The organism is Pseudenterobacter timonensis (genome assembly GCF_900021175.1).
GTDB lineage: Bacteria > Pseudomonadota > Gammaproteobacteria > Enterobacterales > Enterobacteriaceae > Enterobacter > Enterobacter timonensis.
Genome location: NZ_FCOP01000013.1, coordinates 741387 through 856729, shown reverse-complemented (window position 1 = coordinate 856729; position 115343 = coordinate 741387). Strand labels below are relative to the sequence as shown.

Genomic DNA, 115343 nt, shown 5'->3' with positions numbered 1-115343 from the left:
GCGGCGATCCGATCGCCGGGATCGGTACTCAAACCCTTTGTCTACGGCATGGCACTGGACGAAGGTCTCATTCATCCGGCATCGCTCCTGCAGGATGTTCCCCGTCGTACCGGGGACTACCGGCCCGGTAACTTTGACAGCGGATTTCATGGCCCCGTCAGCATGAGCGATGCGCTGATTCGCTCGTTAAACCTTCCGGCGGTTCAGGTGCTGGAAGCCTATGGTCCGAAACGCTTTGCCGGGAAGTTAAGCAACGCGGGGCTGCCGCTGCTGCTGCCTCACGGCGCGCAGCCTAATCTGTCGCTGATCCTTGGCGGCGCAGGCGCGCGGCTGGAAGAGATCACCGCCGCCTACAGCGCTTTTGCCCGGCAGGGGAGGGCGGCAAGGCTGCGCCTGCAGCCCGGCGATCCGCTGGTGGAGCGTCCGCTGCTCTCGCCCGGCGCTGCGTGGATTATCCGTCGCATCCTGGCGAATGAGGCCCAGCCGCTGCCGGATAGCGCCCTGCCGCAGGTTGCGCCGCTGGCATGGAAAACCGGCACCAGCTACGGCTACCGCGATGCCTGGGCTATTGGCCTTAATGCGCGCTACCTTATCGGCATCTGGACGGGACGCCCGGACGGTACGCCGGTTGCCGGGCAATTTGGTTTCGCCAGCGCCGTGCCGCTGCTGAACCAGGTCAATAATCTGCTTCAGGCCCGCTCGACGCTGGAAGCGTCCCGCTTGCCGCGCGATCCGCGTCCGGCCTCGGTTAGCCGCGGCACCATCTGCTGGCCGGGGGGGCAGGAGTTGCCAGAGGGGAGCGACAATTGCCGGCGTCGGCTGGCGACATGGCTGCTCGATGACAGTCAGCCTCCCACGCTGCTGCTGCCTGAGCAGGAGGGGATGCGTGGGATTCGCTTTCCTGTCTGGCTGGATAAAGAGGGCAAGCGCGTCGCGGCAGATTGCCCGGGGGCGGTGGAAAAAGTTGTGGACGTCTGGCCGCTGCCGCTGGAGCCGTGGCTGCCGCCCCAGGAAAAAAGAGGCGCCCGGCTGCCTGCCGCCTCGCCCCTTTGCCCACCGCTTGAAAATAATGCGGCGCCGTTGATATTAACGGGGATCAGAGACGGGGCGGTGATGAGAAGGGCGCCCGGGCAGAGCTCGCTGGCCATTCCGGTGACGGCCACGGGCGGGGAAGGGCAGCGCTGGTGGTTTTTAAATGGTCAACCTGTTGATGGAAATAAGAGCCTTTTATTACAAATTAATAAACCGGGTGAATATCAGCTGGTCGTAATAGATCAAACCGGGCAAACCGCGGCGGTGAAATTTGAATTGCTTATTTAAATTATTTATACAACTAAGGAACAATTTATATATATTTAGATGTTAATAATTCCCATTACAAAATCAAAGGGGTACCTCGAACGGATTAGCTTGATGCTTATCAAATGCGCACTCCTTCAAATACGTGAAAATAGCTTTTTATTTGAAGGATCGAACAATGGAAAAAATAAAATGCCAGGGAGAGGGCGTTATTCCCTCTGTCTCCCGACGCACATTTATACAAGCAGGGTCAGCGCTGGTGGCGCTCCCGTTTGTTTCTACTTCCGGAAAAGCGCTGGCAAGCACCCCCGTGGTGGCAGATAAAAGCCCGGAGGAGAAGGTCGTACAGACGTGCAGCACCTTTGACTGCGGCGGAAAATGCGATATTCGTGCCCATGTAAGCGACGGTGTGGTAACGCGTATCTCAACGCGGCCAGATAATGAACTGGATCCACAGATGCCGATTATGCGCGCCTGCGTCCGTGGCCGTTCTTATCGTAAATTTGTTTATCATCCAGACCGGCTTAAATATCCCATGAAACGCGTGGGTAAACGGGGCGAGGGAAAGTTTGAACGTATTTCCTGGGATGAGGCGACAACCCTTATCGCAAATAATTTAAAAACTATTACTGAAAAATATGGCGCCGCGTCGCGCTATGTTCATGTTGGCACTGCGGTTTCTGGCGGCACCTTTTCCGGCGATAAAATGGTGCGCCGTCTGCTTAATCTGACCGGCGGTTACCTGGAAAGCTACCACTCGGTCAGCATGGGCAATACGGCGGCGGCAACCCCTTACACCTATGGCACCGCCGCCAGCGGCAGTTCCCTGGATACGCTTCTGGATACCAGACTGGTGATCCTCTGGGGCCATAACCCTACGGAGACCATTTTCGGTCACACCAATTACTTCTTTCAGAAGATGAAGCAAAACGGCACTCGCTTTATCGTCGTTGATCCGCGGTATTCCGATACGGTCTCTTCTCTCGCCGACCAGTGGGTTCCCCTGCTGCCCACCACTGATAACGCGCTAATGGATGCGATGATGTATGTCATCGTGAGCGAGAATCTCCATGACGCCGCCTTTATTCAGCGCTACACGCTGGGTTTTGACGAAGCCTCCATGCCGGAAGGGGTGCCGGCGAATGAGTCGCTGGTCGCTTATCTGACCGGTGCGAAAGATGGCGTGGCGAAAACCCCGGAATGGGCAGAGAAAATCACCCATGTCCCGGCGCAGACGATTCGTCAACTGGCGCGCGACTACGCGACCACCAAACCGGCGGCGCTGATCCAGGGGTGGGGGCCGCAGCGTCATAACTGCGGGGAACGTACCGCGCGCGGTTCCACGCTGCTGGCGACGATTACCGGCAACGTCGGGGTCAAGGGCGGCTGGGCGGCGGGCTATGGCGGCTGTCCTAACCGTAAGTTCGCCGCTGGCCCGGAGATGCCGGACAACCCGGTGAAGGCCAAAATTTCGGTGATGAACTGGGTGCAGGCGGCTGATGATGCCTCGCAGGTAACGGCCGACGTCGGTTTAAAAGATGCCGACAAGCTGGAGAGTAATATCCGCATCCTTTTCTCTCTGGCGGGCAACTATCTGGCTAACCAGAACCCCGATCTGCATCAGGCTACCCGCGTTCTGGAGGATGAATCGAAGATCCAGTTTATTGTCGCAAGCGATCTCTTTATGACGCCGAGCGCGAAATATGCCGATCTGCTGCTGCCGGAAACCAGCTTTATGGAGCGCTGGAATATCGGCGAAACCTGGGGTACCGCTAACTATCTCATTCTCTCTGAGAAGCTGATTGAACCAGAGTTTGAACGTCGCTCTGACTATGAGTGGCTGCGCGATGTGGCGAAAAAGCTGGGGATTGAAAACGAGTTCAGCCAGGGGCGCGATGAAAAGGCCTGGATAGAGCATATCTGGGAGCAAACCCGTCTGGCGATGCCGGAGGAAAATTTGCCGGACTTCGCCACGCTGCAAAAAAGTCGTCAGCATCTCTTTAAAAGCGCGCCTTTTGTTGCATTCGAAGAGAATATCCGCGATCCGGAAAATCATCCTTTCCCTACGCCTTCCGGGAAGATTGAGATCTTCTCAAAACGTCTCTACGACATGCAGCACCCGGAAATCCCGGCGCTGTCACACTATGTGCCCGCTCATGAAGGGCCGGAAGATCCGCTGTCGCAGCGCTATCCGCTCCAGCTTATTACCTGGAAAGGCAAAAATCGCGCTAACTCAACCCAGTACGCTAACCCGTGGCTTATTGAAGTGCAGCAGCAGAAGCTGTGGATCAACCCCCAGGATGCGCAAACGCGCGGTATTACGCAGGGCGACCTGGTACGCATCCATAACGGGCGCGGTGTCTGCGAAATCCCGGCTGAGGTGACGCCGCGCGTCATTCCAGGCGTGGTGGCGATGCAGGCAGGTGCCTGGTGGCAGCCGGATGAGCGAGGCGTGGATAAGGGCGGCTGCGCGAACGTGCTGAGTTCGGCCCGGATTACCGCGCTTGCGAAAGGGAATTCACATCAAACCATGCTGGTGGAGGTAGCAAAAGCATGAGTCAGTTTAAACACTACGGGCCGGTGAGCGACAAGCAGCTGGGCTTTTTTATCGACTCTTCCCGCTGCTCGGGCTGTAAGGCCTGCCAGGTGGCCTGCAAGGATAAGAATAATCTTGAGGTGGGACGGCGCTTCCGGCGCGTTTATGAGGTTAACGGCGGCGGTTTTATTCCGACCGGACAGGGAGGCGTGAGCAATAACGTCTTTGCCTATACCCTCTCTATCTCCTGTAACCACTGCGCGGACCCGATCTGCACTAAAAACTGCCCGACAACCGCCATGCACAAGCGGCCGGGAGATGGCATCGTGCGCGTGGACACCGACAAATGCGTCGGGTGCGGCTACTGCGCCTGGTCATGTCCTTACGGCGCGCCGCAGCTTAACGAGCAGACCGGGCAGATGTCGAAATGCGATTTCTGCGTGGATTTACAGGCGAAGGGCGAGCAGCCTGTCTGCGTGGCGACCTGTCCGCTGGAGGCGATTAAATTCGGCCCTGTCGATGAGCTGCGGGCTAAGTATGGCTCCGTCTGCGACGTCAAAGGGTTGCCAGATTCGTCTATCACCCGCCCCAGTCTGGTGATCAAAGCGCATCAGGGCGCCGAAAAGGAGGGAAATCCCCATGCATGAGTTACCGCTGCTTATTTTTACTCTCTTTGTGCAGGGCTCGGTGGGCATCACCCTCTGGACAGGGTTGGGACGTATCAACGCGATGGGGACACCCGATCCGCGTCGTCATCTCCTGCCTGCCGCAGCCGGCGCGTTCATACTGGCCTCGCTCGGGCTGCTCGCCTCTGCGTTGCATATGGGTTATCCCCTCAATGCTTTTAACGCTTTGCGCCACGTCGCCAGCTCCTGGCTAAGCCGTGAAATCGTCTTTGCCAGCCTCTATCTGGCAGCGCTGGGCCTGGCTATTCTGCTGCTGTTTGCTAAAAAGCCGGGCTGGAAAGCGCTGCTGGTGCTGGCAGGCGCGATCGGCCTGGTGGATGTCTTTTGTATGGCGCAGATTTACATGCACGCTTCGGTTGTCACCTGGCAGCATGCCAATACGCTGGTGCTCTTCTTCGGATCAGTTGGCATCATCGGGTCCGCCTGCGTCATGGCGGGCTCGCAGAGCAGAAACGGCGTGCGCCTCGCCGTGGCGCTGGTTTCCCTGCTGGTGTTGCTGCGCCTGGTGATGCAGCCCGTCTGGATGGCGGACATCGCCGCGGCGGATACCAGCGTGGTGACCTTCCCCCATCAGCCGCTTCAGATGCTGGCGCAACTGCGTGATATCTATCTGCTGAGCTGGTGCGTATCGGTGGCGGGAATGGTCTGTTTTGCCGCAGGCGGCCTGAAAAGAGCCAGAGGGCTATTGCTCTCGGGCAGCGTGCTGCTGATTATCGGTGAGCTGATGCTGCGCTTTGTCTTTTTTAGCATCGGCTGATGACGATCGCTATTGCGCAGGGCGTAGAGATAACGCAGGCGTGCGTCCGCCGCCGTTTTCGTTATGCCTCCTGTACTGCCTGCGCCGGGATCTGTCCGGCGCAGGCATTTTCGCTGGTCAACGGGGAGATTTCCGTCGACGCGTCGCGCTGCATCGAGTGCGGCGATTGCCTCTTTGTCTGCCCTTCTGACGCCATCACTGGCGTGGCGCCGATGCGGCGTTTTGTTCGCGAAGCGACGCTGGTGGAGCCATTCTCCCTGCGTCCGCCCTCCGTGCAGGAGCTGCTGCTCTGGCACCATCAGCGGGGCGTACGTTTTATCAGTATCGAAGCAGAACAGTCCGCCGCGTGGATGATGGCGCTGGCGGGACTGAATCTGGCGCTCCGGCGTCTGGGCGAGCCTGTCTGGAGGTTTAAGCGATTCCCGGAAAACGAAATCAACAGCGCCCGGCGGGCCTGGCTTCACGTCCCACGCGAGGCGATCGCGGCACAGGCGGTGGTGCCGGGCAAACGTCAGCTACGGCAGGCTTTTCCGCGCTTCAGCGACTATAAACTTATCCTTGATACGCAGCGCTGTCTGCTGTGCGGCGCCTGCTGGCGCAGCTGTACGGAGAAAGCGATTCGCTTTGATGTCGCTGCGCTGGTGACAGAGCCAGCCCGCTGTACCGGGTGTGGCGCCTGTACGGCGGTTTGTCAGACGCAGGCGCTACAGCTTTCAGAGACGATGGAAGAGGCGCAAGTGTCGCACCATGCCGCGTATCACGCCACCTGCCAGAGCTGCGCGCGTCCTTTCTGGACCTTTACGCCACAAGAAAAGCTATGTTCTCTTTGCGTTAATCATCGGCACGGTATGCGACGCTAAGGGCTGTTGCTAATATTCATCTCATTTTAAAAAAATGTTATGTGAATCCATAGGCAAGGGCGCTAATGGTCATTATAATCCGCGCCACATCCTATTCCGGTATGCAAAACAACAGAACAATTCACAGAGGTAATCATGGCTATTGAACGTACTTTTTCCATCATCAAACCAAACGCGGTGGCAAAAAACGTTATTGGCAGCATTTTTTCGCGCTTTGAATCAGCAGGGTTCAAGATCGTGGGTACTAAAATGCTGCATCTGACCGTTGAACAGGCTCGCGGTTTCTATGCTGAGCATGAAGGTCGTCCATTCTTCGACGGTCTGGTTGAGTTCATGACCTCTGGCCCGATCGTAGTTTCCGTACTGGAAGGCGAAAACGCGGTACAGCGTCACCGCGATCTGCTGGGCGCCACCAATCCGGCGAACGCGCTGGCAGGCACCCTGCGCGCAGACTACGCCGACAGCTTCACCGAGAACGGCACCCACGGTTCCGACTCCGTAGAATCTGCCCAGCGTGAAATCGCCTTTTTCTTCGGCGAAGGCGAAGTGTGCCCGCGTACCCGCTAATACCGGCGTGCATCTGCCGCAGGTAAAAGCCGTTTTCTGCGATTTTATTTCGTAAATGCCGTGTGCAAACTGGCATCCCTGCGTCAGACTTTGTACAATGCAACGCCCCGGAGAAGCCGCACGCTTGCCGGGGCGTTTCTTTTCAACCCACCACGGGCCATAACGTGTAACAACGAGGCCGGAAAATATTATGTCTGAATTAGTTAACACGTCTGAAGTCGCCATTGCCGCGGTTCCCAATAAAAACGGAAAAATTAACCTGCTGGATCTGAACCGTCAGCAGATGCGCGAATTTTTTAAAGAGATGGGCGAGAAGCCATTTCGTGCCGATCAGGTCATGAAATGGATGTATCACTACTGCTGCGATAACTTTGATGAGATGACCGACATCAACAAGGTGCTGCGCGGTAAGCTGAAAGAGGTTGCCGAAATTCGGGCGCCGGAAGTGGTGGAGGAACAACGCTCCTCTGACGGCACGATAAAATGGGCGATTGCGGTTGGCGATCAGCGCGTTGAAACGGTCTATATCCCGGAAGATGACCGCGCCACGCTGTGCGTCTCTTCTCAGGTAGGTTGTGCGCTGGAATGTAAATTCTGCTCGACCGCACAGCAGGGCTTCAACCGTAACCTGCGCGTCTCTGAAATCATCGGCCAGGTCTGGCGCGCGGCGAAAATCGTCGGGGCGGCCAAAGTGACCGGCACCCGTCCGATTACCAACGTGGTGATGATGGGGATGGGCGAGCCGCTGCTGAACCTGACCAACGTGGTACCGGCCATGGAGATCATGCTGGACGACTTCGGTTTTGGGCTCTCCAAACGCCGTGTCACGCTCTCCACCTCCGGCGTTGTGCCCGCTCTGGACAAGCTGGGCGATATGATCGACGTGGCGCTGGCTATCTCCCTGCACGCGCCAAACGATGAGATTCGTGACGAAATTGTGCCGATCAACAAAAAGTACAATATCGAAACGTTCCTCGCCGCCGTGCGTCGCTACCTTGAGAAGTCCAACGCCAACCAGGGCCGCGTGACGATCGAGTATGTGATGCTGGATCACGTGAACGACGGAACGGAACATGCGCATCAGCTGGCGGAGCTTCTGAAAGATACGCCGTGCAAGATCAACCTGATTCCGTGGAACCCGTTCCCGGGCGCGCCGTATGGCCGTAGCTCCAACAGCCGTATCGATCGTTTCTCCAAGGTGCTGATGGAGTATGGTTTTACCACCATCGTGCGTAAAACCCGCGGGGATGATATCGATGCCGCCTGCGGTCAGCTGGCGGGTGACGTGATTGACCGTACCAAACGTACGCTGCGTAAGCGCATGCAGGGCGAAAGCATTGCCGTAAAAGCGGTATAACGGCGCCCGATAGCGGCGCACGATCTGCGCCGCTATCAGCTATATGAATGAATATTCAGCCATAGCTTTGCGCCGGCGTAATAATTACGGTGCGTTTTTTTGCGCTTTAAGGCAGTATGTAACGATGCAACAAACGTTTAGCCTGGCCTGTAGTATTCACGATCTGACAGGTGAACCCTGTCTGGCTAAGGTTAACTGACCAGAAGTTTCGCGGTGCGGGTGGCATTGTGACTCACCGGCGCCTGAATTCTCATTTACACGTACCAGTAGTTGTAGCGAATGAATACTGAAGCCACTCACGACCAAAATGCAGCACTCTCCACTGGCGTTCGTCTTCGCAACGCCCGTGAACAACTCGGACTCAGCCAGCAAGCGGTGGCGGAACGCCTGTGCTTGAAGGTATCCACGGTTCGCGATATTGAAGAAGATAAGGCGCCTGCCGATCTGGCTTCAACGTTTCTGCGTGGTTATATCCGCTCTTATGCAAAACTGGTGCATATCCCTGAAAACGAGCTGCTGCCGATGATGGAAAAGCAGGCTCCAGTCAGAGCCGCCAGGGTCGAGCCGATGCAATCTTACGCGCTCGGCAAACGCCGTAAAAAACGCGACGGCTGGCTTATGACCTTTACCTGGCTGGTCCTGTTTGTGGTGGTAGGCCTGACCGGGGCATGGTGGTGGCAAAACCATAAAGCTCAGCAGGAGGAGATCACCACCATGGCCGATCAATCTTCCGCCGAGCTGAGCCAGGCCGGGAACAGTGACGCGCAGAGCGTGCCGCTCAATACCGACAGCGCGGCAACCGCCAGCGAGCCGCAGCCAGCCGCAACGGCTGCGCAGACCGACGCGCCGGCACAGACGGCTACGGCGCCAGCGCCGACTACCACCGCTCCTGACCAGAACGCCGTTGTCTCTCCCTCCCAGGCGAACGTTGATACGGCCGCAAATGTTCCTGCAACCACCACGCCGACTGCTGATAACACCAGCACCGCAGCGCCGCTGCCGACCGATCAGGCGGGCGTAGTAACGCCGGCGGTTGATGCGAACGCGCTGGTGATGACCTTTACCGCCGACTGCTGGCTGGAAGTGACCGATGCGACGGGCAAAAAGCTCTTCAGCGGCCTGCAGCGTAAAGATGGTAATTTAAACCTTACCGGCCAGACGCCTTATAAGCTTAAAATTGGCGCTCCGGCAGCAGTTCAGATCCAGTTTCAAGGGAAGCCGGTGGATCTGAGCCGTTTTATCAGAACTAACCAGGTTGCGCGCCTGACCCTCAATGCCGAACAATCAGCAGCACAGTAAAGGGCGGGCAACGCGGGAGATTTTACATGCATAACCAGGCTCCGATTCAACGTAGAAAGTCAAAACGGATTTACGTTGGGAATGTGCCGATTGGCGATGGCGCCCCCATCGCCGTTCAGTCGATGACCAATACGCGCACCACCGATGTGGAGGCGACGGTCAATCAGATCAAAGCGCTGGAACGTGTTGGAGCCGACATCGTTCGCGTCTCCGTACCGACCATGGATGCTGCCGAAGCCTTTAAGTTGATTAAACAGCAGGTCAGCGTCCCGCTGGTAGCAGATATCCACTTTGATTACCGCATCGCCCTGAAGGTGGCGGAATATGGCGTGGATTGCCTGCGTATCAACCCGGGCAACATCGGCAACGAAGAGCGCATCCGCATGGTAGTGGACTGCGCGCGTGACAAAAATATCCCTATCCGTATCGGCGTTAACGCCGGATCGCTGGAAAAAGATCTGCAGGAAAAGTATGGCGAGCCGACGCCGCAGGCGCTGCTGGAATCCGCTATGCGTCATGTGGATCACCTCGATCGTCTCAACTTCGATCAATTTAAGGTCAGCGTAAAAGCCTCTGACGTTTTCCTGGCTGTAGAATCCTATCGCCTGCTGGCGAAGCAGATCGATCAGCCGTTGCACCTGGGGATCACCGAAGCGGGCGGCGCGCGCAGCGGCGCGGTGAAGTCCGCGATCGGGCTGGGGCTGCTGCTCTCAGAAGGGATTGGCGATACGCTGCGCGTCTCGCTGGCGGCCGACCCGGTAGAAGAGATCAAGGTTGGCTTTGATATTCTTAAGTCCCTGCGCATTCGTGCACGCGGCATTAACTTTATCGCCTGTCCAACCTGCTCGCGTCAGGAATTTGATGTGATCGGCACGGTCAACGCGCTGGAGCAGCGTCTGGAAGATATTATCACTCCGATGGATGTCTCTATCATCGGCTGCGTGGTAAACGGACCAGGCGAAGCGCTGGTGTCAACCCTGGGCGTGACCGGCGGCAACAAGAAAAGCGGTCTCTATGAAGATGGCGTTCGTAAAGATCGTCTGGATAATAGCGACATGATCGACCAGCTCGAAGCCCGCATCCGCGCGAAAGCCGCCATGCTGGATGAGGCGCAGCGAATCAGCGTTCAGCAGGTTGAAAAATAACGTGATGGGAAGCCTGCCCGCCTGCAACCAGCAGTATGACGGGTAGCGCTTCCCGTGTATGATTGAACCCATTCTTTGGGTTCTTTTTTGTATATAGAAAGAGAATAAACGTGGCAAAAAACATTCAAGCCATCCGCGGCATGAACGATTACCTGCCTGGCGAAACCGCCATCTGGCAGCGCATTGAAGGCACACTGAAACAGGTGCTCGGTAGCTACGGTTACAGCGAAATCCGTTTGCCGATTGTAGAGCAGACCCCGTTATTCAAACGCGCGATCGGCGAAGTGACCGACGTGGTTGAAAAAGAGATGTATACCTTTGAGGATCGCAACGGCGACAGCCTGACCCTGCGTCCTGAAGGGACGGCGGGCTGCGTTCGCGCCGGCATCGAACATGGTCTCCTGTACAATCAGGAGCAGCGCCTGTGGTATATCGGCCCGATGTTCCGTCATGAACGTCCTCAGAAAGGCCGCTATCGTCAGTTTAACCAGCTGGGCGTAGAGGTCTTTGGTCTGCAGGGGCCAGATATCGACGCCGAGCTTATCATGCTGACGGCCCGCTGGTGGCGCGCGCTCGGTATTTCTGAGCACGTTTCCCTGGAGCTGAACTCTATCGGTTCGCTGGAGGCGCGCGCAAACTATCGCGATGCGCTGGTGGCGTTCCTGGAGCAGCACAAAGAGCAGCTCGACGACGATTGCAAACGCCGTATGTACAGCAACCCGCTGCGCGTGCTGGATTCCAAAAATCCGGAGGTTCAGGCACTCCTGAACGACGCGCCTGCGCTCGGCGACTATCTCGATGAGGAGTCGCGCGAACACTTTGCCGGGCTTTGCAAACTGCTGGAGGCGGCGGGGATCAATTACACCGTTAATCAGCGCCTGGTGCGCGGTCTGGACTACTACAACCGCACCGTTTTCGAATGGGTCACCTCAAGCCTGGGTTCACAGGGCACCGTTTGCGCTGGCGGGCGTTACGATGGTCTGGTGGAGCAGCTTGGCGGCCGCGCGGCACCTGCCGTGGGTTTCGCCATGGGGCTGGAGCGACTTGTTTTATTGGTTCAGGCAGTTAATCCTGAATTTAAAGCAGATTCTGTTGTCGATATATACCTGGTGGCCTCAGGCGCGGATACGCAGTCTGCGGCAATGCAGCTTGCCGAACGGGTGCGCGATGCGCTGCCAGCGGTTAAGCTGATGACCAACCACGGCGGCGGCAACTTTAAAAAACAGTTTGCGCGTGCCGATAAATGGGGTGCAAGTATCGCACTGGTGCTGGGCGAGTCTGAAGTTGCCGCAGGTGAAGTGGTCGTGAAAGATCTGCGCTCAGGTGAGCAAACCACGGTAACGCAGGATGGCGTTGCGGCGCACTTGCGCACTTTATTGGGCTAAGGAGAAGGACTGCGTGGAAATTTACGAGAACGAACACGATCAGGTCGATGCGATTAAACGCTTCTTTACTGAGAACGGCAAAGCGCTGGCTGTTGGGGTCATTCTGGGCGTTGGCGCGCTGATTGGCTGGCGTTACTGGAACAGCCATCAGGTTGAATCGGCGCGCGGGGTCTCCCAGTCGTATGAGAATACGGTAAGGGCTATCGCGCCTGACCAGCCGCAAACGATCTCCACTGCGGAGAAATTTGCGGCAGACAACAAAAACATCTACGGTGCAATGACTGCGCTTGAAGTCGCTCAGCAGTACGTGGATAAAAATGAGCTGGATAAAGCCGCGTCGCAGCTGACCCAGGCTATTGCGGCGGCAGACGATGATAATCTGAAGGCGCTGATTAATCTGCGTCTCGCCCGTATCCAGGTGCAGCAGAAAAAAGCTGACGAGGCGCTGAAAACGCTCGACACCGTAAAAGGTGAAGGCTTTGCGGCCATCGTCGCCGACCTGCGCGGCGAAGCGCTGCTGAGTAAGGGCGACAAAAAGGGCGCGCGTAGCGCGTGGCAAGCTGGCGTAGAGAGCAAAGCTTCTCCTGCGCTGAGTGAAATGATGCAGATGAAAATAAATAATTTGTCCGTCTGAGAGGGACCCGATGCAATTGCGTAAATTACTTCTGCCAGGACTGCTTTCCGTTACGTTATTGAGCGGCTGTTCACTGTTCAGCGGCGAAGAAGATGTAGTCAAAATGTCACCGCTGCCGACGGTTGAAAACCAGTTCACCCCGTCCACCGCCTGGAGCTCCTCCGTGGGCGACGGGATTGGCGATTTCTACTCCAACCTGCATCCGGCCTATGCCGACAGCGTGGTCTACGCGGCGGATCGTAAGGGTACGGTGCGCGCCTTTAATGCAGACGATGGCAAAGAAGTATGGTCTGTTGATCTTGCGGAAAAAGATGGCTGGTTCTCCCGCAATCCTGCGCTGCTCTCTGGCGGCGTGACCGTTGCCGGTGGCCATGTCTACATCGGTAGTGAAAAAGCGCAGGTCTACGCGCTTAATACCAGCGATGGCTCCGTGGCGTGGCAGTCGCGCGTGGCGGGCGAAGCGCTCTCTCGCCCGGTAGTGAGCGACGGCATGGTGCTGATCCATACCAGCAACGGACAGCTGCAGGCGCTGAACGAAGCTGACGGCGCGGTGAAATGGACCGTAAACCTGGATATGCCAGCGCTCTCCCTGCGCGGTGAATCCGCTCCGGCCAGCGCCTTTGGCGCCGCTATCGTCGGGGGTGATAACGGCCGCGTCAGCGCCGTGCTGATGCAGCAGGGTCAGATGATCTGGCAGCAGCGTATCTCCCAGGCGACCGGCCCGACGGAGATCGATCGCCTGAGCGATGTGGATACCACTCCGGTAATCGTCGATGGTGTGGTCTATGCGCCGGCCTATAACGGCAACATGACGGCGCTGGATCTGCGCAGCGGTCAGATTATGTGGAAACGCGAGCTTGGTTCGGTGAACGATTTCATCGTGGACGGTAACCGTATCTACCTGGTGGATCAGAGCGATCGACTGCTGGCGCTGAGCACCGAGGGCGGCGTCACTCTGTGGACGCAAAGCGACCTGCTGCACCGTCTGCTGACCGCGCCGGTACTCTATAACGGCAGCCTGGTGGTCGGGGACAGCGAAGGTTACATGCACTGGATCGATCCTGAGAATGGCCGCTTTGTCGCCCAGCAGGAGGTTGACAGCTCCGGCTTCCTGACCGAGCCGGTCGTGGCTGACGGTAAGCTGCTGATTCAGGCGAAAGACGGTACGCTGTACGCAATTACGCGTTAATCAGTGCGGCTGTAGTATAATAAACGGCTCCTGTTCATTCAGGGGCCGTTTTGACTTTTTTGAAAACGACGCATCTGCGGCGTTACAGTAAATTTTATGAGGCTTCAAACATGGTACCTGTGGTCGCGCTTGTCGGGCGCCCTAACGTTGGAAAATCCACTCTTTTTAACCGTTTAACACGCACCCGAGATGCGCTGGTAGCGGATTTCCCGGGGCTGACTCGTGACCGTAAGTACGGTCGTGCCGAAGTGGAAGGCCGTGAGTTTATCTGTATTGATACGGGCGGTATCGACGGTACGGAAGAGGGTGTAGAAACCCGCATGGCGGAGCAGTCCCTGCTGGCTATCGAAGAGGCGGACGTGGTGCTGTTCATGGTTGACGCCCGCGCGGGGCTGATGCCTGCTGATTCGGCGATTGCCAAACATCTGCGTTCCCGTGAAAAACCGACCTTCCTGGTCGCGAACAAAACCGACGGTATCGATGTCGATCAGGCGATGGCTGATTTCTGGTCGCTGGGCCTGGGCGATATCTACCCGATCGCCGCTTCTCACGGTCGCGGCGTGACCAGCCTGCTCGAAACGGTGCTGCTCCCCTTCGTTGATGAAGTGAACCCGCCGGAAGAGGTGGATGAAGATGCAGAGTACTGGGCGCAGTTCGAAGCGAACGAGCAGGGTGAAGAGGAGCCGGAAGATGACTTTAACCCGCAGGATCTGCCGATCAAGCTGGCTATCGTTGGTCGTCCGAACGTCGGCAAATCGACCCTGACCAACCGTATTCTGGGCGAAGATCGCGTGGTGGTCTACGACATGCCGGGCACCACGCGCGACAGTATCTATATCCCCATGGAGCGTGACGAGCGGGAATATGTTCTCATCGACACCGCCGGGGTGCGCAAGCGCGGCAAAATCACCGACGTGGTGGAGAAGTTCTCGGTTATCAAAACGCTGCAGGCGATTGAAGATGCCAACGTCGTAATGCTGGTCATTGATGCACGCGAAGGGATCTCCGATCAGGACCTGTCGCTGCTGGGCTTTATCCTCAACAGCGGCCGCTCGCTGGTGATTGTGGTTAACAAATGGGATGGTCTGAGCCAGGAAGTGAAAGAGCAGGTGAAAGAGACGCTCGACTACCGCCTGGGCTTTATCGACTTTGCCCGCGTGCATTTTATCTCTGCCCTGCACGGCAGCGGCGTCGGCAACCTGTTTGAGTCGGTACGGGAAGCCTACGACAGCTCCACCCGTCGCGTGAGTACTGCGATGCTGACCCGCATCATGAATATGGCGGCAGAAGACCATCAGCCGCCGCTGGTGCGCGGTCGTCGCGTGAAGCTGAAATATGCCCACGCCGGTGGTTATAACCCGCCGATTGTGGTGATCCACGGGAACCAGGTTAAGGATCTGCCTGACTCCTATAAGCGCTACCTAATGAACTACTTCCGTAAGTCGCTGGACGTCATGGGTACGCCGATTCGCATCCAGTTCAAGGAGGGGGAGAACCCGTACGCCAACAAGCGTAACACCCTGACGCCAAACCAGATGCGTAAACGTAAGCGCCTTATCAAGCACATCAAGAAAAGTAAGTAAGCAATCCCTTCTCTGTAAGGCCCGCACATGCGGGCCTTTTTTTGTTTAACCGCACCTTAGCGCTTCCCCCGGTGTCAATCATTATTCGCTTTTGTCGAACATTAAATCTAATAAAATAGACATTTGTCGAGTTTTCATCTTAAAGTGTTGCCGCTTATGCCAGAGAATACTGGCGTCAGGTTATCATAGGGTTAAATAAATTTTACCGACAGGGTAAGAACGACCAGCAAGAGCCGCTGCACCTGTCGGATTGATTAAACGCGACAACACACCTTTTGGGAGAAGTTATGCAATCTTCTGTTAATAACAATGAAAGCCGGACATTTTTCGGCCATCCTTATCCGCTGGGCTCACTCTTCTTCACCGAGATGTGGGAGCGTTTTTCGTTTTACGGCATTCGCCCGCTGCTGATCCTGTTTATGGCCGCCACCGTTTATGAGGGCGGGATGGGGCTGGCGCGCGAAAATGCCTCAGCGATTGTCGGTATTTTTGCCGGAACCATGTATCTGGCGGCGCTGCCGGGGGGCTGGCTGGCTGATAACTGGCTCGGCCAGCAGCGGGCCGTCTGGTACGGCTCGATTCTGATTGCGCTCGGCCATTTGTCGATCGCGCTCTCCGCCTGGATGGGTGACAGTCTCTTCTTCATCGGGCTGATGTTTATCGTGCTCGGCTCTGGTCTGTTCAAAACCTGTATTTCGGTGATGGTCGGTACGCTCTATAAAAAAGGCGACGCGCGTCGTGACGGCGGTTTTTCGCTTTTTTATATGGGTATCAACATGGGCTCGTTTATCGCGCCGCTGATCTCCGGCTGGCTGATTAAATCCCACGGCTGGCACTGGGGCTTTGGTATCGGTGGCCTCGGGATGCTGGTGGCGCTGATTATCTTCCGTCTCTTTGCCGTCCCGGCGATGAAGCGCTACGACAGCGAAGTGGGGCTGGACTCCACCTGGAACAGCCCGGTGGTGAAGAGAAACGGCGTGGGCGCATGGCTGCTGGCGCTGGCGGTGGGTATCGCGGCGATCGTTACGCTTATCGCGCAGGGGGTGATTGTGATTAACCCGGTAGCGGTAGCCAGCGTGCTGGTGTATGTCATTGCCGCCTCTGTTGCCCTGTATTTTATCTGGCTTTTCGCATTTGCCGGGCTGAGCCGCAAAGAGCGCGCCAGGCTGCTGGTCTGCCTGATCCTGCTTATCTCCGCCGCCTTTTTCTGGTCAGCCTTCGAGCAGAAGCCGACCTCGTTTAACCTCTTTGCTAATGACTACACCAACCGCATGATCGGCGATTTTGAGATCCCCGCCGTCTGGTTCCAGTCGATTAACGCGCTGTTTATTATTCTGCTGGCACCGGTCTTTAGCTGGGCGTGGCCGAAGCTTGCGAGCAAGAATATCCGCCCGGGCAGCATCACCAAGTTTGTGATTGGCATTCTCTTTGCCGCGGCAGGCTTCGGGTTGATGATGCTGGCGGCGCAGAACGTGCTGAGCAACGGTGGCGCGGGTGTTTCCCCGTTCTGGCTGGTGGGCAGTATTCTGATGTTAACGCTGGGCGAGCTGTGCCTGAGCCCGATTGGTCTGGCGACGATGACGCTGCTGGCGCCGGAGAGAATGCGCGGCCAGATGATGGGGCTGTGGTTCTGCGCCAGCGCCCTGGGTAACCTTGCCGCTGGTCTGATTGGCGGCCACGTGAAGGCCGATCAGCTCGATATGCTGCCGGATCTCTTCGCACGTTGTTCCATCGCGCTGCTGATTTGCGCTGCGGTGCTGATCGTACTCATTGTTCCGGTACGTCGCATGCTGGAGAATGTGCAGACTAAACCGGCGACCAGCGCCTTATAACCCTCCGTCATTGCCGGGGCGGTTATGCTCCGGCAATTCAATGACGAGGTGATGAGATGAGATTAGGGTTTGTTGGTCTGGGGGCCGTGGTTGAAACGGCCTATCTCCCCGCATTAAAAACGCTTTTTGGGGCGGCCTTACGTTGTAGAGGCTTTGATCTCAATCCCGCCAGAACGCTTCAGGGAATAACACGCTGCGACTCGCTGGCCGCGCTGCTTGCAGAGCCTCCCGATACCCTGTTTATCACCACGGCGTCTCTGCAACATCTTGCGGTGCTTGAGCAGGCGCTGGCATCTTCGGTGCCCCGTATCGTGGTGGAAAAGCCGATTGTCGCCACGCTCCCCCAGATCGAAAAGCTAAAAACGCTGTTGACGCAGCCCGGTGCCGCGGACCGCGTGCTGGCGCTCGACCACTGGATGACCCGTCTCGCACCGGAACAGCTTGCAGAGATCGGTGACTTTTCTGACATTGTCCGCATCGAAGGCTTTCTTCAGGAGCCGAGCGGTTTTAACGCCGCAGGAGAGCCGGTTGCGCTCAACTTTGCCACCGGCGAGCCGGATACGCGAACCTTGCGTCATCCTGACGGCGTGATCCTGGATATCGGCACGCATGTGCTGGCGATGCTGCGTGAAACGGTGCGTTATCTGGGGGGCAACGACGAGATGGCACTCGCGGTTGCAGACGCCCGGGATCGTCTGGGACGCGATATTGCCAGAGGCGATCTGATCACCGCCGAAGGCGAGGCACATCTTAAGGGGCAGGTGAGCGGTATCCCGGTGGATATCTGGCTGAATAAATACGCAGGCCCAGCCGGCGGGCAAAAAGGTTTACGGCTCTATCTGGGCGACGGGAGAATAGTCAGCTACGACCGATGCGGCGCAGAGGATGTGGTGGAGTGTATTGATGGCGATGAAGTTCAGCGCTTCACTATCACAGGCACCCTTTACGCGCGCTGCCTGGCGGAACAGATACTGGGCGCGAAAAGCCTCTTTGAGCGCGATCCGCAGGCGGTGAGCCGCACGACGCAGCGCAGGATTGCGGAGGTCGAGCTGCTGCTGACCCTGCAGCAACAGCTACGTGGCCCCCACTGAGCGCCTCGTGTTAAAATTACTGCAGAACTTAAGCCTCAGGAGGCCCTATGTCCATTACCTGTCCCGATTGTCATGCTGAGCTGGAACAACAAAACGGCGTGGCGCACTGCGATAACTGCCATAAAGATGTTGCGTTAGAAGCCCGCTGCCCGGAGTGCCATCAGCCGCTCCAGGTATTAAAAGCGTGTGGCGCGGTGGACTATTTCTGCCAGAACGGCCACGGTTTAATCTCCAAAAAACGCGTCGAGTTTGTCAGCGTTTCGGCTTAATCGCAGACGCAGCCTTCTCCTTTTTGCCACAGCTCGATCAGCGACTCCGGCGCTTCCTGCTCGGGTACCAGCACAATCATATCGGTATACTGCGCCTGATTGTGACGGGTCCAGATTATCTGGATGCGAAAATAGCGCTGATCGCCGCGCCCCGGTGAAGTGGTCTCTCCCGGCGGCTGGCCGCGGGGAAACGCCTGCTCCAGTATGCTCACTACCCGCTGGCGCTGCGCTTCGTTGAGCGAGGAGAGCGCAATGGTGCGCTGCCCGCTCAGCTTCGGAATAAAGGCGACACCGCCCTCGCGGGCCAGCTCCACTACGGCGTCATCCGTCAGTTCCGGGATTTGCATTTACAATACTCCTGTCTCTTCCCACGCCCGCTCAATGGCCGCCGCGACGTCGCTTCCGGAGCGTTTTTCGCCATGGGCGATGGTCAGCCTGGCGAATGCCGCAAAATCCGCATTCTGCGCCAGAGCGCGATCGCACACCGTATCGTACCAGGCGTAACCCGCCTTTTCCCAGGCATAGCCGCCAATCGCGGTCGCGGCCAGATAAAAGGCGCGGTTGGGAATGCCGGAGTTAAGGTGTACGCCGCCGTTATCCTCGCGCGTCCTGATAAAATCGTTCATGTGCGCAGGCTGCGGATCTTTGCCGAGCAGGGGATCGTCATAGGCGGTGCCGGGGGCGGACATGGATCGCAGCCCTTTGCCGTTGATCCCTTCCGCCAGCAGCCCTTCGCCAATCAGCCAGTCGGCACTCTCTGCCGTCTGCTTAAGATGGTATTGCTTTACCAGCGAGCCAAACACGTCGGAGAGGGACTCGTTCAGCGCCCCCGACTGTTCAAAATAGATGAGCCCCGCCTCGGTTTCGGTTATCCCGTGGCTCAGCTCGTGCGCGACCACGTCAATGGCAACGGTAAAGCGATTGAAGATTTCCCCATCGCCATCCCCGAAGACCATCTGCTGACCATTCCAGAAGGCGTTCTGATATTCCCGGCCATAGTGAACGGTGCCGGTGAGAATCAGCCCCTTATTATCGAGGGAATCACGCTGGTATTGTTTCCAGAAGAAATCATGGGTGATGCCTAAATAGTCGTAGGCTTCATCCACCGCCACATCTCCGTTCGAAAGCTGGCCTTCATAGCGCACCTGGGTGCCTGGCAGATCCTGGGTATTTCGGGCATCGTAAATGTCACGCTCCAGCTGGCCGGGTTTGTTCACATGCGGCGCGGCGGGTTTACCCGGCATGTGCGCCATCAGCGTCTGGACGTGGGTTAAGGTCTGGCGGGCGCAGCGCTGCTGCGGTTCGGAGCCGCTTTCAATAATGCGGCGGAGTATGTAGGGCGGGATAACGCTACGGGTATGGGACATGCTGCTCTCCTTCGTTCTGGCAAGGCCGAATAAAAAGCAATAGCAGCAGTATAGTGGGTAAACGGCGAAGAATTATTCCTTTTTGCGCGAACGCGTTTTTTTCGCGGGCGTTACCCCTTTTACTTCGCTCTCCACCCAGCCGTCCGCCAGGCGGGTGGTGAGCAGATCGCCCGCTTTCACCTGCTTAGTCTGTTTCAGCACCTTGCCGTCGGTCGCCGTGGTCACGCTGTAGCCACGCGCCAGAGTTGAGAGGGGGCTAACCGCTTCCAGATGCGTTACCGCGTTGCCAAAGCGCTCGCGCGTGGTGCTGAGGCGGGCACGCAGGTTCTGCGCCAGCCGGTATTCGAGTTGCTGTATACGCGTTTGCGCACGCAGGATGCGTGGCTGCGGATTTTGCTGACTGAGACGCCGCATGGCCCGCTGCTGGCGCTGCGCCGCCTGTTTCACCTGGTTATCCAGAGCGAAATTCATCCGCTGGCGTAACCGTTCCAGCAAGGTCTGCTGACGCGCCAGGCGTAGCTGCGGATGCTGCTGTTGCAGGCGGTGAAAGGCCTGGGTAAAGCGGCGGTTGCGGTTTGCGAGGAAGTAATCCATCGCCATTTCCAGCCGCTGCTGGGCCGACTGGATTTGCCGCAGCAGCTCCAGCTGGTTACGGCTGACCAGTTCCGCTGCCGCCGACGGCGTAGGAGCGCGCAGATCGGCGACAAAGTCAGCGATGGTAACATCCGTCTCGTGTCCGACGGCGCTCACCACCGGGATGCGGCTGGCGAAAATTGCCCGCGCCACGCGTTCATCGTTAAAGCTCCAGAGATCCTCCAGCGAGCCGCCTCCGCGCCCGACGATAAGCACGTCGCACTCCTGACGGGCGTTGGCAAGCGCAATGGCGCGCACAATCTGCGCCGGAGCGTCGTCGCCCTGTACAGCGGTGGGGTAGATCATGACCGGCAGGGAGGGATCGCGGCGCTTCAGCACATGCAAAATATCGTGCAGCGCGGCGCCGGTTTTCGAGGTGATAACGCCCACGCAGTGGGCGGGGGAGGGGAGTGGCTTTTTCCACTGCTGATCGAACAGTCCTTCCGCCGAGAGCTTCGCTTTCAGCTGTTCATATTTCTGCTGCAACAGCCCTTCGCCTGCTGGCTGCATGCTTTCGACGATAATCTGATAGTCGCCACGCGGCTCGTACAGGGTGATGTTAGCGCATACCAGAACCTGCTGGCCGTGCTGCGGGCGGAAGGTCACCCGACGGTTGCTGTTGCGGAACATCGCGCAACGCACCTGGGCGCCATCATCCTTCAGCGTAAAGTACCAGTGGCCAGAGGCGGGCTGGGTAAAATTGGAGATCTCGCCGCTGATCCAGACCTGACCCATTTCCTGCTCAAGCAGCAAACGAACCGTTTGATTGAGGCGGCTTACGGTAAAAATTGAGGGGGAATGAGCGGATAACATGTGAGCGGGATCAAATTCTAAATCAGCAGGTTATTCAGTCGATAGTAACCCGCTTCGGGGGGATCGCAAGCATTTTTTGCAAAAAAGTGTAGATGCAATCGGTTACGCTCTGTATAATGCCACGGCAATATTTAACCACCCAGGTCAGAGATATTGCCCATGCTACGTATCGCTAAAGAAGCCCTGACGTTTGACGACGTCCTCCTCGTTCCCGCTCATTCCACCGTTCTGCCGAATACTGCCGACCTCAGCACGCAGTTAACCAAGACCATTCGTCTGAACATTCCTATGCTCTCCGCGGCAATGGACACCGTGACGGAAGCGCGCCTGGCAATCGCCCTGGCACAGGAAGGCGGCATTGGCTTTATTCATAAAAACATGTCTATTGAGCGTCAGGCCGAAGAAGTTCGCCGCGTGAAAAAACATGAATCCGGTATCGTGACCGATCCGCAAACCGTTCTGCCGACCACCACCCTGCACGAAGTGAAAGCCCTGACCGAGCGTAACGGCTTTGCGGGCTACCCTGTTGTCACCGAAGAGAACGAGCTGGTAGGGATCGTCACCGGCCGTGACGTCCGTTTCGTTACCGATCTCAATCAGCCGGTCAGCGTCTATATGACCCCGAAAGAGCGTCTGGTTACCGTGCGTGAAGGTGAAACGCGCGACGTGGTGCTGGCAAAAATGCATGAAAAACGCGTTGAGAAAGCGCTGGTGGTGGACGCGCAGTTCCACCTGCGCGGCATGATCACCGTTAAAGATTTCCAGAAAGCAGAACGTAAACCAAACGCCTGTAAAGACGAGCATGGCCGTCTGCGCGTGGGCGCGGCGGTTGGCGCGGGCGCGGGTAACGAAGAGCGCGTTGACGCGCTGGTTGCCGCAGGCGTTGACGTCCTGCTGATCGACTCCTCTCACGGCCACTCCGAAGGGGTTCTGCAGCGCATTCGTGAAACGCGCGCTAAATATCCTGACCTGCAGATCATCGGTGGCAACGTGGCGACCGGTGCCGGCGCACGTGCGCTGGCGGAAGCGGGCGTAAGCGCAGTGAAAGTGGGTATCGGCCCGGGCTCTATCTGTACTACCCGTATCGTCACCGGCGTGGGCGTACCGCAGATCACCGCAGTCTCCGACGCGGTGGAAGCGCTGGAAGGGACCGGTATTCCGGTTATCGCTGACGGCGGTATCCGCTTCTCCGGCGACATCGCCAAAGCGATCGCCGCGGGCGCTGCTGCCGTCATGGTTGGCTCCATGCTGGCGGGTACTGAAGAGTCCCCGGGTGAAATCGAACTCTACCAGGGCCGCTCTTACAAATCCTACCGCGGCATGGGCTCCCTGGGGGCGATGTCCAAAGGCTCCTCCGACCGTTACTTCCAGAGCGATAACGCCGCTGACAAGCTGGTGCCGGAAGGAATCGAAGGCCGTGTGGCTTATAAAGGTCGCCTGAAAGAGATTATCCACCAGCAGATGGGCGGCCTGCGCTCCTGTATGGGTCTGACCGGCTGTGGTACGATCGACGAGCTGCGCACGAAAGCCGAGTTTGTCCGTATCAGCGGTGCCGGTATTCAGGAAAGCCACGTTCATGACGTGACAATCACTAAAGAGTCCCCGAACTACCGTCTGGGCTCCTGATTTTCTCGCCCGACCTTGTGTCGGGCGATTTATTTAATCTGTTTCACTTGCCTCGGAATTAGCGTCAATGACGGAAAACATTCATAAACACCGCATTCTCATCCTGGATTTTGGTTCCCAGTACACTCAGCTGGTTGCACGCCGCGTGCGTGAACTCGGCGTTTATTGTGAGCTCTGGGCGTGGGATGTCACGGAAGCACAGATTCGCGAATTTAATCCCAGCGGGATTATCCTCTCCGGTGGCCCGGAAAGCACCACCGAAGAGAACAGCCCGCGCGCGCCGCAGTATGTGTTTGAAGCTGGCGTGCCGGTATTCGGCGTTTGCTACGGCATGCAGACGATGGCAATGCAGCTGGGCGGTCACGTTGAAGGCTCAAACGAGCGTGAGTTTGGCTATGCGCAGGTAGAAGTGGTCAATGACAGCGCCCTGGTGCGCGGTATTGAAGATTCCCTGACCGCCGACGGTAAACCGCTACTCGACGTCTGGATGAGCCACGGCGACAAAGTCACTGCGATTCCGGCCGACTTCGTTACCGTCGCCAGCACCGAGTCCTGCCCGTTCGCCATTATGGCAAACGAGGAAAAACGCTTCTATGGCGTGCAGTTCCACCCGGAAGTGACCCATACTCGCCAGGGGATGCGTATGCTGGAGCGCTTCGTGCGCGATATCTGCCAGTGTGAAGCCCTGTGGACCCCGGCAAAAATCATCGACGATGCCGTAGAGCGTATTCGCCAGCAAGTGGGCGACGATAAAGTGATTCTGGGCCTCTCCGGCGGCGTTGACTCTTCCGTTACCGCGATGCTGCTGCACCGCGCGATCGGCAAAAACCTGACCTGCGTATTTGTGGATAACGGCCTGCTGCGTCTGAATGAAGCCCAGCAGGTAATGGATATGTTCGGCGACCACTTCGGTCTGAACATCGTTCACGTGGAAGGCGAGCAGCGTTTCCTCGATGCGCTGGCGGGCGAAAACGACCCGGAAGCGAAGCGTAAAATCATCGGCCGCGTCTTCGTGGAAGTGTTCGACGAAGAGGCGCTGAAGCTGGAAGATGTGAAATGGCTGGCGCAGGGCACCATCTACCCTGACGTGATCGAGTCTGCGGCTTCCGCCACCGGTAAAGCGCACGTCATCAAATCTCACCACAACGTGGGCGGCCTGCCGAAAGAGATGAAGATGGGGCTGGTTGAGCCGCTGCGCGAGCTGTTCAAAGACGAAGTGCGTAAGATCGGTCTGGAGCTGGGTCTGCCGTACGATATGCTCTACCGCCACCCGTTCCCGGGGCCGGGTCTCGGCGTACGCGTGCTGGGCGAAGTGAAGAAAGAGTACTGCGACCTGCTGCGCCGCGCCGACGCTATCTTTATCGAAGAGCTGCGCAAGGCGGACCTCTATAACAAGGTAAGCCAGGCATTTACCGTCTTCCTGCCGGTACGTTCCGTCGGCGTCATGGGCGATGGCCGCAAGTACGACTGGGTTGTCTCCCTGCGTGCGGTAGAAACCATCGACTTTATGACCGCGCACTGGGCGCATCTGCCGTATGACTTCCTGGGCCGCGTCTCTAACCGCATCATCAACGAAGTGAACGGTATTTCCCGCGTGGTGTATGACATCAGCGGCAAGCCACCAGCGACGATTGAGTGGGAATAAGCCGGTAACCCTTCCTGCCCGTTGCTGAAAAGCAAAACTGAAATCAGCCCTCTGTTTTTACAGAGGGTTTTTTATATCTAACCTATCCGGGTTCACACTTTTTAACTCTGGTTCTCACGGTATCGTTAGCGCGATATACGCTTCTTTCGGTCCGGTAGTGTAAAAGTTCTTCTGTACCGGTAACTTTTATCGCAACGGCATCGTTCTTCACCCGTCAGAACGCAGGATAGCCTTCCCGCCTGCGAGATTTTCACCTGTCGCTGATTCCATAAGGAATGTCTGTATGACTGATGTATCGCAGGACGGTATGACGCGTTCCGCCAGAAATAGCTGGTTAATCATTACCGCGCGGTTTATCTCTGATTTTGGCGCGTTTCTTAATATGGTGGCGCTCTCCACCTATGTCTATTTGCTGAGTCAGAGCGTTATGCATGTCAGTATTTTTCTGGCCTGCCGTGTTGGTGGCGGCATTCTGGCCAGCGTAGCCGGCGTTCCTTTCTTTCGGCGTTTTCATGGACGTCTGCCTCTGGTGATATTTGATATTATCCGCGCCGCTCTGCTGTCGTTGCTGCTGATTTTTCCTCCGGCGGCGCAGCTTTATATCCTGCCTTTTATCGCCCTGGGAATTGGCATCGGAAATTCGATGTTCGCGATAGGACTTAACAGCCAGTTACCCCGGTGGGTAGACGAATCCCGGCGGGTTTCTACCAACGCCTGGCTGACCTCGGCCTCCGCGACCGGGGCGGTCACAGGAAGTCTGGTATCGGGTATTTTGCTGGCCGCCAGCGGCTATCAGCTGGTATTTGCCATGAATATCGTGACATACCTGCTGGCTGGCTTAGCGATTATGCCATTACGCTTTCTCTTTTATCCGGCTGTGGGGGAGGCTGAACCACATCGTAAAGAGTGGCGTAACCTCATTTCAGGACTACGCGCGACGCCGGTGCTGGCTGGAATGTTGCTGGTAACGATGGCGGATACGCTGGGAAGCGCTGCCCATAACGTGGGCTTTCCCATCCTGTCTGAATGGCTGACGCCAGCGACGGCCGGGAAAACGATGGGGCTGCTGCTCGCCGTCTGGGCTGGCGGGAAGTTTCTCGGCGCGCGGATAGCGAATTACCTGTTGCTTCAGGGCGTAACAGGCACGGAACGCCTCTTTTTTGGCGGCGTAGCGTTAATGTCCCTGGGCTTTATTTTCACCTTTCAGCAGCATGGCGTCCCGCTGGCGCTGATCTTTATCGCCTTTGCCGGGGTAGGGGATGGCCTGGCGGATGTGAGCCTGATTTCCCGTATCCAGAGTGAGCCAGAACGGTTGCGCCTGCCGGTGTTTAGCCTGATGACGCTTCTGCAAATGACAGGATTTGGGGTCGGAATGTTAATTGTTGCCCCTTTTTACGTCTGGTTTGCCCCCGCGCTGGTGATAGTTATTTTTCACGGCATTCCGTTGCTGACATTAGCCGGAGCAGGGCTCTACAGCCAACGCCAGCGGTGCCAGCGGAGATAATTTTATTTGATAACGCCTGACGTCTGGAGCGCTTTACCAGGGTATGATTTTCAGCAGGGGCGTTATTCAGCCCGAAGGTGCGGGATAGCCTGATGAGAATCAGTTAAGCGCTTTACCGGCGGACGTTTCGACAGAGAGAGAGGATTGCTGCGACTGGATTTTATCCTGATGGTGGTGCCATGCACCAATCGACGAATAGACAAAGCGGCCAAAGAAGAAGAGGAAGCTGATAAGCAGGACGATACGGGTCATACGGGTGTTAAAGCGGGATCGTCTGTGCATTCGCGTGGCCTGACTCACGTTGGTTTTCCTGGATAGACCCTTTCGGGCGATAGGGGTATTAAGGCACAGGGATAACGCAGGGTCAATTCGGGCTTATGTAAAATTATGTCAACGTGAAAATCAAATATTGTTATGAATTGGATTTGAAGTATTTACAGTATTGATATAAATAGGAAAAAGAGCTGCACGAAACGTAAGAAAATATTATTGGCGCAATGTAACTTGATTTAAATCAATCGTAACTTACCGAGCCTAATTAAAATTCTTTCTCCGAAGCGTCCGTTCAGACTCGTTTGTTCGGCATGGTGTCAGGTTGGATGCCTGTCTAAACTTACCCGTTGGATCAAGGGTCGTACTGGGCATCTATGACTATCCTCGCCTTATTCAATCGTTACAAAGATCGCTGGTGGGCACTGCCGCTTCTTCTGCCCATTTTTTTGTTACCTGTATTTAGCCTCGCCTCTACTTACACCGAGCTGAACGGTGGCATGGTTGTGCTCTACTATATGCCCCTGTCGTTCTGCCTGGCTTTAATGCTCTTTTATGGCCTGATGGCCGTTCCGGGGATCGTGGTGGCGCTCTTTCTTCGCTACTACTTCTCCGTCACGCTCTATGAGACGATAGCCGTTAACGTGCATTTTCTGGTGCCTCTGGTGTTGAGCTGGGGTGGCTATCGGGTGTTTGCGCCCCGGCGTAATATGGTGGCTTACGGCGATGTGCATTTGATGGGGCAGCGCATATTCTGGCAGGTGATCTGTCCTGCCACGCTCTTTCTGTTTCTGTTTCAGTGCGCAGTCTATGTAGGGATTTATGAAAGCCGCCATAGCCTCACCGGCTTCAGCCCCGCCTCGATTCGCATGCTGATTAGCTATCAGGGGCTGCTGGTCAGCGGGCTGACCGGGGTGCCGATTAGCTATCTGGCGATACGCCTGATACGTAACCCTTTTTATATCAGAGGGCTGGTTTCGCAGATTCGTTCGCAAATCGACAAAAAGGCGACCCTGCTGGAGTTTGCGATCTGGATTGCAGTGCTGGGATGTCTGCTGGGGCTGTTGCTTGTTCCCTTTAGCGAAAACAACTCAATCTTCAGTACTAGCTACACGCTGCTGCTGGTGATGCCGGTGATGCTGTGGGGCGCGATGCGGTATGGCTATAAACTGATGTCCCTCATCTGGACGCCTGTGCTGATAGTGATTATTCACTACTTCTACCGCTATATCCCCTTTATCCAAAGTTACGATATCCAGCTGGCGATCACCTCTTCAAGCTATGTCGTCTTTTCCTTCGTGGTTATCTACCTGGCCATGCTGGCAACCCGCCAGCGAGTGATCAATGCCCGGGCACGTCGCCTCGCTTTCCTTGATCCGGTGGTCAATATTCCCAACCTGCGGGCGCTTTCGCGCGCGCTGGCAAAAACGCCCTGGTCGACGCTCTGCATGATGCGCATCCCGGAGCTGGAGCTGTTGGGACGCAATTACGGCGTATTGCTGCGTATTCAGTACAAGCAGAGGCTGGCTGAGTGGCTCAACGGCTGGCTACAGCCGAACGAGAATGTGTATCACCTCTCCGGATACGATCTCGCCATTCGGCTTAATACCGAGTCGCATGAAGCGCGGATTATGGCGCTTCACGAGCATATCAAGCGTTTTCGCTTTTTCTGGGATGGCATGCCGTTGCAGCCGCAGGTGGGATTCAGCTACTGCGCCGTGCGTGCGCCGGTTAACCATCTTTACCTGGTACTGGGGGAGCTGAGCGTGATTGCCGATCACTCCCTGGCCACCAGCCAGCCAGAAAATCTTCAGCAGCGCGGAGCGATGTCGCTGCAGCGAGGCCTGAAGGATAAAGTGCAGATGATGAACCGCATGCAGCATGCGCTGGAGCAGAATGCGTTTGTTCTGATGGCGCAGCGGGTGCAGGGGGTGCGCGGCGATAACTATCACGAAGTGTTGCTGCGTATGCCAGATGAAAATGGCGAGATGATCTTACCGGATTGCTTTTTGCCGGTAGCGCAGGAGTTTGGCCTCTCTTCCCGTATCGATCTCTGGGTGCTGGAATATACCTTGCAGTTCCTCGCCAGCCACCACAAGCAACTTCCCGGACAGCGGTTCGCCATTAACCTTACCCCTTCCACTGTCTGTCGCGTGCAGTTTCCTCTTGAGGTGTCGCGCCTGCTAAAAATCTACGGGATCGAAGCGTGGCAGCTGATATTTGAGGTGACAGAGAGTAGCTGTTTTGGCAACATCGACCTGGCGGCGCAGGTGATCAGGCAGCTGCAGCAGATGGGATGCCGTATCGGCATTGACGATTTTGGTACGGGTTACGCCAGCTATGCTCGCTTAAAAAGCGTCGATGCCGATATTCTGAAGATTGACGGTAGCTTTATCCGCAATATTGTCGATAACAGCCTGGATCATCAGATTGTGGCCTCCATATGCCACCTGGCGAGAATGAAAAAAATGCTGGTGGTAGCGGAGTATGTTGAATCGGAAGAGATCCGCGAAACGGTGATGGCGCTTGGCATCGATTATCTGCAGGGCTATCTGATTGGCGAGCCTGAGCCGCTGGCCTTGCTGTCAGAGAAAAAGGCGCCTTAACAGCGCCTTTGTCATCGGGCGGTTATGCGGCTACGTCCGGGGAGTGCTCCTCCTCGATTTTTAATTTCCAGCCCGTCACCGCGTCCCAGTACTGCTGCTCTTTTTCCAGATCCAGCAGCACCAGCGCATTCTGGCTAAACCAGTCGTGCGGGAAGCTTAAGGTCCAGTGGTTATCATCAGTGGTCAGCCGCAGCGTCGGCGGGGTGGTGGTAGCCTGACGCTGGTTATTCAGCAGGACGCCCAGCCGCAGTAGCTGGATCAGCGGCAGGAACTGTTTTTTCTTAAACAGGGTAAAGCGCGGCAGGTCGTCGAGCTTAATCGCTTTGCGGTGATTGCGCACCAGCGTCGCCATCATGCTTTGCTGCTCCTGGCTAAAGCCGGGCAGATCGCTATGCTGCAGAATATAGGCGGAATGGCGGTGCATGCCGCTGTGGTTGATATTCAGCCCCACCTCATGCAGCATCGCCGCCCACTTCAGCAGAGCGGCAAGCTGCGGATGGGCAAGCTTCGGATTTTGCGTCTCCCACTGTTCATAAATATGCGTGGTGGTTTCAAGTACCCGGCGTGCCTGGTCGCGATCGATATTGTACTGGTTGGCCAGACTTTGCGCGGTACGGCTGCGAATATCCTGATGACGGAAGCGCCCCTCCATCTCATAAAGCACCCCTTCGCGCAGCGCGCCGTCAGAGAGGCGCAGCTCACGAATCGCCAGCGCGTCAAACACGCCGCAGAGTATCGCCAGCCCCGGAACAAATACCGCCTTGCGCTCATCCGAAAGGCCCGGCAGGCTGAGGGCGTCAAAGCTCTTGTGTTTGAGCACCTCCTCTCTGAGAAGGGTCAGGCGTTCGGGCGTGATGATTCCATCTTTTTCTCCCATCGCCAGCAGCACTTCGTGCGCCGCTTTGATGGAGCCGGAGGCGCCCAGCGCCACGTTCCAGCCCTGAATACGGTACTGCCACGCCAGCGACTCCAGCTTTTGCACCGCGGCCATGCGCGCGCGCTGAAAGTTTTCGCGGGTGATCGCGCCGCCGGGGAAGTAAAGCTGCGCAAAGCTGACGCAGCCCATACGGCGGCTCTCCACCAGCTTCGGCTCAAAATCTTCCCCTATGACCAGCTCCGTCGAGCCGCCGCCGATATCAATTACCAGCTTGCGGCCTTTTTCCGGCTGAGTATGTTCCACACCCATAAAAATGAGGCGCGCCTCCTCATTGCCCGAAATAATCTCTATAGGGTAGGGGATAACCTTTTCCGCCCTTTTGAGAAAATCGGTGGCGTTGAGCGCCTGGCGCAGCGTATGGGTGCCGACGATGCAGACGCTGGAGGGAGAAAAGCCCTGCAGACGTTCCGCAAAAAGCGACAGGCAGGCCAGGCCACGCTCCATCGCCTCTTCGCTGAGCAGGTTGTTCTCATCCAGCCCGTCGGCCAGATGAACGCGCTGTTTCAGGCGGCCAATGATCTGCATGGCACCATCCACCTCGCGGGCAATGACCATATGGAAACTGTTAGATCCCAAATCAACCGCAGCAAACTCCTGCGGTCGGGGTGAATTATCGTTTATCGGCATAGGTTAATCGGATTGTTCGAGTGATTTGATATAGTCGTAAATCGCCAGCTGTGAGCGCACCTTACGACGGTTGCCGCGCGGCACATAGCGGTTACTCAGTTCTTTGTCGATGTAGCGCGCCTTCACGGTATCGCTAAACAGAATCTCAATAATGTCGAGGATCCGCTGCTTCAGACGCGGATCGAGCAGCGGAGCCGCCACTTCGATACGGTAATCAATATTTCGCGTCATCCAGTCAGCGGAGGAGAGATAAACGCGTTTATCGCCGCCATTCTCGAAAATATAGACACGGTCATGCTCCAGATAGCGGTCCACGATGCTAATGACGCGGATATTATCGCTGATCCCTTCCAGTTCCGGAATCAGCGAGCACATGCCGCGCACCAGCAGATTCACCGGCACGCCGGAGCCAGAGGCGGCATAGAGGCGATCCACCAGCCCTTTATCCACCAGGTTATTGAGCTTGAGGGTAATGCCGGAAGGCTCCCCTTTTTGCGCGGCGGCAATCTCTTTATCGATCATATCGTAGAGCAGGCGGCGCGAGTTCTGCGGCGATACCAGCAGATAGTCGAAGCTCACCGGACGATAGGGGTTTTCAATAAAGTTAAAGACCCGGCGCACCTCGTTGGTGATACGCGCGTCGGCGGTCAGCAGAGAGTAGTCGGTGTAAATACGGGCGGTTTTTTCGTTAAAGTTGCCGGTACCGATGTGGGCGTAACGCACCACGTCATCCCCCTCTTTACGGGAGATCAAAAACAGCTTGGCGTGAATTTTCAGGCCTGGGGCGGAGAAGATAACGTGTACCCCCGCTTCCGTCAGCCGTCGCGCCCAGTGAATATTGGCCTCTTCATCGAAGCGCGCCTGGAGTTCGACCACCACGGTCACTTTCTTGCCGTTATGCGCGGCGTGGATCATCGCGTCGATAATGCGTGAATCTTTTGCCACGCGATAGATGTTGATCTTGATGGCCAGCACGTTCGGGTCGAACGACGCCTGACGCAGCAGTTCCAGCACGTGCTCAAAGGTGTGATAAGGATAGTAGAGCAGCACGTCGCGCTCGCGAATGGCGTCAAAGCCATTGCGGAACTTATCAAACCAGACGTGGCGCAGGCGCGGGAGCGGCTTGTTAACCAGGTTCGCTTTGCCGACGTTCGGGAAGCCGATAAAATCCTTAAAGTTATGATAGCGCCCGCCCGGCACGATGGAGTCGTAGCGGGAGATGGTCAGTTTTTCCCGCAGCATCTCTACCATCGCATCCGGCATGTCGCGCTGATAGACAAAGCGTACCGGCTCGGCGGTCAGGCGCTGCTTGAGGCTGGAGGACATCAGCTCCATGAGGCTGGCTTCCATCTCATGCACCAGATCGTACTCGGCGTCACGGGTCATCTTCATGGAATAGGCGTTCAGCGCATCGTAATCGAAGAAGCCTTTAAAGATATCATCCAGGCAGTAGCGCAGGATGTTATCCAGCAAAATCATTGGCTTGCGCCGTCTTGGGGTTTCCGGTGGCAGATTGACGAAGCGCGGCACCTTATCCGACGGAATTTCCAGCAGGGCGTAGTTAATGCTATCGCCGCGGATGATCTCCACCGCCAGATAGGTGTAATCATCTTTCAGAAACTGCACCAGGTCCGTTTCACGGTTAATCAGGATCGGGGTAATGTGCTGGCGCAGATAGTGTTTAAAGTAGTGGCGCAGCCAGCTTTGCTGGTTGACGGAGAGCTGCCGTTCGTTAATCAGGAAGATCTGGTTGCGCGCCATCTCCAGCAGCAGTTCGTTATAGAGGCTGTCAAACTCCTGATCGGCTTTCAGCACCCGCGACTGGATTTTGCCCAGCAGGTGACGGGAATGAGCGTTCGACCCTTGCTCTTCACTGATAATGATCCGGCGTTTTAGCTCGGCAAAGCGAACCTTATAAAACTCATCAAGGTTATTGGAGTAGATCCCTAAAAAGCGCATGCGCTCAATCAGCGGGTTGGTTTTGTCCGCCGCTTCCTGGAGCACGCGCTCGTTGAAGGCTAACCAGCTCAGCTCTTTTTCGATATATAACTTTTCCTGACCCATTACAGCTCACACTCCAGTTCAATCACAGGACGTGGTAAATCCGTCTCGCCCTTATTATGGCGAGCATTTCCACGATATGTCCAACAGTGCCAGAAAAGTATGACAGTTATTTTTTCCGGGAGATTTTAGGGGGTTGGGGAAGGGAAGGTCGGGCGACGCTGCGCTTACCCGACCTGCGATACCATAAGCCCGCGCAAGCGAAGCGCTGCCGGGCAAATCAAAACTACTCGTCTGCCGCATAGCCCTGCGCGGGAAGCGGCGCGTTGTCCAGCCAGGCTGCGCCCTCGCGCATCTCCAGGCGGCCGTCGACAAACCAGCTGACCACCAGCGGGTAGATGGCATGTTCCTGCGCCTGTACCCGGGCGGTGATCTCCTCTTCGCTGTCGCCTTCAAATACCGGCACCTTCGCCTGCAGGATGACCGGGCCGCCGTCCAGCTCGTCGGTGACAAAGTGCACGGAGGTGCCGTGCTCTTTATCGCCGTTTTCCAGCGCCTGGCGGTGGGTATAGAGGCCGGGGTATTTAGGCAACAGGGAAGGGTGGATATTAAGCAGACGGCCCGCATAGTGCGCCACAAAGGCCGGACTTAAGATGCGCATATAGCCGGCAAGCACCACGAGATCCGGCGCGTAAGCGTCAATTTCCTGCATCAGCTCTCGGTCAAAAGCCTCACGGCTCGCAAACTGGCTCGCTTCCAGCGCATGGGCGGGAATGTCCGCTTCCCGCGCCCGATCAAGGCCGAACGCGTCGGCCTTATTGCTGAAAACTGCCCGTAAGGTGCCGTTAATCTTCTTCTGTTTACAGGCGTCGATAATCGCCTGCAAATTGCTTCCGTTGCCGGAAATGAGCACCACGATATTTTTCATTCAATGACCACGCGCTCTTCGGAATCAGAGGCTTTGATGATACCGATTTTCCACGCGTTTTCACCTTGCGCGTTCAGCAGGCTGATGGCCTTATCCGCTTCGCTAGCGGGCAGGGCGATGACCATGCCCACGCCGCAGTTAAAGGTGCGGTACATTTCATGGCGGCTGACGTTACCTGCTGTCTGCAGCCAGTTAAAGATTGCTGGCCATTGCCAGGAAGATTCGTCGATAACTGCCTGGGTGTTATCCGGCAGAACGCGCGGAATGTTTTCCCAGAAGCCGCCGCCGGTAAGGTGGGCGATAGCATGTACATCCACGCTCTCAATCAGCGCCAGCACGTTTTTCACATAGATGCGGGTCGGGGCCAGCAGGTGATCCGCCAGCGGTTTGCCTTCCAGTTCGGTAGTCAGCGGGTCACAGCCGCTTACCTCGACGATTTTACGCACCAGGGAGTAGCCGTTGGAGTGCGGGCCGCTGGAGGCCAGCGCAATCAGCACGTCACCATCCGCCACCTTGCTGCCGTCGATGATTTCTGATTTTTCCACCACGCCTACGCAAAAGCCCGCGACGTCATAATCTTCACCGTGATACATGCCCGGCATCTCCGCCGTTTCGCCACCCACCAGCGCGCAGCCGGACTGCAGACAGCCTTCGGCGATGCCGCTGATGACGCTGGCTGCGGTATCGACATCGAGTTTGCCGGTCGCGTAGTAGTCAAGGAAGAACAGCGGCTCAGCCCCCTGTACGACGAGGTCGTTTACGCACATCGCCACCAGATCGATACCGATAGTGTCGTGACGCTTCAGATCCATCGCCAGACGCAGTTTGGTCCCTACGCCGTCGGTGCCGGAAACCAGTACAGGTTCGCGATATTTTTGCGGCAGGGCGCAGAGTGCGCCGAATCCACCCAGCCCTCCCATCACTTCAGGGCGGCGGGTCTTTTTCACCACACCTTTGATGCGGTCAACCAGCGCATTACCTGCGTCAATATCCACACCGGCATCTTTATAGCTGAGAGAAGTTTTGTTGGTCACGGCTCAAGTCCCCACGCGATTGCATAGCAAGTAAGAAAAATCGGCGCAATTCTAGCAGTCCAGGCAAACGTTTGCGAGCCTAATCTTTATCAGCCGCTTCTCTGCGTATCACCTGCCGAAGCAGGACGCAAACTTGACTCCGTTCACGAAAATGAAACCGGTTTCGGTGTTCTGCTTGCATGACCTGCATGCTTTGCACATCATCAGACTGAAACCGGTTTCTGTAACTGTTTTTGCAGAAAATAACGCAGAATGAGGGAGTAAGCATGGCTGGATTTAAAGAAGGTTTTCTGTGGGGCGGCGCCGTCGCGGCACATCAGCTGGAAGGCGGATGGCAGGAAGGCGGCAAAGGAGTCAGCGTTGCTGATGTTATGACCGCCGGCGCGCACGGCGTACCGCGTGAAATTACCGACGGCGTATTGCCCGGAAAAAATTATCCGAACCACGAAGCCATCGATTTTTATCACCGCTACAGGGACGATATTAAGCTCTTCGCCGAAATGGGCTTTAAGTGTTTCCGCACCTCCATCGCCTGGACGCGCATTTTTCCAAAAGGGGATGAGCTGGAGCCGAACGAAGCCGGCCTGCAATTTTATGATGACCTTTTTGATGAGTGCCTGAAGCACGGCATTGAACCGGTTATCACGCTTTCCCACTTCGAGATGCCTTTCCACCTGGTCACGGAATATGGCGGCTGGCGCAACCGCAAACTGATCGACTTTTTTGTCCGTTTCGCGAAGGTCGTTTTCGCGCGTTATCAGCACAAAGTGAAGTACTGGATGACCTTTAACGAGATCAACAACCAGGCCAACTTTCACGAAGATTTCGCGCCGTTTACCAACTCCGGGCTGAAATACGCGCCGGGTGAAGATCGCGAGCCGGTGATGTTCCAGGCGGCGCACTATGAGCTGGTGGCCAGTGCCCTGGCGGTGAAAGCGGGACGCGAGATTAACCCGTCGCTGAAAATTGGCTGCATGATCGCCATGTGTCCTATCTATCCGCTGACCTGCGCGCCGGACGACATGATGATGGCGATGAACGCCATGCACCGCCGCTACTGGTTTACCGACGTTCACGTGCGCGGCAAATATCCCCAGCATCTGCTGAACTACTTTGAACGTCGCGGCTTCGCGCTGGATATCACCGAAGAAGATAAAGTGGCGCTGACGCAGGGCTGCGTGGATTACATCGGGTTCAGCTACTACATGTCTTTCGCCACCAAAGCGACGGAAGATAACCCGCAGCTGGATTATGACGAAAGCAAGAGCCTGGTCTCTAACCCGTACGTACAGAAATCGGACTGGGGCTGGCAGATTGACCCGGTCGGGCTGCGCTACTCCCTGAACTGGTTCTGGGATCACTACCAGCTGCCGCTCTTTATTGTCGAGAACGGCTTCGGCGCCATCGATGTGCAGGATAGCGACGGCACGGTGAACGACCAGTACCGCATCGATTATCTCTCTGCCCATATCCGTGAAATGAAAAAAGCGGTGGTAGAGGATGGCGTGGACCTGATGGGGTATACCCCGTGGGGCTGTATCGATCTCGTCTCTGCCGGCACCGGCGAAATGAAAAAACGCTACGGCTTTATCTTTGTCGATAAAGACAACGAAGGGAACGGGACGCTGAACCGCAGCAAGAAAAAGTCGTTTGACTGGTATAAGCAGGTAATTGCCAGCAACGGAGAGCAGCTATAATTCCCCGGTGGCGCTGCGCTTACCGACCCGGGGGGTAGGCCGGGTAAGCGTTAGCGCCACCCGGCAAAATCATGTACCAAAGCCGGAGCTTGCCTCCGGTTTTTTGTCTTTGCTTGATCGTAGTCAAGCAAGACAGGTATGGCGCAATCGCAAAAAAGCGGTATAATCCGGCGATTTTTTTGTGGTTGCCACCCCGAGGAGAAAGAAAATGAAGATTGTGGAAGTGAAACACCCACTCGTTAAACACAAGCTGGGCCTGATGCGTGAGCATGACATCAGCACGAAGCGTTTTCGCGAACTTGCCTCTGAAGTTGGCAGCTTACTGACCTACGAAGCAACCTCCGACCTTGAAACCGAAAAAGTGACCATCGAAGGCTGGAACGGCCCGGTACAGGTTGAACAGATCAAAGGTAAAAAAATTACCGTTGTGCCGATTCTGCGCGCGGGCCTGGGCATGATGGAAGGGGTGCTGGAGCACGTGCCGAGCGCGCGCATCAGCGTGGTAGGTATCTACCGTAACGAAGAGACCCTCGAGCCGGTCCCGTACTTCCAGAAACTGGTCTCTAACATCGACGAGCGTATGGCGCTGGTGGTTGACCCGATGCTGGCAACCGGTGGTTCGATGATCGCCACTATCGACCTGCTGAAAAAAGCGGGCTGCTCCAGCATTAAGGTGCTGGTTCTGGTGGCGGCGCCGGAAGGGATCGCCGCACTGGAAAAAGCGCACCCGGATGTGGAGCTCTATACCGCTTCCATCGATCAGGGATTAAACGAGCACGGATACATTATTCCGGGCCTCGGCGATGCCGGCGATAAGATCTTCGGTACGAAATAATCAGATAACGAATAAAAAGCCGACTTTAAGAGTCGGCTTTTTTTTGAATAAAAGACCAACAAACAATAATACTCAGAGGAAAACACTATGACGCGCCGTGCTATCGGGGTGAGTGAAAGACCGCCACTTTTACAGACAATCCCGCTTAGTTTGCAGCACCTCTTCGCCATGTTTGGCGCAACCGTGCTGGTGCCAATCCTGTTTCACATTAACCCGGCAACCGTCCTGCTGTTTAACGGCATCGGGACGCTGCTTTACCTCTTCATCTGTAAAGGCAAAATCCCGGCTTACCTGGGATCAAGCTTCGCCTTTATCTCGCCGGTGTTACTGCTGCTGCCGCTGGGTTATGAAGTGGCGCTGGGCGGGTTTATTATGTGCGGCGTGCTGTTCTGTCTGGTCTCGTTTATTGTTAAAAAAGCGGGTACCGGTTGGCTGGATGTGATGTTCCCGCCTGCGGCGATGGGCGCAATCGTGGCGGTCATTGGCCTGGAGCTGGCGGGCGTGGCGGCGAATATGGCTGGCCTGCTGCCCGCTGACGGCCAGGCGCCCGATACCAAAACCATCACTATTTCACTGGTCACGCTGGCGGTGACGGTCTTTGGCTCGGTTCTGTTCCGCGGCTTCCTGGCGATTATCCCGATTCTGATCGGCGTGCTGGCGGGCTACGCGCTCTCCTTCGCCATGGGCGTGGTTGATACAGCGCCGATCGCGAATGCGCACTGGTTTGCACTGCCGACCTTCTACACTCCCCGTTTCGAGTGGTTTGCGATCTTTACCATCCTGCCGGCGGCGCTGGTAGTGATTGCCGAGCACGTCGGCCACCTGGTGGTGACGGCAAATATCGTCAAGCGCGACCTGATTCGCGACCCGGGTCTCCACCGCTCCATGTTTGCCAATGGCCTCTCCACCATTATCTCCGGCTTCTTCGGCTCTACGCCGAACACCACCTACGGTGAAAATATCGGCGTGATGGCGATTACCCGCGTCTACAGCACCTGGGTGATTGGCGGGGCGGCGATCATCGCCATTCTGCTCTCCTGCGTCGGTAAGCTGGCGGCGGCGATCCAGATTATCCCGGTGCCGGTGATGGGGGGCGTTTCGCTGCTGCTCTATGGAGTGATCGGCGCATCCGGTATTCGCGTGCTGATTGAATCCAAAGTGGATTACAGCAAAGCGCAGAACCTGATCCTGACCTCCGTTATCCTGATCATCGGCGTCAGCGGCGCGAAGGTACATATCGGCGCGGCGGAACTGAAGGGGATGGCGCTCGCCACCATCGTCGGTATCGGCCTGAGTCTGATCTTCAAGCTGATCTCGGTGATCCGCCCGGAAGAGGTGGTACTTGACGCGGACGATAGCGAAAAAGCGCCACATTGATCTTATATACACAAAATCATTCAAGATGCATCAAGGCGGCAGGTCTGAGAATCCCCAGGAGCTTACTCAGGTAAGTGACTGGGGTGAGCAGACGCAGCCAACGCAGAGGCAGCTTGAAGGATGACGTGTATAACCGGGCGAGGGATCGCCCGGTTCTCTCCTTGCAGGTTCCGTGATAAACTCCTTCCCGATTTTAAGTAAGACCTTGGTCGAGGTATTTCTGAACGGACCGGCACAGCTCTCTCTGCCTCTTTATCTTCCTGATGATGAAACGTTTGCCAGTTTCTGGCCGGGGGATAACCCCTCTTTGCTGGCTGCCCTGCAAAACGTGCTGCGTCAGGAGCACAGCGGATACATCTATATCTGGTCACGCGAAGGGGCGGGGCGCAGTCACCTGCTGCATGCCGCCTGCGCGGAACTCTCGGCGCGCGGCGACGCGGTAGGCTATGTGCCGCTGGATAAACGCACCTGGTTCGTACCGGAAGTGCTGGATGGCATGGAGCAGCTCTCCCTGGTCTGCATCGATAATATCGAATGTATCTCAGGCGATGAGCCGTGGGAGATGGCCATCTTCAACCTCTATAACCGCATTCTGGAATCGGGTAAAACGCGTCTGCTGATCACCGGCGATCGCCCGCCGCGCCAGCTCAATCTCGGCCTGCCGGATCTCGCCTCCCGCCTCGACTGGGGGCAGATTTATAAGCTCCAGCCGCTCTCCGACGAAGATAAGCTCCAGGCACTCCAGCTGCGCGCGCGGCTGCGGGGCTTTGAACTGCCGGAGGATGTGGGCCGTTTCCTGCTCAAGCGGCTCGATCGTGAAATGCGCACCCTTTTCGATACGCTCGATCAGCTCGATCGCGCCTCCATTACCGCCCAGCGCAAGCTGACCATCCCGTTCGTCAAAGATACCCTTAAGCTGTAATTGCCCGGTGGCGGCTGTGCCTTACCCGGCCTGCAGGGGCGTTAATTGTGCCGGGTGGCGGCTGCGCCTTACCCGGCCTACAGGACCTGTGGGTTTTCGTAGGCCCGGTGGCGGTTGCGCCTTACCCGGCCTGCAGGACCTGTGGGTTTTCGTAGGCCCGGTAAGGCGCAGCCGCCACCGGGCGAAAAAGTCAGGCACAATCCCTCAGCAAGTGCTCCACCAGCAGCGGAATCGGCCTTCCTGACGCCACGCTCCTGCCGTTCTCCCGCCACAGCGCCGTGCCGCTGATATCCAGATGTGCCCACGGGATCGTCGGAGGACAGAAATGGTGCAACAGCCAGGCCGCCGACGCGCTGATTGCCGCATTGTTGGCTGGCGTGTTGCAAAGGTCGGCGATGGCGCTGTCGGTCTGTTTTTTCAGCCGCGCGTCCAGCGGCAGCGACCACACCTCGTCGCCGCTCCGTTTTCCTGCCTGCGTCAGCGCCTCCCGCAGCGGCTCATCCTGGGTCATTAACCCGCTCAGTTCATACCCCAGCGCCTTCACGACCGCGCCCGTTAACGTTGCCATATCAATGATATAGCGGGCATTCGGGTGCTGCTGGCTGGCCCAGGCGATGGCGTCCGCCAGCACCAGCCGGCCCTCCGCATCGGTATTGTTTATTTCAACGGTGGTGCCGTTGCAGGCTGTCGCCACCGTGCCGGGCTGCATGGCGTCCGGGCCGATGGCGTTTTCTGCCAGAGCCAGCACGCCCATGATGCGAACGGGCAACGCCAGCTCTGCCACGGTGAGCATCAACCCCAGCACATTAGCCGCCCCGCACATGTCATATTTCATGGTGTACATGCCCGCGCCCTCTTTCAGCCACAGGCCGCCGGTGTCAAAGGTAATGCCTTTACCTACGTAGCAGCGCACCGGGCCGTCAGACACGCCGTCATAGTGAATAGCCAGCAGACGTGGCGGACAGCTCGCCCCTTTGCCCACGGCGTGCAGCAGCCCCAGCCCCTGCTCAACGATCTGCTTTTCATTTAACACTTCACACCGCAGGGCAGGGAGCGCGGCACACAGTTTTTGCGCCTCTTCCACCATAAACTGCGGTGTGCAGCGGTCAGATGGGATATCCGCCAGACGACGCGCCGCGATCATGCCGAGGGCAATGGCCTGCTGCTGGCGGAAGAGAGATTCCAGCTTCGCCTGCTGCTCCGGCAGGCAGAAGGCGGTGATACGGGTAAGACGCACCGTTGATTCCTCCATTTTCTTCAGCTTCAGGTCACTCAGTCTGTGTGCCTGGTTAAAGAGAAAACGCAGCACCTGCGCCAGCACCACCTCATCAATATCCGTTACGTCCAGCACGATATCGGCGCTGACGGGGGCGGCAAGCAGCGGTCGCAGGGCGGTAAGCAACCCTTCGGTCAGGGCGTCATGCCAGAGCGCATCCGGCAGCAGGGTGATGCGGGCGAACGGTGCGCAGCCAAAGCGCGCGTCCGCGACGCTGTTCTGCTGGCGCATTTCAGCGATAAGTGCGCTTTGCGGTAAATGGGCGCTGGAAGCGGGCGCAATCAAATGGCTTTGCGGCTTTGCCTCTGAAAGCGCGCTGATAAACTGATACGTGATCATCATGACTCCTCAATGGGCGCGGATCCGCGCGGCATAAGCCTGCATCCACTCCTCATCCACCGCGTGATAGTGCGTTTTCTCCCGCAGGCGTTCGGTACGGAAAACGGTGAGGGACTGGCGAGCCGTCGCCACCACAAACGAGAAGGTTTTGATGTTGGTCGCCGCGCCAAATTCACCCTGGTTGTTCATGCACACGACCGAGAGATCGCCCGCGCGACCAAAGCGTGACATCAGCTTATCTTCCAGCTCGAACACCACCGAATCCGCCGCCTGTTGCGGCGTCATCCCTTGTGCCATCCGACGCACAATTTCGTAGCTGGTACAGCCTTTCATCAGATCTTCGCCGACGCCCGTGGCGGTGGCTGCGCCGGTTTCGCTGTCGCAATAAAAGCCGGAGCCGATAATCGGCGAGTCACCGAGGCGACCGCGTTTTTTCATAAAGAGGCCGCTGGTGGAGGTGGCGACGCTCATCGAGCCCTGTTTATCGAGACCGATAATGCCGACCGTGTCATGTCCGTCGTAGGGGCTTAACCCCTTATCCAGCGTCTCCCGGCAACGCTTGCGATAGTGCTGCATGGCGCGATCCGTGAGCATGGTTTTGTTGGCAAATCCCTGGCTCAGCGCCCATTCGCGCGCGCCCTGGCCGACCAGCAGGCTGTTGTAGCGCTGACGGCTGAGCGCGTGCGCCACGCGCACCGGGTTGGCGATATCCACCAGATTGCCGACGGCGCCGAACGCCAGCGTGTCGCCGTCCATATACGCCGCGTCCAGCTCCACCTCACCGTTCTCGGTAGGCAGCCCGCCGTAGCCGACGGATTTATACAGCGGGAAGTCCTCCACGGCGGCAACGGCGTCCACTACCGCCGCAGCGACTGGTTTTCCCGCCGCCAGGGCAGACGCAGACTCTGTTACCCCTTCAAGCGCCATTCGCCAGGTTGCGATAATTCCCCACATGCTTTACTCCTGTTTTGCAAGGGTGGTGTCGGTTTGCGTCATCGTGGTCAGCTCCGCGGCGCGGTACTGTTTATCCAGGATACGCATAAAAGGCAGGTACAGCATGGCGCCAATCAGCAGGTTAATAAGCTGCATTACGCTACCGCTCAGATGCCCGGTGACGATAAAGCCGCTAATAACCGGCGGTAAGGTCCAGGGGATAAAGACCCCGGTGGTGACGGCGACCGCGCCAATTTTCATCGCCGCATACTGCACGGTAACCAGCACCAGCGGCACCAGGTTGAATGGAATAAGCATGATGGGGTTCATGATCACCGGCAGGCCAAACAGGATCGGTTCATTGATGTTAAACACCGATGCTCCGGCGCCGAGACGCGCCACTTCGCGCATGTTTTTACTGCGGGCGAAAATCAACATCGCAATCACCAGCGACAGCGTGGCCCCCGCGCCCCCCATCCAGATCATGTCAAAAAACTGTTCCGTGATAATGTGTGGGGGCGTCGTTCCCGCCTGAATCGCGGCGATATTGTCGGTCTGATTCTCCATCCACAGCGGACGAATGATGCCGTTAATCATCGAGCCGGAGTTAATACCTACCGACCACAGAATGGTGATGCTGAATACCGTCATCAGCGCGCCGAAGTATGAGGTGCCGTAGTGACGCACCGGCGTGGCAACGACTTCATAAATAAACTGATGGATAGTGTTGTAGTGGGTGTTTTCAAAGACGATACGAATTATAAGCACCAGAATCATCACCAGCAGGGCCGGGATCAGCGCCGCGAACGACTCCTGCACCGCCGGAGGGACGCCGTCCGGCATTTTGATGACCAGCTTTTTGCGCTTCAGCCAGCAGAACAGTTCCGTCCACAGCAGGGAACCGATCATCGCCACAAACAACCCTTTGCTGCCAATCCACTCCACCGGTATGACGGTAATGCCGCCGTTTTCCGCCACTTTGATAAAGGGCGTCAGGATCAGGAAGGCGACCAGCGCCAGGATGCCGCAGGAGATACGATCCTCGCCATAATGCTCCGCCAGGCGAAACGCCACCAGGAAGCTGATAAACAGCGACATGGTCGAGAACACCGCGTTGAAAGGGATCTCGATAATCGCGCTCCAGCTCTCACCAAAGGCCTGAGACATAAACTGCTGATAGGCCTGATTCGGAAAGGAGGAGATAACCAGCAGGATGGATCCGACGATGATAAACGGCATAAATGAAACATAGGCCCCGCGAATGGCCCCGAGATGACGCTGCTGAGCTGTTTTCGCCGCCAGCGGCATCAGTTTTGCTTCAAGAAATCCCAGAACATTGTTCATTGTGAACTCCGTACAAGAATGAGGGGTGTTGTTTATGTTATGTCTGTGGATTATCAGTGAAGCGCGGCAAGCGAAAGGTGAAATCGGTCACAAAGCAATCGCCGCCGCATTATAAATCTCATAAGATTAGTTCCGGAGATCCTTGCGATGGAAATTAAACTCCATGCCAATGCCACCACCACGCCGCGTATCCGTCGCTACCTTCAGCAGTCAGAGAAAAGCGACAGGGAGCTGGCGGTTGAGCTGGGGATCTCGGTCACCACCGTCAGGCGCTGGCGCAACCGCGAACAGGTTTCGGATAACCACGCTACGCCAAAAGTGATACACAAAGCGTTGAGACAAGATCAGGCGGCACTGATAAATGCCCTGCGGGAGGTTACCGGCGCTCCGCTGGACGAGCTGCTTCTGATGGTCAATAACGGGCTCGGGATCGCCGTTTCCCGCGCAACCCTCAACCGCTACCTTAAACCGGCATCGGTAAAACAAAAAGGGGCGGTTTTGCAGGGTAAGAAGGCGCTAAAGGCGGGCATCGTGCCGCAAAAACTCCTGCTGTATCATCAGCCGCTGTCGCTGCATATGGACGATGGCGGGGAGCAGCATCTGCTCTGGGCGCGGGAACCCGTCAGCGGCTGGTGCTATGCCCGGCTTTATGCGGGCATTTCTTCGCAACTGCTGACCCACTGGACGAACGACCTGCTGGAAGCGTGCCCGGCTGATATTCAATCTGTTGAGACTTTTGGCCTGGAGGTGAAACTGCCGGAGCGCATCGTCAGTGTGAAAGTGCATCCGCAGCAATATCGTGCCGTTCAGGTCGCTGTGCCGTTACGCGAAATCATTCCGCGGCTGAACAGTGAGCCGACGGGCGAGCTGTTGATCCAGCTCTGTGAGTTTTACAACCGGGAAAAGGCGCAGAAAAAACTGGGAGAGAGTACGCCGCAGGCGTTTCTGGAAGCGCTGCGGCGTAATAGTTAGATAATCTCAAGCACATCTTCCGGCGGACGGCCAATGCGCGCCTTGCCGTTCGCCACCACAATCGGGCGCTCAATCAGCTTTGGATTCTCGACCATGGCCTGAATGAGCCGATCTTCATTAAGATGCGTGTCGTTCAGGTTGAGTGATTTATACAGATCCTCTTTCTGACGCATCAGTTCACGCGCGCTGCCCATCTCCATCATCGTAAGCAGCTGGCGGATAGTTTGCGCATCCGGCGGCGTCTCCAGGTAGAGCACCACTTCAGGCTCAACGCCCTTCGCCTGCAGCAGGTTGAGCGTTTCGCGGCTCTTGGAGCAGCGGGGGTTATGATAGATTTTTACCGCGTCGGTCATGCGTTCTCCTTATTACATCTTTTCATACGGGCGGAAGCGCTGCTGCAGATCGCGAAGCTGATCGATACGGGCGTCGTAACGTGCCTGCTGCAGGCTGCCCAGCTTCACCTGCGAGCTTGCGCTGCTGAGCAGCGAGATGGCCTGGTCGAGACGGCCCGCCAGCGCCAGCCCCTCGGCGCGCGCCGCCAGCTCCTGATCGCGGTTGCCAAGCTGGCCTTCCGCCTGCGCCAGCAGATCCCAGCCGTTTGGATCGTCTTTATAATTGAAGGTGTAGCGGTTGAGCAGGGCGGCCGTCTCTTTCGGCTGCCCGCCCTGCAGGTAGGCATTCGCGAGGTTAAGCTGCAGCACCGGATTGTTGCGCAGATCGCGCGCCCCTTTCAGCCGGTTGATAGCGTCAGTCGCTTTATGCTGCCCTAAATCGATGTCGGTAGCGAGGTCAAGATACCAGGGGTTACCGGGATCGGCGGCCAGCAGCGGCTGCAGAGCTTTGCGCGCTTCGTCATATTTGCTGGCTTCCATCGCCTGCAGGGCGCGGCCATACTGCGCGGCATGCTGCTGGCGGACGTTGCCTTTTGCCAGCGCATCCAGCAGATCGCTGGTGAGCTGGTTGCGCCCTGAGTTATACATGCCCAGAGTACGCACCTTCGCCATATAAAAATCCTGCGACGACTGTACCACCACCGGGCGCATCTGGTTGGCGCGGTTGCGCGCATCCGAGAGGCGGCTTTCCGGCAACGGGTGGGTCAGCAAAATTTCCGGCGGGCGGGTGGAGTAGCGCGCCTGGTCAAGCAGCTTCTCAAGGAAGGTGGGCATCGCCTGTGGATCGAAGCCCGCGCGCTGCAGCACCTGAATACCGATACGGTCCGCTTCTTGTTCGTTCTGCTGGGTAAAGCTGATCATCCCCTGGCGGGTGCCCGCCAGCGTACCGGTCAGGGCCGCCATCCCGGCTTGGGGGCTGGCCATCGCCAGTAAAATAGAGCCGAGCGCCCCTACCCAGGTCAGCGGCGCGCTGCGCTTCTGATCTTCCATCGCACGCGCCAGATGACGCTGGGTAACGTGGGAGATTTCGTGCGCCATAACCGAGGCCAGCTGGCTCTCGTTATCGGAATAGCGGAACAGCGCCGAATGCAGAACGACATTCCCGCCAAAAAAGGCGAAGGCGTTGATTTCGTCGTTGTTAATTAAAAAGAAATGAAAAGGGGTTTTCACCGAGTTGGCATGGGCGACAAGGCGCATGCCCAGCGTGTTGATATACTGCACCAGCAGGGGATCGTTAATCAGCGGCGCGCTGCCACGAAGCTGGCGCACATAGTAGTCGCCCATCTGCATCTCTTGTCCGATAGAGAGCGTGCTTCCTGCCGAGGTTCCCATATCCGGCAACGTATCCGCCGAGTCGGCGAAGGCAGGTAACGTCTGACCGAGCGTCAGCGCGGTGATAAGCGTCGCAACCAGCGTTTTTTTCAACTGCCTGAACATAACCTCTGCCCTGTATGTTGGATGTGCTAATTTGACCGGCGAACCCGCATAATGTTCACCATCACTGCCCTGGAAGTGTATCTGTTCTCAGACTTTTGCGAAACGTGGCGCAGGGGCAAAAAGCGAAAGTCTTTTTTGTGACAATTAGATACAATTCCCGCTTCACTCCTGCCATGAGCTCAGGGAAGGTTGCATGCTTGAAATGTTAATGCAGTGGTATCGTCGGCGCTTCAGCGACCCGGAGGCCATTGCGCTGCTGGTTATTCTGGTTGCCGGATTTGGTATTCTCTTTTTCTTTAGCGGCCTGCTCGCTCCTCTGCTGGTGGCGCTGGTGCTGGCCTATCTGCTGGAGTGGCCAACCGCACGCCTCGAGCTTCTCGGCTGTTCCCGCCGCTGGGCGACCAGCATAGTGTTAATCCTCTTTGTCGGCATTCTGCTCTTAATGGCGTTCGTGGTGATGCCGATAGCCTGGCAGCAGGGGATCTACCTGATCCGCGATCTGCCTGGCATGCTTAACAAGCTCTCCGACTTTGCCGCCACGCTGCCGCGCCGTTATCCCGCCCTGATGGATGCGGGCATTATCGATGCAATGGCGGAGAACATGCGTACCCGCATCATGAGCGTGGGCGATTCGGTAGTAAAATATTCTCTCGCCTCGCTGGTGGGGCTGCTGACGCTGGCGGTCTATCTGGTGCTGGTGCCCCTGATGGTCTTTTTCCTCTTAAAGGATAAAGAGCAGATGCTTAACGCCGTCCGTCGCGTGCTCCCCCGTAACCGCGGGCTGGCGGGTCAGGTCTGGAAAGAGATGAACCAGCAGATTACCAACTATATTCGCGGCAAAGTGCTGGAGATGATTGTGGTGGGGGTCGCCACCTGGCTCGGTTTTATCATCTTCGGCCTTAACTATTCCTTGCTGCTGGCGGTGCTGGTGGGCTTCTCTGTGCTGATACCCTATATCGGCGCCTTTGTGGTGACCATCCCGGTGGTGGGCGTGGCGCTGTTTCAGTTCGGCCTCGGCACTGAGTTCTGGAGTTGTTTCGCGGTCTACCTGATTATTCAGGGGCTGGACGGCAATTTGCTGGTGCCGGTGCTCTTCTCAGAGGCGGTGAACCTGCATCCGCTGGTGATTATTCTTTCCGTCGTGATCTTCGGCGGGCTATGGGGATTCTGGGGGGTATTTTTCGCGATTCCGCTGGCGACGCTGATTAAGGCGGTAGTCCACGCGTGGCCGGATGTGCCGGTGGTGGAAGAGAAGTAGATGTGGTGCGGGCTGATGCCCTTCAGAGTGAGCGGATAAACACTAAAAACGGTAACATGCGTTACCGTTTTGCATTTACCTTGTAGCCTTGTAGGTCGGGTAAGGCGAAGCCGCCACCCGACACTAAACGACTCAGGCGCTCTCTTTCAGCCAGTTCAGCACCACATCGTGGTGATTGCTGGTTTTGAAGTCGTCAAAGACATGTTCAATTTTACCGTTAGCATCAATCAGGAAGCTGATGCGGTGAATGCCATCGTAGGTTTTCCCCATAAATGACTTCTCGCCCCAGACGCCAAATTGCTCGCAGACCTGGTGGTCCTCGTCGGAGAGCAGGGTAAAATTGAGCAGCTCTTTTTCGGCGAAACGAGAGAGCTTTTCAGGCTTATCGGTGCTGATACCCAACACTTCCACGCCCGCCTTTTTTAAATCGTCCATATTATCGCGCAGGCCGCAGGCCTGAACGGTGCAGCCCGGCGTCATGGCCTTCGGGTAGAAGTAGACCAGAACGCGCTGTCCCTGGAAGTCGGTCAAATTTACTTGCTCGCCGTCTTGATCGGGCAGGCTAAATTTCGGTGCGATGTCACCGGCTTTCAGTGGATTCATTACTTAACTCCATCCTGTTCATGCTGGGAATAATTAACGACGTTAATACTGCCCTGTGCGTTTAATTCTGTACAGAGTGCTTTAAAGGCTTGCTCGATATTTGAGGCATCCTGTGAGGCGGGGCTGTGCGCAGTGATCTGAATAAACAGCGTCGGGGTTGCGCTGGCGTCGCCCGGCTGTGTGCGGGAGACCAGCTCGGCGATATTCATCTGATGGCTGTCAAAAAGGGCCGTAAAACGCTCGATTAAATGCGGTGAATCGGGAACCTCAACCTGCACCCATACGGTGGCGGGCATGGCGGGGCGAGGGCGAGCGGCGGTGCGTTTCATCACAATCAGTAAATCCAGCTCCGCGCCCTTGAGCGGCAGCGTTGATTCAATGAGCGTAATGGCGTTCCACGAGCCGGAAAGCAGCATAATAAACGTAAACTCCTCGCCCAGCATCGCCAGACGGCTGTCTTCGATATTACAGCCGCAGCTGCTCACGTGGCGGGTGATGGTATTTACGATCCCCGCTCTGTCGGCACCCAGCGCAGTGATAACCAGGTAATGTTGTGATGAGGTTGTCAAACCTGTTCTTCCTTTGCGTGGTTAACTCTTCCTAAGGAAAGCATAAAAAAAACATGCACACAACAGCATGGAGGCGCTGCGTCGCTTGCTTTTATTACAGTTCCAAACGTACCATTGAGAATCTTGTTTGCACAGAGGATGGCCCATGTTCACGGGAAGTATTGTTGCGATTGTTACGCCGATGGATGAGAAAGGTAATGTCTGCCGGTCAAGCCTGAAAAAATTGATTGATTACCATGTCGCCAACGGAACGACTGCGATCGTTTCTGTGGGGACAACCGGCGAATCTGCCACCCTGAGCCACGAAGAACATGGTGACGTGGTGTTGATGACCCTTGAACTGGCGGACGGACGTATTCCGGTCATCGCCGGAACGGGCGCCAACGCTACCGCCGAGGCCATCAGCCTTACGAAGCGTTTTAACAACAGCGGCGTGGTGGGCTGCCTGACGGTCACGCCTTACTACAACCGTCCTACCCAGGAGGGGCTGTTCCAGCACTTCAGGGCGATCGCTGAACATACTGACCTGCCGCAAATCCTGTATAATGTGCCGTCGCGTACCGGCTGCGATATGTTGCCTGAAACAGTTGGCCGCCTCTCTGAGGTCAAAAATATTATCGGAATTAAAGAGGCGACCGGGAACTTAAGCCGCGTTCATCAGATCAAAGAGTTGGTTTCAGACGACTTTATCCTGCTGAGCGGCGACGACGCGACCGCGCTGGACTTTATGCAGCTTGGCGGTCACGGCGTGATCTCTGTTACGGCGAACGTCGCGGCGCGGGATATGGCCGAAATGTGCAAACTGGCGGCGGCGGGGCAGTATGATGAGGCGCGCGTAATTAACCAGCGCCTGATGCCGCTGCATAATAAATTATTTGTCGAACCCAATCCGATCCCGGTGAAATGGGCCTGTAAGGAATTGGGACTTGTGGCGACCGACACGCTGCGTCTGCCGATGACCCCGATCACCGACCATGGTCGTGACGTGGTTGCCGGGGCGCTCAAGCATGCCGGATTGCTGTAAAGTTTAGGGAGATTTGATGGCTTACTCAGTACAGAAGTCGCGCCTGGCCAAGGTTGCGGGTGTTTCGCTTGTTTTACTGCTCGCTGCCTGTAGCTCAGATTCACGCTACAAGCGCCAGGTGAGCGGCGATGAATCCTATCTGGATGCCGCTCCGCTCGCTGAACTCCATGCGCCGGCTGGCTTGATCCTGCCGATTCAGAACGGCGACTACAATATTCCGGTTACCAACGGCAGCGGTGCGGTAGGTAAAGCGCTTGATATTCGCCCGCCAGCCCAGCCGCTGGCGCTGGTGAGCGGCGCGCGTACTCAGTTTACGGGCGATACCGCCACGCTGCTGGTTGAAAACGGTCGTAACAGCACCCTCTGGCCGCAGGTGGTCAGCGTGATTCAGTCAAAGAACTATGCGATTGATAAGCGCGATGACGCCAGCCAGACGCTGACCACCGACTGGATCGAGTGGAACCGCCTGGATGAGGACCAGCAGTATCGTGGTCGCTATCAGGTTTCCGTTAAGCCGCAGGGCTACCAGCAGGCCGTACAGGTTAAGCTGCTGAATCTGGAGCAGGCGGGCAAGCCGGTGGCCGATCCCGCCTCGCTGCAGCGCTACAGCACCGAACTGCTGAACGTGATTGCCGCCGGTCTTGATAAAACCGCGACCGATGCGGCTAACTCCGCACAGAACCGCAACGGCGTAACCTATGATGTCCAGAGCGGCGCGGATGATACCGGCCTGCCGATGCTGGTCGTGCGTGCGCCGTTTAACCAGACCTGGCAGCGTCTGCCGGCTGTGCTGAGCAAGGTAGGCATGAAGGTGAGCGACAGTACCCGTTCAACGGGCAGCATGTCGGCGACCTACTCGCCGCTCTCCGACAGCGACTGGCAGGATCTGGGCGTGCGCGATCCGGGCCTGACTTCCGGCGATTATAAAATCCAGGTGGGTGACCTCGATAACCGCAGCAGCCTGCAGTTTATCGATCCGAAAGGTCACACGCTGACCCAGTCGCAGAATGATGCGCTGGTGGCTGTCCTGCAGGCCGCATTTAACAAATAAACGCGAGGGCTGGTTTATCCAGCCCTTTTTATTTTCGTGCTACGCAAACGTGTGCGTGGCATAATATTGCCAGTTTTGAACAGATATCATCACACCAGGAGTGAAGAAAATGCAGAAGCAAGCTGAGTTGTATCGTGGCAAAGCGAAAACCGTCTACAGCACCGAAAACCCGGATCTGTTGGTACTCGAATTTCGCAATGATACGTCAGCGGGGGATGGCGCGCGCATCGAGCAGTTCGACCGTAAGGGCATGGTGAACAACAAGTTCAACTACTTCATTATGAGCAAGCTGGCCGAAGCGGGCATCCCTACCCAGATGGAAGCGTTACTCTCCGATACGGAATGTCTGGTGAAAAAGCTGGATATGGTGCCGGTAGAGTGCGTGGTGCGTAACCGTGCGGCGGGCTCGCTGGTGAAACGTCTGGGGATCGAAGAGGGGATTGAGCTGACGCCGCCGCTGTTTGATCTGTTCCTGAAAAACGACGCGATGCACGATCCGATGGTTAACGACTCTTACTGCGAAACTTTCGGCTGGGTGAGCAAAGAGAACCTGGCGCGCATGAAAGAGCTTACCTACAAAGCAAACGACGTGCTGAAAAAGCTCTTTGACGACGCCGGTCTGATTCTGGTCGACTTCAAGCTTGAGTTTGGCCTCTACAAAGGCGAAGTGGTGCTGGGGGATGAATTTTCTCCGGACGGTAGCCGCCTGTGGGACAAAGATACGCTGGATAAAATGGACAAAGATCGCTTCCGCCAGAGCCTGGGCGGTGTGGTCGAAGCCTATGAAGCGGTGGCCCGCCGTCTGGGCGTCAAGCTCGACTGATCCCCCGTCTGCGCCAGAGGGTGTTCGCACCCTTTGGTTTTTTCTATGGAAATCCTGCCTTTAACCGCCTACGATCATAACAATAATAACGAACAGATTCGAGGTAGGTATGCGCTGGCAAGGGCGTCGTGAAAGTGACAATGTAGAAGACAGGCGCGGTAGCGGCCCGTCGATGGGTGGCCCGGGATTTCGTCTGCCCGGAGGCAAAGGCGGGATCGTGTTGCTGGTGATAGTCCTGGTGGCAGGCTATTACGGCGTCGATTTAACCGGCCTGCTTACCGGCCAGCCGATCGAGCAGCAGCAACAGGCACAGCGCTCCATCAGCCCCAACGATGATGAAGCGGCAAAATTTACCTCCGTCATACTGGCGACCACCGAAGACTCCTGGGGACAGCAGTTTGAGAAGATGGGGCGTACCTATCAGCCGCCGAAGCTGGTGATGTATCGCGGGGCGACCCGTACCGGTTGTGGCACCGGCCAGTCGGTGATGGGGCCGTTCTACTGTCCCGCAGACAGCACCGTCTATATCGATCTCTCCTTTTACGATGACATGAAACGCAAGCTGGGCGCCGACGGCGATTTTGCTCAGGGCTATGTCATTGCCCATGAAGTGGGGCACCATGTACAGAAGCTGCTCGGCATTGAACCGAAGGTGCGTCAGCTTCAGCAGAATGCCAGCCAGACCGAAGTCAACCATCTCTCGGTACGTATGGAACTGCAGGCGGACTGTTTTGCCGGCGTCTGGGGTAACAGCATGCGCAAGCAAGGGGTGCTGGAGACAGGCGATCTGGAAGAGGCGCTCAACGCGGCGCAGGCGATCGGCGATGACCGTCTGCAACAGCAGAGCCAGGGCCACGTGGTGCCGGACAGCTTCACTCACGGCACGTCGGAGCAGCGCTACAGCTGGTTTAAACGCGGATTCGACAGCGGCGATCCGGCTCAGTGCGACACCTTTGGCAAAACGCTCTGATCCGATCCCATGCCGTTTGACAATCTGATTGCCCGCCTGGAGCGGGAAGGGCATCGCCGTCTGCTGGTGGTAAGCGGCGATGCGCAGTGGACGGCAGCGCAGGCGCAGACGCTGAGCGAGTCGCTTCCCGGTGACTGGATCCGGGCAGGCGATGCGCCCGGATCGGAGTCCCGCTGCGCCCCACAGGCGCCGGGCAGCCTTCTTGGCCGGGAATACCGCCATGCCGTTTTTGATGCCCGCCACGGCTTTGACGTCGCGGCGTTTGCCGCGCTCAGCGGCACGCTACGGGCGGGAAGCCTGCTGGTGCTGCTTATCCCGCCGCTGACGCGCTGGCCCGATATGGCAGATGCCGACTCCCTGCGCTGGAGCGACAGCCTTCTCCCGATTACAACTCCCCATTTTGTGGCTCATTTTTGCCGCACGCTCGTCGCCGATCCCGGCGTCATATTCTGGCGTCAGCATCAGCCGCTGCATATCGCCCCTCTGCCTTGCGCGCCGCCGTGGCATCCTGCCAGCGGTGAACCGCAGCGGGAGCAGGAGGCAATTCTCAGGACGTTACTGAAGATGGAACCGGGCGTGGCGGCGGTTACCGCTCCGCGCGGACGCGGAAAATCGGCACTCGCCGGCATGCTTATCCGGCAAACGGCAGGGGAGGCTATCGTCACCGCGCCCGCGAAAGGGGCCGCGGAGGTGATTGCCCGCTTCGCTGGCGACAGGTTCCGCTTTATGGCCCCGGACGCGCTGCTGGCGAGCAACGAGCGCGCCGACTGGCTGGTGGTCGATGAGGCGGCAGCAATTCCCGGCCCGCTGCTGGAGCGGCTGGTCGCACGTTTTCCGCGCGTGCTGCTCACCACCACGGTGGAGGGTTACGAGGGGACCGGGCGTGGCTTTCTGCTGAAGTTTTGCGCCCGCTTCGCCCATCTGCGCCGCTACACGCTTACCGCCCCGGTGCGCTGGGCGCCAGGCTGTCCGCTGGAGCGTGCCGTAGCAAACTTACTTTTATTTGAAGAGACGCTGGAAAAGACGCCACGCGGCACCCCTGTACTGGAACCTCTTGAGCCGCAGATCTGGGGCAGCGATCCGGCGCGCGCGGCGCAGCTCTACCGGCTGCTCTGCTCGGCGCACTACCGCACCTCTCCGCTCGATCTGCGACGAATGATGGATGCGCCGGGGCAACATTTCACCGTTGCCGCGACGCAGGGGCAGATTGCCGGCGCGCTGTGGCTGGTGGATGAAGGGGGATTAAGCCCGGCGCTAAGCCAGGCGGTGTGGGCAGGCTTCAGACGTCCGCGCGGCAACCTGGTGGCGCAGTCGCTGGCCGCGCACGGCAGCTCGCCGCTGGCCGCCACTCTGACCGGCCGCCGGATTACCCGCGTGGCGGTGCACCCCGCGCGACAGCGGGAGGGTATCGGGCAGGCGCTAATCGGCAGCGCGGCGCAGACGGCGGGCGTCGATTATCTTTCCGTGAGCTTCGGCTTTACCGGTGAGCTGTGGCGCTTCTGGCAGCGCTGCGGTTTTGTTCTGGTGCGAATGGGCAGCCATCGGGAAGCGAGCAGCGGCTGTTACACGGCGATGGCGCTGCTGCCGCTCAGCGAGGCGGGGGAGGCGCTCTGCAGGCGGGAGCATCAAAGGCTCTGCCGTGACGCCCGGGTCATTGAACAGTGGAACGGGGAAAAGATCCCGGTCGACTCCTGCTGGACAGCTACCCTTAATAGTGACGACTGGCTGGAGCTGGGCGGCTTTGCCTTCGGGCATCGCCCGCTTGCCACCTCCGCAGCGGCGCTGACCCGTCTGCTGCTCGCCTCAGGCCTGCCGCTGGCGGCGCTGCGCGGCAGGCTTGAGGCGGGAACAGAGGAGAGCGCGCTTTGCCGGATGCTGGGACTTCAGGGACGTAAAGCGCTACTCGCAAGGCAGCGGCTTGAAGCGGCCCAGGCGCTGGAGGCGCTCGATGAGACACGCAGCCAGACGCTTAAACGTGACGTTTTGCAATGGCAATTTTTTCAATGACTTCTTCAGCAGAGTGGCATGGTGATCGCCTGCGGGAAGCGTAAGATCCTGCTTACTCATTAAGGAGACCGCCATGAAACACGATCATTTTGTCGTCCAGAATCCTGCCAGCCCGGCGAAACAGCTGCTGCTGCTTTTTCATGGGGTCGGGGATAACCCGGTAAATATGGAAGAGATCGGCGCGCACTTTGCTCCGCGCTTTCCCGAGGCGCTCATTGTCAGCATCGGCGGCGTGGAGCCGTGCGGGCCGGAGGGGCGGCAGTGGTTTTCCGTGCAGAACGTGACGGAGGAGTCCCGTCAGGCGCGGGTGGATGCTGTCATGCCTGCCTTTATCGCCATTGTGCGCGAGTGGCAGCAGCAAAGCGGCGTTAGCGCAGAGGCCACGGCGCTGATCGGCTTCTCCCAGGGGGCGATCATGGCGCTGGAGAGTATAAAAGCGCAGCCGGGGCTGGCCTCGCGCGTGATCGCCTTTAACGGCAGGTATGCCACGCTGCCCGGCCAGGCTGACACACAAACTACCATTCACCTGATTCACGGTGGCGAGGATCGGATCATTGAGCTGCAGTACGCGGTGAACGCGCAGGAGGCGCTGATGCGCGAGGGAGGAGATGTGACGCTGGATATCGTGGACGATCTGGGGCACGCCATCGACGACCGCAGCATGGCGCTGGCGCTGGACCATCTGCGCTACACGGTGCCGAAACGCTATTTCGACGAGGCGCTGAGCGGCGGCAAGCCGAACGACGATAATATCGTGGCGTTTATGTAGGGCGCGTTTACTGAAATGCTCGCGGCAGACGCCCTCTCCCCGCCGGGAGAGGGTTTATCCCTGCCACTCGCGCTTATTTCTTATCTTTCTTCGGCCAGTCGTCCTCATCGTCCCACTTATCGTTAAAGTCGCGGTGCGGCGGGAGATCCGGTTTATTGGCGAGGAATTTTTTGTGGTCCACGCGCTTGAGATCCTTGATGACATTCAGCAGTACGCCAACCAGGAACACAAGCACCAGAATCCACCAATATTTAGCCAGCCAGTCCATTCGCTTTTCCTTCTCAGAGCGCCCGTCAGGCGACAAGCTGCTCCATAATACGTTGATACATACGCGCCAGCAGCTGCAAATCCGCCGCCTTTACACACTCATTAATTTTATGAATGGTCGCATTTACCGGTCCCAGTTCGACTACCTGCGCCCCCATGCGGGCGATAAAGCGCCCGTCTGAGGTGCCGCCTGTCGTCAGAAGCTGTGGTTTGATCTCATTATAGTGGGCAATGGCGTTCACCACTGCATCTACCAGCTTACCCTGATGGGTCAGGAAAGGCTGGCCGGAGAGCCACCACTCCACGGTGTAGCGCAGCTGGTACTTTTCCAGCAGCGCCAGCACGCGGGCTTTGATCGCTTCATCCGTCAGCTCGGTGCTGAAGCGGAAGTTGAATTGCACAAACAGATCGCCCGGAATGACGTTGTTGCTGCCGGTGCCCGCCTGCACGTTGGCAATCTGCATGCTGGTGGGCGGGAAAAATTCGTTCCCTTGATCCCACTCAATCGCCACCAGTTCGTTCAGCATCGGCGCCGCGCGATGGACCGGGTTATCGGCCAGATGGGGATAGGCGACGTGACCCTGCACGCCGTGAATAGTCAGGTTACAGGTGAGGGAGCCGCGCCGGCCGTTTTTTACCACGTCGCCGACCGCTTCGGTGCTGGAAGGCTCCCCTACCAGACAGTAATCAAGACGTTCGCGACGTTCCATCAGCGTCTCTACCACCTTTACGGTGCCGTTTTTCGCGCTGGCCTCTTCATCGGAGGTGATGAGAAACGCCAGGCGGTTTTTATGGTGCGGATGCTGCGCCACAAAGCGCTCTGCCGCCACCACCATAGCCGCCAGCGAGCCTTTCATATCGGCCGCGCCGCGGCCAAAGAGCATACCGTCGCGGATGGTCGGCTCAAAGGGCGGATTGATCCAGCGGTCGGCGTCGCCCGCCGGCACCACGTCGGTGTGCCCGGCGAAGGCCAGCGTTTCGCCCTGGCCGCGCCATGCCCAGAAGTTTTGCGTATCGCCAAAATCCATACGTTCAACGGTAAAGCCGATTGCGCGCAGGCGTTCAATCATTAACGCCTGACAACCTGCGTCATCCGGGCTAAGGGAGGGGCGGCGAATAAGCTGTTGAGTCAGCTCAATAACCGGGCATGACATAGACTTCACCTCAACTATAAGTCTGGTAACGGGTTTCATCGAAACCAAGCAGCATAGGCTGACCCGGCGCGCAGAGCAATGGGCGTTTGATAATTGCCGGCATTTCAAGCATGAGTTTTGCCGCGCTCTCGCTATCGGTGATGCTGTCGCGAACGGCGGCATCAAGCTTGCGCCAGGTGGTGCCCCGGGTGTTGAGGAGCGCTTCCCAGCCCAGTTCGGCGATGGCGGCGTGCAGAAACGCCGGGTCCAGGCCATCAGCCCGGTAGTCGTGGAAGCGAAACGCCACGCCGCGTGATTCGAGGAAGCGACGCGCTTTTTTTACGGTGTCGCAGTTTTTGATCCCGTACATGACAATCATGGTGAATCCTTTTGTCTTAAATGGAAAGCAACCGTTCAATTTTTTCGTTGTTATTACAATTAATAAAAGAACAACTGTGTCTTTTATAACATATTTGCGTGCAGAGTTTAATTCAACCTACAGCTGTACGCCGAATAGATTTTCACTTTTTCTGCATGACCCAAAGCTATTGAAAATTGCACTTAAAGCGCGGCGGAATAAAAAAAGCGCAGTCGCGAAAAGATATTTCTAAATGTTGCTATTGGTCACATAAAATTTACCTGACCCGGACCATAGTTACCATAACCCCGGTAAATAAGCGGGAGGCTATCGAAGCAATTGATTAAAATATCTTCACAAAAGGGCGTCTATTGCGTAGTATGGCCATAATTATAAGAGAGGCTGCTATGATTGAACGAGAACTGGGGAACTGGAAAGATTTTATTGAAGTGATGCTTCGTAAATGATTTTCAGCAAAGATTGTAAGAGCGCTTAATTAAGTTTAATAACTATAAGTGTGAAAATTATCACACAGTAAAAAGGCGGCCAGATGAGCCGCCTTTTTTATTTGCCGCTTATTCCTGTCGCTCCTTAAGCGGGAAGCGCTGGCGTACCAGGACAAAGAAGAGCGGAACGAAATAAATAGCGAGCAGGGTGGCGGAGATCATGCCGCCCATTACGCCGGTCCCGACCGCATGCTGGCTGCTGGAGCCGGCCCCGGAGCTGATCGCCATCGGCAGTACGCCAAAGACGAACGCCAGGGAGGTCATCAGGATCGGGCGCAGGCGCTGGCGACAGGCGTACAGCGTCGACGACAGCAGATCGTTCCCCTTCATATTCATCTCGTTGGCGAACTCCACAATCAGGATGGCGTTCTTCGCCGAAAGCCCGATAACCGTCAGCAGGCCGACCTGGAAGTAGACGTCGTTTTCCAGCCCGCGCATCCAGGTTGCCAGCAGCGCGCCGATTACCCCGAGCGGGACCACCAGCATCACCGAGAACGGTACGGACCAGCTCTCATAGAGCGCCGCCAGGCAGAGGAATACTACCAGCAGAGATAAGGCGTAGAGGGCAGGCGCCTGGGCGCCGGAGAGCCTCTCCTGGTAGGACATCGCTGTCCATTCCAGACCAAAGCCCGTTGGCAACTGCTGCACCAGTTTTTCCATCTTATCCATCGCGGTACCGGTACTGATTCCTGGCGCCGCCTCGCCGACGATTTCCACCGCCGAATAGCCGTTGTAACGCTCCAGGCGTGGAGAGCCGCTCTCCCAGCGGGAAGAGGCGAAGGCGGAGAAGGGCACCATGCCGCCAGCGTTATTACGGACGTACCACAGGTTGATGTCGTCCGGCAGCATTCGGTAGGGCGCTGCGGCCTGCACGTAGACTTTCTTGACGCGGCCCCGGTCCATAAAGTCGTTAACGTAGCTGGAGCCCCAGGCGGTTTGCAGGGTGTCATTGATATCATCTATAGAGACGCCCAGCGCCTGCGCTTTACGCTGATCGATATCCACCTGCAGCTGCGGACTGTCGTCCAGGCCGTTGTGCCGCACGCGGGTCAGGGTCGGATCTTTATCTGCCATATCGAGCAGCTTATCGCGGGCCGCCATCAGCGCATCGTGACCAAGCCCGGCGTGATCCTGTAGCTCCATATCAAATCCGGCAGAACTTCCCAGACCGCTGATAGCCGGCGGGCTGCTGGCGAAGACGCGCGCCTCTTTAATGCGGCTGAAGGCTTTGGTCGCACGCTCAATAATGGCGAACGAAGAGCCGGTAACACTGTCGCGCTCGTCCCAGTCTTTGAGACGAATAAACATGCGCGCCACGTTCTGCCCGTTCCCCCCTGGACCAGAGCCCACGGTAGAAAAGACCGACACGATGTTATCTTTCTCTTTATTGAAAAAGTAGGCCTCGACCTTCTCCACCACCTTCAGGGTCTGCTGCTGGGTTGCGCCGCTGGGAAGCTGTACCGAAGTGGTAAACATTCCCCGGTCTTCCAGCGGCAGGAAGGAGGTTGGCAGACGCAGGAAGAGAAAGACCATCCCGCCAAGCAGCAGAACATAGACCACCAGCCAGCGCAGGCTGCGGTGCAGCACTTTGCCCACCCCCGCTTCATAACGCGCCGCATTGCGGTTAAAGGTGCGGTTAAACCAGCCGAAGAAACCGTGCTGGCCGTGCTGCTCCCCTTTGTGGAGCGGTTTGAGCAGGGTGGAGCAGAGCGCCGGGGTAAAGATCATCGCCACCAGCACGGAGAGCACCATCGCCGAAACGATGGTGATTGAAAACTGACGGTAAATCGCGCCGGTGGTACCGCCAAAAAAGGCCATCGGCACAAAGACGGCGGAGAGCACCATGGCGATACCCACCAGCGCCCCCTGAATCTGTCCCATCGACTTGCGGGTCGCTTCCCGCGGCGACAGTCCCTCTTCGCTCATGATGCGCTCGACGTTCTCCACCACCACGATGGCGTCATCCACCAGCAGGCCAATCGCCAGCACCATGGCAAACATGGTGAGGGTATTAATGCTGTAGCCAAAGGCGTAGAGCACGGCGAAGGTGCCGAGCAGCACCACCGGTACCGCGATGGTGGGAATGAGAGTAGCGCGGAAATTCTGCAGGAAGAGATACATCACCAGGAAAACCAGCGCGATCGCCTCGAGCAGGGTTTTCACCACATCTTCGATGGAGGCCTTCACGAAGGAGGTGGTCTCATAGGCCACCTTATACTCCAGCCCGTGCGGGAAGTATTGTGACAGCTCGTTCAGCTCGTTAATGACGCGCGTCGCGGTCGCCATCTCGTTCGCGCCGGAGGCGAGCTTCACCCCGAGGCCCGACGCGGGATGGCCGTTGAAGCGGCTCAGATAGTCATATTTTTCCGCCCCCATCTCCACGGTGGCGACATCCCCCAGGCGCACCTCAGAACCATCTGGATTGACGCGCAGGGTGATATCGCGGAACTGTTCCGGCGTTTGCAGCAGCGACTGGGAGTTAATAGTGGCGTTCAGCGCCTGTTTTTCCACGGAGGGTGTGCCGCCAAGCTGACCTACGGCGATCTGCGCGTTCTGCGACTTGATGGCGTCGGTAACGTCGGTGGCGGTCATCTGGAAACTGTTCAGCTTCGCCGGATCCAGCCAGATGCGCATGGAGTACTGCGAGCCGTAGGCGTCGATATCACCCACGCCGCTGATGCGGCTCAGGGGATCCTGAATATTACTGGCGACATAGTCGGCGATATCCTGCTTATCCATTGAGCCGTCGGTCGAGACGAAGGCGATGGTCAGGATGTTGGTGTCGCCGGTTTTACGGACCGTTACCCCCTGGTCCTGCACCGCCTGCGGCAGCTTACGTAGCGCCGACTGCAGCTGGTTCTGCACCTGCTGTACCGCCTCATCCGGATCGGAACCGGCGGTAAAGCTCAGCGTCACCGTCACCTGACCGGTGGCGCTGCTCTGGGAGGACATATACATCAGGTTATCCAGCCCGGTCATGTTCTGCTCGATCACCTGGGTGACGGTATTTTCAAGCGTCTGCGCCGACGCGCCGGGGTAGTTGGCGGTGATTCGAACGTTAGGGGGCGCCAGATCGGGATATTGCTCAACGGGAAGCGAAAAAATAGCCAGGGTCCCTGTCAGACACAACAGGATAGCCAACACCCAGGCAAAAATGGGGCGATCAATAAAAAAATTCGCCATTTAAACAGGACCTCGTTTTGCTGCGCATCATTATTGTACATTGCCGCCTAACTCTAGCGGCAAGGCGAAGTGAAAGCGTGGAGAAAAAAAGGAGATAATGTAAATAATGATGCGTATTTACCGTTATTGACGCTCTCCTGACGTTTACCGGCTCCCCTTCGCACGATCGCCCGTCATACCACTCAGGCCCGGGCATAGCCATCAGAAAGCGTGATGGCATATTCGCGGCGAACTTCCCCCCTTAAACGGGATGCGGATTGCGCCCGGAGCATAAAGGCGGCTGCGGAGGAAGAAATTGATCTGTCACAGGGTAGAGGTCATTAAATATCATCCTTGAGCAAATGCACATTGCCTGACGGCGCGGGTCCAGGTAAATAAAATGCTCTTATAAAAATTAAGGGTACTGCAACCAGGACGGGTGTCATTATGAATCGATTTATTATGGCAGATAACCTGCAATGTATTGGCTGTCACGCCTGCGAAGTCGCCTGCGTGATGGCGCATAACGGGGAACAACATGTGCTCAGCCCCCGGCTCTACCAGCCCCGTATTACCGTACTCCAACAGGCCACCCAAAGCAGCGCGGTTACCTGTCGCCACTGCGAAAATGCCCCCTGCGCGCAAAGTTGCCCTAATGGCGCCATTACGCAAGTTAACGACAGCGTACAGGTTAACCAGCAAAAGTGCATCGGCTGTAAGGCCTGCGTGGTTGCCTGTCCGTTTGGCGCCATGGAAATTATCGTTACCCCCGTTGACGGCGGCGTGAAGGCGACGGCGCATAAATGCGATCTCTGCGGCGACAGGGCAGAGGGGCCCGCCTGCGTAGAGAACTGCCCGGCGGATGCGCTAAAACTGATGACGCCCCGGGCGCTTGACGGGCTTTCGAAGGCGCGCCGCCAGCGCACCGCCAGCCAGGAGGCGCAGCCCTGGCACAGCGCGGTGACATCCCCAGTACGCACGCCAGACAAACGGGCGCAGATGCAGGCGCTGGCGCCGCGCGGCGAACCGGATAAGCTCACCCCGCAGGAGCGGGCAGGAAACTTCAGGGAAATTTATCTCCCCTTCAGCGAAGAGCAGGCGCAACGCGAAGCCTCCCGCTGCCTTAAGTGCGGCGAGCACTCCATCTGCGAATGGACCTGCCCGCTGCATAACCATATTCCCCAGTGGGTGGAGCGTGTCAAAGCGGGCGATATCGAAGGGGCGGTCGCCCTGTCGCACCAGACCAACTGCCTGCCGGAGATCACCGGGCGCGTCTGCCCGCAGGATCGCCTGTGTGAAGGCGCCTGTACGGTGCGGGATACGTCAGGCTCGGTGACAATCGGCAATATCGAGCGCTATATCTCAGACCAGGCGCTGGCAAAGGGCTGGCGGCCCGATCTGTCAGGCGTGACGCCGGTGGATAAAAAGATCGCGATTATCGGCGCAGGCCCGGCGGGGCTGGCCTGCGCCGACGTGCTGGTGCGCCACGGGGTCAGCGTGACGGTCTACGATCGCCATCCTGAAATTGGCGGGCTGCTGACCTTTGGGATTCCGGCCTTCAAGCTGGATAAATCACTGCTGGCGCGTCGACGGGAGATATTTACCGCGATGGGGATCCATTTTGAGCTGAACTGCGAAATCGGCAGAGATATCCCGCTGAAAACCTTGCTGGACGACTACGACGCGGTATTTATCGGCGTGGGTACCTACCGCTCCATGAAGGCGGGTATTCCCCATGAAAATGCCCCCGGGGTGTACGATGCGCTCCCCTTTCTGGTCGCCAATACCCGCCAGCTTATGGGGCTTGAGTCGACAGAAGACGAGCCCTACGTAAATACCGCAGGGATGAACGTGGTGGTGCTTGGTGGCGGCGATACGGCGATGGACTGTGTACGAACGGCGCTGCGTCATGGCGCCGCGAAGGTGACCTGCGCCTACCGCCGGGATGAAGCCAATATGCCTGGCTCTAAAAAAGAGGTGAAAAATGCAAAAGAAGAGGGGGCGCAGTTTGAGTTTAACGTTCAGCCGGTGGAGCTGACCCTGGACGAGGCCGGCAGGGTCAACGGTATCCGCCTGCTGCGCACGCGGCTGGGGGAGGCGGACGCCCAGGGACGGCGGCGTCCGGTGCCTGTCGAAGGCAGCGAGTTTGTGATGCCTGCCGATGCGGTCATCATGGCCTTCGGTTTTAATCCGCATGCGATGCCGTGGCTGCAGGCGCAGGGGGTTGAGGTTGACGAATGGGGACGTATTCTGGCGAACGTTGAAAGTCGCTACCACTATCAGACCAGCAATCCAAAAATCTTTGCCGGCGGCGACGCGGTGCGCGGCGCGGATCTGGTGGTGACCGCGATGGCGGAAGGGCGACACGCGGCTGAGGGGATGCTGGCATGGCTTCAGGTGAAACGACCTGAGGCCCATTAATCTGGCGGACGACAAAACAGGCTTCGCGGCGTACTATGGAGGGTCTCATCATGTCGTGGAGCCTGTATGACCCTGAAAATTGAACTCATAAAAGAGAAAGTCCTCTCCGAAAACTACTTTGTGCTGCGCAACTTCACCTACGATTTAACGCGCAGCAACGGCGAGGTAATCCGTCATAAACGTGAGGTGTACGATCGGGGCAACGGGGCGACGATATTGCTCTATAACCGCCAAAAGCAGACGGTGGTACTGATTCGCCAGTTCCGCATGGCGACCTGGGTTAACGGTAATCCCGACGGCATGTTAATCGAAGCCTGCGCCGGATTGCTGGATGCGGATGAGCCGGAAGCGTGCGCCCGTAAAGAGGCGATGGAGGAGACCGGTTTTGAGGTCGGGGAGGTTAAAAAGCTCTTTGAGCTCTATATGTCCCCCGGCGGCGTGACCGAGCTAATCCATTTCTTTGCCGCTGAATATACCGATGCGCAGCGCGCCAGTGCAGGTGGCGGAGTGGAAGATGAAGATATCGAGGTGCTGGAGCTGCCCTTTACCCGGGCGCTGGCGATGATCGCCTCCGGCGAGATCCGCGACGGCAAAACGGTGCTCCTGCTCAACTGGCTCCAGTTATCGGGGCTTATGGCGCAGGAAGCGGCCTGCGATAAATTGCATTCTAAATAAATCTATCCGATAAATCCGATTGAGCATTCCCGGTCGGCCCCTCACGATACGGCCAGATTGTAAATTTCTGTATCCGGGATTGTCATGCGTTACCGCGTTTTACTTCTCATCGCGCTCAGTCTCCTGTCAGGGGGAGCCTGGGCTGCGCCTGCGCAGCAGAATTTTTCTGACTGGCAGGTTACCTGCAATAACCAGAACTTTTGTACCGCACGCAATACGGGCGAACATCACGGGCTGGTTATGACGCTGGGGCGTAGCGCGGGCGCTAAAACTGACGCCTCCCTGCGTATCGATCTTGGCGGGCTGACGGCCCCGCCTGCGAAGGCGCCGCCGCTGGCGTCGGGGTTAATGCTGGATAACGAACCGCTCACCTTCGACGCCCATCGCTGGAAACTCTCTCCCTGGCACCTGATGACCGACGATGCGGCGACCGTCTCCAGCTTTCTGCGCACCATTCAGGAGGGGCAGGCGATTGCGCTTCGCGGCGGGCAGCAGACCATATCCCTTAGCGGCCTGAAGGCGGCGCTGCTCTTTATTGATGCCCAGCAAAAGCGCGTTGGCAGTGAAACGGCGTGGATCAAAAAAGGCGATGAGCCGCCCCTGAGCGTGCCTCCCGCCCCGGCGCTGAAAAAGGTGGCGGTGGTTAACCCGACGCCGACGCCGCTCTCCCATGATGAACTTAACGATCTGCTCGACTACGGCAGCTGGCGGATGAACAACAGCCAGTGTTCGCTCGATCCCAGCCGCCGCGAAGTGCGGGTGACCGCCCTGACCGACGATAAGGCGTTATTGATGGTGAGTTGCGAGGCGGGCGCCTACAACACGGTCGATCTCGCCTGGCTGGTATCGCGGCAAAAACCCTTTGCCGCGCGGATGGTACGCCTGCGGCTGCCCTTTATTCCGGCCAGCAGCGTCAGCAATATGGAGCTGATGAATGCGCGGTTCGATGAGAAAAGCCGGGAGCTCACTACCCTGGCGTTAGGGCGGGGCATGGGGGACTGCGGAGTACAGACGCGCTGGCGTTTTGACGGCCAGCGTTTTCGTCTGGTGCGTTATGCAGAAGAGCCAACCTGTGACGGCTGGCATGGGCCAGATGCCTGGCCCACCCTGTGGATCACTCGTTAAAGCAGCGCGGAGGCTTTTTCCACTATGTTTTCCACGGTAAAGCCGAAGTAAGGGAAGAGCTTCTCCGCTGGCGCGGATTCGCCGTAGCCGGTCATCCCGACAATGGCCCCTTTCAGACCGACATATTTGTACCAGTAATCGGCGATCCCCGCCTCCACCGCCACGCGAGCCGTGACGTCTGAAGGCAGTACCGATTCACGATACGCTTCATCCTGAGCATCAAAAATGTCGGTCGAGGGGAGGGAGACCACGCGTACCGCATGCCCCTCGGCGGTCAGTTTCTCTGCCGCCTTGATGGTAATCTCCACCTCTGAGCCGGTGGCGATCAGGATCAGGTCCGGTTTGCCGCCGCTGTCCTTCAGCACATAGCCGCCGCGGGCGATATTTTTCACCTGTTCCGGGGTACGCTCGATCTGCGTCAGATTCTGGCGGGAGAGGATCAGCGCCGTCGGGCCGTTATGTCTCTCGATCGCCAGCTTCCAGCCCACCGCCGCTTCGACCTGGTCACACGGACGCCAGGTGCTGAAGTTTGGCGTCAGGCGCAGGCTGGCGAGCTGTTCCACCGCCTGGTGCGTTGGCCCGTCCTCTCCAAGCCCGATGGAGTCATGGGTATAAACCATAATCTGGCGGGCCTTCATCAGCGCGGCCATGCGCGCGGCGTTGCGGGCATACTCCACAAACATCAGGAAGGTGGCGGTATAAGGCACAAATCCGCCGTGATGGGCGATGCCGTTGGCGATGGCGGTCATCCCAAATTCGCGCACGCCGTAATGAATATAGTTGCCGGCCTGATCCTCTTTCAGCGAGGTGGAGCCAGACCAGATGGTGAGGTTACTTGGCGCCAGGTCCGCTGAACCGCCGAGCAGCTCCGGCAGAAGCGGGCCGATGGCGTTAAGGGTATTCTGTGACGCCTTGCGGGTGGCCATTTTCGCCGGATTCGCCTGCAGCTCCTCAATCAATGCCTGAGTTTTCTGCTCCCAGTTTTCCGGCAAGCCGCCGCTCATGCGTCGGTTAAATTCCGCTGCCAGCTCCGGGTGCGCCTGCTCATAGGCGGCGAACTTCTCCTTCCACGCCTGCTGGGCTTTTTCGCCCGCTTCCCTGGCGTCCCAGGCGGTGTAGATCTCTTTAGGGATTTCAAACGGCGGATATTTCCAGCCAAGCTTCTGACGAGTGAGGGCGACCTCCTCTTCCCCCAGCGCCGCGCCGTGGGACTCCTCTTTACCCGCTTTATTCGGCGAGCCGAAGCCGATGGTGGTGCGGCAGATAATCAGCGAAGGTTTGTCCTTCACGCTCTGCGCTTCTTCAATCGCCTTTTTCACCGCTTGCGGATCGTGACCGTCAATCTCGTGCACCACGTGCCAGTGATAAGCCTCGAAGCGTTTCGCCGTGTCGTCAGTAAACCAGCCTTCGGTCTCCCCGTCGATGGAGATACCGTTGTGATCGTAAAACCCGATCAGCTTGCCCAGCCCCAGCGTGCCCGCGAGCGAGCAAACTTCGTGTGAGATCCCCTCCATCAGACAGCCGTCGCCCATAAAGACGTAGGTGTAGTGATCGACAATCTCATGGCCCGGCTGGTTAAACTGCGCCGCCAGCGTACGCTCGGCGATTGCCAGCCCGACGGCGTTCGCCAGCCCCTGGCCGAGCGGCCCGGTGGTCGTTTCCACGCCCGGCGTGTAGCCAATTTCCGGGTGGCCCGGGGTTTTGGAGTGCAGCTGGCGGAAGTTTTTCAGCTCGGTCAGCGGTAGATCGTAGCCGGAGAGGTGCAGCAGGCTGTAGAGCAGCATCGACGCGTGGCCGTTGGAGAGAATAAACCGATCGCGATCGTACCATGTGGGATCGGTGGGATTGTGCTTAAGAAAATCGTTCCACAGCACTTCGGCGATATCGGCCATCCCCATCGGTGCGCCAGGATGACCGGAATTGGCTTTTTGCACGGCATCCATGCTGAGGGCGCGAATGGCGTTGGCTAACTCTTTACGGGACATATTTCACTCCATGGCAGGTTACAGTTTGGCGGCGAGAAGATCTTCGAGCTTGCGCTGGTCAACGGCGAACTGACGGATGCCGTCCGCCAGCTTCTCAACGGCCATTGGGTCCAGGTTATGTTCCCAGCGGAACTCGGCTTCCGTCATCGGTTTTGGCTTCGGCAGCACGGTGGAGGTGGGGATCAGCTTACGAACCACGCTTCCCTCTTTCTCCTGCAGCTCCTGCAGCAGATTTGGCGAGATAGTGAGACGGTCGCAACCGGTCAGCGCCAGGATCTGCTCCGTGCGGCGAAAGCTCGCCCCCATCACAATCGTTTCGTAGCGGTGCTGCTTGTAGTAGTCATAAATATTGCGGACCGATTTCACTCCCGGGTCCTGCTCTACCACGTAGGGATCCATAGGCTGTTTCGCCTGATACCAGTCGTAGATGCGGCCCACGAAGGGGGAAACCAGATAGACGCCCGCTTCGGCACAGGCGCGAGCCTGCGCAAAAGAGAAGAGCAGCGTCAGGTTGCAGTTGATACCTTCTTTTTCCAGCGCTTCCGCCGCGCGGATCCCCTCCCAGGTGGAGGCGAGCTTAATCAGGATGCGCGACTTATCAATGCCCTGCTCCTGATAGAGCTCCACCAGCCGGCGCGCTTTAGCGATGCTTTTTTCGCGGTCAAACGAAAGTCGGGCGTCCACTTCGGTGGAGACGCGCCCCGGAATGCTTTTCAGAATTTCCGCACCAATATTGACCGCCAGCTTGTCGCTCGCCTCGGCCACCTGCTGCTCCTGGGTTTTGCCGCGCTGCTTGCCGTAGGCGATAGCGTCGTCGATCAGGTGGCTAAAATGGGACAGGCCCGCCGCCTTAAGCAGCAGGGAGGGGTTGGTGGTCGCATCTTCTGGCTGATAGTGGCGGATAGATTCGATGTCGCCACTGTCGGCAACGACGGTGGTGAATTGTTTAATGCCGTCTAATTGATTCATAAAGAATTACTCCTTGGAAATAAAAGCCTTAGGCGAGTGCGTTAGTTCACACTTCTGTGAAATAAATGACGTGCTTAACAAAAAAGCATAGCAGACGGGGCAGGCATTGCTTTTTAGTGTGAGTAACATGATTGTTATAAGCCCATAACAATTTCTCTGCTGTGGTGAGAGTTTGGCGGCCTTCAAAGTTTACCTGGCAGCAAGCGGCGATACTAAATGGCCGGACAGGCGTCAGGATCGCGCCGCCTCACCTTTTCGAACGATATGTGACAGGAAAAAGAAGATGGATGATCAGTTAAAACAAAGCGCCCTCGATTTTCATGAATTTCCCGTGCCGGGCAAAATCCAGGTCTCACCTACCAAGCCGCTGGCCACCCAGCGCGACCTGGCGCTGGCCTACTCCCCGGGCGTCGCCGCCCCGTGTCTTGAGATAGAAAAAGATCCGCTCGCGGCCTACAAATACACCGCCCGCGGCAACCTGGTGGCCGTGGTCTCCAACGGCACCGCCGTGCTGGGGCTTGGCAATATCGGCGCACTGGCCGGTAAGCCGGTAATGGAAGGGAAGGGGGTGCTGTTTAAAAAATTCGCCGGTATCGACGTGTTTGATATCGAAGTGGATGAGCATAACCCGGACAAATTTATCGACGTGGTGGCCGCGCTGGAGCCGACCTTTGGCGGCATCAACCTGGAAGACATTAAAGCGCCGGAATGTTTTTACATTGAGCAGAAGCTGCGCGAGCGGATGAACATTCCGGTCTTCCACGACGATCAGCACGGCACGGCGATTATCAGCACCGCCGCCATCCTTAACGGCCTGCGGGTCGTGGAGAAAAATCTCTCCGACGTGCGCATGGTGGTCTCCGGGGCGGGCGCGGCGGCAATCGCCTGTATGAACCTGCTGGTGGCGCTTGGTATGCAGAAGCACAACATCGTGGTCTGCGACTCTAAAGGGGTAATTTACCAGGGGCGCGAACCCAACATGGCGGAAACCAAAGCCGCCTATGCGGTGGTGGATGACGGCAAACGCACCCTGGACGACGTGATTGACGGGGCGGATATCTTCCTGGGCTGCTCGGGGCCGAAGGTGCTGACTCAGGAGATGGTGAAGAAAATGGCGCGCGCGCCGATGATTCTGGCGCTGGCTAACCCGGAGCCGGAGATCCTGCCGCCGCTGGCGAAAGCGGTGCGTCCGGATGCCATCATCTGTACCGGACGCTCCGACTACCCGAACCAGGTCAACAACGTCCTCTGCTTCCCGTTTATCTTCCGCGGCGCGCTGGACGTGGGCGCGACCGCCATCAACGAGGAGATGAAGCTCGCGGCGGTTCACGCCATTGCTGAGCTGGCGCACGCCGAGCAGAGCGAAGTGGTCGCCTCCGCCTATGGCGATCAGGATCTGAGCTTTGGACCTGAATATATCATTCCGAAACCGTTCGACCCGCGGCTCATCGTGAAGATTGCGCCTGCGGTAGCGAAGGCGGCGATGGAATCTGGCGTAGCGACCCGCCCGATTGAGGATTTCGACGCCTATGTCGACAAGCTGGCCGAGTTTGTCTACAAAACCAACCTCTTTATGAAGCCTATCTTTTCCCAGGCGCGTAAAGATCCGAAGCGGGTGATTCTGGCGGAAGGGGAGGAGGCGCGGGTGCTGCACGCCACCCAGGAGCTGGTGAGTCTGGGGCTGGCAAAGCCGGTGCTGATTGGTCGACCGAGCGTGATCGAGATGCGTATCCAGAAGCTGGGGCTGCAGATCAGGCCTGGCGTCGATTTTGAGATCGTCAACAACGAATCGGATCCCCGCTTCAAGGAGTACTGGAACGAGTACTACAGCATCATGAAACGCCGCGGGATCTCGCAGGAGCAGGCGCAGCGTGCCATGATCGGCAACCCTACGGCTATCGGGGCGATCATGGTGCAGCGCGGGGAGGCGGATGCGCTGATCTGCGGCACCATCGGGGAGTATCACGAGCACTTTAGCGTGGCGCGGGAGATTTTTGGCTATCACGACGGGGTGCATACTGCGGGGGCGATGAACGCCCTGCTGCTGCCGAGCGGCAACACCTTTATCGCCGATACCTACGTTAACGACGATCCGACGCCGGAACAGCTGGCTGAGATCACTATCATGGCGGCCCAGACCGTGCGCCGCTTCGGTATCGAGCCGAGGGTGGCGCTGCTGTCGCACTCTAACTTTGGCTCCTCTAACTCGCCTGCCGCCTGCAAAATGCGCGAAACGCTGGAGCGGGTACGCGAGCGGGCGCCGGAGCTGATGATTGACGGCGAGATGCACGGCGACGCCGCGCTGGTGGAGAGTATTCGCAACGAGCGTATGCCGGACAGCCCGCTGAAAGGCTCGGCCAACGTGCTGATTATGCCAAACGTAGAGGCGGCGCGAATCAGCTACAACCTGCTGCGCGTCTCCAGCTCCGAAGGGGTGACCGTCGGGCCGGTGCTGATGGGGGTGGCGAAGCCGGTGCATGTGTTAACGCCGATTGCCTCGGTTCGCCGGATCGTGAATATGGTGGCGCTGGCGGTGGTGGAGGCACAGACGCAGCCGCTGTAAGCGCGGCGGCCCCTCACCCTAACCCTCTCCCCCCAGGGGAGAGGGGATAGTACGGAGCCGTTTTTCACCCTCTCCCCTGGGGGGAGAGGGCCGGGGTGAGGGGAGACGTTAAACCCACTCCCGAACCTGAATAAACTCCAGCAAGGCGGCCTCCGGGCTGCCTTCTTTTGGTTCGAAATTATACTCCCAGCGCACCAGCGGCGGCATCGACATCAGAATCGACTCCGTACGCCCGCCGGTCTGCAGGCCAAACAGCGTGCCGCGATCCCACACCAGATTAAACTCCACGTAGCGCCCGCGTCGGTAAAGCTGAAACTCGCGCTCGCGCACGCCGTAGGGGGTGTTTTTACGCCGTTCGACAATAGGCAGATAGGCGTCGGTATAACCTTTACCCACCGCCTGCATAAAGCGAAAGGCGGTATCAAAATCGGGGGTATTCAGATCGTCAAAGAACAATCCGCCAATACCGCGCTGCTCGTTGCGGTGCTTCAGATAAAAATAGTCGTCGCACCATTTTTTGAATTTCGGATAGATCGCTTCGCCAAACGGCAGACAGAGATCGCGCGCGGTACGGTGCCAGTGCACCGCATCCTCTTCAAAACCGTAGTAGGGGGTCAGATCAAAGCCGCCGCCAAACCACCAGACCGGATCGGCACCCGGTTTCTCGGCGATGAAAAAGCGCACGTTGGCGTGGCTGGTGGGGACGAAGGGGTTGTGCGGATGCACCACCAGCGACACCCCCATCGCCTCGAAGCTGCGTCCCGCCAGCTCCGGGCGGTGCGCGGTGGCGGAGGCGGGCATGGCCTCGCCATAAACGTGGGAGAAATTCACCCCGGCCTGCTCAAAAACACCGCCGTTACGCAACACCCGGCTGCGCCCGCCGCCGCCCGCTTCCCGCTGCCAGTTATCTTCCTGAAATTCGCCGCCGTCCACGGCGGAAAGCTTCTGACAAATTTCATCCTGCAGCGCAAGTAAAAAGGCTTTAACCAGCCCGGCATTCGGTCTCATTAACGTTTCCTGGTATGGGCTTTTTGATTATCGAACCAGTTGAAGTAACTGATGATGCCGGAGGCGATCGCGCTGGCGATTTTCTGGCGAAAAGCCTTCGTTCCCAGCAGGCGCTCCTCTTCAGGGTTGGTGATAAAGGAGGTTTCCACCAGCACCGACGGAATGGAAGGGGATTTAAGCACCACAAAGGCGGCCTGTTCGGTGTGGCGACTGTGCAGGCGATGTACCGGCTTAATCCGCTTGAGGATATGCGAGCCGAGAGTCAGGCTGTTTTTAATAGTATCCGTCTGGACCAGATCGAACAGCACCTGCTGGAGCAGATGATCTTTATCGGTCGCTTTTTTACCGGCGACCTCATCCGCGCGGTTTTCGCGATCGGAGAGATATTTTGCCATGGCGCTACTCGCGCCGCGGTTCGACAGGGCAAAGACCGAGGCGCCCGCCGCCGAGGGGTTGGTAAAGCCGTCCGCGTGAATCGACATAAAGAGATCCGCGCCGTGCTGGTGGGCAATTTCCACCCGATCGTAGAGAGGAATAAAGGTATCGCCGTTACGCGTCAGGCGCGCGTCAATACCATTGCTGCGTAAAATCGAACGCACATTTTTTGCAATCGCCAGCACAACATGTTTTTCTTTTGAGCCGTTGCGGCCAATGGCGCCGGTATCAATACCGCCATGGCCCGGATCGAGCATGACGAGACGCTTGCCGCCCGCTTTTTTTGCCTTTGGTTTGCTGTGACCGTTACTGGTCTTTAGGGCGCTCTCTTCTTTTGCCTGCGCCTGTGCGATGCCCGTTAACGTTAAGGCCGCCAGCCCCGCTTTGAGAACCTGACGACGCGATGTGAGTGTTTTTAATGGTTTGAATGTGCTCATGCGGCCTGAATTGTAAAATTTTTGAGTCCTGGTGTTATATCGTATCGCGTTTTGCGTGACGACAGTCCTTGTTGAGAAATTGTTTTACTTTTCATTTCAATACGTGACAGTGCGACATTATGACAAATTTTTGCGCATTTTTCCCCGGTTATTGGCTAACGGCACCGTTCGCGCCATAATCACATTTTTTAAAGCTAAAAAGGCGGTAAATACCATGGAGATACGCGTTTTTCGCCAGGAGGATTTCGAAGAGGTTATTACCCTCTGGGAGCGCTGCGATCTGCTGCGTCCATGGAACGATCCCGAGATGGATATTGAGCGCAAGCTCAATCATGACGTGACGCTTTTTCTGGTCGCCGAGGTGAATGGCGAAGTGGTGGGCACGGTGATGGGCGGCTACGATGGCCATCGCGGTTCGGCCTACTACCTTGGCGTGCATCCTGAATACCGGGGACGCGGCATCGCCAACGCGCTGCTGAACAGGCTGGAAAAGAAACTGATTGCCCGCGGTTGCCCCAAGCTGCAGATCATGGTGCGCGAAGATAACGACGTGGTGCTGGGGATGTATGAGCGGCTTGGTTACGAGCACGCCGATGTACTCTGCCTCGGCAAGCGTCTGATTGAAGATGAAGAGTATTGAGTTCCACCCTGACGACTACGACAGCCAGGGGCGTCTTCGCCTGCCGCTGCTGTTCTGGGGCGTACTGCTGCTCCAGGCGCGGACCTGGGTGCTGTTTATTATCGCCGGGGCGTCGCGCGAACAGGGGAATACGCTGCTGAACCTCTTTTATCCCGATCGCGATAACTTCTGGCTGGGGCTTATTCCCGGCATACCGGCGATGGCTGCCTTTTTACTTAGCGGGCGCCGGCAGCACTATCCCCGCCTCTGGCATAGTCTTGGCTGGCTGCTGATTATCGCCCAGCTGGTACTGCTTTGCTGGCAACCGGCGCTCTGGTACTTCGGCGAGCCGGTGAGCGGCGTGGGTATCGCGCTGGTCATCGCTGATATCGTCGCGCTGTTCTGGCTGTTAACCTGGCCCCGCCTGCGCGCCATCTTTGCCCTCCCTCATGAATAGCAGGGCACTTTTTGGCGATACCGTACTCCAACAGGCGGTGCACTTAATCAGAAGGATGTTTTAATGAAATCGCTGCGTTTACTTATCTGCGCGCTGCCGCTGACGCTGACCGGCTGTTCCACGCTCTCCTCCATAAACTGGTCGGCGGCCTACCCGTGGAACTGGTTTGGCTCCTCCACAGAGGTGACCGAGCAGGGCGTCGGCAAGCTCACCGCCGATACGCCCCTCGAACGGGAGGCTATTCAGACCGCGCTGGGCAGCGACTACCGTCTGCGCAGCGGAATGAAAACCGAGAATGGCAACATTGTTCACTATTTCGAGGCGCTGAAAGGCGACACCTTAGCGCTGGTGATCAATGGCGATAAGGGCATGGTGAATCGCGTCGCCGTACTCGATAGCGAGATCCCCACCGGGAGCGGCGTAAAAGTGGGTACGCCGTTTAGCGAGCTCTATCAGAAAGCTTTTGGCAACTGCACCAGCGCGGCTCAGGACGACCAGGCGGCGGTGATCTGTAAGGCGCCCGACAGCCAGCATATCAGCTATCTCTTCACCGGCAGCTGGAGCGGGCCGGAAGGATTAATGCCCTCCGATGACACGCTGAAAAAATGGACGGTCAGCCGGATCGTCTGGCAGCAGTAATTTGCGCCGGAACAAGCCGCTTCGCTAAAAACAGGCGTACAATAGGCCCCATTCGTGCCACGACGACATGGCATTTTTTTCAGGAGGAGTGATGTCTCAGGTTCAGAGCGGTATTTTGCCAGAACATTGCCGCGCGGCGATTTGGATTGAGGCCAGCGTGAAGGGGGAGGTGGATGCCCTGCGTGCGGCCAGCAAAGCTTTTATCGATAAGCTGGCGACCTTTCAGGCGCAATATCCCGATGCACAGTGTGGCGCGGTGGTGGCTTTTGGTCACAAGGTCTGGCGCCAGCTGAGCGGCGGCACAGGCGCGCAAGAGCTGAAAGATTTCCCGGCATACGGTAAGGGGCTGGCGCCCGCCACCCAATACGATCTGCTGATCCATATACTCTCCCTGCGCCATGACGTTAACTTCTCCATTGCCCAGGCGGCGATGGAAGCTTTCGGCAACTGCATTGAGGTCAAAGAAGAGATACACGGCTTCCGCTGGGTGGAAGATCGCGATCTGAGCGGGTTTGTCGACGGTACAGAAAACCCGGCAGGGGAAGAGACGCGCCGCGACGTGGCCGTGATTAAAGAGGGCGTGGACGCAGGCGGCAGCTACGTGCTGGTGCAGCGCTGGGAGCATAATCTTAAGCAGCTGAACCGCATGAGCGTCGCGGATCAGGAGATGATTATCGGTCGCACCAAACAGGATAACGAGGAGATTGACGGGGATCTGCGACCGGTGACCTCCCACCTGAGCCGCGTCGATCTGAAAGAAGAGGGCAAGGGGCTGAAAATCGTGCGCCAGAGCCTGCCCTACGGCACCGCGAGCGGCGTGCATGGCCTCTACTTCTGCGCCTATTGCGCTCGCCTGTATAACATTGAACAGCAGCTGCTGAGCATGTTCGGTGATACTGACGGCAAACGCGACGGCATGCTGCGTTTCACCCGTCCGGTGACGGGCGGCTACTATTTTGCCCCGTCCGTTGAGCGCCTGCTGACGCTGTAATACCCCTCACCCTGACCCTCTCCCCAAAGGGGAGAGGGGAATAACCCCTTATTCCCTTTTCTGCTTCTAAATCACCAAACGGTATATAAAACCGTTACTCCTTTCACACTCGTTATAAATATTATGACCAATAGATAGTCATTACATTAATAAGGGTGCGCAATGGCCGTAACGGGAGTTAAAAAAGGTACGCTGGTGCTGGCGGTTTTGCTGCTGATGGCGCAGGCGCAGGCTACGGAGCTGCTCAACAGCTCGTATGACGTGTCGCGCGAGCTGTTTGCCGCCCTGAATCCCCCTTTCGAGCAGCAATGGGCGAAAGAGAACAATGGCGATAAGCTCACCATCAAGCAGTCGCACGCTGGCTCCTCTAAGCAGGCGCTGGCGATCCTGCAGGGGCTGAAGGCGGATGTCGTTACCTACAATCAGGTCACCGACGTGCAGATCCTGCACGATAAAGGCAAGCTAATCCCGGCTGACTGGCAGAGCCGCCTGCCGAACAACAGCTCGCCGTTCTATTCCACCATGGGATTCCTCGTGCGTAAGGGCAATCCGAAGAATATCCACGACTGGAGCGATCTGGTGCGTCCGGACGTGAAGCTGATCTTCCCGAACCCGAAAACCTCCGGCAACGCCCGTTACACTTATCTGGCGGCCTGGGGGGCGGCGGATAAAGCGGACGGCGGCGATAAAGCCAAAACCGAACAGTTCATGACCCAGTTCCTGAAAAACGTCGAGGTGTTTGATACCGGCGGACGCGGGGCGACGACTACCTTTGCCGAGCGCGGGCTGGGCGATGTGCTGATTAGCTTTGAGTCGGAAGTAAACAACATCCGCAAACAGTATGAGGCGCAGGGCTTTGAGGTGGTCATTCCGAAAACCAATATCCTCGCGGAGTTTCCGGTAGCGTGGGTGGACAAAAACATTAAGGCCAACGGCACGGAGAAGGCGGCGAAAGCCTATCTTAACTATCTCTACAGCCCGCAGGCACAGACCATCATCACCGATTACTACTACCGTGTGAACAACCCGGCGGTGATGGACAAGCTGAAGGATAAATTCCCGGCGACCGACCTGTTCCGCGTCGAGGATAAGTTTGGCAGCTGGCCTGAGGTGATGAAAACGCACTTCGCCAGCGGCGGTGAACTGGACAAACTGCTGGCGGCGGGGCGTAAGTAATGTTGGCTGTCTCTTCCAGACGCGTGTTGCCGGGTTTTACCTTAAGCCTCGGCACCAGCCTGCTGTTTGTCTGCCTGATTCTGCTCCTGCCGCTGAGCGCGCTGGTAATGCAGCTTGCCCAGATGAGCTGGGCGCAGTACTGGGAAGTGATCAGCAACCCGCAGGTGGTGGCCGCCTATAAGGTGACGCTGCTCTCGGCGTTTGTCGCCTCAATGTTTAACGGCGTTTTTGGCCTGCTGATGGCGTGGGTGCTGACCCGTTACCGCTTCCCGGGCCGGACGCTGCTCGATGCGCTGATGGATCTCCCTTTCGCTCTGCCAACGGCGGTAGCTGGCCTGACCCTGGCTTCGCTCTTTTCGGTCAACGGTCTCTACGGCGAGTGGCTGGCGAAATTTGATATCAAGGTGACCTACACCTGGCTTGGCATCGCGGTGGCGATGGCCTTTACCAGCATCCCGTTTGTGGTGCGTACCGTGCAGCCGGTGCTGGAGGAGTTGGGTCCGGAATATGAAGAGGCGGCCGAAACGCTCGGCGCCACGCGCTGGCAGAGCTTTCGTAAGGTGGTGCTGCCGGAACTCTCCCCGGCGCTGCTGGCGGGCGTGGCCCTCTCCTTTACCCGCAGCCTTGGCGAGTTTGGCGCGGTGATTTTTATCGCCGGCAACATCGCGTGGAAAACGGAAGTGACCTCCCTGATGATTTTTGTGCGCCTGCAGGAGTTTGACTACCCGGCGGCGAGCGCTATCGCCTCGGTGATCCTTGCGGCCTCCTTGCTGCTGCTGTTCTCCATTAATACGTTGCAAAGTCGCTTTGGTCGACGCGTGGTAGGTCACTGATGGCGGAAGTTACCCAATTGAAGCGATATGACGCGCCCCGGATCAACTGGGGCAAATGGTTTCTGATAGGAACAGGGGTCGTGGTCTCCGCCTTTATCCTCGTTGTGCCGATGGCCTACATCTTTATGCAGGCCTTCAGTAAAGGGCTGATGCCCGCGCTGCAAAATCTGGCCGATCCCGATATGTTGCACGCCATCTGGCTGACGGTGCTGATTGCCCTGATTACGGTTCCGGTGAACCTGGTCTTTGGCACGCTGCTGGCCTGGCTGGTGACGCGTTTTAACTTTCCGGGCCGCCAGCTTTTGCTGACGCTGCTGGACATTCCGTTTGCCGTCTCGCCGGTGGTCGCCGGTCTGGTCTATCTGCTCTTTTACGGCTCCAACGGCCCGCTCGGCGGCTGGCTGGATGAGCATAATCTGCAAATTATGTTCGCCTGGCCGGGCATGGTGCTGGTCACCATCTTCGTCACTTGTCCGTTTGTGGTGCGCGAACTGGTGCCGGTGATGCTCAGCCAGGGCAGCCAGGAGGATGAAGCCGCGATCCTGCTCGGCGCCTCCGGCTGGCAGATGTTTAAGCGCGTCACCTTACCCAACATCCGCTGGGCGTTGCTTTACGGCGTGGTGCTGACCAACGCCCGCGCGATTGGCGAGTTTGGCGCGGTGTCGGTGGTTTCCGGTTCGATACGCGGCGAAACGCTGTCGCTGCCGTTACAGATTGAATTGCTGGAGCAGGACTACAACACCGTTGGCTCCTTTACCGCCGCAGCGCTACTGACGCTGATGGCGATTTTGACCCTGTTTTTAAAGAGTGTGGTGCAGTGGCGTTTAGAAACGCAGGAAAAACGCGCGCGCCAGGAGGGAAATCATGAGCATTGAGATTGCCAATATTAAGAAGTCTTTTGGTCGCACCCAGGTGCTGAATGATATCTCGCTGGATATTCCTTCCGGGCAGATGGTGGCGCTGCTGGGCCCTTCCGGCTCCGGCAAAACGACATTGCTGCGCATCATCGCCGGGCTTGAGCATCAGACCAGCGGGCATATCCGTTTTCACGGTACCGACGTCAGCCGCCTGCATGCCCGCGACCGCAAGGTTGGTTTTGTGTTTCAGCATTACGCCCTGTTCCGCCACATGACCGTGTTTGACAACATCGCCTTTGGCCTGACGGTGCTGCCGCGTCGCGAGCGCCCGAATGCGGCAGCCATCAAAGCGAAAGTGACCAAACTGCTGGAGATGGTGCAGCTTTCGCACCTGGCCGATCGCTTCCCGGCCCAGCTTTCCGGCGGACAGAAGCAGCGCGTGGCGCTGGCCCGCGCGCTGGCGGTGGAGCCGCAGATATTGCTGCTCGACGAGCCGTTCGGCGCGCTGGATGCCCAGGTGCGTAAAGAGCTCCGCCGCTGGCTGCGCCAGCTGCATGAAGAGCTCCACTTCACCAGCGTATTTGTCACCCACGATCAGGAAGAGGCGATGGAAGTGGCCGACCGGGTAGTGGTGATGAGCCAGGGCAGTATTGAACAGGTCGACGAGCCGGAACAGCTCTGGCGCGAGCCGGCCACCCGCTTTGTGCTGGAGTTTATGGGCGAGGTCAACCGTCTGCAGGGCACCGTGCGCGGCGGCCAGTTCCATGTGGGGGCGCACCGCTGGCCGCTGGGCTATACGCCTGCCTATCAGGGGCCGGTAGATCTCTTTTTACGCCCCTGGGAAGTGGACGTGAGCCGCCGCACCAGCCTCGACTCCCCGCTACCGGTACAGGTGCTGGAGGCGAGTCCTAAGGGCCACTACACCCAGCTGGTAGTGCAGCCGCTTGGCTGGTACAGCGAATCGCTGACGGTGGTGATGCGTGACGAGATACCGCCGCATCGCGGGGAGCGGCTGTTTGTGGGGCTGCAGCACGCGCGTATTTATCATGGCACCGAGCGCATCGAGAGCCGCGAGGCGATTGCTCTGGCGCAGACGGCCTGATAGGTTAGGATTACGTAGTTTTGCCGGGTGGCGCTGCGCTTACCCGGCCTACAATATGACGTTTCAGGCCCGGATCGCTGCGCGCCACCGGGCTTTTTATTGGACAGCGATCATGAACACATTAGAACACACCATCGGCAACACCCCTCTGGTTAAACTTCAGCGGATGGGGCCGGACAACGGCAGCGAAATCTGGGTCAAACTCGAAGGCAATAATCCGGCGGGCTCGGTAAAAGACCGGGCGGCGCTGTCGATGATTGTCCAGGCTGAAAAACGCGGGGAGATACAGCCCGGCGACGTGCTGATCGAAGCGACCAGCGGTAACACCGGTATCGCGCTGGCGATGATCGCCGCGCTGAAGGGCTACCGCATGAAGCTCCTGATGCCGGACAACATGAGCCAGGAGCGCCGCGCCGCCATGCGCGCTTACGGCGCCGAGCTGATTCTGGTGAGTAAAGAGCAGGGGATGGAAGGGGCGCGAGACTTAGCGCTGGCTATGGCCGAGCGCGGCGAAGGCAGGCTGCTGGATCAGTTCAATAATCCGGATAATCCATACGCCCACTACACCACCACCGGGCCGGAGATCTGGCAGCAGACCGGCGGGCGCCTCACCCATTTTGTCTCCAGTATGGGCACCACCGGCACAATAACCGGCGTGTCGCGTTTTTTACGCGAGCAGGAAAAAGCAGTGACTATTGTAGGTCTCCAGCCGGAAGAGGGGAGCAGTATTCCGGGCATTCGCCGCTGGCCGGCGGAGTATATGCCAGGGATTTTTAACGCGCAGCTGGTGGACCAGGTGCTGGATATTCATCAGCGCGAGGCGGAGAACACCATGCGCGAGCTGGCGGTGCGCGAGGGGATCTTCTGCGGCGTCAGCTCCGGCGGGGCGGTAGCGGGCGCCATCCGGGTGGCCAAAGCCACGCCGGGGGCGGTGGTGGTGGCGATTATCTGCGATCGCGGGGATCGCTATCTCTCGACCGGCGTCTTTGGCGAGGAGAGCTATTCGCAGGGCGCGGGGATTTAACCGGCACAGCAGGGAGTGCAGGCGGCACTCCCGGCGGTTACTTTTGCGCATGCGCCTGCAAAAGCTTATCGAGAAACAGCCACAGCTTTTCGTTCATCTCCCGGTAATCCCACTCGCGCATCTCTGCAACCGAGCGGATAAAGGGTTTCCCTTTGGCCTGCGCCAGCTCCTCTTCGGAGTGGGCAATCAGTCCTTCTACGGCTTCGGCGGTGAACTCCATATGGCACTGGAAGCCGTAGATAAAATCGCCGTACTGCACAATCTGCCGCGGGCAGCCTTCGCTGGTAGCGAGGACGATCGCCTGATCGGTTAAACCTGGCATGTCGTTATGCCAGTGGCCGACCGTCAGCGACGCGCCAAAGTGGCTCAGGAACGGATGCTGCAGGCCTGCCTCCGTCAGCGTGATGGGGAAGTGGCCAATCTCTTTTTCCGGACTCTGGCACACTTTTGCGCCCAGCGCTTCGCCAATCAGCTGTGAGCCAAGGCAGATACCCACCACAATACGACGCGCGGTAATCGCCTGATTGATAAGGTGCTGTTCGGCCTGCGAGTTGAAATAAGGGCATTCAGCAAGCGTGGTGCGCGGGGATTGCGGCCCGCCGAACACCACCAGCATATCGAAACTATCCGCATTTTTCGGCAACGGTTCCCCGGCGTCAACGCGGGACCAGGAGATCGCGTAACCCCGTTCTTCCGCCCACGTAAGGTACGCCCCCGCCGATTCAAATGACTCATGGATAACAAAATGGACTCGCATCTCTCTCTCCTGTTAGCGGTTCAGCGACTGATAAATATCGGCCGCCAGTTGTCTGATTGCTTCGTCGTTCAGGCTTGACAGGGTAATACGCAGGCCGTGAGCGGGTTCATGCACGCCAAACGCTTCCCCCTCGCGTACCAGCCAGCCCGATTTTGCCAGCAGAAAGGCGGTTCCCTGACTGGCGTGCTCCAGCGGTAACCAGAGGTTAAGCCCGTCGCCGGGTGAAATGGCGAGACCATACTGGCGTAACGCCTCCGCAAGCTTTTGCTGACGGGAGGCGTAAAACTGCCGGGCCTGCGTCAGGCGGTGCTGAAAGTCGGGATCGCTCAGGCAGGCGTGGGCAAGATCCTGTAGCAAATGGCTGACCCACTGGCTACCGGAGTTGAGGCGCAGACGCAGCGCTGCGGAGGTAATCGGGTCGCTGGCGACGATGGCCAGACGCAGATCCGGGCCCAGCGTTTTCGACATAGAGCGTATTATCGCCCAGCGCAGCGTTTCTGGCGCAATCACAGGGAACCATTCAGAGACTGAAAGCAGGGAGAAGTGATCGTCGATAATCACCAGCGTCTGCGGATAGCGCGCGAGAATGTGCTGTAACGCACCGGCGCGGCTGGCGCTGAGACTGCATCCCGTGGGGTTATGCGCACGTGGGGTTATAATCACCGCGCGAGCGCCCCCTTTAAGCGCCTCTTCAAGTTTCTCTGGCTGCATGCCTTCGTTATCGACCCCTACCGGGCTGGCGCGAAACCCGCTGTAACGCAGCATGTTTATGCTGCTCAGAAAACAGGGGTCCTCCACCGCCACGCTGTCGCCCGGCAGCAGATGGGCGCTCAGCAGACGTTCAATGGCATCAATTGCGCCGCTGGTGATATCAATTTCGCCATCTGAAGGGGTGGTCTCCTTCATCCATGTTGTTGCCCACTTCTTCAGCGCGGGCGAAACCGCCGCATCGCCGTACAGACGATGGGTATGGCTGAGACTTGCCAGGTAACGCCCCAGATCGGGCAGACAAGTCGCGGCGGGATTACCGCCAGAGAGATCGACAAGCGGGGTATGGGGATCGCCCCCTTCCAGCGCAACCGGTAGCGCGGGACCTTTAATCACCGTGCCGTTTCGCCCCAGGCTTAACGCCAGGCCGGAAGACACCAGCCGTTTATAAGCCGACGCGACGGTATTGCGGTTGACCTCAAGTCGGGCGGCGAGTTCGCGCACGGGGGGCAGGGTATCCCCCGCGCGGAATGTGCCCTTTGCGATCTGCAAACGCAGGTTGTCAAAGATTTCGCTGGCGGTTTTTCCGTCGATCATTATTGACCTATGACAAAATGAATTTTAGCATATGACGATAATAGTGAGGCACCAGCCCGCTGTCCAGTAAGAGGAGATGATTGTGGCGCAGGAAAATGACATCCAGTCTGTGCTGTTTGACGATAAGCATCGGGCGTTACAAACCGACATTGTCGCCGTTCAGTCACAGGTCGTGTATGGCAGCGTGGGGAACAGCATTGCGGTGCCGGCCATTAAGGCGCAGGGGTTGCGGGTGACGGCGGTACCGACGGTATTGTTCAGTAATACGCCCCATTACGAGACGTTTTATGGTGGCGTGATACCCCCGACTGGTTCAGCGGCTATTTGCAGGCGCTGAACGAGCGGGATGCCCTGCGGGAGCTGAAAGCGGTGACCACCGGCTATATGGGCAGCGCAGAACAGATCGGCCTGCTGGCGCAATGGTTGCGGGAGGTACGGGAGCGACATCCTGACATGACTATTCTGGTGGATCCGGTGATTGGCGATACAGACAGCGGGATGTATGTCAAAGCGGAGATCCCGGATGCTTACCGGCAGCATCTGCTGCCGCTGGCGCAGGGGTTAACGCCAAACGTCTTTGAACTGCAGATGCTGAGCGGCCAACCGTGTGGCACCCTTGACGAAGCGGTCATTGCGGCGCGATCGCTACTCACCGACAGGCTGAGGTGGATAGTAATCACCAGCGCGCCGGGGCAAACCGGTGACACCATCAACGTGGCGGTGGTAACAGCCGATTCGCTCGATCTCTTTACCCATCCGCGGCTGGAAACTTCCCTGAAAGGAACCGGCGATCTCTTTTGTGCGGAGCTGGTCAGCGGCATCGTTATCGGTCTGTCGCTCACGCAAGCCACGCAGCGAGCGGCGAATCGTGTGCTGGATGCCATACGCTGGACGCAGCAATGTAACTGCGACGAATTGATACTGCCACCGGCAGGGGAGGCGCGATGAAAAGCTATCGCTTAGTGGTCCGCCAGCAGGGGCGGGTGGTTGGCCATTTCGACACCAGCGGTTCAGAAGCGCTGGAGGATATCTGCGTGGCGCGCGCGCTGTTTGGCATTGCAGGGGGATACCAGTGCGAACTGCTGGTGGCCGATTCAGAGAAACGGATGCTGGAAAGCGGGCCGGACGGCATGAAAGTATTGATGCGCGAGAAGTGCTATCGCCCGGTGACGGCGAAGCTAGCCTGAGCGTTAAAATTGCAGGGCGGATATGGCATGAAGCGCCGTCAACCGGCAGGGGGCCTGACAGCGCTGCGCTTACTGGCGACAGATAAAAAAATAGCGCCCGAAGGCGCCATTTTTCTTGTGCGGCAAGAATTACTTCTTGATGCGGATAACCGGGGTTTCACCCACGGTAACGCTGCCGGACAGTTTAATCAGTTCTTTGATTTCATCCATGTTGGAGATAACAACCGGCGTCAGGGTAGACTTGGCTTTCTCTTCCAGCAACGGCAGATCAAATTCAATAACCGGATCGCCGACCTTCACACGCTGACCTTCTTCCGCGATGCGCTTAAAGCCTTCACCTTTAAGCTCTACGGTGTCGATCCCGAAGTGTACGAACAGTTCGATACCGCTGTCGGATTCAATTGAAAACGCGTGGTTGGTCTCAAAAATTTTACCGATGGTGCCGTCAACCGGCGCAACCATTTTGTTGCCGGTTGGTTTGATTGCAATGCCATCACCAACGATTTTCTCAGCAAACACTACATCCGGCACGTCTTCGATGTTGACGATTTCGCCGGAGAGCGGAGCAACAATCTCAATAGTTCCAGAGTCGCTATTGCTTTTGTCACCGAACAGTTTACTAAATAAACCCATTAGACCTATCTCCTAAGCAGTAATTTGGGCCGCATCTCGTGGATTAGCAGATTGTTTTTTCTTCAATGAACTTGTTAACCAGCGTCATTAACTCGTCCGTTGTCGGTTGAGCAAGAGCCTGCTCTGCTAACACCTTCGCATCTTCGAAGTTCGTGTTACGGATAATCTTCTTAATGCGCGGGATGGAAATGGCGCTCATAGAGAACTCGTCCAGACCCATACCCAGCAACAGAAGTGTAGCACGTTCGTCGCCTGCAAGCTCACCACACATGCCGGTCCATTTGCCTTCTGCATGAGAAGCATCAATAACTTGCTTAATCAAGTTCAGTACGGACGGCGACATTGGCTGGTAAAGATGTGAAATCATATCATTACCACGGTCAACTGCCAGGGTGTACTGCGTTAGATCATTGGTTCCGATACTAAAGAAATCAACTTCTTTGGCTAAATGACGCGCAATTGTCGCCGCAGCCGGTGTTTCCACCATTACGCCGATCTCAATGTTTTCGTCAAAAGCTTTACCTTCGTCACGCAATTCCTGTTTGTAGATTTCGATCTCTTTCTTCAGTGCGCGCACTTCTTCAACAGAGATGATCATCGGGAACATAATGCGCAGTTTACCGAAAGCGGAAGCACGCAGAATCGCGCGAACCTGGTCACGCAGGATCTCTTTACGATCCATGGCGATACGCACGGCACGCCAGCCCAGGAACGGGTTCTCTTCTTTCGGGAAGTTCATGTACGGCAGCTCTTTGTCGCCGCCGATATCCATGGTGCGAACGATAACAGCCTGAGAGCCGCACGCTTCGGCTACCGCTTTATAGGCTGCAAACTGCTCTTCTTCGGTCGGCAGCGCGTCGCGATCCATGAACAAAAATTCTGTACGGTACAGACCCACGCCTTCCGCGCCGTTGCGCTCAGCGCCATCCACGTCGCGTACGGTACCGATATTGGCGCAAACTTCTACCTGATGGCCGTCCAGCGTAATCGCCGGCAGGTCTTTCAGTTTAGCCAGTTCCGCTTTCTCGGTAGCGACCTGCTCCTGAACGGCACGCAGCTGGTCGATAACGTCATTGGTTGGGTTAACGTAAACCTGATTGTTTACGGCATCCAGAATCAGATAATCGCCGTTTTTCACCTGCGCAGTGACGCTGCCGGTGCCCACGATGGCCGGCAGTTCCAGAGAACGCGCCATGATGGAGGTGTGGGAAGTACGGCCACCCGCGTCAGTGATGAAACCCAGCACCTTTTTCAGGTTCAGCTGTGCGGTTTCAGACGGGGTCAGGTCAGCGGCAACCAGGATCACTTCGTCCTGAATGGCGCTCAGATCGATAATGGCCAGACCGAGGATGTTGCGCAGCAGGCGCTTACCGATGTCACGAACGTCAGCCGCACGCTCTTTCAGGTATTCATCGTCCAGCTCTTCCAGGGCAGTGGCCTGACCTTCGATAACTTCGTGCGCGGCCGCGTCAGCCGTCACGTGCTTATCTTTAATCAGGGCTATGATTTCCTGCTCCAGCTCCTCATCTTCAAGCAGCATGATATGCCCTTCGAAGATGGCTTCTTTTTCTTCACCGAAGGTCTCACCCGCTTTCGTCTTAATCGCTTCCAGCTGCTCTGATGCCCTGGCACGACCGCTCAGAAAACGTTGAACTTCCTGATCAACCTTGTCGGCAGAAATTTTTTTCCGGTCGATGACGATCTCGTCTTCTTTCAACAGGAGTGCCTTGCCGAAAGCGATACCCGGGGATGCTAAAATGCCTGAAATCATAACCCTACCTTACTTGTGACTGATATATAAAAGAACCCGGAAACTTACTCGAGCTCAGCCATCAGCTTAACCAGATGTTCAACCGCTTTCTGCTCGTCTTCACCTTCTGCGGAGATGGTGACAACGGTGCCTTGAGTCAGGCCCAGAGTTTGCAGTTTGAACAGGCTTTTTGCGCTAGCGCTTTTGCCATTGGAGGTCACAGTGATCTCAGAAGTGAAGCCTTTCGCTTCTTTAACAAACTGAGCAGCAGGGCGGGTGTGCAGACCGTTCGGAGCGGTAATGGTAACTTCTTGCTGGAACATTGTATTTCCCCAACTTATAGGTTTAGTGTTGTGGAACTAAAGTCTAGCCTGGGGGCTCAACTTTAGCCTGTATAGTTAGCGCTGACGTTTCGCTCGTCATTAAACATTATGCAGCGAAAGCAAGATTTGAACCAAATCATAAAATCGATTCAGCAGTGGTAAATACTGTAATGATTAATTTCGCGCATCAAAATAATTGTCAGGTTAAATACCAGACCCGACAGGGTGAATCAATGCCAGAGGGGGTAAAAGTTTGAAGCAGGCCACAAAAAAGCACCCTCGCGGGTGCTTTTTTACGCGTTTTTAACATTCTGGCATTACTGTTGCAGTTCTTTTTCAGTGAAAAGATCGGCAAACAGGGCAGTGCTCAAGTAACGCTCACCCGACGACGGTAGGATAACCACAATATTCTTATTGGTAAAGGTTTCATCTTCCTGAAGTTTCAGCGCAGCGGCGACGGCGGCACCTGAAGAGATACCCGCCAGGATACCTTCCTCTTCCATCAGACGGCGCGCCATGGAGATTGCCTCTTCATTGGTGATAGCCACCACTTTATCCACCAGCTTCAGATCAAGGTTGCCGGGGATAAAGCCCGCACCGATACCCTGAATTTTGTGTGGACCCGGTTTAATCTCTTCCCCGGCCAGCGCCTGCGCGATAACAGGGGAGTCGGTTGGCTCTACCGCAACGGTAATCAGATCTTTTTTACCTTTGGTATTTTTGATGTAGCGACTGACGCCGGTCAGCGTCCCGCCCGTACCGACGCCGGAGATAAAGACATCCACCTGACCGTCGGTATCTTCCCAGATTTCCGGGCCGGTGGTTTTTTCGTGAATTTCCGGGTTGGCCGGGTTGCTGAACTGCTGGAGCAGCAGGTATTTAGCGGGATCGCTGGCGACAATCTCTTCCGCTTTCTGAATCGCGCCCTTCATCCCTTTTGCCCCTTCGGTCAGCACCAGATTGGCGCCCAGCGCTTTTAGCAGCTTGCGACGCTCGATGCTCATGGTTTCCGGCATGGTCAGGGTCAGTTTGTAACCGCGCGCCGCAGCAACATAAGCCAGCGCAATCCCGGTGTTACCGCTGGTCGGTTCCACCAGCTCAACACCAGGCTTCAGCACGCCGCGTTTTTCAGCATCCCAAATCATATTTGCACCGATACGGCACTTAACGCTAAAGCTCGGGTTACGGGACTCCACCTTTGCCAGAATGCGTCCATTACCGATGCGGTTCAGTCGAACCAGGGGCGTATGACCGATAGTCAGCGAGTTGTCTTCATAAATCTTACTCATGGCCTGTCCTTAACTGTATGAAATTGGGATACCGACCCAGCATACCCGTTGGGAAGGCTGGGGGAAGTAAGGAATTAGCATATCTATATGCTGCAAGGAAATAATGGGTATCAGTATGGAATAAGGGGCGGCATAAGCCACCCCTTTTTACCTGTTTTTGCATTATTTCCATAACGCGTGCTTAACACGGTAGCAGTCGACCCACATCGCCGTAGCGCCGCAAACGGCAACGGGCATAATAAAGAGGTTAAGGAAAGGGACCATCGTGAAGAGGCTGGTTAACGCGCCGAACTGCATGTTGGCGACCTTTTGCGTGCGCAGGGCGCTGCGCATCTCCCGGAATGGCACCTTGTGGTTATCAAACGGATAATCGCAATACTGAATAGCCAGCATCCAGGCGCTGAAGAGGAACCAGAGGACGGGCGCGACGGTTTGACCAATCCCGGGGACTAAATAAAGAAGCAGGAGTACCACCGCGCGGGGCAGATACCAGATAAACTTCTGCCATTCGCGTTTCATAATGCGCGGCAGATCCTTCGCGATGCCCAGAATACCGGTGTCCGGCGGCGTTGCCCCGGTGAGGCGCGCCTCCAGCTGCTCGGCCAGCAGGCCGTTAAAAGGGGCGGCTATCCAGTTAGCGAGAGTCGAGAAAAAATAGCCAAAGATCAGCAGCACCGAGATCACGGCGATGGGCCACAGCAGATAGCTTAACCACTGCAGCCAGTCGGGCACATGCGCCATTAACGCCGGGATCCAGCTATCCAGCCGGGTAAAAAGCCACCAGAAGGCGCCGCCCATCAGCAGGATATTGATCAAAAGAGGAAGGATCACAAATCGCCGGATCCCCGGCAGGGAGACCAGCCGCCATCCCTGAGAAAAATACCAGATACCGCTGCGTGGCGTGGAAGTCGATGTTGAAACCATAGCCGGGCTGTACTCCTTTTTAGACAACCGAGGGAATTGCCCGCCTATATTATCGGGTTCCCGGCTGTTGACCAGTTCGGAAATGTTCGAAAAAACAGCAAAAAGCACGATTTAGCTCATCTTTATGCTGCCAATGCGTCGCATACACTTGCACTTGAGGTAATCGGCAAATACTCTTAGTGAGTAAATGTTTGCCGTGGTGGCAAGGTGTTAGAACAACAGAGAATATAATGATGCAGGATTTGCGTCTGATATTAATCATTGTTGGCGCGATCGCCATAATCGCTTTACTGGTGCATGGTTTCTGGACCAGCCGGAAAGAGCGTTCTTCAATGTTTCGCGATCGACCACTGAAGCGTATGAAGTCCAGTCGTGACGATGAAGAGGGCGATGAGGCTCTCGAGAGTTACGACGACGACGGCGTGGGTGAAGTTCGGGTTCATCGGGCTAATCATGCGCCCGGCGCAGCCCAGGGGGAGCATGACGCGCCCCGACAGCCTGCGCAGCACCAGTATCAACCGCCGTACGCCTCTGCACAGCCGCGCCAGCCAGCGCCTGCGCCTGCCGTTGAACCGGCACAACCGCAGCAGCAGCCGGTCCAGCCTCAGCCTGTCGTTGCGCAACCTCAGCAGCCGGTCCAGCCGCAGCCTGCCGTCGCGCAGCCGCCGGTGCAGCCGCAGCCTGTTCATACTCAGCCGCAGCCAGAGCCTGTCGTGCAGACGCAGCCCGCTCCGGCGCCAGCCGTTGAGCCTGAGCCGATAGTAGAAGAGGCGCCGGTGGAGAAACCGCAGCGTAAAGAGACGGTCATTATTATGAACGTGGCTGCGCATCATGGCACCCATCTTAACGGCGATGTCCTGCTCAACAGCATTCAACAGGCCGGGTTTAAGTTTGGCGATATGAATATTTTCCATCGCCACCTGAGCCCGGACGGCAGCGGTCCGACGCTCTTCAGCCTGGCTAATATGGTGAATCCTGGCACATTCGATCCTGAAATGACCGGCAATTTCACGACCCCGGGCGTAACCATTTTTATGCAGGTCCCCTCTTATGGAGATGAACTGCAAAACTTTAAGCTGATGCTACAGTCTGCACAGCATATCGCCGATGAAGTTGGTGGCGTGGTGCTCGACGATCAGCGTCGCATGATGACGCCGCAGAAGCTGCGCGAATATCAGGACCGCATCCGCGAAGTTAAAGAAGCTAACGCGTAACTGTCGCGTTTGTTTCACCCCTCCCTAACCCCCGCCTGTCGGGGGTTTTTTCTCATTGATGGTGCGATATGGAATCAATCGAACAACAACTGACAGAACTGCGAACCACGCTTCGCCATCATGAATATCTCTACCACGTGATGGATGCCCCCGAGATCCCGGATGCGGAGTATGACCGGCTGATGCGCGAACTGCGCGCGCTGGAGGCGCAACGCCCGGATCTTATTACCCCCGACTCGCCCACCCAGCGTGTCGGCGCCGCGCCGCTGACCGCGTTCAGCCAGGTGCGCCATGAAGTGCCGATGCTGTCGCTGGATAACGTCTTTGATGAAGAGAGCTTTCTGGCATTTAACAAACGCGTGCAGGACCGGCTGAAAAGCGCCGAGGCGCTGACCTGGTGCTGTGAGCTGAAGCTCGACGGCCTGGCGGTAAGCATCCTCTATGAAAACGGCGTGCTGGTGCGTGCCGCCACCCGCGGCGACGGGACGACCGGGGAAGATATTACTACCAACGTGCGAACCATTCGCGCTATCCCTCTCAAGCTTAAGGGTGAGAATATTCCCGCTCGGCTGGAGGTGCGTGGGGAAGTATTCCTGCCGCAGGCGGGCTTCGAGAAGATTAACGAAGAGGCGCGCCGCACCGGCGGTAAGGTCTTTGCGAACCCGCGTAACGCCGCGGCAGGCTCCCTGCGCCAGCTCGATCCGCGCATTACAGCGAAACGGCCTCTGACCTTCTTCTGCTACGGCGTCGGCATTCTTGAAGGGGGAGAGCTGCCGGATACCCACCATGGCCGTCTTATGCAGTTTAAGGCGTGGGGATTGCCGGTAAGCGACCGGGTTCAGCTTTGCGACTCCCCGCAGGCGGTGCTCGATTTCTACCATAAGGTGGAAGAGGATCGCCCGACGCTGGGATTTGATATTGACGGCGTGGTGATCAAGGTGAACTCGCTGGCGCTTCAGGAGCAGCTCGGTTTTGTCGCCCGCGCCCCCCGCTGGGCCGTTGCTTTCAAATTCCCCGCTCAGGAGCAAATGACCTTTGTGCGTGACGTGGAGTTTCAGGTGGGGCGCACCGGGGCGATTACCCCCGTGGCGCGACTGGAGCCGGTGCAGGTGGCGGGGGTGCTGGTCAGCAACGCGACCCTGCATAATGCCGATGAGATTGCACGCCTTGGCCTGCGTATCGGCGACAAAGTGGTGATTCGCCGCGCGGGGGATGTGATCCCGCAGGTAGTTAACGTGGTGGAATCAGAGCGCCCCGAGGAGACGCGTCCCGTTATCTTCCCGGCCCACTGTCCGGTTTGCGGCTCGGACGTGGAGCGTGTGCAGGGTGAAGCGGTTACCCGCTGTACCGGTGGTCTTATCTGCGGTGCTCAGCGTAAAGAGTCGCTAAAACATTTCGTCTCGCGCCGTGCGATGGATGTGGACGGCATGGGCGATAAAATTATCGATCAGCTGGTTGAGAAAGAGTATGTCCACACCCCGGCGGATCTCTTCCGTCTTACCGCGGGCAAACTCACCGGCCTTGATCGCATGGGGCCTAAGTCGGCGCAAAATGTGGTGAACGCGCTGGAGAAAGCAAAAGAGACCACCTTTGCCCGCTTCCTTTATGCGCTGGGTATCCGTGAAGTGGGCGAGGCGACTGCCGCCGGGCTGGCTGCGCACTTTGGCACTCTTGATGCGCTGGAGAAGGCGAGCATTGAGGAGCTTCAGCGGGTGCCGGACGTTGGAATCGTGGTGGCGACGCATGTATTTAACTTTTTTGCCGAAGAGAGCAACCGGGCAGTCATTGACGAGCTGCTGGGAGAGGGGATTCACTGGCCCGCTCCGACCGTCGTCAATGCCGATGAGATCGACAGCCCCTTTGCCGGCAAAACGGTGGTCTTAACCGGCAGCCTGAGCCAGCTTTCCCGTGATGAAGCCAAAGCGCGCCTGATCGCGCTGGGGGCGAAAGTGGCGGGCAGCGTTTCGAAGAAAACCGACCTGGTCATTGCAGGCGAAGCGGCAGGCAGCAAACTTGCCAAAGCGCAGGAGCTGGGTATCGAGGTGATCGACGAAGCGGAAATGATGCGGCTGCTGGGAGCGTAAGGTGGAAAAAGAGCAGCTTGTCGCCATCGCCAACACCGTAATGCCCTTTGGCAAATATAAGGGGAGGCGGCTTATCGACCTGCCGGAAGAGTATCTGCTCTGGTTTGCCCGCAAGGATCAGTTTCCGCAAGGGCAGCTGGGAGAACTGATGTCGATTGCCCTGCTCATTAAAACCGAAGGGCTGGGCCATCTGGTCCAGCCCCTGAAGCGTTAGACGTTAGCGGCGCGGCTCTCCTTCTGCGCCAGCTTCTCGGTCTCGTTTTTATAGCGACGCGCCAGCACGGCACAGACCATCAGCTGGATCTGATGAAAAATCATCAACGGCAGCACCATCATGCCGATAATCGAGGTGGGGAACAGAATGTTTGCCATCGGAATGCCGTTAGCCAGGCTCTTTTTCGAACCGCAAAAGACGATGGTAATTTCATCCGCTTTGTTAAATCCGCAGCGGCGCGCGACAAACATGTTTATAGCGATGACAATCGCCAGCAGCACAATGCTCACTACCACGATAAAGAGCAGCGAACCGACTCCCACCTTATGCCAGATTCCGTTGACTACCGCTTCGCTGAAGGCGGAGTAGACCACCAGCAGAATTGAGCTTTGATCCGTTTTCGCGATCCATTTTTTATTCCGGGTGACAAAATTGCCGATCCAGGGACGCGACAGGTGACCAAGAATAAAGGGCAGCAGCAGCTGCAGACAAATTTTGCCGACCTGCTCAAGGTTGCCCTCCGCGCCATGCATATTCATCAGCAGCCCCACCAGCAGCGGGGAGACAAAAATCCCCAGCAGGCTGGAGGCCGAGGCGGAGCAGACCGCCGCCGCCACGTTCCCGCCCGCAAGGGAGGTAAAGGCGATGGCTGACTGCACGGTGGCCGGCAGGATACAAAGATAGAGAAAGCCGGTATAGAGCGCCGGATCGACATTCACCGGCGCCCACCAGGCAAACAGCACGCCCAGTACCGGGAAGAGAATAAAGGTGCTGCACATCACCCACAGATGCAGTCGCCAGTGGCTGCCGCCGGCGATAATCGCCTCTCTTGAAAGTTTGGCGCCATGCATAAAGAAGAGAAGCGCAATCGCGGCGGTGGTCAGCCCCTCAAAAAAGGGGACGAAGCCGCCGCGGGCAGGGAAGAAAGAGGCCAGCAGAACCACAGCGATCAGGGTCAGCGTAAACGGATCGAGGATACGTAAGATTTTCATATATTCTCCTGAAAACAGATAATGCTATTGTGCGTTGCCTGCTTTGAGAAATAAAATTGATTTATTGCATCCATTCATGAATAAAATAGATGAATTACTCGTTACGTCAGCTCCGCGTTTTTGTCACCGTCGCCCGCTCGCGCAGCTTTAGCCGCGCCGGGGAGATTATCGGCCTGAGCCAGTCGGCAGTGAGCCACAGCGTAAAAGAGCTGGAGCGACAGACTGGTGTCCGGCTGCTGGATCGCACCACCCGGGAAGTGGTGCTGACGGAGGCGGGGCAGCAGCTTGCCGCACGGCTGGAACGGCTGCTGGATGAGCTGAACAGCACGCTGCGGGATGCCGGCCGTGTAGGGCAGCAGCTTTCCGGGACGGTGCGCGTCGCGGCCAGCCAGACCATCTCTGCTCATCTGATCCCGCAGTGCATCGCCGCCAGCAACCGACGCTACCCCGACATTCAGTTTGTGCTTCACGACAGGCCTCAGCGGTGGGTGCTGGAGAGCATTCGCCAGGGCGAGGTCGATTTCGGGATTGTTATCGATCCGGGGCCGGTAAGCGATCTGGAATGCGAAGGGGTATTGTCAGAGCCTTTCTTGCTGCTTTGCCGCGACGACGATCCTCTTGCCCGTTTGCCGGTTGTGGCCTGGCGAGCGCTGGACGGCGCCAGGCTGGTACTTCAGGACTACGCTTCCGGTAGTCGTCCGCTGATTGATGCGGCGCTCATCGGGCAGCAGGTTGAGGCGAAAATTGTGCAGGAGATTGGTCACCCGGCCACGCTCTTTCCGATGGTGGAGGCGGGTATCGGTATCAGCATTTTGCCGGCGCTGGCGCTGCCGTTACCGCAGGGAAGTCGCCTCACGGTGAAGCGTCTGACGCCCTGTATCGAACGGCAGCTTATGCTGGCCAGACGAAAAAATCGCTCTCTTTCCGGTGCGGCCCTTGCGCTGTGGGAGGTGGTGCGTGCGCAGGCGCAGGATTTAATGAGTGCCCGAACGCGCGATCCGCTGTTCAGGGAAGAGGAGGAGTAACATGCGGTATGGGATGCATAGCAAAAAGGCGCCTTTAGGGCGCCTTTTTACACTGGTGGGTCGTGCAGGATGACTCGCTACGCTCGCCCTTCGGGCCGTCGCCGCAGGCGGCTCCGGTGTCTCACTTCGTTCGACCCGAACCTGCTGCAGGTTCGAATCATTGGCATCGCAGATAGCAAAAAGGCGCCTTTAGGGCGCCTTTTTACACTGGTGGGTCGTGCAGGATTCGAACCTGCGACCAATTGATTAAAAGTCAACTGCTCTACCAACTGAGCTAACGACCCGAAGTGGTGGGTGATGACGGGATCGAACCGCCGACCCCCTCCTTGTAAGGGAGGTGCTCTCCCAGCTGAGCTAATCACCCACTTCGGTACTTCAATGATAAGAAATTTCGCTGGTGAGAAAGTGGTGGGTGATGACGGGATCGAACCGCCGACCCCCTCCTTGTAAGGGAGGTGCTCTCCCAGCTGAGCTAATCACCCACTTCTCAATTTCTTATCTACACGGCGGAGACTACGTTAAGTAGTTGGTGGGTGATGACGGGTTCGAACCGCCGACCCCCTCCTTGTAAGGGAGGTGCTCTCCCAGCTGAGCTAATCACCCCCGCTGTGTGGAGTCGCATTATAGGGAGAGTTGAAAATGAGTCAACGCATTTTCTAAAGTTTTTGTTTGTTCGTCGTAAAATTAAACAAAACGATCGTGAAACCGTCAGTGGAGCCTGATTTCTAAACAAAAACGGCGAAGCGCAGCCTTTCCCGGGTAACAACATTGAGGAATCCCCGCACGGTGATAGAATATTGCCCATTCGTTTTTTCCCAGGATTTGCCGGTCGTCGGCATCTTTATAACGTAAGGCCTTTTCATGAAAATCAAAACTCGCTTCGCGCCGAGCCCGACAGGCTATCTGCACGTCGGTGGTGCTCGTACCGCTCTCTATTCCTGGCTTTTTGCGCGCAACCACGGTGGTCAGTTCGTATTGCGTATTGAAGACACCGATCTGGAGCGCTCCACGCCAGAGGCTATCGAAGCCATTATGGATGGGATGAACTGGCTTAACCTGGAGTGGGATGAAGGCCCGTATTTCCAGACCAAACGTTTTGATCGCTATAACGCCGTTATTGATAAGATGCTGGAAGCGGGTACCGCATATAAGTGCTACTGCTCTAAAGAGCGTCTGGAGCAGCTTCGTGAAGAACAGATGGCGAAAGGGGAGAAGCCGCGCTATGACGGTCGCTGCCGCCACAGCCATGAACACCATGCCGACGACGAGCCGTGCGTGGTGCGTTTTGCCAACCCGCAAGAGGGATCGGTGATCTTTGACGATCAGATCCGCGGCCCGATTGAGTTCAGCAATCAGGAACTGGACGATCTGATCATTCGCCGTACCGACGGTTCACCGACCTACAATTTCTGCGTAGTCGTGGACGACTGGGATATGGAGATCACGCACGTGATCCGTGGCGAAGACCATATCAATAACACGCCACGCCAGATCAACATCCTCAAAGCGCTGAACGCGCCGGTGCCGGTCTATGCGCACGTCTCCATGATCAACGGCGACGACGGTAAAAAACTCTCCAAACGCCACGGCGCGGTAAGCGTGATGCAATACCGTGACGACGGTTATCTGCCGGAAGCGCTGCTGAACTACCTGGTGCGTCTGGGCTGGTCCAGCGGCGACCAGGAGATCTTCACCCGTGAAGAGATGATTAAACTGTTCTCTCTGAACGCGGTCAGCAAATCCGCCAGCGCCTTTAACACCGATAAGCTGCTGTGGCTGAACCATCACTATATTAATACGCTGGCGCCAGAGTATGTGGCGACCCACCTGCAGTGGCACATTGAGCAGGCGAACATTGATACCCGCAATGGCCCGCAACTGGCGGATCTGGTGAAACTGCTGGGCGAGCGCTGCAAGACGCTGAAAGAGATGGCACAAAGCTGCCGCTACTTCTATGAAGAGTTCGACGAGTTTGACGCCGACGCGGCGAAGAAACACCTGCGTCCGGTCGCCCGTCAGCCTCTGGAAGTGGTGCGCGACAAGCTGGCCGCCATTACCGACTGGACGGCAGAAAATGTCCACCACGCCATTCAGGCCACGGCTGACGAACTGGAAGTGGGTATGGGCAAAGTGGGTATGCCGCTGCGCGTTGCGGTGACGGGGGCAGGTCAGTCGCCAGCCCTGGATGTTACCGTCCACGCGATCGGCAAATCCCGCAGCATCGCACGTATTGAAAAGGCGCTGGCATATATTGCCGCGCGTGAAAGCCAGCAGTAACAGAACGCTTATGGCAAACGGCAGGTTATCCTGCCGTTTTTTTATGCCTGCGTCTCCCTGATGCCAAGCCGGGTCAGGAAACCGAGGATGCCTTCGCGCGCTAACAGGATGGCAAGATGCTCCTGTTCCGCGGGCGTCATTTTTTCCAGCACATCGGTTATCTGGTGCAGCACCGCCGGTGCTCGCTCCTCCCCATAGCTCGCAGGCGCTTCTGCCAGCTGGTAGATGGCCTGACGGTTGCGTACCGCCGGAAGGCTCATAATATAATCCCGCACGCGGGCATCAACGTGGATAAGACGCGCTCTGCCACCTTTAACGCCATTTACGCGCTCTGTTTTCCACCCTTGCTGGCGTATCCAGCGGTTAACCGTCTGTCTGGCCACCTTAAGGCTATCGGCCAGCTCCTCCGTGGTCATCTTGCTCCGTAATCTTTTCATATCAGTCGTGGTTGCGTATCCCTAGTCGTTGCAATAATCCGGTGATCCCGTCCCGCAGTAACAGCGAGGTAAGCTGTTTTTGCTCTTCCTGCGTCATCTCATTTGCCAGCGTCTGCAATAGCGTGTACAGGTTGCTCTCGCCGGGGCTGTTTGCCGTAAGCTCAGGTGAGGCCGGCTCCCGGCAGGCGCTGCGAATAAACTCCCGTACCTGGTCGTTTACATGAACCAGCCGCGCCTTTCCGCCCTGCACGCCGGGACGGGGTGATGTTACCCAGCCCTCTTTGCGTACCCATTTATTAATAGTCTGACGGCTGTAACCGGTGAGTTGGGCCAGCTCCTCCGGTGTCATACGTTCCTTGATCATGCCATTTCCTGAGTGATTACAGGGTTATTAATTATTTATCTTATAGCACCGATTTAGCCGAAAACGTGACAGGCTTAACTCCTGACTGCGAGCCGCTACGCAAAGTGGTTCATTTGCCTGAATTTTCAGCGGTTGATTCATGGATGCTGATTTTGCCGTTGACACTGCGCAGCGGAATTCATATTATGCCGCCCGTCAACACGACAGCTTTACGTTGGGGCTATAGCTCAGCTGGGAGAGCGCTTGCATGGCATGCAAGAGGTCAGCGGTTCGATCCCGCTTAGCTCCACCAAATTCTTATCCAGGAGAGTTTGGAACGTAAACGCCACGTGGGGCTATAGCTCAGCTGGGAGAGCGCTTGCATGGCATGCAAGAGGTCAGCGGTTCGATCCCGCTTAGCTCCACCAAAATTTGAACCCTCGCGAAAGCGGGGGTTTTTTCATTTCTCTGTAAAATATTCAGACTTGGTATGTTATCAGTCTGCTTTTTTCTTAAACCTTACCTTAAGCAAAATCATTAACTTCTTTTCTTGTCTGAACGGAACTTGCCTCGCTCAAATAATAAACTTATTATCCGTACGGTAAATAAAATATCGGGATGGTTTTTTTGTTATATGTAATGAATAGTCAACGTTGGAATAATGTAAAAATATTTATCATTGCTTTCATGCTTTGTCTGATCGCAGTGCCTTTTTCTCGTTATATTTCTCCCCGGGCCGTTGTGGATGGTGTCGAAGTCTATTTGGCCTGGCTTCCTCTGAGCGTTGTTCTGGCGGTGATACTGCTGTTTGGCCGTCGCGCGATTGCGCCAGTAATCATAAGTTTTATCATCATCAATGAAGTGCAGCTAAAGCTGACGCTACTGGACAGCATAGTGCTGTTGAGCTGCCAGCTTCTGGCCCTCTTTGTCGCCTGCGGCGTGTTACGCTGGCAAATCGGTCGACGATGGCGGCATAGCGTGCCGAACCGGTTTATTGGCATGCGCATATTCTGGCTCTGCTTTGCTACGCCGGTTGGCATAAAATTGATGATGTATCTGGCCGGTTATTTTTTTGATATTCCTGTTGCGCTTTCCAGCTATTTTGGTGAGGGCAGCGTTATTTATAACGTCATTGATATTCAGAGCCTGATTTGCGCAGGCATCATATTTACGATGATGTTTTACTACCCCTTCAGAATGATGGTTAATCCGCGCTACGCCAGAAGCTTCTGGCGGCGGAGTCTTAAACCCTATTTTATCCGGCCAAATTTATTATTTGTATTAAGCTGGCTAACGCTTCTGGGAATGGTGCTGGCGATTCTCTGTCTGCCCTACGAATCATCGCTGATCGCCGGCTATTTAATGCCGCTTATTTTCATTGTGTTCACGGCGGGGATTGGCCGGTTAAGCTATCCGCTAGTCTCCCTCACCTGGGCGGCGTCTGCCTTTACGCTGCTGGCCTATAACCGAAACTTCCTGGCGGGAGTGCAGAACGGCTACACGCTCTCTTTTGTCCTCTCAGTACTGATCTCATTTACGCTCTGCCTGCTGGTCATGTCCCGCCTCTATCTGCGCAGCGAATGGTTAGCGCAACGGTGGCAGCAACGGGCACTAACCGACCCGCTAACCGGGCTCGCTAATCTGCGCGCGCTTGAGGTCTTTTTACAGCGTCATCCCGAGGCCCGGGTCTGCTGCCTGCGGATGGGGAACCTCGAGTTTCTCAGCCGTCACTACGGTATGCTGATGCGGGTCTATTGCAAACGCGCCGTCACGGTGTCGGTTCAGCCGCTGCTGCAGCCGAAAGAGCAGTTTTTCCAGCTGCCCGGTAGCGAGCTGGTGCTGGTATTGCTCGGCCCACAGACAGCCAGACGATTGCAGAATATCCTGGACTGCCTGAACAGCCGCAAAATTTACTGGAATAAGACCGCGCTGGACGTAGAGTTTGGCGCCGCCTGGAGTGAGCCTGGCAACTATAGCGGGGAGTGTCTGCATCAGACGTTGGGGCAGCTTAGCTGGCTGTCGGAACAATCCTGCGCCAGCCACCAGGTGCTGGCCCTGACCAACAGCATTGAGAGGGTCTCAGGGCAAACCACCGAGCGCGTGCTGATGCTCAGCCGTATCAAACGGGCGTTGCAGGAGGAGGGGATTCGCCTTTACGCCCAGCCGATAGTCAACGCGCGTGGCGAGGGGTATCACGAGATCCTCTCCCGTCTGGAGAGCGACGGAGAGTTACTCACCCCGGACCGCTTTATACCGCTGATTGCGGAGTTTAACCTCAGCTATAACTTCGATTTGGCGGTGGTGGAAAAGCTGCTGCAATGGCTGCGTGACCATCCTGCTACACAGACATATGCGCGTTTCTCGGTAAACCTGATGCCGCTCACCCTGATGCACCAGGAGGTCGCCGCTGAAGTGGTGGGGCTGTTTGAGCGCTACGCCATCGCCCCGCAGACGGTCATCATCGAAATTACCGAAGAGCAGGCTTTCTCCAGTTCAGAAACGAGTATCCGTAATATTCAGCAGCTTCGTGCAGCAGGTTTTCGCATTGCCATTGATGATTTTGGTAGCGGTTATGCGAACTATGAGCGCCTGAAACGGCTGGAAGCGGACATCGTTAAGATAGACGGGTGCTTCGTGAAGGATATCTGTACCGACAGCATGGATGCCATGATCGTTAAATCCATCTGTAATCTGGCAAAAACCAAATCGCTTTGCGTGGTGGCTGAATTTGTTGAAACCGCAGAGCAGCGGCAGTTGTTGCTTGATGTGGGGGTAGACTATCTGCAGGGCTATCTTACCGGCAGGCCGCGGCCGCTTGAGGAGCTGCAGGCATAAAAAAGCGGGGGCATATGCCCCCGCTTTTTTAGGCGATTACAGCACCAGTGCGGCGATAGAAGCCGACAGCACGCTTACGAGCGTAGAGCCATAAACCAGTTTCAGACCGAAACGGGAGACCACGTTGCCTTGCTCTTCGTTCAGCCCTTTAATCGCACCGGCGATAATACCGATGGAGGAGAAGTTAGCGAAGGAGACGAGGAATACGGAGATGATGCCTTCCGCGCGCGGAGAGAGCGTGCCGGCAATCTTCTGCAGATCCATCATGGCCACAAACTCATTCGACACCAGTTTAGTTGCCATGATACTGCCCACCTGCAGCGCTTCGTGCGCCGGCACACCCATCACCCAGGCGACCGGATAGAAGATGTAGCCCAGGATCCCCTGGAAGGAGATACCCAGTACGGCGGCGAAGAGGGCGTTCAGCGCGGAGATCAGGGCGATAAAGCCGATCAGCATGGCGGCAACGATAATCGCCACTTTAAAGCCTGCCAGAATATACTCACCCAGCATTTCAAAGAAGCTCTGACCTTCGTGCAGATTCGCCATCTGCAGGTTCTCTTCGCCCTGTTCAACGCGGTACGGGTTAATCAGGGAGAGCACGATAAAGGTACTGAACATGTTCAGCACCAGCGCGGCCACCACATATTTCGGCTCCAGCATGGTCATATAGGCGCCGACGATAGACATCGAAACGGTAGACATCGCGGTTGCCGCCATGGTGTACATGCGGTTGCGGGACATTTTACCGAGAATGTCTTTATAGGCGATAAAGTTCTCAGACTGGCCGAGGATCAGGGAGCTGACGGCGTTAAACGATTCCAGCTTGCCCATGCCGTTCACTTTAGACAGAACGGTACCAATGGCACGGATCACAATCGGCAGTACGCGAATATGCTGCAAAATACCGATCAGCGCAGAGATAAAGACGATTGGGCAAAGCACCTTCAGGAAGAAGAAGGCCAGTCCTTCGTCGTTCATCTTACCAAAGACGAAGTTCGTCCCTTCGTTCGCAAATCCGAGCAGTTTTTCGAACATTTCGGAAAAGCCCTTTACGAAACCCAGGCCGACGTTGGAATTGAGGAAGAACCAGGCGAGCAAGACTTCGATAACGAGCAGCTGGATAACATAGCGAATACGAATTTTTTTGCGGTCATGGCTGACCAGCAATGCAAGTGCAGTAACGACAACAAGTGCGAGGACAAAATGAAGGACGCGGTCCATATTTGCTCCAAATATGAGGCAGATTTAATTTTCGTGCACATTCTATGAAACAAGCATAAAGAAAACGAGATCAAAGACACACTATAGTTACGTCCTGTGACGAGTCTCAAAAATAGTGATCAACCATGCATTTTTGTTATGTTACGTAAATGAGTGAAAAGTTAGTCGCTTGTGCTAATCTTTTAGTAATAGCAGGGTCTTCGCCACCGGCGATACTGACCTTATGTTCCCGCCTCATCTATCGTTATTTGCTATCAGAGAAATCATTACAAACTTTACAAATGAACTTGATAATCATTCTCATTTTGATAGCATTAAACATAGCAAAGGCTATATTTAGAGGCAGTGATGACGAACAGTCGCGTAGAGAGTAGCAGCGGTCGAGCCGCACGCAAGCTGCGGTTTGCATTAATGGGACCTGCGTTCATTGCGGCGATTGGTTACATCGATCCCGGCAATTTTGCGACTAACATCCAGGCCGGCGCCAGCTTTGGCTACAAGCTGTTGTGGGTTGTGGTCTGGGCTAACCTGATGGCCATGCTGATTCAGGTGCTTTCTGCCAAGCTGGGTATCGCGACCGGCAAAAACCTGGCGGAACAGATCCGCGATCGTTACCCGCGTCCGCTGGTCTGGTTCTACTGGGTGCAGGCGGAAATTATCGCCATGGCGACGGACCTGGCGGAGTTTATCGGGGCGGCGATCGGTTTTAAGCTGATCCTCGGCGTTTCACTCCTGCAGGGCGCGGTGCTGACCGGTATCGCCACGTTTTTAATTCTGATGCTGCAACGGCGCGGGCAAAAGCCGCTGGAGAAGGTGATTGGCGGCCTGCTGCTTTTCGTGGCGGCGGCCTATATTGTTGAGCTTATCTTTTCACGGCCCGATTTTGTCCAGCTCGGGAAAGGGATGATTATCCCCAGCCTGCCTACTTCCGACGCAGTATTTCTTGCCGCAGGGGTGCTGGGCGCCACCATTATGCCGCACGTAATCTATTTACATTCCTCCCTGACGCAGCAGTCGCAGGGCGGTTCGCGACAGGAGCGGTATTCAGCAACTAAATGGGACGTGGCGTTCGCTATGACCATCGCCGGGTTTGTTAATCTGGCGATGATGGCCACCGCCGCAGCCGCCTTCCACTTTAACGGCCATACCGGCGTTGCCAAACTTGACGAGGCCTATCTGACGCTGGAGCCTCTGCTGAGCCATGCGGCGGCGACCACGTTTGGTCTGAGCCTGGTCGCCGCAGGCCTCTCCTCAACCGTGGTGGGTACGCTGGCCGGCCAGGTGGTGATGCAGGGCTTTGTCCATTTTAATATTCCCCTCTGGCTGCGCCGCACGGTGACGATGCTGCCTTCGTTTATCGTCATCCTGATGGGGCTTGACCCCACGCGTATTCTGGTGATGAGTCAGGTATTGCTGAGCTTCGGAATTGCGCTGGCGCTGGTGCCGCTGCTGATGTTCACCAGCAACATAGCGCTAATGGGCGAACTGGTGAATACCACGCTTGTCAGACGCGCAGGGTGGATTATCGTGCTGCTGGTGGGAGGGCTGAATCTCTGGCTGCTGGCAGGGATGGCGCTGAATATGACGGCGTAAAAAAAGGAGCCTGCTGGCTCCTTTATCAGTTAGTGGCGATGTCCGCCATGTCCGTGGCCGTGACCACGACCTTTACCTGGTTTTCCCCAGCCGCGATGGTCGTCACGATCGCGCCAGCCTTCACGATAGCCGCGCTCATAAGCGTTATGTTTGTCCCAGCCGCGATGTCGGCCATTATCATGGTGGCGCCAGTGGTTGCCACGCCATTCATAGTGTCGGTGCCAGTAATCACGGTCGCGCCAGTAGCCGCCGTCCCAGTACCGCCCATAATCGTCGCGATCGCCAATTTGCAACTTCACCGAGGGCAACAGGGTGATTTCGCCTGCATTGGCGATTAGAGGCGCTGTTGCCATTAGCACAGCGGCCAGAATCAGTGACCTGAACATGTTCTCTCCTTCACGATCGGAGCCGTAAACGGCCTGTTAACGCAATATTACGAGGTGGTAAATCCCCATATCATCGCCTCAACTCCTAATTTACGAAGGAGAGCACTTTTTGCTAAAGCGGTTGCGCAAGGATCGTTTCGATGGTTTCCAGTTCCTGTGGAGTAAAGTGCTGATTCGCCAGCATGCCGACAGCATCGTCAATCTGGGCCGTTTTACTGGCGCCAATCAGCACGGAGGTTACTGCGTCGTGGCGCAATATCCAGGCCAGCGCCATCTGGGAGAGTTTCTGCCCGCGGCTTTCCGCCAGCGCGTTCAGCTGGCGTACCTGCGACAGCTTCTCGGCAGTGATCTGCTCCGGATTAAGGAAGCGGCTGGCGCTGGCTGCCCGCGAGTTCGGCGGGATGCCGTGCAGATAGCGATCGGTCAGCTGACCGCCCGCCAGCGGGGAGAAGGGGATGCATCCCACCCCGTTTTCCCGCAACGCGTCCAGTAACCCTTCTTCAGGCGCACGTTCAAACATGGAGTATTTCGGCTGGTGGATAAGGCACGGCGTGCCTAAGTCGTTGAGGATCCTGAACGCTTCCCGCGCCATTTCCGCCGGGTAATTGGAAAGACCGATATACAGCGCTTTCCCCTGACGCACCACATGGTCTAGCGCTTTCATCGTTTCCTGCAGCGGCGTCTGCGGATCCGGGCGGTGATGATAGAAAATATCCACATATTCCAGCCCCATACGCTTCAGGCTCTGATCGAGGCTGGCAATCAGGTACTTACGCGAGCCCCAGTCGCCGTATGGCCCCTCCCACATGGTGTAGCCCGCTTTGGTGGAGATAATCAGCTCATCCCGGTAGGGCAGGAAATCCTCCGCCAGAATCCGGCCAAAATTACGCTCGGCGGAGCCCGGGGGCGGACCATAATTATTGGCAAGATCGAAGTGAGTTATCCCGCATTCGAACGCGCGCTGTAAAAGTTGACGGCTGTTTTCAAGAAGCGTGGTATCGCCGAAGTTATGCCACAGTCCCAGAGAAATGGCGGGAAGCTTAAGACCGCTCTCTCCGCAACGGCGATAGTGCATTGACTGATAACGTGTTTTCTGTGCCTGAAAAACCATCCTCTTCTCCCCGGATGTCGTTGGTCGCTATCCATGTATACGTTTACACAACGCCTTTGAAAAGCGGATTTTTCGAACTCTTTGCGTAAACCCTTCTTTCCGCAGCTTTCTTTTGGCTATTTCTGGAAAGGTTTCGCGCTTATCTGATACTCAGGAAAAAAGGCCAATGTCGTAAGGACACCTGTTATGCAAACCCCCTACTGCGTCGCTGATTATCTGCTGGATCGCCTTTCTCACTGTGGTGTTGAACATCTGTTTGGCGTCCCCGGTGACTACAACCTGCAATTTCTCGATCATGTGATCGACAGCCCTGAGATCCGCTGGGTGGGCTGCGCAAACGAGCTCAACGCCTCCTATGCCGCCGATGGCTATGCCCGCTGTAAAGGCTTTGCCGCGCTACTCACCACCTTCGGGGTGGGGGAGTTAAGCGCCATAAACGGCATCGCCGGGAGCTTTGCGGAGTATGTTCCCGTCCTGCATATTGTTGGCGCACCCGCGAGTACCGCCCAGAAAAAGGGAGAGCTGCTGCACCATACGTTAGGAGATGGAGAGTTTCGTCATTTTTACACCATGAGCGAGCCGGTTACGGCGGCGCAGGCGATCCTCACCGAGCAAAACGCCTGCTGTGAAATCGATCGTGTCCTCTCGGTAATGCTGCGCGAACAACGTCCCGGTTACCTGATGCTGCCCGCCGATGTCGCCAAAAAACCCGCCATTCCGCCACAGAGTCCTCTTACCACAGCTCATCCGACGGCTGATGAAGCCTGCCTGAACGCCTTTCGCGACGCGGCGGCCTCGAGGCTGGCGGCAAGCAAACGGACGGCGCTACTGGCTGATTTTCTGGCCCTGCGCTACGGGCTGCAGGAGCCGCTGCGCCAGTGGATGCGCGAGACGCCGATGACCCACGCTACGATGCTGATGGGTAAAGGGCTGTTTGACGAACGCCAGCCCGGTTTTTATGGCACCTATAGCGGCGCGGCAAGCGCGGGGGCGGTAAAAGAGGCGATTGAAGGGGCGGATACGGTGCTCTGCATCGGCACGCGCTTCACCGATACCTTAACTGCCGGTTTCACCCATACGCTGACCCAGGAGCAGATCATTGACGTTCAGCCCTTTGCGGCCCGCGTTGGCGATCGCTGGTTTACCGGCATCCCCATGGCGCAGGCGGTCGCGATTCTTGCTGAACTGACGCAGGCGCAGGGGGGGCGTCTGCCGGCGCGGGCTGACAACGCCCTGCAGGCTTATCCGCAGGGCGCGCTGACCCAGGAGACATTCTGGAAAACGCTACAAACCTTTATTCGTCCCGGCGATATTATCCTGGCCGATCAGGGCACCTCCGCGTTTGGGGCGATCGATCTGCGCCTGCCCGCTGACGTCAATTTTATTGTCCAGCCAATATGGGGGTCGATTGGCTATACGCTGGCGGCCTCATATGGCGTGCAAACCGCCTGCCCGGACCGGCGGACAATCGTCCTGACGGGGGATGGCGCGGCGCAGCTGACGATCCAGGAGATGGGATCGATGCTGCGCGACAATCAGCGCCCCATTATTCTGGTGCTCAACAATGAGGGGTATACGGTTGAACGGGCGATCCACGGGCCGACGCAGCGCTATAACGATATTGCCCTGTGGAACTGGACGCAGGTGCCAAAAGCGCTGAGCCTGGAGAGTCAGGCAGAGTGCTGGCGGGTCAGCGAAGCGGGGCAGCTCGCCGAAGTGCTGGAGAGAGCCGCTCACCGTGACAGACTGTCGTTAATAGAGGTGATGTTGCCCAAAGAGGATGTTCCTCCTCTGCTGAGCGCCATCACCCGAGCGCTGGAAGCGCGAAATAACGCCTGATTGACTACCGCTTCGCCATTAGCATGGGTTTGCCCGCCAGCAGGAGCCAGGCGGGCAACATGACAATGCAGAGCAGCGGCAGCAGGGTGGTATCTGGTACCACCACTGCGGCCATAAAGAGGCTTAACCAGGCATCCCGGGTCACCACCAGCACCAGCCCCAGAATCGAGCAGGAAATCGTGATCGCCGCCGGGACAGCATCGACATGCTGGTGCAGCATCAGACCCAGCGCCACGCCGACAAAGACCGCCGGAAAAATCCGCCCGCCACGAAAGCCGCACGCCGCCGCCACGACAATAGCCGCCAGCTTAACCACCGCAAACAGCAGATAGTCCTGTGCGCTAAAAATCTGGCTGAAGGCCATCTGCTGCATCTCGTCCAGCCCTTTGAAGAGCGTTATCGGGCCGCCGATAGTTCCCAGAATGCCAAGCAGAAATCCTCCGATGCCGAGCACCAGCACCGGGTGTTTAAGCTGGTGCATCAAAGTATGCATTTTCGGCAGGGCCCAGACGGCAATCATCCCTAGCGCAATGGCAATCGCCGCGACGATCGCCCCGCTAAAGATATCGGTAAGCTGCATCTGTCCGTAGTGGGGGATGGGCAGGGAGAAGCGGGGTTGAAAAAAGAGTCCGGTGGTCAGCGCCCCGGCGGCGGCGGCCATTAGCGGCGCAAAAAGGCGATCCCAGAGCGGCACATCCTTATTACTCTGTAGCGTCTGGGAGAAGATAAGCGCGGCGGCAACCGGCGTACCAAAGAGCGCGCCGATAGTTCCGGCGGATGCGAGGATGGTCCAGTCCAGCGCTCCCACCCGGGGGAACGCGCGCGAGCCCAGAAAGACCGCCAGAGCAATATTAACGGCCATAATAGGATGTTCCGGGCCAAGGCTCACGCCGCCCGCCAGCCCGAGGATCAGCGCAATCAGCAGTCCCGGCAGCGCGGCGGGGGGGATTGGAGCGCCAATCAGCGGCTCCTGTGCTGGATCGGGGCCGGCGTGCCCTGGGCTGAAACGGATGACCAGCCCTACGGCTATACCGGTCAGGGTCAGCAGCAGGATAATCCAGCCCGGCGAGGCGGCATCGATACCGAGCCGCATCGGCAGGGCGGTCCAGAGTAACGTTTGCAGCACCGAGGCGACTTTCATAACGACGATCAATACCAGACTGGAGGCCACGCCAATAATCAGCGCTGGCAACGCCAGCAGCAGCATGGTTCTGGCTCGCGGATGGAGCATGATGATTTCCTTGTACAAAACTGTGGTCAATACTTTGCACATTCAGCCTGAAGGTAATAGTGCAAAAGGTGCTGAAACGGTAAAGTTCTTTTGTGACGAAGATCGATAATCCTGGAGCATGCGCATACAGGTCGTTGTCGTTATCAGGCCGTGAATTTACAGTGTCCTAAAGAATTATTCTGACTTTAGCGGAGCAGTAGAAGAATGACAAAATATGCTTTAGTAGGGGATGTCGGCGGCACCAACGCCCGCCTGGCTCTCTGCGATATCAACACCGGTGAGATTAGCCGGGCGAAAACCTACTCCGGGCTGGACTATCCAAGCCTGGAGGCGGTGGTTCGCGTCTATCTGGAGGAGCATGAGGTGAGCGTCGAGGATGGCTGCATCGCCATCGCCTGCCCGATCACCGGCGACTGGGTGGCGATGACCAACCACACCTGGGCGTTCTCCATTGCAGAGATGAAAAAGAATCTGGGCTTCGCGCATCTTGAAATTATCAATGATTTCACCGCTGTATCAATGGCTATCCCGATGCTGAAGGCGGACGAGCTGATTCAGTTTGGCGGTGCGCAGCCGGTGGAGGGGAAACCGATCGCCGTTTATGGCGCGGGTACCGGCCTTGGCGTGGCGCACCTGGTTCACGTCGACAGACGATGGGTCAGCCTGCCGGGTGAGGGCGGACATGTGGACTTTGCGCCGAACAGCGAAGAAGAGGGGATTATCCTGCACGAGCTGCGCGCCGAGCTGGGGCATGTCTCCGCCGAGCGTGTGCTCTCCGGCCCGGGGCTGGTGAACCTCTATCGCGCCATTGTTAAGTCAGACGGTCGTCTGCCGGACAATCTTCAGCCGAAGGATATTACCGAACGTGCCCTGGCGGATAGCTGCACCGACTGCCGTCGCGCGCTGTCGTTGTTTTGCGTCCTGATGGGGCGGTTCGGCGGTAACCTGGCGCTGACGCTTGGTACCTTTGGCGGGGTATATATCGCAGGCGGCATCGTGCCGCGCTTCCTGGAGTTTTTCAAAGCGTCAGGTTTTCGTGGCGGCTTTGAGGATAAAGGGCGCTTTAAAGCCTACGTCCAGGACATTCCGGTCTATCTGATCGTCCATGATAACCCCGGCCTGCTGGGTTCCGGGGCGCACCTGCGTCAGACGCTGGGGCAAATCCTCTGAAAGCATAGCCCTCTCTTCAGGAGAGGGCTACAGATGCATCAGCTGCCTGAACTCCTTCACCTTGCTTCGGCTGACCGGCACCTGGAAGTCGAGATCTTTAAGCCGCAGAATATAGGTATTGTTAAACCAGGGCTCGATCTCGCGGATCTTGTTCAGGTTAACGCAAAACGAGCGATGGCAGCGAAAGAAGTGCGACGCGGGCAGTTTGCTGCAAAACTCGGTGATGTTCATCGGCATGACGTAGGACTCTCGTCGCGTATAGACGAACGTCATCTTCTCGTGCGCCTCCGCATAGTAGATGTCATCCATCGGCGTCACGATAATCCGCTCATCCTTGATCAGATTGAGAGTGTCATTTTCGCGAGGCGAGGTGGGGGCAGCGCCCGGCTGCGGGCTGTTCTGCTGCTGCCATGCCAGCTCCAGCTTCTGCAGCATGCTGACAATACGCGACTCCTGCCAAGGTTTTAAAATATAGTCGAACGCTTCCAGCTCGAAGGCTTCCACCGCATGCTCTTTCCAGGCGGTAACGAACACGATAAATGGCTTATGGGCAAACTGATTAATGTTTTGCGCCAGCAGTACGCCGTCGAGCGACGGGATATTAATATCCAGAAAAATGGCGTCGACCCGGTTGTGCTGAAGAAATTTCAGCACGTCCAGTCCATCCTCAAACGTGCCCACTATCTCCATCTGGCTGTGTGTTTTAATCAGCCACGACAGCTCCTGCTGAGCCAGGAACTCATCTTCCACGATGATGACTTTCATAGTTTACTCCAGAGTCAGGGCAGTAAAAGGGGCTGCGCGGGGCCGGGCAGCCGGGCGTGGGGAAGATAAAAAGCGATCTCCGTTCCCGGATCCAGGCGGCGTATATGCAGCCCTTCACCATACAGCAGCTTGACACGATGATGGACGTTCAGCAGGCCAATTTTATTACCCGGCATCTCATTTGCCTCCACGCGGGCAATCACCGCCGGATCGATACCATGGCCGGTATCCCGCACCGCCACGCGCACCCGGTTGCCGTACTCCTCCACGCTGATGGTTACAACCCCTTTCCCTTTGCAGGGCTGAATGCCGTGGACGATCGCGTTTTCCACCAGCGGCTGGATCAGCAGGCTGGGGATGACGCAGTTCACCTCTTCATCAATATCGTAGATAACCGTCAGCTTATCGCCAAAACGCGCCTGCTCAATGGCGATGTAATCCTTGATCTGATACAGCTCTTTTTTGATGTCGATCTGCTCGTCATCCTTCAGCTCAATGTTGTAGCGCAGATAGCGCGACAGGTTAAAAATCAGCTGGCGGGCGGTGTCCGGATTCAGGCGAATCGAGGAAGAGATAGCGTTGAGGGCGTTAAAGAGGAAATGGGGATTGATCTTGCTTTGCAGCGCGCGCAGTTCAGCCTTATTAGCCATCTCCCGAAGCTGCTCCGCACGCGATACCTCCAGCTGGGTGGAGATAATTTGCGACAGCCCCACCGCCATCTCCTGCAGCGAAGAGGTGATCTGGTGCGCATGGCAGTAGTAAATTTTGAGCGTGCCGGTCACCACCCCTTTTTCCCGCAAGGGGATCACCAGCATGGAGTGAATTTCGGGCGTGCGGTGCGCCTCATCATTATTTTTTATAATGATGGTGCCAGTGTTGATCGCCTGGCGGGTGGTGGGGCTGATGGCGTCATCATTGTTGCGATAGTTCGCTTCGCCCACCCCCACGTAGGCGAGGACGCGCTCGATATTGGTAATCGCGACCGCATCAGCGTTGATATCGCGGCAGATGATATTGCACACCTGGCGCAGCGACTCGGCGTTGACGTGGCGAAATAGCGGCAGCGTTTTGTTGGCAATATCAAGCGCCAGCTTGGCCTGACGCGCCGCGCTGGCCTCTCTTTCCCCTTCGACGCTCTGTACCAGCAGCACGATAAAGCCGATACAGACGCTGCCCAGGATCATCGGAATACCAATTTTAGAGACGATATCCAGCCCGAGCGCCGTTGTGGGAGCCATGAGGATCACCAGCGTCATGGTCATGGTTTCGCAGATCATTCCCGCGAGAATGCCCACCCGCCAGTGCTGCGCTTTAGGCACTTTGCGGTTAATCCAGCCGGAAAAAAGTCCGGCGATAATACAGGTGATAAAACAGGGAGCCGCCGTCACGCCGCCGATATCAATCAGATAACGATGCGTACCGGCAATCACGCCGGTGATAATACCGACCCACGGACCGAATAAAATACCGCCCGACATAACGGAGATAATGCGGACGTTAACCAGCGAGCCCTCTACCGGCACGCCGGACCAGGTGCTGAATAAGGCAAGCAGGGAAAAAACGGCGGTAACAGCCAGCAACTCCTTCGGTGAATGGGCGGATTTATGAAGCAGTTCCCGGACAAGCCGAATGCGGATAAGAAAGAAGAGGCAGATAAGCATCAGCGCCGCGCGATCGAATACCGCCAGCAGCATGTTAAAAATTTCGTGCACGGTTAAACCTGGGAAAGCGTGAAAAACGTATGATAAAAAATCGTATCAGTAATGACCAGACATCAGCGCAATTAATCAAAAACCGGAAAGCCCCTTTCATTCAAAGGGGATTAACGGGCGAATGCCTCAGCAGGCGGCACGCGGTCACATTCATTTTATTAATGTTATTCTCTTGATATCATGCGGTTAACGAAACGGCTGCCATAATCCAATATCGAGTAACAGGCTTCCCCTTTTCTCATTCTTTCGCTTCCCATTTTGCGGGAAAATTATTTTTTGGTTGCCCTCTCGACAGCGGGAAATTTTTCAGGCTATTTTCTAAGCACGCCACAAACGTGGCGGCGTCGCTCGGACGGTCCGGGCGCTCACGTTAAACCGAGGAATCTATGGCTGCTTCTGAACGCCGCTTTACGCGTATCGATCGTCTCCCCCCCTATGTCTTTAACATCACGGCTGAACTGAAAATGGCTGCGCGCCGGCGCGGCGAAGACATTATCGATTTCAGCATGGGGAATCCCGACGGCCCTACGCCGCCGCATATCGTGGAAAAACTTTGCACCGTCGCCCAGCGCCCGGATACGCATGGCTACTCGACCTCGCGCGGGATCCCGCGTCTGCGTCGTGCCATCTCCCGCTGGTATCAGGATCGCTATCAGGTGGATATCGACCCCGAAAGCGAGGCTATCGTAACCATCGGCTCCAAAGAGGGACTGGCACACCTGATGCTGGCGACGCTGGATCATGGCGATACGGTACTGGTGCCTAATCCGAGCTACCCGATTCATATCTACGGGGCGGTCATTGCCGGGGCGCAGGTCCGCTCCGTGCCGCTGGTGGAGGGTGTCGATTTTTTCAACGAACTGGAGCGCGCGATTCGCGAAAGTTACCCTAAGCCGAAGATGATGATCCTCGGTTTCCCCTCCAACCCGACCGCTCAGTGCGTGGAACTGGAATTTTTCGAGAAAGTGGTGGCGCTGGCGAAGCGTTATGACGTGCTGGTGGTTCACGATCTTGCCTATGCCGATATCGTGTATGACGGCTGGAAAGCGCCCTCCATCATGCAGGTGCCAGGCGCGCGCGACGTGGCGGTGGAATTTTTTACCCTCTCTAAAAGCTATAACATGGCAGGCTGGCGCATCGGCTTTATGGTCGGTAACAAAACGCTGGTGAACGCCCTGGCGCGTATCAAAAGCTATCATGACTACGGCACCTTTACGCCGCTGCAGGTGGCGGCTATCGCCGCGCTGGAAGGCGATCAGCAGTGTGTTCATGATATTGCCGCGCAGTATAAACGCCGTCGCGATGTGCTGGTCAAAGGGCTACATGAAGCAGGCTGGATGGTTGAGATCCCGAAAGCCTCCATGTACGTCTGGGCCAAAATACCTGAGCCCTATGCGGCGATGGGGTCGCTGGAGTTTGCCAAAAAACTGCTCCAGGACGCTAAGGTCTGCGTCTCCCCGGGGATCGGCTTTGGGGATTACGGAGATACCCATGTACGGTTTGCGTTAATCGAAAACAGCGACCGTATCCGCCAGGCGGTGAGGGGGATCAAAGCGATGTTCCGCGCCGATGGTCTGCTGGCTGCGGGGCCTAAGAATCTTACCGAACAGGTATAAAAAAGCAGGAGCCAATGGCTCCTGCTTTTTTTACTGTATTCTCTTCGCTCAGATCATCAGGGCAAAGGTTCCGGCCCAGACTAAGAAGATGACCGAGATGCCCATAAAAAAATATTTCACGTTTCGTCGCTCCACGCGTCTCAGGACACGCATTTAAAAACAGAGTCCAACTGAGTATAGAGAGCGGAAGTCAGGCGCAAACGTAAATAAGAATTATCCCGCCGTAGTGCTGACGCCCGCTCAGAATTCTGTGCTTTCCCTTAGCCAGACGGCGCTAATGTACGCTTTAATTTAGCCCGTAGCAAGCGTGATTTTTACCTTTAATATCCAGTACTTACACGTGTCGTGGAACGGCGACAGTTTAATTTCGGACGGTAATAATAATAGACTCAGCGACGCCTGAATCGCCTGTTTTTTTACCGTACCCTTCGCGTTTTGGAGGGGCGTTTAATACCCACCCCACGAGATTATACATAGAGGGAGGCTTCGCCCTGCGGGCGCGTTTTAAAGCGGCGGTGCACCCAGAGATACTGCTCCGGCGCGCGCATAATTTCGCTTTCAATCACCTTGTTAATAAAGGCGGCAGCTTCACACTCATCCTGCGGGTAGTTCGCCATTTCCGGGGCGATGTGCAGGCGGTAACCGCTGCCGTCCGCTTTGCGGATCATGGTGACAGTTAACATCGAGGCGCCTGAGAGACGGGAGATCACAAAGGTACCGTTGGTGGTGCAGACATCCTTCACCGCAAAGAAGGGGGCGAAGCTGCTGCCTTTGCGACCATAGTCCTGATCGGGAGCAAACCAGACCGCTTCCCCTTTTTTCAAGGCGCCGACCATGCCCCGCAGATTATTACGGCTGATCATCGCCTTGTTTGAACGCATACGTCCGCGGGTTTGCACCCACTCCATCAGGGCGCTGTTGTGGGGGCGATAGGTCGCCATCATTGGCTGGCAAAGCCCCATGACGCGCCCGCCGAGCTCGAGCGACATAAAATGGACGCCAACCACCATCACGCCGCGATTGTTTGCCTGAGCACGCTGCAGGTTATGTAACCCGTCGACGTCAAACCATTTACGTACCCGTTGATCGGGCCAGAACCATGCCATGCCGGTTTCGAGTAATCCCATACCGAGGGATTTAAAATTTTCTGAAATCAGTTTTTCACGCTGGCTGTCGTTGTAGTGGGGAAAACAGAGTTCAATATTTTTACGGGCGATAGATTCGCGACGCTTCAGAAAAGGGCGGGATGCGCTGCCAAGGAAAGAACCGAGCAGTTGCAGCACCGGATAGGGGAGTTGTATTAACAACCACAGCAACCCCAGGCCAAACCATGTCAGCCAGTGACGCGGTTGTAAAAACGCGCGTTCAAATTTGCATTGGGACAAAATAGAAACCTTTTTTTGAGTCTTTATAGTAACGCAAAATGCGATACGACGTGCCGGTTTGGACCGTACTTCAAGGTTATGGTTGCAGGGTTTACTGAAGTTTACAGGATAGCCTGGCCATTGCTGACATCGGGTGGGCGGCGTAATGTAACACCGTTATACAGGATACGCTATGAGAGCTTTTTGATTAAAAAAGCGACAGTTTTAAGGCGGTTGATTTTAAAGGATTCTTTTTAATTATTACCAGAACGTTAAACGGTTTATGAAAATCAGAAGGGGGAAATAAACTATAAAGAACAGGGGTTTTTCAGCCCCAACCTGGTCGATTTCCGAATTTTGCATCTTTTTTTTCATCTGGCGCAGGAACAAGGCGTCTCCTGTAGAGTAATTTTGAGAGAAGTCCCATCCGCGTTGTGCAAGAAGAGGGGCTCATCAGGATAAAATCGTCCCCTGAAAACATTGCCTTTATGCTTCTCAATCCCCGTTACAGATTACCCTGATTTGCCTTTTATTTTCTCATTGCACCAGCGCAAGTAATATTTATTTGCCGCGTTCTGTCGGTGATAAATTAAGGATTTCCTCAAAATTAATGCCCGTTGCAGCGTTACGCAGATTTGCGGCACAATGCATCGTTATATTCCAGCGAGCGTGACGGGATAAATATTCACAGATAAAGCAGAGCAGTTTAATGTATTTATAAAGTGAATGGTTCTGTCAAAATATTTATACCCCCTCGCTTTACTGAGCGCCTGCTCTTTTTGAACAGGCGACTAAATACGGCCCGGTTTTATACACCCGGTTACAGCAACGGGTAGTCTTTGCCGGATAGTAAACAGATAACTGATTCAGGTTACCATGTCTGCCAAAATGCAATTTATGAAAAAATTACGCTCCTGCAGGCCCGCTCCGCCGGTGTCTGGAAGTAAAAGCGAGAAGGATATAGCGGCTTTTTGTGAAAGCATGAGCCTGCTTCAGGAAAAAACTGAGGGGTGGCTTGAGGGAACGGGAATCGAAACAGAAACATTTTCTGCTACCGTCACGGATCTGCTGGTCGATCGCAAGACCTTTAACGTGCCGGCTTTCCGCCTGCGCTTTCATGATAAAACGTTAACCTTTCTGCCCGTCTATCTCTATGGCCAGGGTGCGACGGGCTGTGTGGAGGTGAGCGGTGCGCAGAGCCCGGCTCCTTTATGCCGTTTATTTATGCGCGCAGGCCATCACAGAGCGTGGACCTGTAGCCGGGCAGGTACTGAGGCGGATGCGGTGCGCCTGTTTGATGAAGAGGCCTTCTTTGACATCGCTGGAATGCTACTGCCGTAACGGCATGGTTAATCGCTGAGATTCTTCCATGCATCGTCCCGCTCTCCGGAACGTTATAAAGCGCAGCACAGGGATTTTTATCCTGCTGGCGGCGGGCAGATTATGCCGGGCGAGAATATCTGACTGGGATGCAGGTAATAATGTTGCCTGCGCAAAACGGTTAGCTTTCGCTTTATTCTGTCGGCAGCAGAAGAGGGGATAAAGCGCCAGGATCCTGGCGCTCCATTGACTTAGCGAATAACGTTGCCGTGGCGAACGCAATGACCATCATTGCAGTTCACCGCATCCACCGTCGCTGCCCGGCGGTTACGTGCATGCGCGGTTACCGCAGCGGCTGCTACCGGGTGATCTGAGTTTGCCACCACTGCTGCGCGTTCTACGGGATGAAAGACGACACCGGCGAAAGCAGAGCAAGGGGCGATTAATGCCAAAGCGATGATGATTTTCTTCATTTTACTTCTCCGTAGATTTTGTATTGCCTGCTTCAGGCTTCAGTTAATGTTCTGGGGAGGAGTCCCTCATTTCCCGGTAGCCCTGAAATGACGAAGCCCGACTCTCTCCTGAAGTGCTAACGGCGTGAGG

General features: G+C 56.8%; 100 protein-coding genes, 6 tRNA genes, 1 other RNA gene and 1 pseudogene (1 of these 108 only partly in view). 61 read left to right on the top strand and 47 right to left on the bottom strand.

Going from position 1 to position 115343, the window contains the following annotated elements:
• The 16 genes from pbpC to BN3796_RS19275 all read left to right on the top strand — a co-directional run.
• Positions 1-1320 carry the 3' portion of a peptidoglycan glycosyltransferase PbpC gene (gene pbpC, locus BN3796_RS19350; RefSeq protein ID WP_061709968.1) on the top strand. Its footprint begins 1002 nt before the window's first position, so 1320 of the gene's 2322 nt are visible here — the last part of the coding sequence; its start codon lies off the left edge, out of view; it ends in the stop codon at positions 1318-1320.
• Between the two features lie 157 nt (positions 1321-1477).
• Positions 1478-3856 (top strand): DMSO/selenate family reductase complex A subunit, encoded by a 2379-nt coding sequence (locus tag BN3796_RS19345; protein WP_061709967.1) that lies wholly within the window; start codon positions 1478-1480, stop codon positions 3854-3856.
• The gene (locus BN3796_RS19340) at positions 3853-4482 is read left to right on the top strand and encodes a DMSO/selenate family reductase complex B subunit (RefSeq protein WP_061709966.1); all 630 of its coding nucleotides are present in this window, start codon (positions 3853-3855) and stop codon (positions 4480-4482) included. Before BN3796_RS19345 ends, BN3796_RS19340 begins: the two co-directional genes overlap by 4 nt.
• Positions 4475-5278: a dimethyl sulfoxide reductase anchor subunit family protein gene (locus BN3796_RS19335; protein WP_061709965.1), complete on the top strand. Its 804-nt coding sequence runs from the start codon at positions 4475-4477 to the stop codon at positions 5276-5278. The genes BN3796_RS19340 and BN3796_RS19335 overlap by 8 nt, the downstream gene beginning before the upstream one ends.
• A complete protein-coding gene (locus BN3796_RS19330) occupies positions 5278-6138 on the top strand; it encodes a 4Fe-4S binding protein (protein WP_073885285.1) in 861 nt (286 codons plus the stop codon). The genes BN3796_RS19335 and BN3796_RS19330 overlap by 1 nt, the downstream gene beginning before the upstream one ends.
• 135 nt (positions 6139-6273) lie before the next feature.
• Positions 6274-6705 carry a nucleoside-diphosphate kinase gene (ndk, locus tag BN3796_RS19325; RefSeq protein WP_061709963.1) on the top strand — a complete coding sequence of 144 codons (432 nt, stop codon included), beginning with the start codon at positions 6274-6276 and terminating at the stop codon, positions 6703-6705.
• 190 nt (positions 6706-6895) lie between these two features.
• Entirely contained in the window at positions 6896-8062 is a 1167-nt protein-coding gene (locus BN3796_RS19320; protein ID WP_061709962.1) for a bifunctional tRNA (adenosine(37)-C2)-methyltransferase TrmG/ribosomal RNA large subunit methyltransferase RlmN, read from the top strand.
• Between the two features lie 279 nt (positions 8063-8341).
• Positions 8342-9361 carry a cytoskeleton protein RodZ gene (rodZ, locus tag BN3796_RS19315; protein WP_061709961.1) on the top strand — a complete coding sequence of 340 codons (1020 nt, stop codon included), beginning with the start codon at positions 8342-8344 and terminating at the stop codon, positions 9359-9361.
• Positions 9362-9387: 26 nt separating this feature from the next.
• Complete coding sequence (ispG, locus tag BN3796_RS19310) at positions 9388-10506, top strand: flavodoxin-dependent (E)-4-hydroxy-3-methylbut-2-enyl-diphosphate synthase (RefSeq protein WP_061709960.1); 1119 nt, start codon at positions 9388-9390, stop codon at positions 10504-10506.
• Positions 10507-10616: 110 nt separating this feature from the next.
• Positions 10617-11891, top strand: coding sequence for a histidine--tRNA ligase (gene hisS, locus BN3796_RS19305; protein WP_061709959.1), 1275 nt, complete (start codon positions 10617-10619; stop codon positions 11889-11891).
• A 13-nt stretch (positions 11892-11904) separates the two neighbouring features.
• The gene (locus BN3796_RS19300) at positions 11905-12525 is read left to right on the top strand and encodes a YfgM family protein (protein WP_061709958.1); all 621 of its coding nucleotides are present in this window, start codon (positions 11905-11907) and stop codon (positions 12523-12525) included.
• A gap of 10 nt (positions 12526-12535) precedes the next feature.
• Positions 12536-13714, top strand: a complete 1179-nt coding sequence (bamB, locus tag BN3796_RS19295; RefSeq protein WP_061709957.1) for an outer membrane protein assembly factor BamB — start codon at positions 12536-12538, stop codon at positions 13712-13714.
• 110 nt (positions 13715-13824) lie between these two features.
• Positions 13825-15297, top strand: a complete 1473-nt coding sequence (der, locus tag BN3796_RS19290; protein WP_061710065.1) for a ribosome biogenesis GTPase Der — start codon at positions 13825-13827, stop codon at positions 15295-15297.
• A 287-nt stretch (positions 15298-15584) separates the two neighbouring features.
• Complete coding sequence (locus BN3796_RS19285; protein WP_061709956.1) at positions 15585-17129, top strand: peptide MFS transporter; 1545 nt, start codon at positions 15585-15587, stop codon at positions 17127-17129.
• 56 nt (positions 17130-17185) lie between these two features.
• Positions 17186-18220, top strand: a complete 1035-nt coding sequence (locus BN3796_RS19280; protein WP_061709955.1) for a Gfo/Idh/MocA family oxidoreductase — start codon at positions 17186-17188, stop codon at positions 18218-18220.
• 47 nt (positions 18221-18267) lie between these two features.
• A complete protein-coding gene (locus tag BN3796_RS19275; RefSeq protein ID WP_061709954.1) occupies positions 18268-18489 on the top strand; it encodes a zinc ribbon domain-containing protein in 222 nt (73 codons plus the stop codon).
• Here the strand turns inward: BN3796_RS19275 and BN3796_RS19270 are convergent.
• The 3 genes from BN3796_RS19270 to xseA form a co-directional block, all read right to left on the bottom strand.
• Positions 18486-18836, bottom strand: coding sequence for a protealysin inhibitor emfourin (locus BN3796_RS19270; protein WP_061709953.1), 351 nt, complete (start codon positions 18834-18836; stop codon positions 18486-18488). The genes BN3796_RS19275 and BN3796_RS19270 overlap by 4 nt on opposite strands.
• On the bottom strand, positions 18837-19856 hold the full coding sequence (locus BN3796_RS19265) for a M4 family metallopeptidase (RefSeq protein ID WP_061709952.1): 1020 nt from the start codon (positions 19854-19856) through the stop codon (positions 18837-18839).
• A gap of 72 nt (positions 19857-19928) precedes the next feature.
• The gene (xseA, locus tag BN3796_RS19260) at positions 19929-21302 is read right to left on the bottom strand and encodes an exodeoxyribonuclease VII large subunit (protein ID WP_061709951.1); all 1374 of its coding nucleotides are present in this window, start codon (positions 21300-21302) and stop codon (positions 19929-19931) included.
• Positions 21303-21461: 159 nt separating this feature from the next.
• Between xseA and guaB the strand changes: the two genes are divergently transcribed.
• From guaB to BN3796_RS19245, 3 genes are all read left to right on the top strand, one after another.
• Positions 21462-22928, top strand: a complete 1467-nt coding sequence (guaB, locus tag BN3796_RS19255; RefSeq protein ID WP_061709950.1) for an IMP dehydrogenase — start codon at positions 21462-21464, stop codon at positions 22926-22928.
• A gap of 67 nt (positions 22929-22995) precedes the next feature.
• The gene (gene guaA / locus BN3796_RS19250; protein WP_061709949.1) at positions 22996-24573 is read left to right on the top strand and encodes a glutamine-hydrolyzing GMP synthase; all 1578 of its coding nucleotides are present in this window, start codon (positions 22996-22998) and stop codon (positions 24571-24573) included.
• Between the two features lie 283 nt (positions 24574-24856).
• Entirely contained in the window at positions 24857-26077 is a 1221-nt protein-coding gene (locus BN3796_RS19245) for an MFS transporter (RefSeq protein ID WP_061709948.1), read from the top strand.
• 99 nt (positions 26078-26176) lie between these two features.
• On the opposite strand, the gene BN3796_RS19240 is transcribed toward BN3796_RS19245, so the two are convergent.
• Positions 26177-26377, bottom strand: coding sequence for a YfgG family protein (locus BN3796_RS19240; RefSeq protein ID WP_061709947.1), 201 nt, complete (start codon positions 26375-26377; stop codon positions 26177-26179).
• A gap of 347 nt (positions 26378-26724) precedes the next feature.
• Here BN3796_RS19240 and BN3796_RS19235 point away from each other — a divergent pair, with 347 nt between their 5' ends.
• Positions 26725-28953 carry a sensor domain-containing phosphodiesterase gene (locus BN3796_RS19235; protein ID WP_061709946.1) on the top strand — a complete coding sequence of 743 codons (2229 nt, stop codon included), beginning with the start codon at positions 26725-26727 and terminating at the stop codon, positions 28951-28953.
• A 22-nt stretch (positions 28954-28975) separates the two neighbouring features.
• Here BN3796_RS19235 and ppx read toward each other — a convergent pair whose 3' ends face one another.
• The 4 genes from ppx to purM all read right to left on the bottom strand — a co-directional run bounded on the left by ppx (position 28976) and on the right by purM (position 34480).
• Positions 28976-30517 carry an exopolyphosphatase gene (gene ppx, locus BN3796_RS19230; RefSeq protein ID WP_061709945.1) on the bottom strand — a complete coding sequence of 514 codons (1542 nt, stop codon included), beginning with the start codon at positions 30515-30517 and terminating at the stop codon, positions 28976-28978.
• A 3-nt stretch (positions 30518-30520) separates the two neighbouring features.
• Entirely contained in the window at positions 30521-32581 is a 2061-nt protein-coding gene (gene ppk1 / locus BN3796_RS19225; RefSeq protein WP_061709944.1) for a polyphosphate kinase 1, read from the bottom strand.
• 223 nt (positions 32582-32804) lie between these two features.
• Positions 32805-33446 carry a phosphoribosylglycinamide formyltransferase gene (gene purN, locus BN3796_RS19220; protein WP_061709943.1) on the bottom strand — a complete coding sequence of 214 codons (642 nt, stop codon included), beginning with the start codon at positions 33444-33446 and terminating at the stop codon, positions 32805-32807.
• Positions 33443-34480: a phosphoribosylformylglycinamidine cyclo-ligase gene (gene purM / locus BN3796_RS19215; RefSeq protein ID WP_061709942.1), complete on the bottom strand. Its 1038-nt coding sequence runs from the start codon at positions 34478-34480 to the stop codon at positions 33443-33445. Before purM ends, purN begins: the two co-directional genes overlap by 4 nt.
• 266 nt (positions 34481-34746) lie before the next feature.
• Here purM and BN3796_RS19210 point away from each other — a divergent pair, with 266 nt between their 5' ends.
• The 4 genes from BN3796_RS19210 (at position 34747) to BN3796_RS19195 (ending at position 39311) form a co-directional block, all read left to right on the top strand.
• Complete coding sequence (locus BN3796_RS19210) at positions 34747-36177, top strand: 6-phospho-beta-glucosidase (protein WP_061709941.1); 1431 nt, start codon at positions 34747-34749, stop codon at positions 36175-36177.
• A 208-nt stretch (positions 36178-36385) separates the two neighbouring features.
• Positions 36386-37012 (top strand): uracil phosphoribosyltransferase, encoded by a 627-nt coding sequence (gene upp, locus BN3796_RS19205; RefSeq protein WP_008501641.1) that lies wholly within the window; start codon positions 36386-36388, stop codon positions 37010-37012.
• Between the two features lie 87 nt (positions 37013-37099).
• Positions 37100-38389 (top strand): uracil permease, encoded by a 1290-nt coding sequence (uraA, locus tag BN3796_RS19200; RefSeq protein ID WP_061709940.1) that lies wholly within the window; start codon positions 37100-37102, stop codon positions 38387-38389.
• Between the two features lie 220 nt (positions 38390-38609).
• Complete coding sequence (locus BN3796_RS19195; protein ID WP_061710064.1) at positions 38610-39311, top strand: DnaA inactivator Hda; 702 nt, start codon at positions 38610-38612, stop codon at positions 39309-39311.
• Between the two features lie 190 nt (positions 39312-39501).
• Here BN3796_RS19195 and BN3796_RS19190 read toward each other — a convergent pair whose 3' ends face one another.
• From BN3796_RS19190 to celB, 3 genes are read right to left on the bottom strand one after another with little or no spacing between them, the layout of a single operon-like run.
• Positions 39502-40926 (bottom strand): leucyl aminopeptidase family protein, encoded by a 1425-nt coding sequence (locus BN3796_RS19190; RefSeq protein ID WP_061709939.1) that lies wholly within the window; start codon positions 40924-40926, stop codon positions 39502-39504.
• Between the two features lie 9 nt (positions 40927-40935).
• Positions 40936-41880 (bottom strand): N(4)-(beta-N-acetylglucosaminyl)-L-asparaginase, encoded by a 945-nt coding sequence (locus BN3796_RS19185; protein ID WP_061709938.1) that lies wholly within the window; start codon positions 41878-41880, stop codon positions 40936-40938.
• 3 nt (positions 41881-41883) lie between these two features.
• A complete protein-coding gene (gene celB / locus BN3796_RS19180; RefSeq protein ID WP_061709937.1) occupies positions 41884-43203 on the bottom strand; it encodes a PTS cellobiose transporter subunit IIC in 1320 nt (439 codons plus the stop codon).
• Between the two features lie 147 nt (positions 43204-43350).
• Here celB and BN3796_RS19175 point away from each other — a divergent pair, with 147 nt between their 5' ends.
• Positions 43351-44175, top strand: a complete 825-nt coding sequence (locus BN3796_RS19175; protein WP_061709936.1) for a hypothetical protein — start codon at positions 43351-43353, stop codon at positions 44173-44175.
• Here the strand turns inward: BN3796_RS19175 and arsC are convergent.
• The gene (gene arsC, locus BN3796_RS19170; protein ID WP_061709935.1) at positions 44172-44528 is read right to left on the bottom strand and encodes an arsenate reductase (glutaredoxin); all 357 of its coding nucleotides are present in this window, start codon (positions 44526-44528) and stop codon (positions 44172-44174) included. The genes BN3796_RS19175 and arsC overlap by 4 nt on opposite strands.
• A 12-nt stretch (positions 44529-44540) precedes the next feature.
• Positions 44541-46004, bottom strand: a complete 1464-nt coding sequence (bepA, locus tag BN3796_RS19165) for a beta-barrel assembly-enhancing protease (RefSeq protein ID WP_061709934.1) — start codon at positions 46002-46004, stop codon at positions 44541-44543.
• A 193-nt stretch (positions 46005-46197) separates the two neighbouring features.
• Between bepA and BN3796_RS19160 the strand changes: the two genes are divergently transcribed.
• On the top strand, positions 46198-47262 hold the full coding sequence (locus BN3796_RS19160; RefSeq protein WP_061709933.1) for an AI-2E family transporter: 1065 nt from the start codon (positions 46198-46200) through the stop codon (positions 47260-47262).
• A 132-nt stretch (positions 47263-47394) separates the two neighbouring features.
• Here the strand turns inward: BN3796_RS19160 and bcp are convergent, their stop codons facing one another.
• Complete coding sequence (bcp, locus tag BN3796_RS19155) at positions 47395-47865, bottom strand: thioredoxin-dependent thiol peroxidase (RefSeq protein WP_061709932.1); 471 nt, start codon at positions 47863-47865, stop codon at positions 47395-47397.
• The gene (locus BN3796_RS19150; RefSeq protein ID WP_061709931.1) at positions 47865-48434 is read right to left on the bottom strand and encodes a glycine cleavage system transcriptional repressor; all 570 of its coding nucleotides are present in this window, start codon (positions 48432-48434) and stop codon (positions 47865-47867) included. Before BN3796_RS19150 ends, bcp begins: the two co-directional genes overlap by 1 nt.
• A 145-nt stretch (positions 48435-48579) precedes the next feature.
• On the opposite strand from BN3796_RS19150, the gene dapA reads away from it, so the two are divergent.
• The 6 genes from dapA (at position 48580) to ypfH (ending at position 55078) form a co-directional block, all read left to right on the top strand.
• Entirely contained in the window at positions 48580-49458 is an 879-nt protein-coding gene (dapA, locus tag BN3796_RS19145; protein ID WP_061709930.1) for a 4-hydroxy-tetrahydrodipicolinate synthase, read from the top strand.
• 16 nt (positions 49459-49474) lie between these two features.
• Positions 49475-50509 carry an outer membrane protein assembly factor BamC gene (bamC, locus tag BN3796_RS19140; RefSeq protein ID WP_061709929.1) on the top strand — a complete coding sequence of 345 codons (1035 nt, stop codon included), beginning with the start codon at positions 49475-49477 and terminating at the stop codon, positions 50507-50509.
• A gap of 109 nt (positions 50510-50618) precedes the next feature.
• The gene (gene purC / locus BN3796_RS19135; protein ID WP_061709928.1) at positions 50619-51332 is read left to right on the top strand and encodes a phosphoribosylaminoimidazolesuccinocarboxamide synthase; all 714 of its coding nucleotides are present in this window, start codon (positions 50619-50621) and stop codon (positions 51330-51332) included.
• A gap of 109 nt (positions 51333-51441) precedes the next feature.
• Entirely contained in the window at positions 51442-52302 is an 861-nt protein-coding gene (gene ypfJ / locus BN3796_RS19130) for a KPN_02809 family neutral zinc metallopeptidase (RefSeq protein WP_061709927.1), read from the top strand.
• 9 nt (positions 52303-52311) lie between these two features.
• A complete protein-coding gene (locus BN3796_RS19125) occupies positions 52312-54309 on the top strand; it encodes a tRNA(Met) cytidine acetyltransferase TmcA (RefSeq protein ID WP_061709926.1) in 1998 nt (665 codons plus the stop codon).
• 73 nt (positions 54310-54382) lie between these two features.
• Positions 54383-55078: an esterase gene (gene ypfH / locus BN3796_RS19120; RefSeq protein WP_061709925.1), complete on the top strand. Its 696-nt coding sequence runs from the start codon at positions 54383-54385 to the stop codon at positions 55076-55078.
• A gap of 73 nt (positions 55079-55151) precedes the next feature.
• Here ypfH and BN3796_RS19115 read toward each other — a convergent pair whose 3' ends face one another.
• The 3 genes from BN3796_RS19115 to BN3796_RS19105 are packed head-to-tail and all read right to left on the bottom strand — an operon-like array spanning position 55152 to position 56857.
• Complete coding sequence (locus tag BN3796_RS19115) at positions 55152-55346, bottom strand: YpfN family protein (protein ID WP_061709924.1); 195 nt, start codon at positions 55344-55346, stop codon at positions 55152-55154.
• Between the two features lie 25 nt (positions 55347-55371).
• Positions 55372-56499, bottom strand: coding sequence for a succinyl-diaminopimelate desuccinylase (dapE, locus tag BN3796_RS19110; protein WP_061709923.1), 1128 nt, complete (start codon positions 56497-56499; stop codon positions 55372-55374).
• Positions 56500-56509: 10 nt separating this feature from the next.
• Positions 56510-56857 carry an ArsC family reductase gene (locus tag BN3796_RS19105; RefSeq protein WP_061709922.1) on the bottom strand — a complete coding sequence of 116 codons (348 nt, stop codon included), beginning with the start codon at positions 56855-56857 and terminating at the stop codon, positions 56510-56512.
• Positions 56858-57243: 386 nt separating this feature from the next.
• On the opposite strand from BN3796_RS19105, the gene ypfM reads away from it, so the two are divergent.
• Positions 57244-57303 carry a protein YpfM gene (ypfM, locus tag BN3796_RS20815; protein WP_001386977.1) on the top strand — a complete coding sequence of 20 codons (60 nt, stop codon included), beginning with the start codon at positions 57244-57246 and terminating at the stop codon, positions 57301-57303.
• Positions 57304-57411: 108 nt separating this feature from the next.
• On the opposite strand, the gene acrD is transcribed toward ypfM, so the two are convergent.
• The gene (gene acrD, locus BN3796_RS19100; protein ID WP_061709921.1) at positions 57412-60525 is read right to left on the bottom strand and encodes a multidrug efflux RND transporter permease AcrD; all 3114 of its coding nucleotides are present in this window, start codon (positions 60523-60525) and stop codon (positions 57412-57414) included.
• Between the two features lie 426 nt (positions 60526-60951).
• Between acrD and aegA the strand changes: the two genes are divergently transcribed.
• From aegA to BN3796_RS19085, 3 genes are all read left to right on the top strand, one after another.
• Positions 60952-62925: a formate-dependent uric acid utilization protein AegA gene (gene aegA / locus BN3796_RS19095; RefSeq protein WP_061709920.1), complete on the top strand. Its 1974-nt coding sequence runs from the start codon at positions 60952-60954 to the stop codon at positions 62923-62925.
• A 66-nt stretch (positions 62926-62991) separates the two neighbouring features.
• Positions 62992-63600, top strand: a complete 609-nt coding sequence (gene nudK, locus BN3796_RS19090) for a GDP-mannose pyrophosphatase NudK (RefSeq protein ID WP_061709919.1) — start codon at positions 62992-62994, stop codon at positions 63598-63600.
• 84 nt (positions 63601-63684) lie between these two features.
• Positions 63685-64725, top strand: a complete 1041-nt coding sequence (locus tag BN3796_RS19085; protein WP_061709918.1) for a DUF1176 domain-containing protein — start codon at positions 63685-63687, stop codon at positions 64723-64725.
• Here BN3796_RS19085 and tkt read toward each other — a convergent pair.
• Entirely contained in the window at positions 64722-66710 is a 1989-nt protein-coding gene (tkt, locus tag BN3796_RS19080; RefSeq protein WP_061709917.1) for a transketolase, read from the bottom strand. The two genes, BN3796_RS19085 and tkt, sit on opposite strands and share 4 nt — an antisense overlap.
• Positions 66711-66728: 18 nt before the next feature.
• Positions 66729-67679 (bottom strand): transaldolase, encoded by a 951-nt coding sequence (gene tal / locus BN3796_RS19075; protein WP_061709916.1) that lies wholly within the window; start codon positions 67677-67679, stop codon positions 66729-66731.
• A 283-nt stretch (positions 67680-67962) separates the two neighbouring features.
• Between tal and maeB the strand changes: the two genes are divergently transcribed.
• Entirely contained in the window at positions 67963-70242 is a 2280-nt protein-coding gene (maeB, locus tag BN3796_RS19070; protein WP_061709915.1) for an NADP-dependent oxaloacetate-decarboxylating malate dehydrogenase, read from the top strand.
• Between the two features lie 108 nt (positions 70243-70350).
• On the opposite strand, the gene hemF is transcribed toward maeB, so the two are convergent.
• Positions 70351-71250, bottom strand: a complete 900-nt coding sequence (hemF, locus tag BN3796_RS19065) for an oxygen-dependent coproporphyrinogen oxidase (RefSeq protein WP_061709914.1) — start codon at positions 71248-71250, stop codon at positions 70351-70353.
• Positions 71250-72122 carry an N-acetylmuramoyl-L-alanine amidase AmiA gene (gene amiA / locus BN3796_RS19060; RefSeq protein WP_061709913.1) on the bottom strand — a complete coding sequence of 291 codons (873 nt, stop codon included), beginning with the start codon at positions 72120-72122 and terminating at the stop codon, positions 71250-71252. Before amiA ends, hemF begins: the two co-directional genes overlap by 1 nt.
• 214 nt (positions 72123-72336) lie before the next feature.
• On the opposite strand from amiA, the gene BN3796_RS19055 reads away from it, so the two are divergent.
• The 9 genes from BN3796_RS19055 (at position 72337) to cysM (ending at position 79820) form a co-directional block, all read left to right on the top strand.
• Positions 72337-72762, top strand: coding sequence for a GNAT family acetyltransferase (locus BN3796_RS19055; RefSeq protein WP_061709912.1), 426 nt, complete (start codon positions 72337-72339; stop codon positions 72760-72762).
• Positions 72749-73198 carry a DUF2919 domain-containing protein gene (locus BN3796_RS19050; protein WP_061709911.1) on the top strand — a complete coding sequence of 150 codons (450 nt, stop codon included), beginning with the start codon at positions 72749-72751 and terminating at the stop codon, positions 73196-73198. The genes BN3796_RS19055 and BN3796_RS19050 overlap by 14 nt, the downstream gene beginning before the upstream one ends.
• A 63-nt stretch (positions 73199-73261) precedes the next feature.
• The gene (locus BN3796_RS19045; RefSeq protein WP_061709910.1) at positions 73262-73837 is read left to right on the top strand and encodes an RpoE-regulated lipoprotein; all 576 of its coding nucleotides are present in this window, start codon (positions 73262-73264) and stop codon (positions 73835-73837) included.
• A gap of 91 nt (positions 73838-73928) precedes the next feature.
• Positions 73929-74828 (top strand): Dyp-type peroxidase, encoded by a 900-nt coding sequence (locus tag BN3796_RS19040; RefSeq protein ID WP_061709909.1) that lies wholly within the window; start codon positions 73929-73931, stop codon positions 74826-74828.
• Positions 74829-74990: 162 nt separating this feature from the next.
• Positions 74991-76004 carry a sulfate ABC transporter substrate-binding protein gene (locus tag BN3796_RS19035; protein ID WP_061709908.1) on the top strand — a complete coding sequence of 338 codons (1014 nt, stop codon included), beginning with the start codon at positions 74991-74993 and terminating at the stop codon, positions 76002-76004.
• A complete protein-coding gene (gene cysT, locus BN3796_RS19030; RefSeq protein ID WP_061709907.1) occupies positions 76004-76837 on the top strand; it encodes a sulfate/thiosulfate ABC transporter permease CysT in 834 nt (277 codons plus the stop codon). The genes BN3796_RS19035 and cysT overlap by 1 nt, the downstream gene beginning before the upstream one ends.
• On the top strand, positions 76837-77712 hold the full coding sequence (gene cysW, locus BN3796_RS19025; RefSeq protein WP_061709906.1) for a sulfate/thiosulfate ABC transporter permease CysW: 876 nt from the start codon (positions 76837-76839) through the stop codon (positions 77710-77712). The genes cysT and cysW overlap by 1 nt, the downstream gene beginning before the upstream one ends.
• On the top strand, positions 77702-78796 hold the full coding sequence (cysA, locus tag BN3796_RS19020; RefSeq protein ID WP_061709905.1) for a sulfate/thiosulfate ABC transporter ATP-binding protein CysA: 1095 nt from the start codon (positions 77702-77704) through the stop codon (positions 78794-78796). Before cysW ends, cysA begins: the two co-directional genes overlap by 11 nt.
• A 112-nt stretch (positions 78797-78908) precedes the next feature.
• Positions 78909-79820 carry a cysteine synthase CysM gene (gene cysM, locus BN3796_RS19015; protein ID WP_061710063.1) on the top strand — a complete coding sequence of 304 codons (912 nt, stop codon included), beginning with the start codon at positions 78909-78911 and terminating at the stop codon, positions 79818-79820.
• A 37-nt stretch (positions 79821-79857) separates the two neighbouring features.
• Here the strand turns inward: cysM and BN3796_RS19010 are convergent, their stop codons facing one another.
• On the bottom strand, positions 79858-80577 hold the full coding sequence (locus tag BN3796_RS19010) for a type 1 glutamine amidotransferase (RefSeq protein WP_061709904.1): 720 nt from the start codon (positions 80575-80577) through the stop codon (positions 79858-79860).
• 12 nt (positions 80578-80589) lie between these two features.
• The gene (ptsJ, locus tag BN3796_RS19005) at positions 80590-81882 is read right to left on the bottom strand and encodes a MocR-like B6 salvage transcription factor PtsJ (RefSeq protein WP_061709903.1); all 1293 of its coding nucleotides are present in this window, start codon (positions 81880-81882) and stop codon (positions 80590-80592) included.
• 82 nt (positions 81883-81964) lie between these two features.
• Here ptsJ and pdxK point away from each other — a divergent pair.
• Positions 81965-82830 (top strand): annotated as a pseudogene (gene pdxK / locus BN3796_RS19000) (pyridoxine/pyridoxal/pyridoxamine kinase).
• A complete protein-coding gene (locus BN3796_RS18995) occupies positions 82827-83069 on the top strand; it encodes a hypothetical protein (protein ID WP_061709902.1) in 243 nt (80 codons plus the stop codon). Before pdxK ends, BN3796_RS18995 begins: the two are co-directional and overlap by 4 nt.
• Before the next feature lie 129 nt (positions 83070-83198).
• On the opposite strand, the gene crr is transcribed toward BN3796_RS18995, so the two are convergent.
• From crr to cysZ, 5 genes are all read right to left on the bottom strand, one after another.
• Positions 83199-83702 carry a PTS glucose transporter subunit IIA gene (gene crr / locus BN3796_RS18990; RefSeq protein WP_022648946.1) on the bottom strand — a complete coding sequence of 168 codons (504 nt, stop codon included), beginning with the start codon at positions 83700-83702 and terminating at the stop codon, positions 83199-83201.
• A 43-nt stretch (positions 83703-83745) separates the two neighbouring features.
• Positions 83746-85473 carry a phosphoenolpyruvate-protein phosphotransferase PtsI gene (ptsI, locus tag BN3796_RS18985; RefSeq protein WP_061709901.1) on the bottom strand — a complete coding sequence of 576 codons (1728 nt, stop codon included), beginning with the start codon at positions 85471-85473 and terminating at the stop codon, positions 83746-83748.
• Between the two features lie 44 nt (positions 85474-85517).
• Positions 85518-85775 carry a phosphocarrier protein Hpr gene (ptsH, locus tag BN3796_RS18980; RefSeq protein WP_000487600.1) on the bottom strand — a complete coding sequence of 86 codons (258 nt, stop codon included), beginning with the start codon at positions 85773-85775 and terminating at the stop codon, positions 85518-85520.
• Between the two features lie 317 nt (positions 85776-86092).
• Positions 86093-87064 carry a cysteine synthase A gene (gene cysK / locus BN3796_RS18975; RefSeq protein ID WP_061709900.1) on the bottom strand — a complete coding sequence of 324 codons (972 nt, stop codon included), beginning with the start codon at positions 87062-87064 and terminating at the stop codon, positions 86093-86095.
• A 162-nt stretch (positions 87065-87226) separates the two neighbouring features.
• Positions 87227-87988, bottom strand: a complete 762-nt coding sequence (cysZ, locus tag BN3796_RS18970; RefSeq protein ID WP_061709899.1) for a sulfate transporter CysZ — start codon at positions 87986-87988, stop codon at positions 87227-87229.
• Positions 87989-88218: 230 nt separating this feature from the next.
• Here cysZ and zipA point away from each other — a divergent pair, with 230 nt between their 5' ends.
• The 3 genes from zipA to BN3796_RS18955 all read left to right on the top strand — a co-directional run bounded on the left by zipA (position 88219) and on the right by BN3796_RS18955 (position 91500).
• Entirely contained in the window at positions 88219-89202 is a 984-nt protein-coding gene (zipA, locus tag BN3796_RS18965; protein ID WP_061709898.1) for a cell division protein ZipA, read from the top strand.
• A gap of 68 nt (positions 89203-89270) precedes the next feature.
• On the top strand, positions 89271-91286 hold the full coding sequence (gene ligA, locus BN3796_RS18960; RefSeq protein WP_061709897.1) for an NAD-dependent DNA ligase LigA: 2016 nt from the start codon (positions 89271-89273) through the stop codon (positions 91284-91286).
• Between the two features lies 1 nt (position 91287).
• Entirely contained in the window at positions 91288-91500 is a 213-nt protein-coding gene (locus BN3796_RS18955) for a DUF3820 family protein (protein ID WP_061709896.1), read from the top strand.
• Here the strand turns inward: BN3796_RS18955 and BN3796_RS18950 are convergent.
• The gene (locus BN3796_RS18950; RefSeq protein ID WP_061709895.1) at positions 91497-92492 is read right to left on the bottom strand and encodes a bile acid:sodium symporter family protein; all 996 of its coding nucleotides are present in this window, start codon (positions 92490-92492) and stop codon (positions 91497-91499) included. The genes BN3796_RS18955 and BN3796_RS18950 overlap by 4 nt on opposite strands.
• A gap of 89 nt (positions 92493-92581) precedes the next feature.
• Here BN3796_RS18950 and BN3796_RS18945 point away from each other — a divergent pair, with 89 nt between their 5' ends.
• Positions 92582-93517: a LysR family transcriptional regulator gene (locus BN3796_RS18945; RefSeq protein ID WP_061709894.1), complete on the top strand. Its 936-nt coding sequence runs from the start codon at positions 92582-92584 to the stop codon at positions 93515-93517.
• A 53-nt stretch (positions 93518-93570) separates the two neighbouring features.
• Here BN3796_RS18945 and BN3796_RS18940 read toward each other — a convergent pair.
• The 5 genes from BN3796_RS18940 to BN3796_RS18920 form a co-directional block, all read right to left on the bottom strand.
• Positions 93571-93698: non-coding RNA, RtT sRNA (locus tag BN3796_RS18940), on the bottom strand.
• Between the two features lie 27 nt (positions 93699-93725).
• Positions 93726-93801 (bottom strand) — tRNA-Lys (locus BN3796_RS18935).
• A 4-nt stretch (positions 93802-93805) separates the two neighbouring features.
• Positions 93806-93881: transfer RNA gene (locus tag BN3796_RS18930), tRNA-Val, on the bottom strand.
• Positions 93882-93923: 42 nt separating this feature from the next.
• Positions 93924-93999, bottom strand: a tRNA-Val gene (locus tag BN3796_RS18925).
• Between the two features lie 45 nt (positions 94000-94044).
• Positions 94045-94120: transfer RNA gene (locus tag BN3796_RS18920), tRNA-Val, on the bottom strand.
• A 258-nt stretch (positions 94121-94378) separates the two neighbouring features.
• Between BN3796_RS18920 and gltX the strand changes: the two genes are divergently transcribed.
• Complete coding sequence (gene gltX / locus BN3796_RS18915) at positions 94379-95794, top strand: glutamate--tRNA ligase (protein ID WP_061709893.1); 1416 nt, start codon at positions 94379-94381, stop codon at positions 95792-95794.
• 41 nt (positions 95795-95835) lie between these two features.
• Here gltX and BN3796_RS18910 read toward each other — a convergent pair whose 3' ends face one another.
• Both BN3796_RS18910 and BN3796_RS18905 read right to left on the bottom strand, forming a co-directional pair.
• The gene (locus BN3796_RS18910; RefSeq protein WP_061709892.1) at positions 95836-96231 is read right to left on the bottom strand and encodes a YfeC-like transcriptional regulator; all 396 of its coding nucleotides are present in this window, start codon (positions 96229-96231) and stop codon (positions 95836-95838) included.
• A 1-nt stretch (position 96232) separates the two neighbouring features.
• Positions 96233-96595, bottom strand: coding sequence for a YfeC-like transcriptional regulator (locus tag BN3796_RS18905; RefSeq protein WP_061709891.1), 363 nt, complete (start codon positions 96593-96595; stop codon positions 96233-96235).
• A gap of 216 nt (positions 96596-96811) precedes the next feature.
• Here BN3796_RS18905 and BN3796_RS18900 point away from each other — a divergent pair.
• The 3 genes from BN3796_RS18900 to BN3796_RS18890 all read left to right on the top strand — a co-directional run bounded on the left by BN3796_RS18900 (position 96812) and on the right by BN3796_RS18890 (position 99409).
• A tRNA-Ala gene (locus BN3796_RS18900) sits at positions 96812-96887 on the top strand.
• A 39-nt stretch (positions 96888-96926) separates the two neighbouring features.
• Positions 96927-97002 (top strand) — tRNA-Ala (locus BN3796_RS18895).
• Between the two features lie 211 nt (positions 97003-97213).
• Positions 97214-99409, top strand: a complete 2196-nt coding sequence (locus tag BN3796_RS18890; RefSeq protein WP_061709890.1) for a sensor domain-containing phosphodiesterase — start codon at positions 97214-97216, stop codon at positions 99407-99409.
• A 36-nt stretch (positions 99410-99445) separates the two neighbouring features.
• Here the strand turns inward: BN3796_RS18890 and BN3796_RS18885 are convergent, their stop codons facing one another.
• Positions 99446-100633, bottom strand: coding sequence for a NupC/NupG family nucleoside CNT transporter (locus tag BN3796_RS18885; protein ID WP_061709889.1), 1188 nt, complete (start codon positions 100631-100633; stop codon positions 99446-99448).
• Positions 100634-100981: 348 nt separating this feature from the next.
• On the opposite strand from BN3796_RS18885, the gene BN3796_RS18880 reads away from it, so the two are divergent.
• Complete coding sequence (locus BN3796_RS18880) at positions 100982-102226, top strand: Nramp family divalent metal transporter (RefSeq protein WP_061709888.1); 1245 nt, start codon at positions 100982-100984, stop codon at positions 102224-102226.
• Positions 102227-102255: 29 nt separating this feature from the next.
• On the opposite strand, the gene BN3796_RS18875 is transcribed toward BN3796_RS18880, so the two are convergent.
• Together BN3796_RS18875 and BN3796_RS18870 are read right to left on the bottom strand one after the other, a co-directional pair.
• A complete protein-coding gene (locus BN3796_RS18875) occupies positions 102256-102612 on the bottom strand; it encodes a DUF2502 domain-containing protein (protein ID WP_061709887.1) in 357 nt (118 codons plus the stop codon).
• 112 nt (positions 102613-102724) lie between these two features.
• Complete coding sequence (locus BN3796_RS18870) at positions 102725-103723, bottom strand: aldo/keto reductase (RefSeq protein WP_061709886.1); 999 nt, start codon at positions 103721-103723, stop codon at positions 102725-102727.
• Between the two features lie 186 nt (positions 103724-103909).
• Between BN3796_RS18870 and ipdC the strand changes: the two genes are divergently transcribed.
• Positions 103910-105562 (top strand): indolepyruvate decarboxylase, encoded by a 1653-nt coding sequence (gene ipdC / locus BN3796_RS18865; protein WP_061709885.1) that lies wholly within the window; start codon positions 103910-103912, stop codon positions 105560-105562.
• A 4-nt stretch (positions 105563-105566) separates the two neighbouring features.
• On the opposite strand, the gene BN3796_RS18860 is transcribed toward ipdC, so the two are convergent.
• On the bottom strand, positions 105567-106793 hold the full coding sequence (locus tag BN3796_RS18860) for an ion channel protein (protein ID WP_061709884.1): 1227 nt from the start codon (positions 106791-106793) through the stop codon (positions 105567-105569).
• 204 nt (positions 106794-106997) lie between these two features.
• On the opposite strand from BN3796_RS18860, the gene glk reads away from it, so the two are divergent.
• Positions 106998-107963: a glucokinase gene (gene glk / locus BN3796_RS18855; RefSeq protein ID WP_061709883.1), complete on the top strand. Its 966-nt coding sequence runs from the start codon at positions 106998-107000 to the stop codon at positions 107961-107963.
• 27 nt (positions 107964-107990) lie between these two features.
• Here glk and BN3796_RS18850 read toward each other — a convergent pair whose 3' ends face one another.
• Together BN3796_RS18850 and BN3796_RS18845 are read right to left on the bottom strand one after the other, a co-directional pair.
• Positions 107991-108728 carry a LytR/AlgR family response regulator transcription factor gene (locus tag BN3796_RS18850; protein ID WP_061709882.1) on the bottom strand — a complete coding sequence of 246 codons (738 nt, stop codon included), beginning with the start codon at positions 108726-108728 and terminating at the stop codon, positions 107991-107993.
• A gap of 14 nt (positions 108729-108742) precedes the next feature.
• The gene (locus tag BN3796_RS18845; RefSeq protein ID WP_061709881.1) at positions 108743-110440 is read right to left on the bottom strand and encodes a sensor histidine kinase; all 1698 of its coding nucleotides are present in this window, start codon (positions 110438-110440) and stop codon (positions 108743-108745) included.
• Positions 110441-110826: 386 nt separating this feature from the next.
• On the opposite strand from BN3796_RS18845, the gene alaC reads away from it, so the two are divergent.
• Complete coding sequence (alaC, locus tag BN3796_RS18840) at positions 110827-112056, top strand: alanine transaminase (protein ID WP_061709880.1); 1230 nt, start codon at positions 110827-110829, stop codon at positions 112054-112056.
• A 48-nt stretch (positions 112057-112104) separates the two neighbouring features.
• On the opposite strand, the gene ypdK is transcribed toward alaC, so the two are convergent.
• On the bottom strand, positions 112105-112209 hold the full coding sequence (ypdK, locus tag BN3796_RS21220; RefSeq protein ID WP_202906448.1) for a membrane protein YpdK: 105 nt from the start codon (positions 112207-112209) through the stop codon (positions 112105-112107).
• Between the two features lie 314 nt (positions 112210-112523).
• Entirely contained in the window at positions 112524-113444 is a 921-nt protein-coding gene (gene lpxP, locus BN3796_RS18835) for a kdo(2)-lipid IV(A) palmitoleoyltransferase (RefSeq protein WP_187374047.1), read from the bottom strand.
• A gap of 852 nt (positions 113445-114296) precedes the next feature.
• Between lpxP and BN3796_RS18830 the strand changes: the two genes are divergently transcribed.
• Positions 114297-114761, top strand: a complete 465-nt coding sequence (locus tag BN3796_RS18830; RefSeq protein ID WP_073885280.1) for a hypothetical protein — start codon at positions 114297-114299, stop codon at positions 114759-114761.
• Between the two features lie 230 nt (positions 114762-114991).
• Here the strand turns inward: BN3796_RS18830 and BN3796_RS20805 are convergent, their stop codons facing one another.
• Entirely contained in the window at positions 114992-115213 is a 222-nt protein-coding gene (locus tag BN3796_RS20805) for a hypothetical protein (RefSeq protein WP_148381821.1), read from the bottom strand.
• Between the last annotated feature and the right edge of the window lie 130 nt (positions 115214-115343).

Coding starts and splice junctions, on each gene's coding strand:
- ptsJ (WP_061709903.1), bottom strand. CDS start 81,882: ATGATCGACGGAAAAACCGCCAGCGAAATCTTTGACAACCTGCGTTTG.
- cysT (WP_061709907.1), top strand. CDS start 76,004: ATGTTGGCTGTCTCTTCCAGACGCGTGTTGCCGGGTTTTACCTTAAGC.
- BN3796_RS18945 (WP_061709894.1), top strand. CDS start 92,582: ATGAATTACTCGTTACGTCAGCTCCGCGTTTTTGTCACCGTCGCCCGC.
- tkt (WP_061709917.1), bottom strand. CDS start 66,710: ATGTCCCGTAAAGAGTTAGCCAACGCCATTCGCGCCCTCAGCATGGAT.
- BN3796_RS19340 (WP_061709966.1), top strand. CDS start 3,853: ATGAGTCAGTTTAAACACTACGGGCCGGTGAGCGACAAGCAGCTGGGC.
- BN3796_RS19035 (WP_061709908.1), top strand. CDS start 74,991: ATGGCCGTAACGGGAGTTAAAAAAGGTACGCTGGTGCTGGCGGTTTTG.
- BN3796_RS18995 (WP_061709902.1), top strand. CDS start 82,827: ATGAAAAGCTATCGCTTAGTGGTCCGCCAGCAGGGGCGGGTGGTTGGC.
- cysZ (WP_061709899.1), bottom strand. CDS start 87,988: ATGGTTTCAACATCGACTTCCACGCCACGCAGCGGTATCTGGTATTTT.
- purC (WP_061709928.1), top strand. CDS start 50,619: ATGCAGAAGCAAGCTGAGTTGTATCGTGGCAAAGCGAAAACCGTCTAC.
- BN3796_RS18875 (WP_061709887.1), bottom strand. CDS start 102,612: ATGTTCAGGTCACTGATTCTGGCCGCTGTGCTAATGGCAACAGCGCCT.
- BN3796_RS19235 (WP_061709946.1), top strand. CDS start 26,725: ATGACTATCCTCGCCTTATTCAATCGTTACAAAGATCGCTGGTGGGCA.
- BN3796_RS19105 (WP_061709922.1), bottom strand. CDS start 56,857: ATGATTGTCATGTACGGGATCAAAAACTGCGACACCGTAAAAAAAGCG.
- cysK (WP_061709900.1), bottom strand. CDS start 87,064: ATGAGTAAGATTTATGAAGACAACTCGCTGACTATCGGTCATACGCCC.
- purN (WP_061709943.1), bottom strand. CDS start 33,446: ATGAAAAATATCGTGGTGCTCATTTCCGGCAACGGAAGCAATTTGCAG.
- BN3796_RS18910 (WP_061709892.1), bottom strand. CDS start 96,231: ATGAAAAGATTACGGAGCAAGATGACCACGGAGGAGCTGGCCGATAGC.
- nudK (WP_061709919.1), top strand. CDS start 62,992: ATGACCCTGAAAATTGAACTCATAAAAGAGAAAGTCCTCTCCGAAAAC.
- tal (WP_061709916.1), bottom strand. CDS start 67,679: ATGAATCAATTAGACGGCATTAAACAATTCACCACCGTCGTTGCCGAC.
- ligA (WP_061709897.1), top strand. CDS start 89,271: ATGGAATCAATCGAACAACAACTGACAGAACTGCGAACCACGCTTCGC.
- BN3796_RS19125 (WP_061709926.1), top strand. CDS start 52,312: ATGCCGTTTGACAATCTGATTGCCCGCCTGGAGCGGGAAGGGCATCGC.
- ptsI (WP_061709901.1), bottom strand. CDS start 85,473: ATGATTTCAGGCATTTTAGCATCCCCGGGTATCGCTTTCGGCAAGGCA.
- crr (WP_022648946.1), bottom strand. CDS start 83,702: ATGGGTTTATTTAGTAAACTGTTCGGTGACAAAAGCAATAGCGACTCT.
- bepA (WP_061709934.1), bottom strand. CDS start 46,004: ATGTTCAGGCAGTTGAAAAAAACGCTGGTTGCGACGCTTATCACCGCG.
- BN3796_RS18860 (WP_061709884.1), bottom strand. CDS start 106,793: ATGCTCCATCCGCGAGCCAGAACCATGCTGCTGCTGGCGTTGCCAGCG.
- guaA (WP_061709949.1), top strand. CDS start 22,996: ATGACGGAAAACATTCATAAACACCGCATTCTCATCCTGGATTTTGGT.
- BN3796_RS20805 (WP_148381821.1), bottom strand. CDS start 115,213: ATGAAGAAAATCATCATCGCTTTGGCATTAATCGCCCCTTGCTCTGCT.
- BN3796_RS19265 (WP_061709952.1), bottom strand. CDS start 19,856: ATGTCCCATACCCGTAGCGTTATCCCGCCCTACATACTCCGCCGCATT.
- cysW (WP_061709906.1), top strand. CDS start 76,837: ATGGCGGAAGTTACCCAATTGAAGCGATATGACGCGCCCCGGATCAAC.
- BN3796_RS19210 (WP_061709941.1), top strand. CDS start 34,747: ATGGCTGGATTTAAAGAAGGTTTTCTGTGGGGCGGCGCCGTCGCGGCA.
- xseA (WP_061709951.1), bottom strand. CDS start 21,302: ATGTTATCCGCTCATTCCCCCTCAATTTTTACCGTAAGCCGCCTCAAT.
- ypdK (WP_202906448.1), bottom strand. CDS start 112,209: ATGCGTGTCCTGAGACGCGTGGAGCGACGAAACGTGAAATATTTTTTT.
- BN3796_RS19040 (WP_061709909.1), top strand. CDS start 73,929: ATGTCTCAGGTTCAGAGCGGTATTTTGCCAGAACATTGCCGCGCGGCG.
- glk (WP_061709883.1), top strand. CDS start 106,998: ATGACAAAATATGCTTTAGTAGGGGATGTCGGCGGCACCAACGCCCGC.
- ptsH (WP_000487600.1), bottom strand. CDS start 85,775: ATGTTCCAGCAAGAAGTTACCATTACCGCTCCGAACGGTCTGCACACC.
- BN3796_RS19185 (WP_061709938.1), bottom strand. CDS start 41,880: ATGTGGGGAATTATCGCAACCTGGCGAATGGCGCTTGAAGGGGTAACA.
- alaC (WP_061709880.1), top strand. CDS start 110,827: ATGGCTGCTTCTGAACGCCGCTTTACGCGTATCGATCGTCTCCCCCCC.
- celB (WP_061709937.1), bottom strand. CDS start 43,203: ATGAACAATGTTCTGGGATTTCTTGAAGCAAAACTGATGCCGCTGGCG.
- guaB (WP_061709950.1), top strand. CDS start 21,462: ATGCTACGTATCGCTAAAGAAGCCCTGACGTTTGACGACGTCCTCCTC.
- BN3796_RS19320 (WP_061709962.1), top strand. CDS start 6,896: ATGTCTGAATTAGTTAACACGTCTGAAGTCGCCATTGCCGCGGTTCCC.
- uraA (WP_061709940.1), top strand. CDS start 37,100: ATGACGCGCCGTGCTATCGGGGTGAGTGAAAGACCGCCACTTTTACAG.
- BN3796_RS19245 (WP_061709948.1), top strand. CDS start 24,857: ATGACTGATGTATCGCAGGACGGTATGACGCGTTCCGCCAGAAATAGC.
- bamB (WP_061709957.1), top strand. CDS start 12,536: ATGCAATTGCGTAAATTACTTCTGCCAGGACTGCTTTCCGTTACGTTA.
- BN3796_RS19085 (WP_061709918.1), top strand. CDS start 63,685: ATGCGTTACCGCGTTTTACTTCTCATCGCGCTCAGTCTCCTGTCAGGG.
- ppx (WP_061709945.1), bottom strand. CDS start 30,517: ATGCCGATAAACGATAATTCACCCCGACCGCAGGAGTTTGCTGCGGTT.
- dapE (WP_061709923.1), bottom strand. CDS start 56,499: ATGTCATGCCCGGTTATTGAGCTGACTCAACAGCTTATTCGCCGCCCC.
- bamC (WP_061709929.1), top strand. CDS start 49,475: ATGGCTTACTCAGTACAGAAGTCGCGCCTGGCCAAGGTTGCGGGTGTT.
- BN3796_RS19175 (WP_061709936.1), top strand. CDS start 43,351: ATGGAAATTAAACTCCATGCCAATGCCACCACCACGCCGCGTATCCGT.
- ndk (WP_061709963.1), top strand. CDS start 6,274: ATGGCTATTGAACGTACTTTTTCCATCATCAAACCAAACGCGGTGGCA.
- BN3796_RS18905 (WP_061709891.1), bottom strand. CDS start 96,595: ATGATCAAGGAACGTATGACACCGGAGGAGCTGGCCCAACTCACCGGT.
- bcp (WP_061709932.1), bottom strand. CDS start 47,865: ATGAATCCACTGAAAGCCGGTGACATCGCACCGAAATTTAGCCTGCCC.
- BN3796_RS18850 (WP_061709882.1), bottom strand. CDS start 108,728: ATGAAAGTCATCATCGTGGAAGATGAGTTCCTGGCTCAGCAGGAGCTG.
- BN3796_RS19115 (WP_061709924.1), bottom strand. CDS start 55,346: ATGGACTGGCTGGCTAAATATTGGTGGATTCTGGTGCTTGTGTTCCTG.
- ypfJ (WP_061709927.1), top strand. CDS start 51,442: ATGCGCTGGCAAGGGCGTCGTGAAAGTGACAATGTAGAAGACAGGCGC.
- zipA (WP_061709898.1), top strand. CDS start 88,219: ATGATGCAGGATTTGCGTCTGATATTAATCATTGTTGGCGCGATCGCC.
- amiA (WP_061709913.1), bottom strand. CDS start 72,122: ATGAGCACATTCAAACCATTAAAAACACTCACATCGCGTCGTCAGGTT.
- BN3796_RS18880 (WP_061709888.1), top strand. CDS start 100,982: ATGACGAACAGTCGCGTAGAGAGTAGCAGCGGTCGAGCCGCACGCAAG.
- BN3796_RS19285 (WP_061709956.1), top strand. CDS start 15,585: ATGCAATCTTCTGTTAATAACAATGAAAGCCGGACATTTTTCGGCCAT.
- acrD (WP_061709921.1), bottom strand. CDS start 60,525: ATGGCGAATTTTTTTATTGATCGCCCCATTTTTGCCTGGGTGTTGGCT.
- BN3796_RS19330 (WP_073885285.1), top strand. CDS start 5,278: ATGACGATCGCTATTGCGCAGGGCGTAGAGATAACGCAGGCGTGCGTC.
- BN3796_RS18870 (WP_061709886.1), bottom strand. CDS start 103,723: ATGGTTTTTCAGGCACAGAAAACACGTTATCAGTCAATGCACTATCGC.
- BN3796_RS18885 (WP_061709889.1), bottom strand. CDS start 100,633: ATGGACCGCGTCCTTCATTTTGTCCTCGCACTTGTTGTCGTTACTGCA.
- BN3796_RS19345 (WP_061709967.1), top strand. CDS start 1,478: ATGGAAAAAATAAAATGCCAGGGAGAGGGCGTTATTCCCTCTGTCTCC.
- BN3796_RS19335 (WP_061709965.1), top strand. CDS start 4,475: ATGCATGAGTTACCGCTGCTTATTTTTACTCTCTTTGTGCAGGGCTCG.
- BN3796_RS18890 (WP_061709890.1), top strand. CDS start 97,214: ATGAATAGTCAACGTTGGAATAATGTAAAAATATTTATCATTGCTTTC.
- rodZ (WP_061709961.1), top strand. CDS start 8,342: ATGAATACTGAAGCCACTCACGACCAAAATGCAGCACTCTCCACTGGC.
- cysA (WP_061709905.1), top strand. CDS start 77,702: ATGAGCATTGAGATTGCCAATATTAAGAAGTCTTTTGGTCGCACCCAG.
- dapA (WP_061709930.1), top strand. CDS start 48,580: ATGTTCACGGGAAGTATTGTTGCGATTGTTACGCCGATGGATGAGAAA.
- maeB (WP_061709915.1), top strand. CDS start 67,963: ATGGATGATCAGTTAAAACAAAGCGCCCTCGATTTTCATGAATTTCCC.
- BN3796_RS18950 (WP_061709895.1), bottom strand. CDS start 92,492: ATGAAAATCTTACGTATCCTCGATCCGTTTACGCTGACCCTGATCGCT.
- ypfH (WP_061709925.1), top strand. CDS start 54,383: ATGAAACACGATCATTTTGTCGTCCAGAATCCTGCCAGCCCGGCGAAA.
- arsC (WP_061709935.1), bottom strand. CDS start 44,528: ATGACCGACGCGGTAAAAATCTATCATAACCCCCGCTGCTCCAAGAGC.
- BN3796_RS18830 (WP_073885280.1), top strand. CDS start 114,297: ATGTCTGCCAAAATGCAATTTATGAAAAAATTACGCTCCTGCAGGCCC.
- upp (WP_008501641.1), top strand. CDS start 36,386: ATGAAGATTGTGGAAGTGAAACACCCACTCGTTAAACACAAGCTGGGC.
- BN3796_RS19190 (WP_061709939.1), bottom strand. CDS start 40,926: ATGATCACGTATCAGTTTATCAGCGCGCTTTCAGAGGCAAAGCCGCAA.
- BN3796_RS19045 (WP_061709910.1), top strand. CDS start 73,262: ATGAAATCGCTGCGTTTACTTATCTGCGCGCTGCCGCTGACGCTGACC.
- BN3796_RS19055 (WP_061709912.1), top strand. CDS start 72,337: ATGGAGATACGCGTTTTTCGCCAGGAGGATTTCGAAGAGGTTATTACC.
- hemF (WP_061709914.1), bottom strand. CDS start 71,250: ATGAGACCGAATGCCGGGCTGGTTAAAGCCTTTTTACTTGCGCTGCAG.
- BN3796_RS19050 (WP_061709911.1), top strand. CDS start 72,749: ATGAAGAGTATTGAGTTCCACCCTGACGACTACGACAGCCAGGGGCGT.
- cysM (WP_061710063.1), top strand. CDS start 78,909: ATGAACACATTAGAACACACCATCGGCAACACCCCTCTGGTTAAACTT.
- BN3796_RS19280 (WP_061709955.1), top strand. CDS start 17,186: ATGAGATTAGGGTTTGTTGGTCTGGGGGCCGTGGTTGAAACGGCCTAT.
- gltX (WP_061709893.1), top strand. CDS start 94,379: ATGAAAATCAAAACTCGCTTCGCGCCGAGCCCGACAGGCTATCTGCAC.
- BN3796_RS19270 (WP_061709953.1), bottom strand. CDS start 18,836: ATGCAAATCCCGGAACTGACGGATGACGCCGTAGTGGAGCTGGCCCGC.
- BN3796_RS19275 (WP_061709954.1), top strand. CDS start 18,268: ATGTCCATTACCTGTCCCGATTGTCATGCTGAGCTGGAACAACAAAAC.
- BN3796_RS19010 (WP_061709904.1), bottom strand. CDS start 80,577: ATGCGAGTCCATTTTGTTATCCATGAGTCATTTGAATCGGCGGGGGCG.
- ispG (WP_061709960.1), top strand. CDS start 9,388: ATGCATAACCAGGCTCCGATTCAACGTAGAAAGTCAAAACGGATTTAC.
- BN3796_RS19160 (WP_061709933.1), top strand. CDS start 46,198: ATGCTTGAAATGTTAATGCAGTGGTATCGTCGGCGCTTCAGCGACCCG.
- ipdC (WP_061709885.1), top strand. CDS start 103,910: ATGCAAACCCCCTACTGCGTCGCTGATTATCTGCTGGATCGCCTTTCT.
- der (WP_061710065.1), top strand. CDS start 13,825: ATGGTACCTGTGGTCGCGCTTGTCGGGCGCCCTAACGTTGGAAAATCC.
- ppk1 (WP_061709944.1), bottom strand. CDS start 32,581: ATGGGTCAGGAAAAGTTATATATCGAAAAAGAGCTGAGCTGGTTAGCC.
- aegA (WP_061709920.1), top strand. CDS start 60,952: ATGAATCGATTTATTATGGCAGATAACCTGCAATGTATTGGCTGTCAC.